Consider the following 104958-nt stretch of genomic DNA (forward strand, 5'->3'; position numbering starts at 1 on the left):
CGGACCACCACCAGAGAGAACAGGCCGGTTCTTTCTGGTTTTTTAATAATACAAGCCCGGGTAAGGCGTTAGCCGTGGCCCGGGACAACGCTGACGAGGTTCGAGCGGCCTGAGGGTTGGGTAGCCCGGACAGGCGCAGCGCGCCGACTCCGGGAATGCTCAGCCGCGAATTCGCATTCGTATACATATCTTTTACATGTCCAACGGGGATCGCCCCTGGCGCTTATGCTATCATTCGCAGCCTTTGGAGCGCCCGTTTCTGACGCGCGTGAACGATCCCCGCTGTCCACTTTCGGCGGAATAACAAGTCTTTATGGTGACAGATGAATAGTGGCTACCTGCATTTTCCGGAGTTTGATCCGGTAATTTTTTCCATTGGACCGGTCTCCCTTCACTGGTACGGCCTGATGTACCTGGTTGGGTTTGTTTTTGCGATGTGGTTGGCCACCCGTCGGGCCAATCGTCCGGGCAGCGGTTGGACAAAAAACGAAGTTGAAAACCTGCTGTACGCCGGCTTCCTCGGGGTTTTCCTCGGCGGGCGTCTTGGCTATGTCTTCTTCTACAACCTGCCGGTGTTCCTCGACGATCCGCTCTATCTGTTCCGCGTCTGGGACGGCGGTATGTCCTTCCACGGCGGCCTGATCGGCGTGATTCTGGTGATGATCATTTTCGCCAAACGCACGAAGCGTACCTTCTTCCAGGTTTCTGACTTCATTGCGCCGCTGATTCCGTTTGGCCTCGGCGCCGGGCGTCTGGGTAACTTTATCAACGGTGAACTGTGGGGGCGCGTCGATCCGAACTTCCACTACAGCATGATTTTCCCCGGCTCTCGGGCGGAAGATCTGGCGCTGCTGCCATCGCATCCGGAGTGGCAATCGCTGTTCGATACCTACGGCGCGCTGCCGCGTCATGCTTCGCAGCTCTATGAACTGGCGCTGGAAGGTGTGGTGCTGTTCCTGATCCTGAACCTCTTTATCCGTAAGCCGCGTCCGGCCGGTTCGGTTTCCGGGCTGTTCCTTATCGGCTATGGCTTGTTCCGCATCATCGTGGAATTCTTCCGCCAGCCTGATGCGCAGTTTACCGGCGGCTGGGTACAGTACATCAGCATGGGGCAGATTCTTTCGATTCCGATGGTGCTTGCGGGTATCATAATGATGGTCTGGGCGTACCGTTCTCGTCCGCAGCAACAAAATTCTTGAGGAACCATGAAACAGTATCTTGATTTGATGCAGAAAGTGCTCGACGAGGGCACGCAAAAAAATGACCGCACCGGTACCGGCACCGTCTCTATTTTCGGCCACCAGATGCGTTTTAACCTGCAGGAAGGATTCCCGTTGGTGACGACCAAGCGCTGTCATTTACGCTCCATCATCCATGAACTGCTGTGGTTCCTGAAGGGTGACACCAACGTCGCGTATCTGCACGAAAACAACGTCACTATCTGGGATGAATGGGCGGATGAAAACGGCGACCTGGGTCCGGTTTATGGCAAGCAGTGGCGTTCCTGGCCCGCGCCGGACGGCCGTCACATCGACCAGATTAGCACGGTGATGGAACAGCTGAAAAACGATCCCGACTCTCGTCGGATTATCGTCTCGGCCTGGAACGTCGGCGAACTGAACAAAATGGCGCTGGCGCCGTGCCATGCGTTCTTCCAGTTCTATGTCGCCGACGGCAAGCTCTCCTGCCAGCTCTATCAGCGCTCTTGCGACGTGTTCCTCGGCCTGCCGTTCAATATCGCCAGCTACGCGCTGCTGGTGCATATGGTAGCCCAGCAGTGCGACCTCGAAGTGGGCGATTTTGTCTGGACCGGCGGCGACACGCACCTGTACAGCAACCACATGGAGCAGACGCACCTGCAGCTAAGCCGCGAACCGCGGGCGCTGCCGAAGCTGGTGATCAAACGCAAGCCAGCGTCGATTTTCGACTACCGCTTTGAAGACTTCGAAATCGAAGGGTACGATCCGCATCCGGGGATTAAAGCGCCGGTCGCGATTTAACCCCGAAGTCATGATGAAAACCGGCGCCTGCGAGCGCCGGTTTTTTTATGCGCCAGCCCGGCCGAGCCGCGGCTGTAAGCCGCTGGTCGTACGGATTTTTTGCGAGCAGATTTCCTGTACTTTTGTAATCCGTTGCAACGCCTTGAATACTCTCCGAGGCGCGACGCAAAGCGCCATTTTCTCGTTCGTATAAAGCCTCAATGCTACGCATACTCGGGCCATGAACAGAGAACATGGCTATACCCTGATTGAAACCCTGGTCACCATGGTCGTCGTCGTCATTCTTGGCGCCAGCGGACTTTATGGCTGGCAGAGCTGGCAACAGCAGCAGCGTCTGTGGCAAACCGCCTGCCAGGTTCGCGATTATCTGGTGCTGCTACGCGATGACGCCAACTGGCACAACCGCGACAGGGTATTAAGCGTCGACCGAAGCGCGGAGGGCTGGTGCCTGAGCGTCAGCGGATCGACGAACGACTGTAGCGTCAGCAACGCTTTCACGCTGCAGCCGCTATGGCCGGAGGTTTCGCTCAGCGCGATGACGCCGGGGCTAGGATTTTACGGCCTGCGAAATACCGCCTGGGCGGGACATATCCGCCTGCAAAGCGCGGCGGGCGGCTGGAATATTATCGTTTCCAACTGGGGGCGAATCCGCCTGTGCCGCGGCGAGGAGACGGCATCATGTCTGTAAAACGTCGCGGTTTTTCGCTGCCGGAAACGCTGATCGCGATGGCTATTAGCTCCGTGCTATTGCTCGGCAGCGCGCGTTTTCTCCCGGCGCTGCAGTGGGCCGCGCTTCGCCAGACCCGGCAGCAGGCGCTGGAAAATGAACTATGGCAGCGAATCTACACCGTAGCGAAGCATCTGCAGCGCGCAGGTTATTGCCGTGGCCGCTGTAGCGGGCAACCGCTGTATATCGCAGAGAGCGGCGATTGCCTGCTTATTCGTTGGGATGGCAACAGCGATGGCGTCTGGAATCGCTCTCCGTCATCAGAATCTGATACTACCGGATTTCGCCTGCGCGACGGGGCGCTGGAAACCCTGAGAGGGGCGGAGGAGTGTAGCGGCAAGGGCTGGGAGAAAATGACCAATCCAGCGGCGATTCAGGTCACCGTTTTTCAGGTTACCCGGCAGAATAAGACGGATTTTTCGCCTGAGTTGTCGATAACGCTGGCGGCGCATTCCGTTGCCGACCCGCAAATCCGCGCGCGAGCGGAATATGGCGTAACGGGGTATAACCTGTGAATCGCCAGCGCGGGCTCTCTTCGCTGCTGATGGTGCTACTGCTTTTAGCGCTTGGCACACTGTTACTCCAGGGGCTGCACCAGCAGCAGCGTTCGCTGTTAGCGCAGACGGCCAGCGAAACGCGGGCGCTTCGCGACGCCGCTGATGCGCATTCCGCGCTGCAGTGGGGAAAAACGCTGACCTGGCCGTTGCAAGAAGCGGTTAGCTGCCAGCAGAAGGCTGCACTCGACTGGCGCGCCTGTCTGAGGATCTTTAGCGACGCCTCGGTATTGCTCATTGGCAGCAGCGGCGGTGGCAGAATGCTGCTGTGGCAGTCGGGCGCTGTGGAACAAAACCGCGTCCATTTTTCACCGCACGGCTGGAGCGATTTTTGCCCGTTAAAGGAGGTGAGCCTATGCCAGATGCCCTGAGCCGGCAGAGAGGGTTTAGCCTGCCGGAAACGCTCCTGGCTTTAGTCTTGCTGATCGTCACCGTCACCGCGCTGGCGGGCTATCAGCGCGGGCTGGCCAGCAGTTCTATGCAGCTCACCCAGTACCGTCAGCTGTGGCGCGATGCGTGGCGATTTGGTCAGCTTAGCCCTCCGGCGATTGCCGGGGGCCACCAGATATCCCGTATGCAGACATCGATGCAAAGATGTGTCAGCATCACGGTAACGATCACGATGCCCGCAGCCAGGCGGGCGCAGATGACCCGGCTCCATTGCCCGGTCAGTCAGTAGCCAGGAGCGAATATGTTAAGGGTGTACCACTCAAACCGTCTGGATGTGCTTGAAGCCTTGATGGAGTTTATCGTCGAGCGCCAGCGGCTGGATGACCCTTTTATGCCGGAAATGGTGCTGGTGCAGAGTACCGGGATGGCGCAGTGGCTGCAGATGACGCTGGCGAAGCGCTTCGGGATTGCGGCCAACATTGAGTTCCCGCTACCCGCCAGTTTTATCTGGGACATGTTTGTGCGAGTGCTGAAAGATATTCCCGGAGAAAGCGCGTTCAGCAAGCAAAGCATGAGCTGGAAACTTATGACTCTGTTACCAGAGCGGCTTAATGATGAATCTTTTACGCTACTGCGCCACTACCTGCATGACGATAGCGACAAGCGTAAACTGTTTCAGCTGGCCGCCAGAGTGGCGGATCTCTACGACCAGTATCTGGTTTATCGCCCGGAGTGGCTGATGCGCTGGGAGGCTGACCAGCGCGTTGACGGGCTGGGAGAGGCGCAGGAGTGGCAGGCGCCGCTGTGGAAAGCGCTGGTGGAATATACCGCCGAGCTGGGCCAGCCGCTGTGGCATCGCGCCAACTTGTACCAACGTTTTATCAGCGCGCTTGAAGACGCCGAACAACCGCCCGCCGGGCTGCCATCACGGGTCTTTATTTGCGGAATATCGGCGCTGCCGCCGGTGTATCTGCAGGCGCTCCAGGCGCTGGGTAAACATGTTGATGTATATGTCCTCTTCACTAACCCGTGCCGCTACTACTGGGGCGACATCAAAGATCCGGCATTTCTGGCCAAACTGCTGTCCCGCCAGCGGCGCCACCACCGCGAAACGGCGCGAGAGCTGCCACTGTTCCGCGATGCGGAACAGGCGCCGGGGCTGTTCAACGACGCCGGTGAGCAGGATGTCGGCAACCCGCTACTGGCCTCCTGGGGTAAGCTGGGGCGCGACTATATCTACCTGCTGGCGGGTCTTGAACGCTATGAAGAGCTGGACGCTTTTGTCGATATTGTGCCGGATAACCTGCTGCATAATCTTCAGGCGGACATTCTCGAACTGCGCAATGAAGCCGTGGCCGGGCGCAGCGCCGAAGAGTTTGCCAATAGCGGCAGCAAGCGGCCATTGGCAGCGGACGATCGCAGCCTGACGATTCATGTTTGTCATAGCCCACAGCGAGAAGTTGAGGTGTTGCACGATCGGCTGCTGGCGATGCTCGAAGAGAATCCCGAGCTCACGCCGCGCGATATTATCGTCATGGTGGCGGATATCGATAGCTATAGCCCGTATATTCAGGCGGTTTTCGGCAGCGCCAGCGGCGAACGCTGGCTGCCGTGGGCGATTTCCGATCGACGCGCCCGTGAATCGCATCCGGCGCTGCAAGCCTTTCTCACGCTCCTTTCGCTGCCCGATAGCCGCTTTGCCAGCGAAGATGTGCTGGCGCTGCTTGACGTGCCGGTGCTGGCGGCGCGCTTTAACATTGACGAAGAGGGGCTACGCTACCTGCGACAGTGGGTGAACGAATCCGGCGTACGCTGGGGGATGGATGATGACAACGTGCGTGAACTCGACCTCCCGGCAACCGGCCAGCATACCTGGCGCTTTGGCCTTACGCGCATGTTATTGGGCTATGCCATGGACAGCAGCGAGGGTGAGTGGCGCTCGGTGCTGCCTTATGATGAGTCGAGCGGGCTGATTGCCGAGCTGGTGGGCAACCTGGCATCGCTGCTGATGCAGCTTAATCTCTGGCGTCGCGGGCTGGCCCAGGAGCGGCCACTGGCCGAGTGGCTACCGGTATGCCGCGATCTGCTGAACGACTTTTTCCTCCCGGATAGCGAAACGGAAGCCGCCCTCGCGCTGATAGAGCAGCAGTGGCAGGCGGTGATTGACGGCGGCGTCGACGCCCAGTATGGCGAAACGGTACCGCTCTCCTTGCTGCGCGATGAGCTGTCCCTGCGCCTCGATCAGCAGCGTATCAGCCAGCGCTTTCTCGCCGGGCCGGTTAATATTTGCACCCTGATGCCGATGCGTTCGATTCCTTTCAAGGTGGTCTGCCTGCTGGGGATGAACGACGGTGTTTATCCGCGCACGCTTGCGCCGCTGGGCTTTGACCTGATGAGTCAGAAGCCGCAGCGCGGCGACCGTAGCCGTCGCGATGACGACCGCTATCTGTTCCTTGAAGCCCTGATGTCCGCCGAGCAGAAACTCTATATCAGCTATATCGGCCGTTCTATTCAGGATAACAGCGAACGCTATCCCTCGGTTCTGGTTCAGGAGCTGGCGGACTATATCGGTCAGAGCCACTGCCTGGAAGGAGACGAAGATCTGGATTGCGATGCCAGCGAGCGCCGCGTTAAAGAACATATTACTCATCTGCATACCCGCATGCCTTTTGATGCCGCGAATTTTCTGGCGAACGAAGATCAAAGCTATGCCCGGGAATGGCTGGCGGCTGCCAGCCAGCAGGGGGAAGCCCACGGTGAGTTTATCCAGCCGCTACCGGTCCCTGAACTCGATCACCTGCCTCTGGAACAGCTGCTGCGCTTCTGGCAGCATCCGGTACGCGCCTTCTTTCAGCAGCGGCTGCGGGTGAATTTCCGCTCGGAAGAGAGCGAGATCCCTGACGATGAACCTTTTACCCTCGAAGGACTGAGCCGCTATCAGTTGAACCAGCAGTTGCTTAATACGCTGATTGAGCAGCAGGACGCCTCGGCAATGTATCGCCGTTTTCGTGCCGCCGGGGAGCTACCCTATGGCGCATTCGGCGAACTGGCCTGGGAAACGCAGCGTCAGGAGATGCAGAACCTGGCAGAGCGGGTAATAGCCTGCCGTCAACCGGGGCAGAGCATGGAAATCGATTTGCAATGTAACGGAGTCAACATTACTGGCTGGCTACAGCAGGTACAATCCGACGGTTTGCTGCGCTGGCGGCCATCGTTATTAAGCGTGGCGCAGGGAATGCAACTTTGGCTGGAGCATCTTGTCTATTGTGCTAGCGGCGGTCGCGGCGAAAGTCGGCTGTTTGTGCGCAAAGAAGGCGAGTGGCGCTTTCCCCCGCTGGCGCAGGAACAGGCCCAGGAATACCTGAATGAGCTCGTTGACGGTTACCTACAGGGAATGTCAAAACCGCTGTTGTTGCTGCCGGAAAGCGGCGGCGCATGGCTAAAAGTCTGTTATGACGCCGAAAAGAATGTCATGTTAATGGACGAAGAGACGCAGCAAAAAGCGCGCAGTAAATTTCTTCAGGCTTATGAAGGGAACATGGTGGTCAGAGGCGAAGGTGCCGACGTCTGGTATCAGCGCCTGTGGCGCACCCTGGAGCCGGAATACTATGAAGAGATCCTTACGCAAACGCAGCGTTATTTGCTACCGGTGTTTCGTTTTCATCAGTCCGAATAACATTGTAATAGTATAAAAATTGCGCAATAGATGGCACTTCATTTATGATGCGCAACCAATCACGGACTGATGTTTTATAAAGGCTGCATAGCGTGCAGCGCCAGGTTTGTTAATGATGAGGTCCGTGAATGCCCCGCAGTTTATGGTTCAAGGTTATTGTTTTACTGGCCGCCCTCTGGGCGCCGTTAAGTCAGGCAGACACCGGATGGCAACCGATTCAGGAAACCATCCGTAAAAGCGACAAAGATACCCGTCAATATCAGGCGATCCGCCTCGATAACGGCATGGTGGTGCTGCTGGTTTCAGATCCCCAGGCGGTAAAATCGCTGTCGGCGCTGGTCGTTCCCGTGGGGTCGCTGCAGGACCCCGCTGAGCATCAGGGACTGGCCCACTTCCTGGAGCATATGACGCTGATGGGGTCGAAAAAGTACCCGCAGCCGGATAGCCTCGCCGAATATCTCAAAATGCACGGCGGCAGCCATAACGCCAGTACCGCTCCGTACCGCACTGCCTTCTATCTTGAAGTAGAAAACGATGCTCTGGACGGCGTGGTCGATCGCCTGGCCGACGCCATCGCCGCTCCGCTGCTGGATAAAAAATATGCCGACCGCGAGCGTAATGCGGTCAACGCCGAGCTGACGATGGCGCGCAGCCGCGACGGGATGCGGATGGCGCAGGTCAGCGCAGAAACCATTAACCCGGCGCACCCCGGCTCGCAGTTTTCCGGCGGTAACCTTGAAACGCTGAGCGACAAGCCCGGCAAGCCGGTGCTTGATGCCCTGCACGCCTTTCGCGATAGCTGGTATTCCGCCAACCTGATGAAGGCGGTGATCTACAGCAACAAGCCTCTGCCGGAGCTGGCAAGTATCGCGGCGGCCACCTACGGCCGCGTGCCGAACCACGATATCAGCAAACCGGAAATAACCGTCCCGGTGGTGACCGATGCGCAGAAGGGCATCATCATTCACTATGTCCCGGCGATGCCGCGTAAAGTCCTGCGCGTGGAGTTCCGCATTGATAACAATAGCGACCAGTTCCGCAGCAAAACCGACGAGCTGGTGACCTATATGATCGGTAATCGCAGCCCCGGCACGCTCTCTGATTGGCTGCAAAAGCAGGGGCTGGCTGAGGGTATTCGCGCGGACTCCGACCCGGTTGTCAACGGCAACAGCGGGGTGCTGGCTATTTCTGCTACTCTGACGGACAAAGGCCTGGCGCACCGCGATGAAGTGACCGCGGCCATCTTCAGCTACCTCAATCTGCTGCGTAGCCAGGGAATTGATAAACGCTATTTTGATGAACTGGCCCACGTGCTGGCGCTCGACTTCCGCTACCCGTCCATCAACCGCAATATGGATTACGTCGAATGGCTGGCGGACACCATGATCCGCGTGCCGGTCGAACATACCCTGGACGTAGTTAACATCGCCGATCGCTACGATCCGCAGGCGATCAAAGACCGTCTGGCGATGATGACGCCGCAAAATGCCCGTATCTGGTACATCAGCCCGAAAGAGCCGCATAACAAGACCGCCTACTTCGTTAATGCGCCCTATCAGGTGGATAAAATTAGCGAGCAGACTTTTGCCGACTGGCAGCAGAAGTCCAGCGCTATCGATCTCAAGCTGCCGGTGCTGAACCCCTATATTCCGGACGATTTTAGCTTAATCAAAAGCGATAAGGCTTACCCGCATCCGCAGCTGATTGTCGATGAACCGACGCTGCGGGTGATCTACGCGCCGAGTCAGTACTTCGCCAGCGAACCAAAAGCGGATATATCGCTGGTGCTGCGTAACCCGCAGGCGATGGACAGCGCCCGCCGTCAGGTGATGTTTGCCCTCAATGATTATCTGGCGGGTATCGCGCTCGATCAGCTCAGCAACCAGGCTGCGGTTGGGGGCATCAGCTTTTCTACCGGTGCAAATAACGGGCTGATGGTTAACGCCAACGGCTATACGCAGCATCTGCCAGAGCTGTTTAACGCCCTGCTGGACGGTTACTTTAGCTATACGCCAACCGAAGAGCAGCTGGAGCAGGCCAAATCCTGGTACGCGCAGATGATGGATTCGGCGGACAAAGGCAAAGCCTACGATCAGGCGATCATGCCGATTCAGATGGTTTCACAGGTGCCGTACTTTCAGCGTGAAGATCGCCGGGCGCTGCTGCCGTCGATTACGCTGAAAGAGGTGCTGGAGTATCGCGATAACCTCAAGGCGAAAGGGCGACCGGAGCTGCTGGTCATCGGTAACCTTACCGCCGAACGGTCAACGGCGATGGCCCGCCAGATCCAAAAACAGCTGGGGGCGGACGGCAACGAATGGTGCCGCAACAAAGACGTACTGGTTGATCGCAAGCAGCTGGCGATTTTTGAGAAAGCGGGTAACAGCACCGACTCCGCCCTTGCCGCTGTCTTCGCGCCGCCGAACCTGGACGAATACGCCAGCTCAGCTGCCAGCTCGCTTCTCGGGCAGATCGTCCAGCCGTGGTTCTACAACCAGCTGCGTACGGAAGAGCAGCTGGGATACGCGGTCTTCGCCTTCTCGATGAACGTGGGCCGCCAGTGGGGAATGGGCTTCCTGTTGCAAAGCAACGATAAGCAGCCGGCTTTCCTCTGGCAGCGCTTCCAGGCCTTCTTCCCCACGGCGGAAGCCAAACTGCGGGCGATGAAGCCGGAAGAGTTTGCGCAGATTCAGCAGACGGTCATCAGTCAGATGCTGGAGGCGCCGCAAACGCTGGGCGATGAAGCATCGAAGCTGAGCAAAGATTTCGATCGCGGTAATATGCGCTTCGATTCACGTGATAAAGTAGTGGCTCAGATTAAACTGCTGACGCCGCAAAAGCTTGCCGACTTCTTCCATCAGACGGTGGTGGATCCGCAGGGCATGGCAATTCTCTCCCAGGTTTCCGGTAGCCAGAATGGCAAGGCGGAATACGCGCATCCGCAGGATGGCAAAGTCTGGGAGAACGTCAGCGCGTTGCAGAAATCCTTACCCCTGATGCGAGAGAATGAATGACCGACACCGCCGAGTCTCTTGACCCACTGCGCTTGCCCCTGACGGGCGAGCGCCTGATAGAAGCCTCTGCGGGCACCGGAAAAACGTTTACCATCGCCGCGCTCTATCTGCGGCTGTTGCTGGGGCTGGGTGGTGAATCCGCTTTCCCCCGGCAGATCAGCGTGGAAGAGCTGCTGGTGGTGACCTTTACCGAAGCGGCGACCGAAGAGCTGCGCGGACGTATCCGCAGCAATATCCACGAGCTGCGGATCGCCTGCCTGCGCGAAAGCACCGACAATCCTCTTTATGCCGGGCTGCTGGCGGAAATTGACGATAAAGCCCAGGCGGCGCAAACGCTGCTGCTGGCCGAACGCCAGATGGATGAAGCAGCGGTATTTACCATTCACGGGTTCTGCCAGCGGATGCTGAGCCTTAACGCCTTTGAGTCCGGCATGCTGTTCGAACTGCAGCTGATTGAAGATGAATCCCGCCTGCGCTATCAGGCCTGCGCCGACTTCTGGCGTCGCCACTGCTACCCGCTGCCGCGCGAAATTGCTGCGGTTATCCACGAGGCGTGGAAAGGGCCGCGCGACCTGTTGAAATCCATCGACCGCTGGCTGCAAGGAGAGGCGCCGCAGCTAAAATCTCCGCCCCCTGCTGAAGAAACGCTGGCCGAACGCCATCAGCAAATTATTGAACGCATTAACGCGGTCAAACAGCAGTGGCTGGAACAGGTGAGCGAGATTGAGACGGTACTGGAAACCTCCGGTCTCGACCGGCGCAAGTTCAATCGCGGCAATCAGGCCAAATGGCTGGAAAAAGTGACCGCCTGGGCCCAGGAAGAGACTTTGAGCTACCAGCTGCCGGATGCGCTGGAAAAGTTCTCTCAGCCCTTCTTGCTTGAGCGCACCAAAGCGGACGGCGCACCGCCGGTACACCCGCTGTTCAGCGCGATAGAAGCGCTGCTGGCGACACCGTTAACCCTGACCGATCTGGTGATCGCCAGGGCGATGGTTGAAATCCGCGAGGCGGTCGCGCGGGAAAAACGCCGCCGCGGCGAGCTGGGATTTGACGATATGCTTAGCCGCCTGGATGACGCCCTGCGCGGAGAGAGCGGAGAAGCGCTGGCCAGCGCGATTCGTCAGCGCTTCCCGGTGGCGATGATCGATGAGTTTCAGGATACCGACCCGCAGCAGTACCGAATCTTTCGCCGCATCTGGCGGCAGGCGGATACCGCGCTGTTGCTGATTGGCGACCCTAAACAGGCTATTTACGCCTTCCGCGGCGCGGATATCTTTACCTACATGAAAGCGCGTGGAGACGTCACCGCTCACTATACGCTCGATACCAACTGGCGCTCCGCCCCGGGGATGGTTGACAGCGTCAATCGCCTGTTTAGCCTCAGCGATAACCCTTTTATGTTTCGCGAAATCCCGTTTCTGCCGGTGAAATCGGCCGAGAAAAATCAGGGGCTGCGCTTTACCGTTGATGATACGGCGGTTCCGGCGATGAATATCTGGCTGATGCCGGGCGAGGCCGTGGGCGCAGGGGATTATCAGACGTTTATGGCCCAGCTGTGCGCGGCGCAAATTCGTGACTGGCTAAGCGCGGGCCAGCAGGGCAAGGCGCTGCTGTGGCGCGGTGAAAAAGCTGAACCCGTGCGGGCTTCAGACATCACGGTGCTGGTGCGCAATCGTCAGGAGGCGTCGTTAATTCGCGATGCCCTCCAGCTGCTGTCGATACCTTCCGTCTATCTCTCCAACCGCGATAGCGTGTTTGAAACGCCGGAGGCGCAGGAGCTGCTGTGGCTGCTGCAGGCGGTGCTGGCCCCCGAGCGCGAGAATACCCTGCGCAGCGCGCTGGCGACCTCAATGTTCGGTCTTAACGCGCAGGATATCGAAAACCTCAACCAGAACGAACGGGCGTGGGATGAGCTGGTAGAAGAGTTTAGCGGCTACCGGCAAGTCTGGCGGCAGCGCGGCGTTATGCCGATGCTGCGCGCGCTGATGACCGCGCGGCGCATTGCAGAAAACCTGCTGGCGACCAACGGCGGCGAGCGGCGCCTGACCGATATCCTGCATATCAGTGAGCTGCTTCAGGAGGCGGCGAACCAGCTGGAGAGCGAACATGCGCTGGTGCGCTGGCTGGCGCAGCATATCGCCGAGCCGGATAGCAACGCCTCCAGCCAGCAGATGCGCCTGGAAAGCGACAAGCATCTGGTGCAGATCGTCACCATCCATAAATCGAAAGGGCTGGAGTATCCGCTGGTCTGGCTGCCGTTTATCGCGCGTTTTCGCAAACAGGATCAGGCGTTTTATCACGACAGAACCTCCTTTGCCGCCGTGCTCGATCTGGGCCAGGATGAGGGCAGCATGGAGCTGGCTGAGGCCGAACGTCTGGCCGAAGACTTACGTCTGCTGTACGTTGCGCTGACCCGGGCAGTCTGGCACTGCAGCCTGGGCGTTGCGCCGCTTAGCCCCCGCCGCAGCGACAAGCCCGGCGCCAGCGATTTTCACCACAGCGCGCTGGGGCGGCTGCTGCAGGGCGGAGAAGCGATGGACGCCGCAGGGCTAACGGCGCGACTGCAGGCGTTTTGCAGCGGGGATATCGCCCTGCAGCTCCCCGCGACGACGACGCAGACGCCCTGGCAGGCTCCACAGTCGGCGCTGCCGCCGCTCTCCGCGCGTCTGCTTGAGCGTTCGGTGAGCGATGACTGGCGCGTCACCAGCTACTCCGGCCTGCAGCAAAACGGACACAGCGCGGCGCAGGACCTTTTACCGCGTCTGGATATTGATGCCGCAGGCGTCGGCGATGTGGCGGAAGAACCGCAGCTTACGCCGCACCACTTCCCGCGCGGAGCATCGCCAGGCACGTTTCTGCACATCCTGTTTGAAGATATTGATTTCACCCAGCCGGTCCCCGCCGACTGGATGGCGGAAAAGCTCCAGCTTAGCGGCTTCGAGGAGAAATGGGCCCCAGTACTGACCGAATGGCTCGACGGCGTGCTGCGTACCCGTCTCCCTGGCGCGGAGATCGCGCTGAATCAGCTTAGCGAGCGTGATAAACAGGTGGAGATGGCTTTTTATCTGCCCATCGAGCAGCCTCTGGATCCGCTGCGCCTGGATGCGCTAATTCGTCAGTACGATCCGCTCTCCGTCGATACCCCCATGCTCGATTTCCGCCAGGTGCGCGGTATGCTGAAAGGCTTTATTGACCTGGTATTTCGCCATAACGGCCGCTATTACCTGCTGGATTACAAATCCAACTGGCTGGGGAAAGATCGCGAGGCCTATACCCAGGAAGCGATGATGCAGGCTATGCGCACCCATCGTTACGATTTGCAGTATCAGCTCTACAGCCTGGCGCTGCACCGTTATTTGCGCCACCGTATTGCCGATTATGATTACGAACGCCACTTTGGCGGCGTCATTTATCTCTTTTTACGCGGTATGGATGGACAGGACGGCGGGCAGGGTATTTTTACCACTCGTCCGGCGCGACCGCTGATTGACGGCCTTGATGCGCTGTTTGCTGGAGAAACTCAGGAGGTGGCGCTATGAACCTGGATGAACTATTGCTACAGGCGGTTGAGCAGCGACTGCTGCGCCCGCTGGACGTTCAGTTTGCGCTAATGGTGGCGCAAGAAGCGCATCCGGCGGTGAAGCTGGTCGCGGCGATCCTCAGTCGCGATGCTGGTGAAGGGCACGTCTGTCTGCCGATTTCGCGTCTTGTCGATGATGAACTGTTGAAGGCTAAAGCAGGTGGCCTGAGCGAGCAAATTCTTGAACTGACCGGCGCGCCGGACGGCTGGCTGCCGCTGCTCAATGATTCCGAGGCCGTCAGCTGCGGAGAGCGGCCAGCGCCGATGATTCTCTGCGGCGATCGGCTTTACCTTAACCGCATGTGGCGCAACGAATTAACCGTCGCGCGCTTTTTCAATGAAGCCAATCAGGTGCTGGAGGTGGATGAAGCCCGGCTGGCAGCGACGCTCGACGCGCTGTTTCCGCCCGCAGAGGAAATTGACTGGCAAAAAGTGGCGGCTGCTGTCGCCCTGACCCGGCGGATTTCGGTAATTTCCGGCGGACCGGGCACCGGTAAAACCACGACCGTCGCTAAACTCCTGGCCGCGCTGATCCAGACCTTCTCCAGCCCGCGCTGCCGTATTCGCCTGGCTGCGCCGACCGGTAAAGCCGCGGCGCGCCTGACCGAGTCCCTTGGCGCTGCGCTGCGCCGTCTTCCTCTCACCGACGAACAAAAGGCGCTGGTGCCCACCGAAGCCAGTACCCTCCATCGCCTGCTGGGCGCGCAGCCGGGAAGCCAGCGGATGCGCTATCACAGCGGAAACCCGCTGCATCTTGATGTGCTGGTGGTCGATGAAGCCTCAATGATTGACCTGCCGATGATGTCGCGCCTGATCGATGCGCTGCCTGAGCACGGAAGGGTGATTTTCCTTGGCGACCGCGATCAGCTGGCTTCGGTCGAGGCCGGGGCCGTGCTCGGCGATATCTGCGCGTGGGTTAATGCAGGCTATACCCCGGAGCGGGCGACGCAGCTCGCCCGGTTAACCGGCCAGCCGGTTCCGGCAGGCGAGGGTAATATGGCCGGTTCGCTCCGCGATAGCCTGTGCCTGCTGCAGAAAAGCTACCGTTTCGGTCGCCATTCCGGTATCGGCCAGCTGGCCTGGGCGGTGAACAGCGGCGATCGTAGCGCGGTACGCGCAACGCTACGCCAGTCATTTGACGATATCGCTCTGTATCCGCTGAGCGCCACCGAAGAGTATGAAGCTATGCTGAATCAGGCGCAGGCGGGCTACGGCCGCTTCCTGCAGCTGCTGCGCGCTCGGGCAGAGCCCGAAGAGATGATCGCCGCTTTTGGCGAATTCCAGCTGTTGTGCGCGCTGCGCGAGGGCCCGTATGGCGTCAGTGGAGTTAATGAACAGCTGGAGCAGATGCTCAACCGCAAGCGGGCGATTACGTTACCGCGCCATTCGCGCTGGTATGAAGGTCGGCCGGTGATGATCTCGCGCAACGACAGCGCGCTGGGGCTGTTTAACGGCGATATCGGTATCGCGCTGGAAAGAGGTGGTGACCTGCGCGTCTGGTTCCCGATGCCTGATGGCAGCATCAAGTCGGTACAGCCAAGTCGTCTGCCGGAGCATGATACCGCCTGGGCGATGACGGTGCATAAATCGCAGGGGTCGGAGTTCGATCACGCGGCGCTGATCCTGCCTTCGCGCAGCGTGCCGCTGGTGACCCGCGAGCTGGTTTATACCGCTATAACTCGCGCGAAACGGCAGCTGTCGATCTATGCCGATGAGCAGGTACTGACCCAGGCGGTTGTCGCGCGTACCGAACGACGCAGCGGCCTGGCGGATATTTTTTCCGCTCAGTGATGTTTTCCCCGGTCAGCCGTGCGCTTTCCGGGGAGAGAATCAGGCCAGGTCTGCCATCAACACCTTGGAGCGGCGCTGATAGTTGTACATCTCTTTTTTGCTCTCCGGCAGCAGGTCAACGTCTACCGGCGTAAATCCGCGCTCCTGGAACCAGTGAATGCTGCGGGTTGTCAGAACAAACAGTTTGCTGAGGCCCATTTGCTTCGCCTGCGCGGCAATTCGTTCGAGCAGCACTTCGCCGCGCGATGAGCTGCGGTAGTCCGGATGCACCGCCACGCAGGCCATTTCGCCGATCTTCTCTTCCGGGAAAGGATAGAGCGCGGCGCAGGCGATGGTGGTGTTGTCGCGCTGAATAATGGTGAACTTATCGATTTCCATCTCCAGCTGTTCGCGAGAACGCCTGACCAGAATGCCCTGCTGCTCCAGCGGGCTTATCAGCTCGAGGATGCCGCCGATGTCGTTAATGGTGGCGCGGCGGATCTGCTCGGCGCTCTCCATCACTATCTGAGTGCCGATACCGTCGCGTGAGAACAGCTCCTGCAGCAGAGTGCCGTTTTCCTGATAGCTAATCAGGTGGCAGCGGCGCACGCCGCTGCGGCAGGCTTTCACCGCGCCGCGCAGGAAGCGCACGGTACCGGAGCTGTAGTCTTCGTCCGCTTCCATCTCTTCAACCCGCGCCTGGGCTTCGTTAGGGAATAGCTCGGGGACGATCTCGCCATCCTGGTTGTACACCCCCTGTGACGAGCAGAAGCCAATCATCTTTTCGGCTTTGAGCTTAATCGCCAGCTGGGTTGCAATCTCTTCGGAGGTCAGGTTAAAGCTTTCGCCGGTGACCGACACCGCAACCGGGCCCATCAGCACAATCGCGCCGTTATCCAACTGACGGTGAATGGCTTCTTCATCGATGCGCCGAATGCGCCCGCTGTGACAGTAATCCACGCCGTCATCCACGCCTAACGGCTGCGCGATAATGAAATTGCCGCTGACCACGTTGATGTGGGCGCCCTGCAGCGGGGTGTTGTTGAGGCTCATCGACAGGCGAGCGGTAATTTCCAGCTGCAGCATACCCGCCGCCTGCTTAACCAGCTCGAGCGTTTTGGCGTCAGTCACTCGGGTTTGTTTGTGATAGACCGGTTCGTGACGGTGCTCCGCCAGGTTGGCGTCGATCTGCGGACGGGCGCCATAGACCACTACCAGACGAATTCCCAGGCTGTGAAGCAGGCCAATGTCGTTGACTATGCTAGAGAAATTATCATGCTCGATGGCTTCCCCGCCCAGCATGATGACAAACGTTTTACCTCTATGGGCGTTAATATAGGGGACAGAATGGCGGAATCCCTCTACCAGTTCGGTGCGACGTTCCTTCACCATGACACAACCTCAATGCATGATTATTCGTAATTAATGTATTTTTATTCTGTTTTGCCGGCAAACGCAAGCTCCAATTTCTCGCGCAACCGAGAAAACAGTGTGAGCCAAATCAGGGTGTCAAAGATTGTTTACCCTTTTATAGATGACAGGTTATGCGCCTTTCGTTAAAGTTTCTGGTCAATCTGTTTGTTTTAAATACGAATGATTTCTTACTGCTTGGGAGTGGCATGTCGGGATACAAGTCAGGATTAAGCCGCCGCCGATTTTTACAGGGGGCGGGCGCCATGTGGTTAATGAGTGTGAGTCCGGTTGGGTTGGCTGCCGCGGCGCAGGTGGTTGCCGTACGCGTCTGGCCATCATCGACCTACACGCGCGTCACCGTGGAGTCCAACCATATCCTGAAATATCGGCAGTTTGCGCTCAGTAATCCTGAACGTGTGGTTGTGGATCTGGAAGGCGTTAACCTCAACTCCGTCCTAAAAGGCATGGGTAACCTGATTCGCAGCGACGATCCCTATATTCAGTCCGCCCGCGTGGGACAATTCGACCCGCAAACCGTACGCATGGTGTTCGAGCTGAAACAGAACGTAAAACCGCAGCTGTTCGCGCTCGCTCCGGTCGCCGGTTTTAAAGAGCGTCTGGTCATGGATCTCTACCCTTCCAACGCGACCGACGTGCAGGATCCGCTGCTGGCGCTGCTCGAGGATTACAATAAAGGCGATCTGCAGCGGCAGGTTCCGCCTGCGGAGAGCGGGCCGAAACCGGGTAAAGCCGGGCGCGATCGGCCTATCGTTATCATGCTCGATCCCGGACACGGCGGCGAGGATTCCGGCGCCGTCGGTAAATACCGCACCCGCGAGAAAGACGTGGTGCTGCAGATAGCCCGACGGCTGCGCGCGCTGATCGAGAAAGAGGGCAACATGAAGGTCTATATGACCCGCAACGAGGATGTCTTTATCCCGCTGAAGGTTCGCGTCGCCAAAGCGCAGAAGCAGCGCGCCGACCTGTTTGTCTCTATTCACGCCGATGCGTTTACCAGCCGTCAGCCGAGCGGCTCGTCGGTATTTGCCCTGTCAACCAAAGGGGCTACCAGTACCGCGGCTAAATATCTGGCTCAGACCCAGAACGCCTCGGATCTGATCGGCGGCGTCAGCAAAAGCGGCGATCGCTACGTCGACCACACGATGTTCGACATGGTGCAGTCGTTGACCATTGCCGACAGCCTGAAGTTTGGCAAGGCGGTGCTGGAAAAGATGGGAAATATTAATAACCTGCACAAGAATCAGGTTGAGCAGGCGGGCTTCGCGGTGCTGAAAGCGCCGGATATTCCATCGATCCTGGTGGAAACCGCGTTTATCAGCAACATCGAAGAAGAGCGTAAACTGAAAACGGCGAAATTCCAGCAGCAGGTTGCAGAGTCGATTCTGGCAGGGATTAAAGCCTACTTCGCCGACGGCGCGACGCTGGCAAGGCGAGGATAACGCAACAGGAAAGTGAAATGGCTCTATTAAAGAGCGCGCACGGCGGCAATATTCGCGAAGCCGCCGCGCTTATGGGCATCTCTGCGGAGCAGTTGCTGGATTTTAGCGCCAACATCAACCCGCTGGGGATGCCGGAAAGTTTAAAGCGCGCAATCCTCAACAATATGGACTGCGCTGAACGCTATCCCGACGTTGAGTATCAGCAGCTGCACCTTGCGCTGGCGGAACATCATCATATTCCTGCGTCGTCGATCCTTGCAGGAAACGGCGAAACTGAAGCGATTTTTACCCTGGTTCAGGGGCTGAAACCGCGCCAGGCGATGATCGTCACTCCGGGTTTTGCCGAATATCGCCGGGCGCTGCAGTCGGTGGAGTGCGCGGTGCGGGAATTTCTGCTGCGCGAGGAGGATGGCTGGCAGCTCACCGGAGCGATTCTTGACGCCCTGACGCCGGATCTGGACTGCTTATTTCTCTGCACGCCGAACAATCCAACCGGCCTGCTGCCCGATCGTCGACTGCTGGCGCTGATTGCTGAACGCTGTCAGTCGCTGGACATCGCCCTGATCCTCGATGAGGCGTTTATCGATTTTATCCCCGATGAGCCGGGATTTATTCCGCTTCTGGCCCACAATCCGCACGTGTGGGTGCTGCGTTCGCTCACCAAATTTTATGCCATACCCGGCCTGCGCCTGGGGTATCTGGTCAATGGCGATGCGCGGGCGGTGGCAAGAATGCGCGAGCGCCAGATGCCGTGGTCGATAAATGCTTTTGCCGCCCTGGCGGGGGAGATCATTCTCCAGGATAGCGCCTACCAGCAGAAAACCTGGCAGTGGCTGGCGGAGGAAGGGCAGCGCTTTTATCATCAACTGCGCCATATTCCCGGCCTGACGGTCTATCCCGGACAGGCAAACTATCTGTTTCTGCGCTGCGACGTTGCGGATCTGGATCTGCAATACGCGATGCTGCAGCAGCACATCCTGATCCGCAGCTGTGCCAATTATCCAGGGCTCGACGGGCGCTACTTTCGCGTCGCGATCCGCAGCCAGCAGGAAAATACCCGGCTGCTGACGGCCTTCAGGCGGGTATTTAACGAGTAGATGTCTGCCGCTATTGTTCGTCTGCGGTTCTTCCCGGTGGCGCTGCTGTATGACCGGGCTACGGGTTCATAGCCGTCTGCGGGTCGGTAGCCCGGACAGGCGCGCAGCGCCGCCTCCGGGGAATGCGCCGGGATTAATGCATCGGTGCGGCTTCTTCCCGGCTCGCGCTGCGCTTAGCAGGGCTACGGGTTTACAGCCGTCTGTGGTCCGGTAGCCCGGACAGGCGCGTAGCACCGCCTCCGGGGCATAGCTGCGGCAGCGTTAGCGCAGTTCGACGCCGCCCTGCACCATGCGCAGCAGGTGCTGCCTGGGCCAGAGCTCGCTAAGTCGCGTCTCTTCCAGCCGTCGCTGTAAATACTCAATGTCGTGACGTTGACGGTCGAGCATCAGGCCGACCACGCTGCCGCTGTGCGCCACGTTAATACCGTATAAATCGCACTCTTCCACCAGCCCCCGCAGCGTATCAAACCCCGGCTTTGGTAACAGATGCTGGCTGGCGACGGCGCTAAGCGTCGCGGCCTCTCCCATCCGCCGGGGATTATCCGTCTCGCAGGCCAGCTGAACTTTCTCCCAGGCTAGCTGCAGAGACGCGGAGTGGGCGTGCAGCTTTTCAAGCCGGGGAAGTCGGTGGTAATCGGTGGTCAGCAGCGTGGCGGGGCTTTCCAGCACCAGCAGATCGAGCCGAGGCTGGCTGTCACAGGCAATCTGCGTGGCGGCGGTGTTGTGGTCGAACAGGGTGAGCTGACGAAACAGAGTGCTGTCGGTGGGCTCGAGGGAGACGCAGAGCCGGGCGAGGGTGGGTTCATCCAGCGGATGGCCGAGATGATGCGCGGCGGCTACCGCCGTCGCGGCGATGTCCGCGGTGCTGCTGGCCATACCTTTGGCAACCGGAATCGTGGAGCAGATATCGATCCGAATCTCCTTGCTCAGCGCCGGCGGATAACGCCAGTAGCTCAGCAACTGGTCGACCATCGCCCGCGCCAGCGGACGTTCATCCGCCCGAGGCGAACCGTAGTCCACCTCGACGGTGCTGTACCAGTCAACGGGGCAGGAGACCAGCTTCTCGCTGCCGAGGATCCAGCCCTGGATGAGTTCCCCACAGGAGGCGGGGCATTGTGCTACGGCCACGTATTCACCTTTTTACCCGTTATACTTCAAGCTACAGGGGCGTTGGCTGCTCTCATTCACCCCAGTCACTTACTTATGTAAGCTCCTGGGGACTCACTCGTTTGCCGCGTTACTCGGCCTGCGGCCTCGCCCCTACGGGGCCAGCGCAAGCGCTGTTCAAAGCACCAGTGCTTTGTCCTGTGAACTGAATTATTTAGGGTAAAGTTTTCAGAATGTTAAGCGCATAGTGTCATGCCGATCCCGCTATTTCCATGATTCACCGCAATTTGCCTGGCGGCGAGCTCAGGCTGAAACGGTTAATGTCTGCGCTTCGGGAAGCGCCAGGCGCATCACATCGCGGGCAATCATCAGCTCTTCATTGGTATTGATGACCGCCACTTTGACCATCGCATTTTCGGCCTGAATAAAGGTAGCGTTGTGCTGGTTTTTCTCTTCATCGACCGAGAGCCCGAGGAAATTCAGGTTATGGCAGATGGCGCTCCTGGCGCGGGCGGAGTTTTCGCCGATGCCGCCGGTAAAGATCAGCGCGTCCAGGCCGCCCATCTGCATAATATAACTGCCGATGGTGGCGCGAATGCGCTCGGCAAACAGCGAGAGCGCCAGGGCTGCCTGACGATTACCGCTGTCCGCCGCCTGCTCGACATCGCGATAATCGTGCGAGATGCCGGAAACCCCCAGCAGGCCGGACTCGTTATTCAGCAGCTGATTAAGCTGCTCCGGCGTTTTTCCCTCATGCAGCGCCAGCCACGGTAGAATCGACGGATCGATATCGCCGCTGCGGGTGCCCATCATCACGCCGGACTGCGGCGTAAAGCCCATTGACGTGTTAACCGAGCGCCCGCCTTTGATTGCGCAAACGCTGCTGCCGTTGCCGAGATGGCAGCACACCACGCGCAGAGCGCTCAACGGTACGCCCAGCTTTTCCGCCAGCGTCGCGCTAACGTACTTGTGGCTGGTGCCGTGGAAGCCGTAACGGCGAATGCCCAACTCGCTGTAGTAGCGCCAGGGCAGCGGATAGATAAACGCGCGCTCGTCCAGCGTCTGGTGAAAAGCGGTATCAAACACCGCCACCGACGGCGCGTCGGGCAGCAACTGGCGGAAAACTTTAATGCCCAGCGCGTTGACCGGATTATGCAGCGGGGCCAGCTCCGCCAGGCGCTCGATTTCCGCTAAGGTCTCATCGGTCACCGGCGTCGAATCTTTAAAGCGCTCCCCGCCGTGCGCCACGCGGTGGCCGACGCCATCGATATCCTGCAAACTCTGGATAATCCGATGGTCGAGGAGCTTTTCCAGCAGCAGGGTGACGGCTTCACGGTGATCGGCTACGGGCGCCGTTTCCTGCCATTTTTGCGCCGGCGTTTTGAGGGTCACCTGGGCGTTTGCCATGCCGATACGCTCGATCAATCCCTGGCAGAGCATATCGCCCTGAGGCATCTCCAGCAGCTGGAATTTTAACGATGAACTGCCGGCATTAATGGCCATTATTTTGTAAGACATAAAGGTTCCTTCGAATTCAGAAAATCCAGCACGGCATCAAGACCCAGATTATTCAGCGCGCTGGTGATAAAAATCTGCTGGGCGCCAGCCTGCCTGAGCCACTCGCCGATTAGCGATATCCGCTGCGCATCGGCAAGGTCGGCTTTAGTGACCAGACCAATCGTCGGGCGGTTCATCGGAGCGGTAAAACCCGGAGAAAACGGCGACCACTGGGCGTCGGCGTTCAGCACCAGAGCGATAACGTCGGCCTCGCAGGCGCTGGTCAACAGAGCGCTATAAAGGCAGCGGTTCTCCAGATATTCGCCCGGCGTGTCGATGGCCATCGGCGACCATTCAATCGCCTGGGTTTTCTTATAATGGAGCGCTTCGCCGCGCAGGCCCTGGGTCAGCGAGGTTTTGCCGCACTGGCTGGGGCCGATCAACATCAGACGTTTCATCGCGCTACGTCCGGGTTATTGAGCAGGTAGTAAACTGCATCATCTCGCCCAGGGTGCGCGTCACCTGCTTGAGGGCGTACTCGACGGCGGAAACGTCGCCGGTCAGCACCACGGCGCCGGTAAAGCGGTCAAGAAAACCGATCTCCACCGCGCCGGATTTGGTGGCGATATCGCAGGCGATAATCGACGCTTCGCTGGGCGTAATGGTGAGGATGCCGATGGCGGACACCGCATCCTGCAGGCCGAGTTTCTTAAAGAGATCTTTCCCGGGATTGGCAATCAGGTGCGCGAGGGTTACCTGTTTCCCGGGAACGTATTCCTGAATCATGCGATCCGTTGTTGGCTGTCTTTCCATTATCCCTCCACCATCTGTCGCCACATGGCTTCATGCGGTCGCGGGATTACCGAACGATAAACCAGCAGCCCTTTTTCACCCGCGCTTTCGCTGGCTACCGTAACCGCGTTGTTGACGTCGGAAACGTCGCCCGCCACTACCATGTAGCATTTACCGCCGATGCCGAAGGCCATATGCACCCGTACCAGGGTGACGTTGGAGCCTTTCACCGCCCGGTCCGCGGCGCTGATGCAGGCCGCAACGCTCCAGGTTTCAACGATGCCGACCGCCTGGCGTTTGTCTACGCTGTTCAGGCCGCTCATGGCCGGGAGTACGCTGGGATGGATATTCGCCAGCACCAGGCTGTCGACGAGCATTTCGCCGGCCTGCGAAGTGCCGGTTTCAATGGCCTGCTGGATGGCGCCGATATCCCCGCCGAGCATCAACAGAAACTTACCCGGGCAGATAGTCTTGCTGACCAGCAGATTGACGTTGGCGCTTTTCAGCATCGCATCGCCGAGTTCCATTCCTTTGGCAATGCTGGTGAGTTCTAAAATTCCTATAGCCTGAGACATGGTTAACCTCTTACAACCGTGATGGCCTGTTCGCTGATGGCCGCAACCACGCCGTCGATGCTGGCGTGAACCGGCGCGCCTAATGCGCCTGCCGGGATATCGGCAACGCATTGCCCGCGGGTAACGCGTTCACCCACTGCAACGTTCGCTACCGCGCTGGCGCCGATATGCTGGCGCAACTGTAAAGTCACTGTTTCTACTGCCGGTTCGTCTTCCACCAGCGGCGCCTCCTGATACCAGGGGCTCAGCCCCAGTTTGGCGATCAGTCGCTTCACCGGCACGAGGCGATATTTCGCCATTTCGTCGGCCGGATAGAGCGGTCCTTCATAGCGCTGGTTTTGCGCGCGCAGCTCGCGTTTCAGCATGCGGTTGATGCGCATCGGCGAGATCCCCACCGGACAGGCCACGCTTTCGCAGACGTTGCATTCCGAACAGGTGAGCGCGCTCAGCAGCAGCTGGGGCGTGGCGGCCTGATGAAAGTTCACCGCCCGCACCAGCAGGTGCGGGGAGAGTTCGTGGCCGATCAGATGCCGTGGGCAGAGATCGGTACACAGGCGACACTGTTCGCAGACGGTACGGGCCACGGAAAGCACCGTGCGCTCGTCCTGCATCCGCCGCTGGATAAGCGGATGGCTTTTGGGCAGCACCAGCAGGCCGCCGGTAGTTTTGGTTACCGGGTTATCGAGAGCAGTCATCAGGCCGCCCATCATCGGGCCACCGTTAATAAAACCGGGGTCGTCGACCGTCGCGCCGCCCGCCAGCGCCAGCACTTCGCGCAGCGACATGCCGATGGGGACGGTGACGGTCAGCGGTCGGGCGACCGCGCCGTTAACGGTTAGCGTGCGGCGGGTCACCGGAAACTGCTGCTCAACCGCACGGGCAATATTGAGCACCGTTTGTACGTTATTCACCACGACCCCAACGCTGGCTGGCAGCGCGGCGGGTGCGACCCGTCGACCGGTAGCTAACCAGATAGTCAGCACCTCATCGCCTGCGGGATAGACATCCGGCAGAATATGCAGGCGAATACCGGCAGGCAGCAGCGGGGTGAGGGCGTCGATAGCCCGGCGGTACTTCTCTTTCAGGGCAATCACCCCTTCGCGTGCGCCGGTTGCCGTCATCGCGTACTGCACGCCGCGGACCAGACGTGCAGCCTGCTGCCACATTAGCTGCTGGTCGACCTTGAGCATCGGTTCGCACTCGGCGGCGTTAACCAGAAAGATCTCCACCTGCGCCTGCAGCTTCACGTGGGCGGGAAAACCCGCTCCACCCGCGCCGACTACGCCCGCAGCGCGCACGCGCTCGCGGATCTCCTCGGCGCTTCTGGCCATTTCAACAGCGTTGACGGCGGTACTCATAGCAGTTCCTCCAGCAGTTCCTGAATTTCCCCGGCGCTGGCCGGGCGAGGATTCGTGCGCAAGGTCACGTCAGCCAGTGCGGCCTGCACCATGGCCGGAATGCGCGCTGAGTACTCGGCACGTCCCTCTTTCAGCGCGATCGCCAGTGACGGCAGCGCACAGCGCTGCTTGAGCCGTTCGATTTGCTGGATCAGCGCATTGATCGCCGTACTATCGCTGGCATCTGCCGGACAAAATCCGCAGGCTTTGGCCAGCCGCGCGTAGCGTTTTCCGGCGCGCGGATGACCGGCGTTAAAGCGGATAACCGCGGTTAACAGCAGCGCGTTGGCCAGTCCGTGCGGGAGATGAAACTGCCCGCCAAGCTGGTGGGCGATAGCATGGTTAAGCCCCAGCCCCGCCTGGCTGAACGCCATCCCGGCAAGCGTTGAGGCATTGTGCATTTTCCCGCGCGTCGCCACGCAGTCGCCTTTTTCCACCGCCGTGGGCAGATACTGGAACACCAGTTTGGCGGCTTTTTCCGCCAGCGCGTCGGTAAAGTCGCTGGCGTGCGGAGAGACCCACGCCTCCAGCGCGTGGGTCAGCACGTCCATGCCGGTGTTGGCCGTAATCTGCGGCGGCACGCTGACCACCAGCTCCGGGTCAAGGATCGCCATATCGGGATAGAGCGCATTGTTGAACAGCGGGTACTTGATGCCTTTATCCGGATCGCTAATTACGCAGGCGCTGGTCACTTCTGAACCGGTACCGCTGGTGGTCGGTATGGCCACGCAGGTTTCGATGCTGATGCCGCTCTGCTGACTGAACCAGACGATAGCTTTCGCCGCATCCATTGCCGATCCGCCGCCGAAGCCGATGACCACCTGCGGCTGCAGGGCCTGCATTTGCGCAATGCCCTGTACCACGGTGTGGATAGTGGGGTCCGGGGTTATCTCGCTAAAGACGCTAATGCGGTTATCTGCGGGCAACGCCTGACGCAGGGTTTCCAGCAGCGGCGAGCGCGCAAGAAAGCCATCGCAGATAATCCAGATGTGCTTGTTGGTAAAGCGTTTGAGCACCGCCAGGCTACCCTGACCGCTGTACAACCGCGTTTGTAGTGAGAAAGTTTTCATCGCGACCTCGGTTAGCGAATGGAAAAGCCGTTGGTCAGCACGCAGCGACGGGAGCGGGCAAACGTGCGCGCCGAGGTTGTCCCTTCACCGGTCGGCGTGGCGATAGTAAAGGTGGTAAAGCCTTCGCCGCCGACGCCGATCCCGGCATAAGAGGGGCCGTTCTTGACGAATATCGAGGTTTGCAGGGTGCGGGCCGCGAGGTTCAGGCGCGACACGTTCTGCGAGTGCATAATGGCGGTATGATGCAGTCCCTCTTCAACCTTCAGCGCCAGGGCCAGCGCGCTATCGAAATCGCTAACTTTCACTATCGGCAGCATCGGCATCAGTTGCTCGCTGGTAACCCACGGATCGTCGGCGTTAACCAGCGCTATCAGTAGACGCGGCGCTTTCGACGGAACGGCGATCCCGGCCGCTTCGAGCATGGCTGATGGGCTTTTGCCGACCAGTTTTTTATTCGCCTGGCCTTCAGGCAGGCAGGCGGCCCGGAGTTTGTCAGTGTCGGCAGGGCTCAGCAGCAGCGCGCCGAAGGTTTGCATTTGCTGCACCAGACGTTCGGCGACGCTCTCCACCACAATCAGGCTCTTCTCGGCAATGCAGGGCAGGTTGTAATCGAACGAGGCGCCGTTGATGATATCTTCCGCCGCTTTAACCAGATCCGCCGTTTCATCAACGATGCAGGGCGGGTTACCCGCGCCAGCGCCAATGACTTTCTTACCGCTCTTCATGCCCATCGCCACAATACCCGGGCCGCCGGTAATGGCCAGAACCGCAATGCGCGGATGGGCCATCATCTGCTGGGTGGCTTCGAAAGTGGGTTCTGCTACGGTAACCACCAGATTGCGGATGCCGCAGCAGCGGAAAACAATCTCTTCAATCATGCTAATCAGCTTCAGTGAGACCTTTTTTGCTCCTGGATGCGGGCTGAAGTAGACGCTATTACCCGCCGCCAGCATGCTGATGCTGTTATTAATGATGGTTTCCGTCGGGTTGGTGCTCGGTGCGACCGACCCGATAACGCCAAATGGCGAATACTCAAACAGCACCATGCCGCCGTCGCCGGTCAGTGCCGTGGTGGTGAGATCTTCCACGCCCGGCGTGTTGTCCAGCGCAGCTTTGTTTTTCAAAAATTTATCTTCTTTGTTGCCCATCCCCGTTTCATTGGCGCTCTCTTCCGCCAGGGCGGCCAGATGCGGCGTCAGCTCCTGACGCATTGCGCTAATGATGGCGCTGCGGGTTTTTAGCGGGCACTGCTGATAACGTAAGAACGCCTGATGCGCGGCATCAATGGCCTCGCTCACGGACTGAAAAATCCCTTTGCCCTGCGCCGGGTTTGGCGTTTGGGCTGGGGTTAACTGTTCGCTAAGAATGGTGCGAATAAGCGTTTCGAGTTCAGAAGTATTCATTGATGAGTTCCCACGTTAATGGCCGCGATGGCGGTCTGTGCTATATCCATGTCCTGTTCAACGCTGCCGCCGCTGATGCCAAGACCCCCAATTAATGAGCCGTCGCGCCACAGGGCGTAACCGCCGCCAAAGGTAACCACTTTTCCCTGCAAATGCGTTTCGAGGCCATAAAGCGCGGCGCCCGGCTGAACGGCCTCGCTCAGCTCATGGGTCGCCGTTTTCATCGCCACCGCGGTCCAGGCTTTTTTCGGCGCTAGTTCGCTGCTGACCAGCAGGGCGTCCGGCATCCGCCAGGTCACGGTTTCGGTGCCGTGTGCGTCAACGATGCTGATCACCACCGGAACCTGAAGCTGCTGCGCGCGCTCAACGGCGGCGCGGGTGAGCTGGTGCAGATCGTGGAATGAAAGGGCCAGGGGCGTCGTCTCCTTGCTGCGGCTCGGCTGAGTGACGGCCAGATAGCGCCGGCTCACTTCACGAATGATGTTGTTCTGGTGCGCATCGCTATCTTCCGCGCGCGCCAGGGCGTACAGGCAGTCTGACAAGCGATTGATGTAGCGCATCAGCACCTGGCGCACGTTGACTTCCGCCGCCAGCTCAACCAGTCGCCGTTCGGCCCGGCGGGCCAGCGTGCGGGCAAAATGCAGGCGGCTCGCGGCTTCGCAGCGGCCGGGTAAAATAAAACTGTGCAGCGGTTCGACGCGGGCCATGGCCCGATCGATGGCGGCTTCCAGAGCGGAAATCTCTTCGCTGCTGATGTAGCGCTGTTTCGGCGACGGCCGTTCGCTGTCGCTGGCCAGTTCTGCGCTAAACCAAAAAAGCTGCTGCTGGATGGCCTCAAGTAAGGCGCGGTGATTTTCATCCGCGGCGGCGCAGGCGCACAGGCTCAGCGCGGCGTTCAGCTCATCCAGCGTGCCGTAGGCTTCAACCCGCGGGTGAGTTTTACTCACCCGCTGGCCGGTAAAGAGTGAGGTGGTGCCAGCGTCGCCCGTTCGGGTATAAATCGCCATATTCGCTCCTTAACGTGAAAGCGTATCGACAATGCCGACAACGGCGAGGTCGATGGCCTCGTTTGGCCCGGAAAAAACGTGCCTGGCGCTGGAGCCGCCGCTGAGCAGAACCAGCTCGCCGATCCCCGCGCCGACGGAATCCACGGCGACTTCATCGCCGGCGGTCGGCGAGGCGGGAAGCTCGCCATCGGCGCTGACCCGCCGCACCAGCAGCAGCTTTTTGCCGATCAGGGAAGGCGATTTTTGCGTGGAGACAACCGCGCCCGTGACTCGTGCCAGATGCATGATTTACTCCTGCTTAATTAATTGAATATGCCGCGCCTGTGCCGCTTCGCGCGCCAGCGCGGTCACGATGCATTTGCGGTGGATAACCAGGCGACCCTGGCCCAGCTGCGCGACGTCGCGATAGCTCAGCACCGATCCTGCGTGCAGGATCAGCGGCAGCCCGCGCTCGTCGGTGAAGATCGCCGGCAGGCGCGCCAGTTTTTTGACCGGGATAACCGGCAGCAGCTGACTGTGCAGGGTGAGCTGCACGCGGATGCCGAAAGCCAGCGCGTCGTGAATTTTCCGGGCCGCAGGATCGTCGGTTTCCGCCTCCGTCAGCTGGCCCAGCAGCGGCAGGTCGACAAGCAGGATGCGCAGCGAGGCGTGCTGGCTGAACAGCCCGGGGCAGTCGGCATCGCGCAGCTGCGCAACGCTCAGCGTCGCCGTGCTGTGGGCGCGACGCTGCAGCCTGGAGACGATTTCCTCCACGATGCGCTGCAGAACTTCGCCGTTCATCGCGGGCCTACCAGCCGGGCAAAGGCCTGCGGATTATCGGCGCCGGCGGCGTTGGCTTCATCGGTATCAATGTGCATTTCGAGACGCATATCCGGTGAAACGCGAATCGCCACGTTGTTGAAAATCAGCCCGCGCTCGTCGCCTTCAATGGCCACGGAGACCTTATCGCCGTGGGAAACCCGCAGGATCAGCGCATCGAGCGGCGACATATGAATATGCCGCTGCGCGACGATAACCCCTGACGAGAGCGTCAGTTCGCCATAGGGGCTGACCAGACGGATGCCCGGCGTCCCTTTCAGATCGCCAGACATTCTCAGCGGCGCCGCAACCCCCAGGGTTCTGGCATCGGTACGCGATATTTCCACCTGGCTTACCGAACGCAGTGGGCCGAGCAGGCGCACATTTTTAAGTTGCCCCTTCGGCCCTACCAGGGTGACGGTTTGCTCCGCAGCGTACTGTCCCGGCTGCAGCAGCGCTTTTTTCTCGCTGATGAGATGGCCAGGAAACAGGCGTTCATAATCCGACGCCGACAGGTGGATATGACGATTTGAAACCCCCAGCGGAATGGGCCGCAGACGCATCTCGTCGAGGACTTTACTGACCGTTGATTCGAGAAGCTGTTTATCCATTACGCTTCACCTCGCTTGCCGGGATGAATGCAAAGGGTGCGCGGCTCGCCCTTCTGGCGCGGACATTTTGGATCCAGGCACAGGTTGCAGCTGACCACGCCTTGTTGCTGGAGGGGCTCTTCTGCTGGCGCTTCAGAAACGACATTAGCCGTCTCTGACTCTTCAGGCTCAGGTTCCATGACGGAGGATGGGGGAGCCTCTGCGGGCAGGATCCCTTCTCCGGGTCTGGCGATGACTTTATGAGCCACCAGACCGTTTCGCTGTTCGGCAAACTGTGCACCGGTGGTGATGGCCGCCTGTACTGAGGCCACATCACCGGTAATTTTAATGACCGTCCAGCCTGAACCATTGGTCTTTTCGAGGGCGACCAGCGTGATAGAAGCGGATTTCGCCATGATATCGGCGCAGCTAATAGCCAGTGCCAGACCACAAACTTCAAGTAATCCCAGTGATTGCTTCACGCGGTGCTCCTTATTCGCCATCAATCAGGCTGATTTCGGTAAAATGGCCTCAACGTCGCTGTGCGGACGCGGGATCACGTGGCAGGATTTCACTTCGCCTACGACGCTTGCCGCCGCGCTGCCCGCATCTACCGCCGCTTTGACCGCGCCGACGTCGCCGCGAACCATTACGGTCACCAGACCCGAGCCAATTTTTTCGTAGCCGACCAGCTGCACGTTGGCCGATTTCACCATCGCATCGGCGGCCTCAATGGCGCCTACTAACCCTTTTGTTTCAACCAGTCCCAGTGCGTTATTCATACTGCTGTTCTCCTGTTGCTTAGCTATTCAGATCCCGGAACGGGATCCCTTTGACCAGCCGTGCCGCGTTATTACCGGTGTTACGTTGGGCCTGACTGTCCTGATGATGCATCAGCGTAAAAAGCGGCGCCGATGCGGGTAAATTCTTGTAGTGCACGACCAGCGTATGGCGGTCGCAGGCGATGCCCACCAGTAGCGGCGAGCTGCGCGCCGCCTGCCAGGCGCTGTCCACGACATCCCCGGCCGGGTGATGCTGGAGCAGGAAAGGAATGCCTTCCTCTTCGATACCCAGCAGCACTTCGCGCCACAGGCCGTCGCAGCCGTCGATGGCGGCGATCACAATAGCCGGGGCGCTGTGATTACTGTCCATGCGCGAACTCCTTATGCCAGGAGAGAATCAGGCCGGTGGCCACCGCGTTTCTGGGGCCCTCGCTGCCGCGAATATTTCCCCGCCCGGCAACCAGGCGGTAGTGCGCCAGCGCATCGGTGACCAGCTGCGGGACCTCGAAATCCAGCGACGAACCGCCGACCAGTACCACGAACGGAATATCGCGAATGTTGCCGGTGGGGCTGACCTGACGCAGTGCGCGCAGGGCGTTGGTGACAAAGACCCGCTCTTTGGCGCTGCGGCGAATGGCGCGTACTTTTTCCAACGCTAAGTCGCCGGGTAGTGGCACCAGTTCGTCCGGTTTCACCACGCAGACGCGGGCGAATACGGCGGGGGGCAGCGGCGTGGAGAAGAACTGCACGCTGCCGTCCTCGTGGCGTAAATGGAACAGACTTTCCACCTTGGCCAGCGGATACTTCTTGATCTCTTCCGCCAGATAGCGGTCTTCCAGCCCCAGCTCGCGGGCAATAATCATCGTCACCATATCGCCAGCTCCGGCGAGGTGAGTGGCGATGATTTCGCCTTTGGGGTTGATGATGGAGGCATCGGTGGAGCCTGCGCCGAGGTCGAGGATCGCCAGCGGTCGGGTGGTACCCGGAGTGGTCAGCGCGCCCAGAATGGCGGCTTCGGCCTCGGCGCCGCCGATCTGCACGTCTATGTTGAGCTTCTGCTCGATTTCGCGGGCAATCATCGCCATCTGCAAACGATCCGATTTCACCATTGAGGCGATGCCCACGGCCTGCTCCAGCGAGAACTCCCCGGCAAGACCGCCGGTGACGCTCACCGGCACCGAGGTATCGACGGCCAGCAGGTCCTGAATGAATATTTCGCTGCTGGGCTTGTTGGTCAGCTCGGCCATGGTCTGGCGCACGTGTTCCAGCATGCCGCCGATATTGGTCCCCGACTCGCCGGTGACGTTATCGAGCTTGCCGCAGCCGTCGACCGCTTTCATGATGGCTTCGGCGCCAGCGGCAACGTCTACGCGTACGCTCCGGCCCTGGGCCAGCAGCTCAAGGTTACCGGCGGGTATCGCGCGCGCTTTGACGTCACCGGATGGCGTTTTGACCACCACGGCGGAACGGTTGCCAATCAGCGCGCGAGCCATCGGGACGATGTTTTTCGTCTCCTCGGCGTTGAGGTTGAATACGGTGGCGATGCCGTAGGGGTTAGAGAGCGTTTCGATGACCTTCCCCGGGACGGCGACCTCAATTGCCGCCAGCATTCCCAGCGGAATGCGGTCGATGTACAGCACTTCGTCAACAATCGGCAGCGGTTTTTCCAGCCGGTTGCTGACCAGCACGCCATCGTCGCGTTGCAAAATGACGCCGGTAATCTGATATCCGGCGCGCAGGGAAGCGTTAATCACGCTGGCGATATCGGCAAAATCGAACACCGACGACACCACCAGGATATAGGGCGCGTCCGCCGGGCGGGTTAACAGCTCCTGCGGCGTAATGGTGATGCCCACGCCAAGCCCCGCGCCGCCGGGCGTTTTCGGGTTATGGCCGATCATGGTCGATTCGGTGATGATGGTCTCGGTAATGGTTTCCATCGCCACATCGCCAATCACCGGCGTAGCTTCATTAATGCGGATGAGCGAAATATCGCTGACAGCGATCCCGGCGCCTCTGGCGACGAGGGCGAGCGCCTCCTGAATACCGAACACGTTACGCAACGTGCCTTTGATCCCGGTGGTTTCCGCCAGCGCGCTGTGGGTGATTGTCAGCGTGCCAGCCTCATTCAGAGTCGCCAGGGCGACTTCCGTCGATGAGTTGCCGATATCAATGCCAGCTATATATCGCATCACATACCCCTGTAATTAATCGTCGCCTTTGAGTTTTTTACGCTCGACGTACAGCGTTGCCGCTTCGCGAACGAAAGCGGCGCAAATCTTCGCCTGATAGCGGCTTTCGAGATCGTCGGCGATCGCCAGCAGCTCCTCTTTCGTCGAGCGATAGGGGCGGAGGGCGTTGTAGATTTCAAGAATGCGATCGTCCGGTACCGCGGTCAGTTCGGCGGCGCGTTCGAAGTTCATCGCCAGCCGGTCGCGGCCCGCGTCCCTGGCGATAGAAGCCTGTAAGCGCAGCGTTTCCGGGGTAATACGCATATCCTGGGCGGTAACTTTGTTGCTCAGCACGTTTTCCAGCGTAAAGTCGTCCAGCGTTTTATTGGTGGCGGTTTTCACCCATTCCGGGTGTTTGTTCGCCAGCGGGTAGTCGCTGACCTTTGCGCTACGGGACGCGCCGTCTGCCGCCGGAGCCGCCGTCGGCGCCTCGCCCTGCAGGCTGTTCATGCGGCTTAATACGTCGCGCACCATCGATTCAATTGCGTCGGTATTCATGGAGTTATCCTTTATCAAAGCGCCACGCGCAGTTCCTGCGGGTTTTTGCCCGTCACCACGTACTTGGTCTCTTTAATGTGCAAAATGGCCGATTTCGCCTGGTATTTTGGCCGCGCCATCTGGTCGTTCAGCGTCGGGACCGGCTGCGGCGATTCGCGTTTCGCATAGCGGGCGGCGTTTTTACCAATCTGGCGATAGGTTTCCAGGGTCAGCAGCGGCGCTTGGGGGAACAGCTCCAGGTTAGAGAGCGGCGGCAGCCCCTGCTGGTGAATCACCGTGGTGCCTTTTGACTGGATGCCGATAGAGATGCCGGAACCGCTCAGGCGATTGCCTTCAACGGCGACGAAGGCCACGTCGGAGGATTTAAAGCAGCGAATCACGCGCGCCTTAATGCCTTCTTCTTCAATACCGGCAATGACTTCGCGCAAAATGCTCTTATGCGGTATGCCGACGATATTGACGGTCTGCGCCAGGCCGAAAGCCGGGCCGACGGCGATAATCACTTCGTCCTGCTGGGTTCCCTGACGCGCTTCGCCCACTTCCGTCAGGAAGCCGTCGCCGGCGGGCGGCGTAGCCTGGGGTGCCGCGGAGGCCGCTGGCGCAGTAAACGAGACGGGTTTATCGCTGCCCTTCATCTCGCTGAGCACTTCTTCAATTATCTGGCGCAGCAATTTTTCATTAATTTCCATTTCTCACCCCTTAATCAATCTCGTTGGGATCAAGAGCGCCAGGGATGTTTTTAATCTCTTCCCAGCGTTCGCCCTGCAGGCGATAGCCCGTTGCCGGACCGGCATAGTCGTTAACATCGTTGACGGCTGACAGCACCTGCCCATCGCCGACGATAATTGCGGAGGTATGCAGATAGTCTCCGGTCAGCTTGGCTTTCTGGATGTTGAGCATGTCCTGGGCCACGTCGGTGAACCCGCCCTGCGCCAGCGCTTTCACTACTTCCAGGCCGTTGCGGTTTTTATTGATGATTTCCTGGGCGAACTTGATGTCTTCGACGATGTTGCGCTCCGGCATATCTTTCGAACCGTGGGCGTAGGTCGCGGCTTCCACTTCTTCATCGGTAATCGGCGGCAGCCCCATTCCGGCAAAAACGGCCTGCAGCGCGCGGGCAGCCTTATTACGGATGGCGATAACATCTTCTTCGCGAACCGGACGCAGACCGCCGTCCACCTTCAGGTCGCGCTGGATGACGTTGTAGTCGTCAAAGTCTTCGGCATCTTCGTTGGAACCGGCGAACATGTTGTCGTAGTTCGGCACCGCGGAATAACCGGAAGAGATAAAGTCGGTCCCCGGCAGAAACTGCATCAGCAGGCGCGCGGTACGACGCATATCGGAGTGGGTGAAGGTCTGGTCGTTACTGGAGGCGCACTCCAGATCCAGCGACGAACAGATCAGGTTTTCCGCCAGCACCGCGCGAATGCCGGAAGGCACCGCAGACGGCACGCCGATGCAGCTAACGGAACCGTTTTGCAGGCCCTGTACGCCCGCGGCTTTGGTGATGTAGATGCAGCGCGCTTCCAGGTAAAGCATGGATTTGCCTTCGGCGTAGCCCATCTGCACTTCGGAGCCGGAGCCGGAGGTGAAGCGCATTTTCAGACCGCGAGAGGCGTAGGAGGAGGCTAAGAAACCCTTCGACCACGGCGTGTCGTCGCCGTCGGTAAAGACCGGTTCGGTACCGTAGACGGAGATGGTTTCGGCGTAGCAGGTGTGGCCCAGCATGCCGAGCTTCAGCTCGGTGGCTTCTTCCAGCGAGCACTGAGTCAGTACGCCCGGACGGCCTACCTGCGAGCCGACCAGCAGCGCGATGGCGTTGAACGGCGCGTAGCGCGCTACCGCAACGGTGGTTTCCTGTTCGTCAAATCCGCGCCATGCGCCTTCGGCGGCGTCGGCGGCAATCTGTACCGGGTTATCTTTGACGTTGGTGACGTGCGCCTGCTGGGATGGGGTGCGGCGGGCGCGCATTTTCTGCATCGCCATCATCATCTCAACGACGTTCATATGCGAAACCACTTCGACAATTTTTGCCGGCGTCATCGCGGTGGTCAGCGGGACGATTTCGCTGCGTTTAACGTTCGGATCGCACAGCATGTTGGCCAGCTTAACCGAATCCATCGCCATCACTTCTTCGGCGCGATTCAGGTTAATGCCGTAGCGGGCGATAAAGTGGTCGATCAGGTCAAAATCGCTCACCGGTTTCCCGTCCAGCTCGGTCACCGCGCCGTTAACGATTTTTATCGACGGTTTCGGATCGTTCGGGCTTTCCATCGCGATAAAGCCTTCTTCGATCCACTCCTTAACGAAGCCGTCCTGATTCACAGGGCGTTTCGCCAGTGCTTCAAATCTTTTCGATCTCATGAATCAGCCTCGTGGGTATCAGATGTAGGACGGGCGATCGTTTTTCGGTTCAGAACCGAGGGTCGCAAGGACGGTTTTACCGATTTCGCGCGCGGAGGTGACTGCCTGGCGGACCGCGCCGGAGTCGCCGGAAATCACCAGGATGGCTTCGTTACTGAAGCTGGTGCCGTGCGCCGGAGAGCTATACGCCACGACTTCTACGTTGGCTGACTTCAGGGCGGTATCGGCCATCAGCACGCCAACGGAGGCCGGTGCGCCGACGATAATGCCGCAGGCGCGGCCAATCGGCGCGCCGAAGGCTTTTTCCAGGGCGTAGCTGGCGCGGGCGGTGTACTGCAGCTCGATATGTCCGGCTTCATTGCCGTAAACATCGCCGAAGGTGCGGTCGAGCTCTTTCAGCGCAACTTCAATCCCGCGCTTAACGTCGGAAACGTCGTTGCCGCCTAAAATAATCAGCGAACCGTGGCCTGCACCGCCCTTGGTATCGCGCGGAAGCTCAATGCTGACCACTTCGGTGTTGGTGGCTTTCACCGCTTCGTCCGCCGCCATAATGTGCGGGCCTGCGCCGGTACGGGCGCCGAGAATGCCGATGGAGCGATAGCGCTTTTCAAGCTTCATCGCGTCCAGCAGGGCGGTATCGACGTTGGCGATAACCAGACCCAGGGTGTCGCCAATGGCGGTCCCGACAAATTCCGTTAAACTGCAGCTTTTTTCTGCCATAGCCGTCTCTCGTATTGGATGGTTTTCAGTAGGGATGGCCTGCTGTTCCGGCGTTGCCACGCGGGCAATCACCTGAGCCATGATCTGTTCAACCAGCTCATTGCTGCTCATTGGCTAATTCCCTTCGGTAAGATTTTTTCTACATCGGTGTGAGGGCGTGGGATGACGTGTACGGCTTTCACTTCACCCACGTTACGTGCGGCGGCGGCACCCGCATCGGTGGCCGCTTTTACCGCGCCAACATCGCCGCGCACGATGACGGTTACCAGCCCGGAGCCAATCTTTTCATAGCCCACTAACATCACATTGGCTGACTTAACCATTGCATCAGCGGCCTCTATGGCTGCGGTTAAGCCTTTGGTTTCTACCATTCCTAGTGCTTCTTGTTGCATAAAGACCTCGCATGGAGTGTTCCGATAGTTGGGACTATAAGAAGATGCGAGGAAAAAGAATGGCTGACTTCAATTTGATGGTGAAAAAATAGTGGGTGTTGGATAATATAAAATTGTCGTTTATTTATTTAAATATTTGATTTTATTTGTTATTTTTATTTTCGCTTATGTGATTATCTTGTTTTGTATATTCCATATTTACAAATTTGTTCATGACGATTTTAATTTTATCTGCTATGCGCGAGAAACTGATTTGTGATGTTTGTTGGAAAACGATGAGTTGGTTTTAGCAATATTTTTGCATGCCATGGCGGTGGCATAATTGCGAAAGCCGCGCGTGAGCAATGCAATTCTGAGTTATTTAATGACAATAATTTGTTATTGATGCCCGAATTTTCCGGAGGCTGCCGTCAGCAGGTTGCCAACAATTTGCGGACGGGAGTTCATATAGTGGTGCCCGTTGTACTCTACTGCCAGCAGGATGTTGGCTGGTCAGGACACGAACTCTGCTAAGAAGGTGTCATAATGAATGATTCGTTAAAAGCGCAATGTACCGCCGAGTTTTTGGGCACCGGGTTATTTTTGTTTTTCGGCATCGGCTGCCTGAGCGCGTTAAAGGTGGCGGGAGCCAGCCTCGGACTGTGGGAGATATGCATTATCTGGGGGTTGGGGATCTCGCTTGCCGTGTATCTGACTTCGGGGATCTCCGGCGGGCATCTCAACCCGGCGGTGACCGTCGCTTTATGGCTGTTTGCCTGCTTTCCCGGACGAAAAGTTTTCCCCTATATCGTTTCACAGGTTGCCGGCGCCTTTGGCGGCGCGGTGCTGGCCTATGTGCTGTACAGCACGATGTTTACCGAGTTTGAATCCGCCCACCATATCGCGCGCGGCAGCGTAGAGAGCCTGCAGCTGGCGAGTATTTTCAGCACCTACCCGGCGGCATCGCTGAGCATCTGGCATGCGGCGCTGGTTGAAGTGGTGATCACCTCCATGCTGATGGGGATGATTATGGCGCTGACCGACGACGGCAACGGCGTACCGAAAGGGCCGCTGGCCCCGCTGCTGATCGGCCTGCTGGTGGCGGTAATTGGCGCTTCAACCGGGCCGCTGACCGGCTTTGCGATGAATCCGGCGCGTGATTTTGGGCCGAAGCTGTTTACGTGGATGGCGGGTTGGGGCGATATCGCGATGACCGGCGGAAGGGATATTCCGTACTTTATTGTGCCGATTATTGCGCCACTGATCGGCGCTTGTCTCGGCGCGGCCATCTATCGTTATCTGATTGGTAATAATCTACCGTGTAATACCTGTAAATTAGAGGATTAAGGTCACGGCTGAAATAGCCAAAAATTTTCATGAACCGGTATCACGAACTCGCCAAAAACGTCTCCCACGGATGGGAGACTTTTGCTATCGTATTATTCTTTTATCGTTGGCGGCAATTGATGATGAAAGGAAGTAAATATTAAAGAAATGTTTTATTTATAACAAAAAATTAACTGAGAGGTTTTATCATGATTTCTGCGAGCACACTGAACTCAGAACTCATTAATAAAATCGCACAGGATTTTGCGCAGGCCACCAGTCTGGCGGTGGTGGTCGTCAATATTCATGGTGATGAAATATCTGAACTGTTTAACTTCACACCTTTTTGCCAGCTGATGCGCCAGCATCCCCAGCACAGCACCCGCTGTCGAATGAGCGACCGCTGCGGCGGGCTTGAGGCGTCTAAAACCGATCAGCTCTGTATCTACCGCTGCCACGCCGGGTTAACCGATTTCTCCATTCCTCTGGTCATTGCCGGGCACCTTGTGGGCTTTGTGCTTTGCGGCCAGGTGCGCTTAAGCAACGATGTTGAACTGGTCGATATCCTCAACGTGGATGACCGCTGGCAGGCCGACCCTGAGCTGCTTAAAGCGTTTCGCGACGTGCCGGAAATGGACTACTCCAGAGTGATTGCTTCTGCTGATTTACTGAAGCTCATCGTCGAAAACTGCCTTAAAAAACAGCTCAACTTTGTGGTGATTAAAGATAATCCCCAGCAGCCGGAACCTGCGCGCGCCAGCCGCGTTGCCAGCCCTCATGACAGCAAAATGAAGAAGGCGCTGCGCTACATTGATGCCCATTTATCCGACGAGCTTCGCCTGGAAGACGTCGCCGCTCACGTTTATCTCAGCCCCTATTACTTCAGTAAGCTGTTCAAAAAATATCAGGGTATTGGCTTTAATGCCTGGGTGAACCATCAGCGGATGGTGAGCGCCAAAGAGCTGCTTTGCCACAGCGACTGGAGCATCGCCAGCATTGCGCGGAATTTAGGATTTTCGCAAACCAGCTATTTTTGCAAAGTTTTTCGCCAGGCCTATCAGGTGACTCCGCAGGCCTATCGCCAGCAAATTAACGCCAGATCACAAACTGAGTCATTTTAAATGACAATAATTTGTTATTGCCGATTTTTGTTATGCCCGCGTATATGGCTCATTATAAAATGAAAATATCTCATTCAGAGCAATAAATTGTCATAGCGCAACAAAATAATAATGAGAGAACGATAAGCTGCACCAGTTTTTATTTATTTGATGAGATAGAGTGATATCCGAAATGGCTTTCAGCGCGCCATCGGCGTAATGAAACGGCTTTGGTAATTAAAAATTAAACACGACGGGAGCCATCCTGCTTCCGTAAGATGTTCCGGGAATCATTCGAGTGGGTTTCATCCCGCTCGATAAAATCGACAGGCGCCAGGGAAGGGGGTGTGAATCCCCCGCAGCCCCCGCTGCTGTGATGCTGACGAACCCATATTTAGCCACTGATCTGCTTACCGGATTGGGAAGGATGGGGGAGGACGACGCTAAGCCAGAAGACCTGCCTGTCGGTAATAATCAACAACTTCGGTGGGAAGTGGGTTGCTCAGATGCGTACAGTCGAAAGACTGGGAATGCACGCAGCCCTACCACCCGGCACAGGATCGGGGTATGGCAGCCAGGCAGCACGCATTCATTCTTGCAGGTACCGGCAGCGGTTGTGGTAAAACTACGGTCACGCTTGGCCTGCTCAGCCTGTTGAAGCAGCGCGGCATGCGGGTTCAGCCCTGCAAAGTCGGCCCGGATTACCTCGACACCGGCTGGCACACCGCCGTCAGCGGCGTCGCTTCCCGCAACCTCGACAGCTTTATGCTCCCGGAGCCGGTGCTTAACGCGCTATTTTGCGAACAGATGCAGCGGGCGGATATCGCGGTCATTGAGGGCGTGATGGGGCTGTATGACGGCTTCGGTACCGACCCTGGCTACTGCAGCACCGCCGCGATGGCTAAACAGCTCGGCTGTCCGGTTATTTTGCTGGTAGATGGCAAAGCGGTTTCCACCTCCATCGCCGCCACGGTGATGGGATTTCAACACTTCGACCCCAGTCTTAACATTGCCGGCGTTATCGTCAATCGCGTCAACAGCGAAAGCCATTATCAGCTTCTCAAAGGCGCCATTGAACGCTACTGCGAGCTGCCGGTGCTCGGCTACGTACCGCGAGTGGAAGGGGTGGCGCTACCCGAACGCCATCTGGGACTGGTTACCGCCCGCGAGTCGCTGGTTAACCAGCAGCCGTGGCGCGATTTTGCCCAAACGCTGGCGCAAACGCTGGATATTGAACAGCTTCTTACCCTCAGCCAGCTCTCCATCCTACCCGCCGGGGAGTGGCCGACGCTGCCGTCCCCTGATGCTGGCGCGGGCCTGACGCTGGCGCTGGCCGACGACGAGGCCTTCAACTTTTACTACCCGGATAACCTCTCGCTGCTTGAACGCTGCGGAGTGAATATCGTGCGCTTCAGCCCGCTGCACGATAGCGAGCTTCCACCGTGCCAGATGATTTGGCTCGGCGGCGGCTATCCGGAAATTCATGCTGCCGCGCTGGCGGCCAATACGCCGATGCTGGCGCAGCTGCAGGAGGCGCACCGGCGCGGGGTGGCGATTTACGCTGAATGCGGCGGTCTGATGTATCTCGGCAGCTCCCTGGAAGACGCCAACGGTGATATCTACCCGATGGCCAACCTTATTCCCGGCCATAGCAAAATGGGCAAACGGCTTACCCGCTTTGGCTACTGCGAGGCGCGAGCTATGCGCAAAACGCTGCTGGCGGCGCCGGGCGAAACCCTGCGCGGACATGAATTTCACTACTCGGATTTTACTCCCGAGTCCCCGGCGGTTCTGGCCTGCCGCAAGGTCCGCGACGGTATGACCCTTCAGCAGTGGTCCGGCGGCTGGCAGGTGGGCAACGCGTTCGCCAGCTATCTGCACCTGCACTTTGCGCAGCGCCCCACCATGCTCAACCACTGGCTGGCTGCGGCAAGGAGCGCGCTATGACGCTACTGGCATGGGGCGTTGCCTGGCTTCTCGATTTTATCATCGGCGATCCGCAAAGCTGGCCGCATCCGGTGCGCTGGATTGGCAACCTGATCGCCGCCGTTCAGCGCGGCGTGCGCCGCTATTGCCGTAGCGATGTTGCCTTGCGCATCGGCGGCGGGGTGATGTGGATAGTTGTAGTCGGACTGACGTGGGGCGTCTGCTGGGGCGTGCTGACGCTGGCGCAGAGGATTCATCCGTGGCTTGGCTGGCTGGTTGAGGTCTGGATGATTTTCACCGTGCTGGCCGGACGCTGTCTGGCGCAGTCGGCGCGGGACGTCGAGCGACCGCTGCGCGCGGGGGATCTGGCGGAAAGCCGTAGCAAGCTGTCATGGATTGTCGGGCGCGACACGTCGCAGCTTGCGCCGCAGCAGATTAATCGCGCGGTTGTTGAGACGGTGGCGGAAAACACCGTTGACGGGATTATCGCGCCGCTCTTCTTCCTGCTGCTCGGCGGCGCGCCGCTGGCGATGGCCTATAAAGCGGTCAACACCCTGGATTCGATGGTCGGCTATAAGCACGAAAAATACCGCGCCATCGGCATGGTTAGCGCTCGCCTTGATGATGTCGCCAACTTTATCCCCGCTCGCCTGAGCTGGCTGCTTATCAGCCTCGCCGCTCTCCTCTGTGGTGAAGCGAGTGGCCGCGCGTTGCGCATCGGCTGGCGCGATCGCTACAACCACAGCAGCCCAAACTGCGGATGGTCGGAGGCCGCCGTCGCCGGGGCGCTCGGCATCCGGCTTGGCGGCCCTAACGATTACTTTGGTCAGTGCGTGGAGAAGCCGTGGATTGGCGAGGCGACGCGCGACGTTTCCGTAGACGATATTTCCCGAACGATTCGACTGATGTGGGTGTCTTCGACCCTGGCGCTGGCGCTGTTTATGGCGATCCGGTTCTGGCTGGTCGGCGCAGCCTGAGGACAAATGAATGCACTATATCCAGCAACCGCAGGCGATTGAGGCGAAAAGCTTCGACATTATTGGCGACATTATTGCGCAGACCCGCCCGGACTACCGCTTTGCCAGCCCGCTACACGAAGCCATTATCAAGCGGGTGATCCACACCACCGCCGATTTTGACTGGCTGGATATCCTGTGGTTTTCTCCCGACGTGCTTCCTCGCTTAAGCGCCGCCCTGAGCCAGCCCTGCACGCTTTATACCGATACCACCATGGCCCTTTCCGGGATCAATAAAACTCTGCTGGCGAAATTCGGCGGCGAGTGCCGCTGCTATATCAGCGATCCGCGCGTGGTGGCGGAGGCCAAAGCGCAGGGGATGACCCGCTCGATGGCGGCGGTCGATATTGCGGTTGCCGAAGAGGGCGAGAAGGTGTTTGTTTTCGGCAATGCGCCCACCGCGCTGTTTCGTCTGCTGGAGCATGATGTCGCGGTCAACGGCGTGATTGGCGTGCCGGTCGGCTTCGTCGGCGCGGCGGAGTCGAAAGACGCCCTGACGCAGAGCGGCCTGCCGGGCATTGCCGCGCTGGGTCGTAAAGGCGGCAGCAACGTCGCCGCCGCTATCGTCAACGCCATTTTATACCACTTACAGGGGGCGAGATGAGCGAGCAATCCTTCGACGCCCCGGTGTGGCACAACGGTAAGGCGCTGCGTAAAGGCTATACCACCGGATCCTGCGCGACGGCGGCGGCAAAGGTCGCGGCGCTGATGGTGATGCGCCAGCACCTCATTCATCAGGTCTCCATTGTGACTCCTTCCGGCGTCACCCTGTGTCTTAACGTCGAATCGCCGCACGTCGAAGGGCAGCAGGCGATCGCCGCGATTCGTAAAGACGGCGGCGATGACGTTGACGCCACCCACGGCATGCTGATTTTCGCTCGCGTGACGCTCGACGACTCCGGCGAGATAACCCTGCGCGGCGGCGAAGGTATCGGCACCATCACCCGTAAAGGAATCGGCCTGCCTATCGGTAGCCCGGCGATTAACCGCACCCCGCGCCACACCATTGAGTCGGCGGTGCGCGAAGCGATAGGCCCGTCGCGCGGGGCGACGGTAGAGATTTTCGCCCCGGAGGGCGAGGAGCGGGCGCAGAAAACCTATAACTCGCGGCTGGGGATCCTGGGTGGTATCTCGATTATCGGCACCACCGGTATCGTGACGCCGATGTCGGAAGAGAGCTGGAAGCGTTCGCTGTCGCTGGAGCTGGAAATTAAGCGCGCGGCGGGGCTGGAGCGGGTGGTGCTGGTGCCGGGCAACCACGGTGAACGCTTCGTACGCGAGCAGATGGGCATCGACTCGCAGGTGGTGGTCACCATGAGCAACTTCGTCGGCTACATGATTGAAGAGGCCGTCCGCCTCGGGTTCCGTCAGATTGTGCTGATTGGCCATCCCGGCAAGCTGATTAAAGTCGCCGCCGGGATCTTCCATACCCACAGCCATATCGCCGATGCGCGCATGGAAACGCTGGTCGCGCATCTGGCGCTGTTGGGGGCGCCGCTGGCGCTGCTGCAACTGGTGAGCGAATGCGATACCACCGAAGCGGCGATGGAGCACATTGACGCGTACGGTTTTCAGACTATCTATAACCATCTTGCTGAACGCATCTGCCTGCGGGTGATGCAGATGCTGCGTTTTACCAAAACGCCGCCCGTCTGCGACGCCATCATGTTCTCCTTTGATAACAAGGTCCTCGGCAGCAATCGCCCGGTGGCCGAGATTGCGCGGGAGATGTCATGTTAACGGTGGTTGGCATGGGGCCGTCAGGCCTGCATTTGATGACGCCGGCGGCGCAAGATGCGGTCGCCAGTGCGGATGCGCTGGTAGGCGGTAAGCGGCATTTACAGCAGTTCCCGGAGTTTGACGGCGAACGGTTTGCGCTGGGCGCCAATATTGCCGAACTGCTGGTCTGGCTCGGCGAACGCAAAGCGCAGAAGGTGGTGGTGCTGGCCTCCGGCGACCCGCTGTTTTACGGCATCGGTACGCGGCTGATAGCCCACTTTGGCATCGAGCGCGTACGCATTATCCCCGGCATCAGCGCGGTGCAGTATCTCTGCGCGAAGGCCGGTATTGATATGAACGATATCTGGCTGACCAGCAGCCACGGGCGAGACGTCTGTTTTGATGAGCTGGCGCGTCAGCGCAAGGTGGCGATGGTGACCGACGGGCGCTGCGGGCCGCGGGAAATCGCCGCCCAGCTGGCGGCGCGGGGTAAAGGGTATCGCTGGATGGTGATTGGCGAAAATCTGGCGATGGATAACGAGCGGATCCACTGGCTACCGGTCAGTGAGGTCGACGGCGAATATGAGATGAACGCGGTGGTGATCCTCGATGAAAGATGAGCTTTTTCTGCGCGGCGAGAAGGTGCCGATGACCAAAGAGGCGGTTCGCGCGCTGGCGCTGGCCAAACTTGAACTGCACCGGGCAAGCCACCTGATTGATATCGGCGCCGGTACCGGCAGCGTGTCGATTGAGGCGGCGCTGCAGTATCCCTCTTTGCAGGTAACCGCCATCGAACGCAACCCCGCGGCTCTCCGGCTGCTGGACGAAAATCGCCAGCATTTCACCTGCGGCAATATTGAGATCCTGCCCGGTGAAGCGCCGATGGTGATTACCGAGCGGGCCGACGCCATTTTTATGGGCGGCAGCGGCGGCCGTCTCGACGAACTGATTGACTGGTCGTGGCAGCAGCTCTATCCCGGTGGCCGTCTGGTGATGACTTTTATCCTGCAGGAGAACCTGAACGCGGCTCTCGACTATCTGCAGCAGCGGGGGATTACACAGATTGATTGCCTGCTGCTGAACGTTTCATCGCTGACCGCGCTGGGCAGCGGCCACTATTTCAAACCGAATAATCCCGTTTTTGTTATCGCCTGTCAGAAGGAAGAAAACCATGGCTGAGACATTTGACCCCCGTAGTGTGTGGTTCGTTGGCGCAGGGCCGGGCGACCGTGAGCTAATTACCCTCAAGGGCTACCGCTTGCTGCAGCAGGCCCAGGTGGTGATCTACGCCGGGTCGCTGATAAACACCGAGCTGCTGGAGTATTGTCCGCCCGGCGCCGAGTGTCACGACAGCGCCGAACTGCATCTGGAGCAAATTCTCGACCTGATGGAAGCCGGCGTTAAAGCCGGGAAAACGGTAGTGCGTTTACAGACCGGGGACGTGTCGCTGTATGGCTCGGTCCGCGAGCAGGGTGAAGAGCTGACCAAACGCGGTATCGACTGGCAGGTGGTGCCGGGCGTCAGCGCGTTTCTGGGCGCGGCGGCGGAGCTGGGCGTCGAGTACACCGTGCCGGAAGTCTCCCAGAGCCTGATCATCACCCGCCTTGAAGGGCGCACGCCGGTGCCGGCGCGCGAGCAGCTTGAATCATTTGCCAGCCACCAGACTTCAATGGCGATTTACCTTTCCGTGCAGCGCATTCACCGGGTAGCGGAGCGCCTGATTGAAGGCGGCTATCCAGCAACCACGCCGGTGGCGGTGATCTATAAAGCGACCTGGCCGGAAAGCCAGACCGTACGCGGTACGCTGGCGGATATCGGCGACAAGGTACGCGAGGCGGGGATCCGCAAAACGGCGCTCATTCTGGTCGGGAATTTCCTGGGCTCTGAGTATCACTACTCAAAACTCTACGCGGCGGACTTTAGCCATGAATACCGTAAAGCCTGAATCAATCGCACTTTTCTGCCTGACGCCAGGGGGCGTTCGGCTGGCGAAACGGCTGGCGGCGATGCTGCCGTTAACCTGCTTTACCAGCGAGAAGCTGCTGGAAGAGGGTTTTCTCCCCTTTGAAAACGGTTTTGCCAGCGCCGCGCGCGAGGCCTTCAGCAGCTATTCGGCGCTGATTTTCATCGGCGCCACCGGGATCGCGGTACGCGTGCTGGCCCCGCTGGTCAATGATAAGTTCAGCGATCCGGCCGTGGTGGTGATCGACGAACGCGGCCAGCACGTCATTAGCCTGCTTTCCGGCCATGCGGGGGGCGCGAATGCCCTCAGCCGCTATCTGGCCGGGATGCTCGGCGCCGACCCGGTGATCACCACCGCCACCGACGTCAACGAGTTGGCGGCCCTGGATACGCTGGCATTCCAGCTTAATGCCCGGATGAGCGACTTCCGCGCGGCGGTGAAAACCGTCAACCAGATGCTGGTCAGCCATCAGCGCGTCGGTCTGTGGTGGGACGAAGAGCTGGATGAAGACGTCCGCCACTGCGACCGGCGGGGGTTTATCACCGTGGCCGATCTGCACCAGCTTCCCGAGCTGGATGCGCTGGTCTGCGTCACGCTGCGCAACGAACTGCCGCCGATCGCCGTGCCGCACTGGAAGCTGGTGCCGCAGCGGGTGGTCGCCGGAATTGGCTGCCGCCGCGATACGCCATTCCCGCTATTAGCGGCGCTGCTGGCGCGCCAGCTTGAGGCGCAGCGCCTGGATCCGCTGGCGCTGAAAGCTATCGGCAGCGTCACGCTGAAGAAGCACGAGCAGGGGCTGATTCAGCTGGCTTCCTGCTGTCGCGTACCGTTCGAAACCTTTCCCGCTGATGCCCTGCGCGAGCATGAGCATCACTTTCCCGCTTCATCGTTCGTCAGAAAAACCGTCGGCGTGGGGAGCGTATCCGGTCCGGCGGCCTGGCTGCTGAGCCATGGGCAACTGTTAGGCGAAACCCTGCGCGAACAGGGCGTCACTATTACTTTGGGAGTTTCACACTGATGTTAAGCGTAATCGGAATCGGCCCTGGCTCGCAGTCCATGATGACCATGGAGGCCATTGAAGCGCTGCAGGCGGCGGAAATCGTCGTTGGCTATAAGACCTACACGCACCTGGTGAAAGCCTTTACCGGCGATAAGCAGGTGATTAAAACCGGAATGTGCAAAGAGATTGAGCGCTGCCAGGCGGCGATTGAGCTGGCGCAGGCCGGGCATAACGTGGCGCTGATCAGCAGCGGCGATGCCGGTATTTACGGCATGGCCGGACTGGTGCTCGAACTGGTCAGCAAGCAGAAGCTGGATGTGGAAGTCCGCCTGATCCCGGGGATGACCGCCAGCATTGCCGCCGCCTCGCTGCTGGGCGCGCCGCTGATGCACGACTTCTGCCATATCAGCCTCAGCGACCTGCTGACACCGTGGCCGGTGATTGAAAAACGCATTGTCGCCGCCGGGGAAGCCGACTTCGTGATCTGTTTTTACAATCCGCGCAGCCGCGGCCGCGAGGGCCATCTGGCGCGCGCCTTTGAGCTGCTGTCGGCCAGTAAAAGCGCGCAGACCCCGGTGGGGGTCGTGAAATCCGCCGGACGTAAAAAACAGGAGAAATGGCTGACCACCCTGGGGGAGATGGATTTTGCACCGGTCGATATGACCAGCCTGGTGATCGTCGGCAACAAAGCGACGTATATCCAGGATGGCCTGATGATCACGCCGCGAGGCTACGTGCTGTGAGCCACGGCGAGGTGCTGGTGATGGGCGGAACCAGCGACGCGAGGGCGCTGTGTCAGCAGCTTGACGCGGCGCAGGTCCCCTACACCCTGTCGGTGGCGACGCCCACCGGCCAGCAGCTGGCGGGGGATATTCGCGGCCAGGTGCGCTGCGGGCGCCTCGAGCTGGAGGAGATGATCGCCTGGCTGAAAGCTAACCGGACCCGCTGGGTGATCGATGCTTCGCACCCCTACGCCGAAGCGGTAAGCCGCAATATCGTCCGGGCCTGTGAAACCGCCGGCGTGCTGCTGAGCCGCTATCAGCGCCCAGAGCAGCTGAGCGGCCTGACGCATCCGCTGCTCTATACCGTGGAGAGCATTGAACAAGCCTGCGAGGTGGCGCGGCGTTTCGGCCAGCGCGTGCTGCTCACCACGGGAAGTAAAGATCTGGCGCGCTGGCGGGCGGGATTAGGTGACAAAACGCTGCTGGCCCGGGTGTTGCCGGTCGCTGATGTCATCGCGCAATGCGCCGCGCTGGGGTTTGGCGTTGGCGAGATTTTCGCCCTGTGCGGGCCGTTCAGCGCCGCGTTCAACGCCGCTTTTTACCGCCAGTGCCGGGCCGACGTGGTGATCACCAAAGCCTCCGGTGCCGAAGGCGGCTATCAGGAAAAAGTACAACCCTGTCTGGATGCCGGTATCCCCTGCATCGTGATTACGCGCCCGGCGCCGCTGGTGACGGGTGAAGAGTTACTGGAAAGTCAGGCTGCCTTTGCCCGGCGCTTATCGCGCTGGCTGGCCGCTGCTTAAGGAGTCAGAAATGAAAAAAGCGCTTCTGGTGGTCAGTTTTGGCACCAGCTATCCCGACACCTGTGAAAAGAACATCGTCGCCTGCGAGCGCGAGCTGGCGGCCAGCTGTCCGGACCGCGACACGTTTCGCGCCTTCACCTCCGGGATGATTATCCGCAAGCTCAAACAGCGCGACGGTATCGAGATTGATACGCCGCTGCAGGCATTGCAGAAGCTGGCCGAGCAGGGCTACCAGGATGTGGCGATTCAGTCGCTGCACATTATCAACGGCGATGAGTATGAAAAGATCGTCCGCGAAGTGCAAAGCCTGCGCCCGCTGTTCCTCCGCCTGACGCTGGGGGCGCCGCTGCTGAGCAGCCATAACGATTATGTCCAGCTGATGCAGGCGCTGCGCCAGCAGATGCCGCCGCTTGCTGCCGATGAAACGGTGGTCTTTATGGGCCACGGCGCCAGCCATCACGCTTTCGCCGCCTACGCCTGTCTGGATCATATGATGACGGCGAAGGGATTTCCGGCGCGGGTCGGCGCGGTCGAGAGCTATCCGGAAGTCGATATTCTTATCGATAGCCTGCGCCAGCAGGGGGTGAAGGGCGTGCACCTGATGCCGCTGATGCTGGTGGCCGGCGATCACGCCATTAACGATATGGCCTCGGACGAAGAGGACTCCTGGAAAACGCTGTTCAACGCCGCCGGTATTACGGCGACGCCCTGGCTGAACGGACTGGGAGAGAATCCGGCGGTGCGCGCAATGTTCGTCGCTCACCTGCAGCAGGCGCTGAGCCTGGCAATCGAGGAGGCGGCATGAGTGGCAAACTATATGCCTTAAGTACCGGCCCTGGCGCCGCCGACCTGATCACCGTGCGCGCGGCGCGGGTGCTGGGCACGCTGGACATTCTCTACGCGCCCGCCGGACGTAAAGGCGGCGACAGCCTCGCGCTCTCCATCGTGCGCGAGTATATCGGCGAACGGACCGAAGTACGCTGCTGCCATTTCCCGATGAGCGCCGACAGCGCGGAAAAAGAGGCGGTGTGGGATGAGGTTGCCGCCGCGCTGGTTCAGGAAGTGGAAGCGGGCAAGCAGGTCGGCTTTATTACCCTCGGCGACGCCATGCTGTTCAGCACCTGGGTGTTCTTACTCCAGCGTATCGGCTGCCCGGAGTGGCTGGAGATTGTTCCCGGCGTCACCTCTTTTGCCGCCATTGCCGCGCGTTCAAAAACGCCGCTGGCCATGGAGCAGCAATCGCTGGCGGTGATCTCCTGCACCGCGCCGGAAACGGAAATCGAGCAGGCGCTGCGCCAGCATGAAAGCCTGGTGCTGATGAAAGTGTACGGGCGGTTTCCCCGCATCAAAGCGCTGCTGGCGAAAAACGGTCTGCTGGATGCCGCGCTGATGATGTCTGAAGCCACGCTGCCGGGCGAGCAGTGCTGGCGCCATCTCAATGACGTCAGCGACGACCAGCCGCTGCCCTATTTCTCGACCATTCTGGTCAATAAACAGTGGGAGTATGCAGAATGAAACTTGAACAACAGCTAAAACAGCTGTCTTTCAGCGGGTTAGCTGCGGCGCTATTGCTGATAGTGGTTCCCGAAAAGGCTTTCGCGATGCACATCATGGAGGGTTTTTTACCGCCGATGTGGGCCCTGGCATGGTGGCTGCTGTTTTTACCCTGCCTGTGGTACGGGCTGGTGCGCCTGCGCCGCATTGTGCAGGAAGATAACAATCAGAAGGTGCTGCTGGCGCTGTGCGGGGCGTTTATTTTTGTCCTCTCGGCGCTGAAAATTCCTTCCGTAACCGGCAGCTGTTCCCACCCGACCGGCGTCGGCCTGGCGGTGATTCTCTTCGGGCCTGGCGTGGTGGCGATCCTTGGCGCCATCGTACTGCTGTTCCAGGCGCTGCTGCTGGCGCACGGCGGGCTGACGACGCTCGGCGCGAACGGGATGTCGATGGCGGTCATCGGGCCGGTGGTCGGCTATATGGTGTGGAAAATGGCCTGCCGCGCGGGCATTCGCCGCGACGTCGGGGTGTTTCTCTGCGCGATGCTGGCGGATCTGGTGACCTACTTTGTCACCTCCGTACAGCTCGGCGTGGCCTTTCCGGATCCTGCCGCCGGCGCGACCGGATCGATCGTCAAGTTTATGGGGATATTCTGCCTGACGCAGATCCCGATCGCCATTGCTGAAGGGCTGTTAACCGTCATGATCTACGACCAGTTGACCAAACGTCAGCTGATTACCGCACAGGGGCATTAACATGAAAAAGACGCTGATATTGTTCGCCATGGTGGTGGCGCTGGTGATCCTGCCGTTCTTTGTCGATCACGGCGGCGAATTCGGCGGTTCAGACGGCGAGGCGGAGAGCCAGATTCAGGTGGTCGCGCCGCATTATGAGCCGTGGTTCCAGCCGCTGTACGAACCGGCTAGCGGAGAAATTGAGAGCCTGCTGTTTACGCTCCAGGGCTCTCTCGGCGCGGCGGTAATTTTCTATATTCTGGGCTACAGCAAAGGCAGACAGCGCCGTGATGACCGGGTTTGACCGACTCAGCTATCAGAGCCGCTGGTTTCACGTCGCACCGGAGCGCAAGTTCCTGTTCTGGCTGCTGCTGATGGTGCTGGCTTTTACCCTGCCTCCGCTGGGGCAGGGTATCGAAATGGCGCTGATTGCCGCCTTAACCTGCTGGCTGCTGCGGGTCTCGCCGTGGCGCTGGTGCCGTTGGATGGCGCTACCGTTTGGCTTCCTGCTGATCGGTGTGCTGACCATTCTGTTCAGCGTTAGCCGCAATCCGCAGGATCTGCTGGTGAACCTACCGCTGGGCAGCGTCTGGCTGGGCATGACGTCGGAGGGGTTGACGACCGCCAATCAGACCTTCTGGCGCAGCCTGGCGGCGCTGGCGTCCACCTTCTGGCTGGTGCTGAATCTGCCGTTCCCGCAGCTTATTTTGCTGCTCAAGCGCGGACGGGTACCGCGGCTGCTGACCGAGCAAATCCTGCTGACCTGGCGCTTTATTTTTATTCTTTTAGACGAAGCGCTGGCGATTCACCGTGCGCAAACATTACGTTTTGGCTACCGTAGCGTGCCGAAGGGCTATCGTTCGCTGGCGATGCTGGTAGGACTGCTGTTTACCCGGGTGATGATTCGCTACCAGCAGATGAGCACCACGCTGGATATCAAACTGTATCAGGGTGATTTTCACCTTTAAGGATAAGTATGCTTGCCACGACCGATCTCTGGTTTCGCTATCAGGACGAGCCGGTGCTGAAGGGGCTGACGCTGGATTTTTCCCATCACGCCGTGACCGGACTGGTAGGGGCGAACGGCTGCGGAAAATCCACGCTGTTTATGAACCTGAGCGGTCTGCTGCGCCCGCAGAGCGGGGCGGTGCTATGGCAAGGAAAACCGCTGGACTACAGCAAGCGCGGCCTGCTGGCGCTGCGTCAGCAGGTGGCGACCGTTTTCCAGGACCCGGACCAGCAGATTTTCTATACCGATATCGACAGCGATATCGCCTTTAGCCTGCGGAACCTGGGCGTAGCGGAAGAGGAAATTGCCCGCCGGGTGGACGATGCCCTGACTCTCGTCGATGCCCAGGGGTTTCGTCACCAGCCGATTCAGTGCCTGAGCCACGGGCAGAAAAAGCGCGTGGCGATAGCCGGCGCGCTGGTGCTGCAGGCGCGCTATTTACTTCTCGACGAGCCGACGGCGGGGCTCGATCCTTCGGGACGCGCGCAGATGATCGACATCATTAAGCGTATTGCCGATCGGGGCAACCACGTGGCGATCTCCAGCCACGATATCGATCTGATCTATGAAATCAGCGATGCGGTTTACGTGTTACGCCGCGGCGAAGTGCTGGCGCACGGCGAACCCGGGGAGGTGTTTGCCCGCAGCGAACTGATGGCCCAGGCCGGGCTCACCCAGCCGTGGCTGGTGAAACTGCACGCGCAGCTCGGGCTGCCGCTGTGTAAAACCGAAGAAGAATTTTTTACGCGGATGCGAAGCAACGCGATGAAGGAGGCGTCATGACGCTGGCAATTATGTTACAGGGCACCGCTTCTGACGTCGGCAAAAGCGTGCTGGTCGCGGGGCTGTGCCGCATCTTTTATCAGGACGGGCAGCGCACCGCGCCGTTTAAATCGCAGAATATGGCGCTCAATTCCGGTATCACGCCGGATGGCAAAGAGATGGGCCGCGCGCAGATTTTCCAGGCCGAAGCGGCGGGTATTATCCCGGATGTGCGCATGAACCCGGTGCTGCTTAAGCCAACCAGCGACCGCAAAGCGCAGGTGGTGCTGATGGGCAAGGTGGCGACCGATATGGACGCGGTGAGCTATCACGAATATAAACCGCGCCTGCGGGAACAGATCCTCGCGGTTTATAACAGCCTGGCCGCCGAACATGATGTGCTGGTGCTGGAAGGGGCAGGAAGTCCGGCGGAGATCAATCTGCGCGATCGCGACATCGTCAATATGGGCATGGCCGAGATGGCCCAGTGCCCGGTGATCCTCGTGGCGGATATCGATCGCGGCGGCGTATTCGCCTCTATCTACGGCACGCTCGCGCTGCTGCACGATCGCGAGCGCGCGCGGGTCAAGGGCTTGATTATTAATAAATTTCGCGGCGACGTGGCGCTGCTGTATTCCGGGATCGAGCAGATAGAAGCGCTCACCGGCGTCCCGGTGCTCGGCGTCATGCCGTGGCTGGATGTCGATCTTGAAGATGAGGACGGCGTCGCGCTGCAAAAAGGGAAATATCTGCGCACCGACAGGCGCGATATTGAGATTGCCGTGATTCAGGTGCCGCACATCTCCAATTTTACCGATTTCAACGCGCTGGCGGCGCAGCCGGACGTCCGCGTCCGCTATGTTCGCCAGCCGCAGGAGCTGGCGGGCGTGGATATGGTGATCCTGCCGGGCAGTAAAAATACGCTCGGCGACCTGGGCTGGCTGCGCGAGAGCGGCATGGCGCATGCGGTACTGCAGGCCCGGCGTCAGGGCGTACCGGTGCTGGGGATCTGCGGCGGCTATCAGATGCTCGGCGAAACCATTATCGATGAGGTAGAGTCGGGGCTTGGCACGCAGCCGGGGCTGGGGTTGCTAAATACCGTCACCCACTTTGCGCAAAGCAAGACGACGACCCAGGTAACGGCAACCCTGGCAACAGCGCTGCCGGCGTGGCTGGCGGCAACGGCGGGGCTGGCCGTAAGCGGCTACGAAATTCATATGGGCGAAACCGAGCTGCGCGACGGCTGCCGTTCGCTGATGCAATTACATAAAGGCGGCCTGAGCGTGGCGGACGGCGCGGTCAGCGATGACGGCCTGGCGTTTGGCACCTATCTGCACGGCCTGTTCGATAGCGATGCATTTACCCGCGCGCTGGTTAACGGCCTGCGCCAGCGTAAAGGGCTGGCGGCGCTGGATAGCGATTTCGAGTATGCACAGTATAAATCGCGCCAGTTCGATCTGCTGGCGGACGCGATGCGTCAGCATATTGATATCGAAAAAATCTACGCCATCATGCGCCAACATCAGGAGCCCGTATGCTGACTTTAGTGACCGGCGGGGCGCGCAGCGGTAAAAGCCGCCATGCCGAAGCGCTGATCGCCCATGCGCCGCAGGTACTGTATATCGCCACCTCGCAGGTCTTTGATGACGAGATGGCGGCGAGGATCCAGCACCACCGCGACGGCAGGCCCGCGCACTGGCGCACCGCCGAGCGCTGGCAGCAGCTTGATGAGCTGATCACCCCGGATATCGCCCCAGAGGAGGCGATTTTGCTGGAATGCATCACCACCATGGTGACCAACCTGCTGTTTGCGCTGGGGGGCGACAGCTCGCCGGACGGCTGGGATTATGCGGCGATGGAGCGGGCGATCGACGCCGAAATCGCGGTACTGATTGCCGCCTGCCAGCGCTGCCCGGCCCGCGTGGTGCTGGTGACCAACGAGGTAGGGATGGGGATTGTGCCGGAAAACCGTCTTGCCCGCCATTTCCGCGATATCGCCGGACGCGTCAACCAGCGCCTTGCGGCGGCGGCAGACGAGGTGTGGCTGGTGGTGTCGGGCATTGGCGTAAAAATCAAATAGGCCAGGCGCGCCGTAACGGGCGTTATTCTTCCTGCTGGCTCTGCGATGAGTCAGCCAACAAGACGAGAACCTCTATGCAAAGCTTAACCTCTCTACTGGGCGCGATCCCTGCGCCTGATGAAAACGCGATGGCGCGCGCCCGGCTTCATATTGATGGTCTGCTGAAACCGCCCGGAAGCCTTGGACGCCTTGAAGATCTTGCCGTGCAGCTGGCGGGTATGCCCGGTCTTGAAGGTGTGCCGCAGGTGAAAAAAAAGGCGCTGCTGGTGATGTGCGCCGACCACGGCGTGTGGGACGAAGGGGTCGCCATTTCGCCAAAAGCGGTGACCGCGATTCAGGCGGCGAATATGACGCTGGGCAAAACCGGCGTTTGCGTACTGGCGGCGCAGGCGGGCGCGAAGATGCACGTGATTGATGTTGGAATCGATGCCGAGCTGATACCGGGCGTCATCAACATGCGCGTGGCGCGCGGCTGCGGCAATATCGCCGTTGGTCCGGCAATGCGCCGCAGCCAGGCGGAAGAGCTGCTGCTGGAGGTGATGCGCTATACCCGGGGGCTGGCGGAGGATGGCGTCACGCTGTTTGGCGTCGGGGAGCTCGGAATGGCCAATACCACCCCGGCGGCGGCAATCGTCAGCGTCCTGACCGGCAGCGATGCCCAGGAGGTGGTGGGAATTGGCGCTAATCTGCCGTTGGCGAAGGTTGGCAATAAAGTTGAGGTGGTACGACGGGCCATCGCCGTTAACCGCCCCGATCCGCATGATGGTCTGGACGTGCTGGCGAAAGTGGGCGGTTTTGATTTATTGGGGATGACGGGTGTGATGCTGGGCGCGGCCTCCTGCGGTCTGCCGGTGGTGCTCGATGGCTTCCTCTCCTACGCAGCGGCGCTGGCGGCGTGCCGAATTGCGCCGCAGGTGAAACCCTATCTTATCCCGTCGCACTATTCGGCGGAGAAGGGCGCGCGTACGGCGCTGATGCACCTTGAACTGGAGCCCTATCTGAATATGGGAATGCGTTTGGGCGAAGGCAGCGGCGCGGCGCTGGCGATGCCGATCGTTGAAGCGGCCTGCGCGATGTATCACGAAATGGGGATGCTGGCGGCGAGCAATATTGTGTTGCCGAAGGGCTGAGAAGGTGAGGGAGCGGCGCTTAGCCGTTCCCTGAATCAGGTATAAGATTTTGCGAATCGCAGAAACAAAAAAACACCCTTGAGGGTGTTTATGATGTTGGTTGCGGGGGCCGGATTTGAACCGACGACCTTCGGGTTATGAGCCCGACGAGCTACCAGGCTGCTCCACCCCGCGTCACCGTACTGCTTGTACTTCATCAAATTTTAATTGGTTGCGGGGGCCAGATTTGAACTGACGACCTTCGGGTTATGAGCCCGACGAGCTACCAGGCTGCTCCACCCCGCGTCCGTGGAAGCGCACTATACTCCGCTAACGTTTTGATGCAACCCTTTTTGGCAGAAATCATCAATTTTGTAAAAAATGGTGCATATAGAATCACTTCCAGCCTATTTTTTGCGCAAAATTGCCTTTGCGGTACCTAAGCGCATTTCATTAGCCCTGGGGGTTTGTTATCTTCATCACGCACCCGGGCTTAGCAGCATAAAGAAGAGATACCATGAAAGGACGTTGGGCAAAATATGCAGTAACAGGCGCAATGCTGGCAATGCTGGCCGCCTGTTCCTCAAAACCGACCGATCGCGGTCAGCAGTATAATGAAGGTAAACTCACCCAGCCGTTTTCATTGGTTAACCAACCTGATGCGGTAGGTTCGCCGATCAACGCCGGCGATTTCTCCGAGCAGGTGAGACAGATTCGTAGCGCCTCTCCGCGCCTCTATACCAGCCAGAGCAACGTCTACAATGCGGTTCAGGAGTGGCTGCGTTCCGGCGGCGATACCCGTACGCTGAGCCAGTTTGGTATCGACGCCTGGCAGATGCAGGGAACGGATAACTACGGTAACGTCCAGTTTACCGGCTACTACACGCCCGTGGTTCAGGCACGCCATACTCGCCAGGGCGAGTTCCAGTATCCGATTTACCGGATGCCGCCGAAGCGCGGCAAGCTGCCGTCTCGCGCCAGCATCTACGCCGGGGCTCTGAGCGACAACTACATCCTGGCCTACAGCAACTCGCTGATGGATAACTTCATCATGGACGTGCAGGGCAGCGGCTACATTGATTTTGGCGACGGCTCGCCGCTGAACTTCTTTAGCTATGCCGGGAAAAACGGCTGGCCCTATTACAGCATCGGTAAAGTGCTGATCGACCGCGGGGAAGTAAAGCGCGAAGATATGTCGATGCAGGCAATTCGCGAATGGGGCGAAAAGCACAGCGAGGCGGAAGTCCGCGAGCTGCTGGAGCAGAACCCGTCGTTCGTCTTCTTTAAACCGCAGTCCTTCGCGCCGGTGAAAGGCGCCAGCGCGGTGCCGCTGATCGGTCGCGCGTCGGTGGCCTCCGACCGTTCCATTGTTCCTGCAGGCACCACGCTGCTGGCGGAGGTGCCGCTGCTGGATAATAACGGTAAGTTTAACGGCCAGTACGAGCTGCGTTTAATGGTGGCACTTGATGTTGGCGGGGCGATTAAAGGCCAGCACTTCGATATTTACCAGGGCATTGGCCCGGATGCCGGGCACCGTGCCGGCTGGTATAACCACTATGGCCGCGTATGGGTGCTGAAAAACGCCCCGGGCGCAGGCAACGTCTTTAGCGGCTAGTGCTCACATTTTCCCCGGTCGCGCTGCGCTTACCGGGGCTACGGTCGCCTGAATAAGCCATTGACGACGTAATCCGGGAATATTTCCCGGAACGATGGCTGATTTTGTTGCCCGGGTAAGGCCCTTGCCTCGCGACCCGGGAATGTCCACTTATTTTGAGGTTATATGTCTGTTGTAATTAGCGATGCCTGGCGCCAGCGCTTTGGCGGCACGGCGCGTTTATATGGTGAAAAGGCGCTGCAATGTTTTGCCGACGCGCACGTCTGCGTGGTCGGCATCGGCGGCGTAGGCTCATGGGCGGCGGAAGCGCTGGCGAGAACCGGAATTGGCGCGATTACCCTCATCGATATGGATGATGTCTGCGTGACCAACACCAATCGCCAGATCCACGCCCTTGGCGGCAACGTAGGTCTGGCGAAAGCCGAGGTGATGGCGGAACGCATTCGCCTGATTAACCCCGAGTGCCGGGTGACGGTGGTGGACGATTTTATCACTCCGGAAAACGTCGCCGAGTATCTGGGCGTTGGCTTTAGCTATGTGATCGATGCCATCGACAGCGTGCGCCCGAAAGCGGCGTTAATCGCTTACTGTCGTCGCCATAAGGTGCCGCTGGTCACCACCGGCGGCGCGGGCGGACAAATCGATCCGACGCAAATTCAGGTCGCCGATCTGGCGAAAACCATCCAGGATCCGCTGGCGGCAAAGCTGCGTGAGCGTTTGAAGAGCCAGTTTGGGGTGGTGAAGAACAGCAAAGGTAAGCTCGGCGTGGATTGCGTGTTTTCCACCGAAGCGCTGGTTTATCCGCAGGCGGACGGCAGCGTTTGTGCGATGAAAAGCACCGCTGAGGGGCCGAAGCGAATGGATTGCGCATCCGGGTTTGGCGCCGCGACGATGGTAACCGCAACCTTTGGCTTTGTCGCCGTCTCCCATGCGCTGAAGAAAATGCTGGCGAAGGCGGAGCGGCAGACGGCGTAAATTCCCGGGTCGCGGCGCAGGCGCCTTACCCGGTCTACAAGACAATTCCCCGGAGGCGGTGCTGCGCACCTGGCCGGGCGACAAAACGGCACGAACCCGTAGCCCGGCAAGGCGCGTCAAGCGCCGCCCCCGGGATGAGCTTAAACCTCAACCTCGCGGGCGGCGGCGAGCACCGCCTCACTCAGAGCGTTGAGCCCCTGGCTGCGCGAGGCGCTCAGCTGGCCGCGCAGCCCCAGCGCATCAAATAGCGCCAGCGGATCCTGCGCCAGCAGATCAGCGGCGCTTTTGCCTTCAATGGCGGTCAACAGCACCGCCAGCATGCCGCGTACGATACGGCCTTCGCTATCGCCGAAGAAATGCAGCTTACCGTCGACGTCAATGAAGTGTCCCAGCCAGACGCGGTTTTCACAACCGGCAATCTCTTTGGCCCGCGCTTTGAGGTCGTCCGGCAGCGCAGGGAGCTGCTTACCCAGTAAAATTAGCTGGCGGTATTTATCCTCCCACTGGCTGAGCGGGGTAAACGTCTGGAGAAGGGTCGCTTTGGTGATGCGGGTACCAAAAGGGTGAGAAGTCGTCATTAATCCACCAGTATTTCCAGAGCGCGGTCCACGGCGTGCACCAGCGCGTAAACATCGTCCTGCGTGTTATAAGGCGCGAATGAGGCCCGCAGGGTACCGCTGACGCCAAGCGCCGCCAGCAGCGGCTGAGCGCAGTGCTGACCGGCGCGCAGCGCAATCCCCGATTCCGCCAGCAGCGTCACCATATCGCTATGGTGAACGCCGTCAAAATCAAACGCCAGCAGGCTGGCGTCCTGGCAGCGGAACGAACGGAATCCCGGACGTTTCGCCAGCTCCTCTTCCGCCAGCGTCGCCAGCCCACGGCTCCAGTTTTCCGCCTGTGCGATATCCGTCTCGTCCAGCCACTCCAGCGCTGCGCTCAGGCCAATCACCCCGGCGATATTGGGCGTTCCCGCTTCGAAACGCCAGGGCGCGGGCTGGGTTTTAAAGCCGTCGAAAGTGACTTCGGCGATCATTTTACCGCCGCCGAGCCACGGCGACATTTTCGCCAGCCGTTCGCTTTTGCCATACAGCGCGCCGATGCCGGTCGGCCCGTAGAGCTTATGGCCCGAAAAAGCATAAAAGTCGATATCCAGCGTCTGAACGTCCGCCGGGAAATGCACCGCCCCCTGCGCGCCGTCGACCATTACCACCATCCCGGCATCGTGGGCCAGGCGAATCGCCTGCGCCAAATCCGGACAACCGCCGGTGACGTTGGACATCTGGCCAATCGCCAGCACCCGGCTGCGCGGCGTGATGAGCGCGCCAAGCGCGGCCACGTCCGGCAGGCGATCGGGAGCGATCGGTAGCTTCACTATCCTCGCGCCGGTTTGCTCTGCAACCATTAACCACGGCACCAGATTGGCATGATGTTCCGCTTCGCTGACGATAATCTCATCGCCGGGCTTCAGGCGCGGGCGCACGTAGCATTGCGCCACCATGTTAATGGCTTCAGTGGTGCCGCGCGTCCAGACGATATCCTGGCCGGAAGGGGCGTTGAGCAGCGCCGCCACGCGTTCGCGCGCGTTTTCATAGCGGTCGGTTAGCTGCCGGGCGGCAGCAAACTGGCTACGGTGGACGTTACCGCCGCTGAGGCGATAGAACTGGTCGCTGGCCTCAATGACCGCCAGCGGCTTGAGCGCCGTCGCTGCGCTATCAAGATAGACGCCAGCGTCGGTCAGCGCCGGAAACTGAGCGCGAAATTGGGCGGGGTTGAATGCGTTCATGAGACTCCTCGTATCGATACCAGGATCGTCGCGCAAATCAGCGGGTGATACAAGTTTTCTGCTAACTACTGGAATTTTCTGAATATGAATTCGCCGGCGTGAAAGATGGTTATGCTAAATAGTGTTGGGTTTGTGTTTTAACCTGGTACAGAACGAATCATAAACAGTATAAATAGTCGTAAGGAGAGAAAGATGAAAATGAATAAGACTGCCGCCATTATTTCTGCCTGTGTGCTGACCTTTGGCCTGAGCGCCTGTTCCTCTAACTACGTGATGCACACTAACGATGGGCGCACCATCGTCACCGACGGTAAACCGCAAACGGACAATGATACTGGCATGATTTCGTACAAAGATGCCTGGGGTAACAAGCAGCAGATTAACCGTTCTGACGTCAAACAGCTGGGCGAGCTGGATAACTGATTCAGGTATAGCAGGCAAAAAAAAGCACCGCGCAGTGCGGTGCTACATTAAATCACTATGGACAGACAGGGTAAATGTACAGGAAGTGAAAAGGGGTAGCTTCGCTACCATGGTCCGCAAACCCGGACCAATTGCAAACACAACAACACAACATCACAACCGTAAGCCAAAAGCTTGTTGGAACACGCATTCCAAAAAAAGCTCTTCGTTCCGGCTCAGGAAGTGCCGCCACTATAGGTATTTGCTGGTAGAAGCTCAACGGACAAATTATAATAGCTCAGATAAAAAAAACTAATAGGTTAACTGTTGTTTCCTATTTGTTAAATTGCCTTAACATCTAAGCCAGAATAACTATGTCCAAGCGTTTGCCACCTCTGAATGCATTACGTGTTTTTGATGCAGCCGCCCGCCACCTTAGCTTCACTCGCGCCGCCGATGAGCTTTTTGTGACGCAGGCCGCAGTCAGCCACCAAATCAAGTCCCTGGAGGATTTCCTCGGCCTCAAGCTGTTCCGTCGACGCAATCGTTCTCTTCTTTTAACGGAGGAGGGGCAGAGCTATTTTCAGGATATCAAAGAGATTTTTTCGCAGCTCACCGAAGCGACCCGCAAGCTTCAGGCCCGAAGCGCAAAAGGGGCCTTAACCGTCAGTATGCTCCCCAGTTTTGCCATCCAGTGGCTGGTGCCGAGGCTGACAAGCTTTAATTCAGCTTATCCGGGAATTGATGTCAGAATCCAGGCGGTGGACCGCCAGGAAGATAAGCTGGCCGACGATGTCGACGTGGCGATTTTTTATGGCCGCGGCAACTGGCCGGGGCTGCGCGTGGAAAAACTGTACGCCGAATATCTGCTTCCGGTATGTTCCCCGCTCTTACTTACCGGCGATAAAGCGTTGAAAACGCCTGCCGATCTGGCGCAACATACCCTGCTGCACGACGCTTCCCGCCGCGACTGGCAAACTTATACCCGTCAGCTGGGTCTAAACCATATCAATGTTCAACAGGGACCTATTTTTAGCCACAGCGCAATGGTGCTGCAGGCGGCAATCCATGGACAGGGGGTCGCGCTGGCCAACAATGTGATGGCGCAGTCCGAGATTGAGGCAGGCCGACTGGTCTGCCCGTTTAATGATGTTCTGGTCAGTAAGAATGCGTTTTATCTCGTTTGTCATGACAGTCAGGCAGAACTGGGTAAAATAGCCGCCTTCCGCCAGTGGATTCTGGCAAAAGCGGCTAATGAACAAGAAAAATTTCGCTTTCGTTATGAACAATAAATCATCGTAGGGTAAACACATGACCAGCCGTTTTATGCTGATATTCGCCGCGATAAGCGGTTTTATCTTTGTGGCTTTGGGCGCGTTTGGCGCGCACGTTTTAAGTAAAACGATGGGCGTTGCGGAAATGGGCTGGATCCACACCGGCCTGCAGTATCAGGCTTTCCATACGCTGGCTATTTTTGGCCTGGCGGTGGCGATGCAGCGCCGCATCAGCATCTGGTTTTACTGGAGCAGCGTCTTTATGGCGCTTGGTACCGTTCTTTTTAGCGGCAGCCTCTACTGCCTGGCGCTATCGCATTTACGCCTGTGGGCGTTCGTTACGCCGGTAGGGGGCGTCTGCTTCCTCGCCGGTTGGGTATTAATGTTAATTGGTGCAATTCGTCTGAAACGTAAGGGCGTTGTTCATGAATAAAGTTGTCCTCTATTGTCGCCCTGGGTTTGAGAAAGAGTGCGCAGCAGAAATTACCGATAAGGCCTCGCGCCTTGAAGTATTTGGTTTTGCCCGGGTCAAAGATGACTCCGGCTATGTGATTTTTGAGTGCTATCAGGCTGAAGATGGCGAAAAGCTGGTGCGCGAACTGCCGTTCAGCTCGCTGGTATTTGCCCGCCAGATGTTTGTGGTCGGCGAACTGCTGCGCGATCTGCCGCCGGAAGACCGGATTTCCCCAATCGTCGGTATGCTGCAGGGCGTTGTGGAAAAGGGCGGCGAGCTGCGCGTAGAGGTCGCCGATACCAACGAAAGCAAAGAGCTGATGAAGTTCTGCCGCAAGTTTACGGTACCGCTGCGCGCTGCGCTGCGCGAAGCGGGCGTGCTGACCAGCTATGAAACGACAAAACGTCCGGTGGTGCACGTTTTCTTTATCGCGCCGGGCTGCTGCTACACCGGCTATTCGTTGTCTAACAACAACTCACCGTTCTATATGGGCATTCCGCGCCTCAAGTTTCCGGCCGATGCGCCGAGCCGCTCGACTCTCAAGCTGGAAGAGGCGTTTCACGTCTTTATTCCGGCGGATGAGTGGGACGAGCGCCTGGCGAACGGTATGTACGCCGTGGATCTCGGCGCCTGCCCCGGCGGCTGGACCTATCAGCTGGTGAAACGCAATATGTGGGTCTCCTCGGTGGATAACGGCCCGATGGCGCAAAGCCTGATGGATACCGGCCAGGTGACCTGGCTGCGCGAAGATGGCTTCAAGTACCGCCCAACGCGCAACAACATCTCGTGGATGGTGTGCGATATGGTGGAGAAGCCGGCGAAAGTGGTTGCGCTGATGGCGCAGTGGCTGGTGAACGGCTGGTGCCGTGAAACCATCTTTAACCTTAAGCTGCCGATGAAAAAGCGCTATGAAGAGCTGTCGCGCAACCTGGCCTATATCCAGGAGCAGCTGGATGAGCACGGCATCAACGCGCAAATCCAGGCGCGCCAGCTGTATCACGATCGCGAAGAGGTGACGGTTCACGTTCGTCGCCTGTGGGCTGCCGTCGGCGGTCGCCGCGACGAACGCTAGTTTAGCCGCTTTTGTAGGCCGGATAAGGCACTAAGAGCCTATCCCATTAGGGCTATTTTGTTTGCCATTTTGAACCTGGGCAGTGCTCAGAATCCTCACGTACTACGTGTACGCTCCGGTTCTTCCGCGCTGTCCGTGTTCAAACTGACTGCACCAATAACGCCTATTGGGATAGGCTCTAAGCCGCTATCCGGCGCTGCAATAGCCGTTACGACTGCGACACGTCCGAAACAATATGCGTCACATCATCCAGATGGCCAATTCGGGCCTCCCCTGAACGATTAAACTTGCTCTTATCAATCAGCAAAAGCGATTGCGAGGCGCGCTTAAGCAGCAGCGATTTGAACTCGGCGTTGACCGTATTTGAATCCCAGAGCGCGCCGCCGCTGTCGATACCTTCGCAGGAAAAAATGAACAGATCGATCTCCAGCGATTTGAGCTGGGAGATAAGCGATGAACTCACGTAACAGCCGTATTTACGCTGAAGCGTCCCCCCGGAGCAGGTGAGCTGAATGTTCTCTCGCTTGCTCAGCTCCTGGCATATCGGCTGACTGTTGGTAAAAACGTGAAGGTTGAGATCAGGTAGCTGGCGAGCCAGGTACCAGCAGGTGGAACTGGCATCGAGGGCGATAACCATCCCTTCGTCTATCCAGGCCAGCGCCTCGCGGGCGATATCCGCTTTGTGCGCATAGTGGCTTTTTAAACGAATATGAAAAGGGTCGCCGCTGTCCTGGCTTTGCCGGTGAATGACTTTTGCCCGACCGTGGTTACGCAGTACTTTTCCCTGGGACTGAAGCTCGCTGAGATCGCGGCGGATGGTTTCTCTGCTGACGTTAAGCTGTAGCGATAAGGCTTCGGTGGTCAGACTATTATGGTTTATGAGCAGGTCTAGTATCGCTTGCTGTCGTGCCGCTTTCATTTTTCTCACCCTGGCGTTCGCTGAGCGCCCGCACCAGACGGGCGCTGCGGCATGAGATTACGGCGTTACTCCTTTTTTTAAAAGAATATTCCCGTACTTAGCGCGCTCACCTGTGATAACGATCGCAAAGGCTTTTTGCGCCCGCTCGTAGAAAGCAAAGCGGTCAATGCGGGCGATCTCAGGGCAGGGCGCGGCGGCGGAAAGCGCCTCGCGATAGCGCGTTTCGACCTGCGGGTCGAGGGTGTCGCCTTCCACGGCGGCCATCATCACCAACGGCGGAGCGTAGCTGTCTAACTCAAACAGCGGAATAATCGCCTGCAGCAGGTCGTTTACCCGCAGACCGTCGGCGCGAATGACCTGTGGACCCATGCTGTGCGCCGGGAAGTGGGCATCGGAAAAGACGATCTCATCTCCGTGCCCCATTTCCGCCAGGACTTTCAGTAGCTCCGGCGATATTAACGGGGAAATCGTTTTTAGCATCTCATACTCCCTCAATCAGTTCGGGTTCGGTTTGCGGGTAAAAATAGCGATACTGATAGCTCACCTGCGCTCTGGCCTGTTCAGGGCTGTGGAATTCACCGACGCCGTACCAGCCAAACATGGCGGCGCCAGCCACGGTGGTTTCGGCGTCATCCAGTACTTTGACAGGCATATCGAGCGTATTGGCTTTGATCTGATTCCACAGCGCGTTGCGGCTGCCGCCGCCGACCAGCAGCAGTTCGCTGGCGTTAAAATGGCCGATTTTTTGTAGCGTTTGCAGGTTACGCGCCAGCTGTTCGGCTAATCCTTCCAGCGCGGCGCGATAGAAATGGCCGCGAGTGGTATTCAGCGTGACGCCCTGCCAGCCCGCATTCCGGCAGGAGAGCAGATCGCACTGCATCCTTACCCCCTCAGAACCGACGGGAATGACGCGCGCTTCTTCAATCAGCGTGCGCCACGGCGTTTCTGGCGTCCACAGCAGCTGGCGTACCCACTCCAGCACGCCTGAAGCCAGCCACTGCATACCGGGGTTATAGCATCCCGGCTGGCTATCCAGTTCGCAGGTCGATCCCGCATAGTGGCTGAGCAGCGGCGTATTCACCTGAACGCTGCGCACCATCAAAATTTCCCACGTACCGGAAGAGAGCACCGGTTCATCCTGCTCCGCGCCGGCGCCAAACAGCGCGAACTGGGTATCGTGCCCGGCGGAGATAACCGGGATCCCGGCGGGTAATCCCAGCATCTTCGCGGCATCGTTTTGCAGGGTACCAATCTGCTGGCCCGCCTCCACCAGCCGGGGAAACAGGCGGCGCGGCAATCCCGTCGCCTGCAGAATCTGCGCGCTGAAATCTCGCTGGTGGATATCCAGCATCTGGCTGGTACCCGCCATGGTGATATCGGTCGTGAATTCCCCGGTCAGGCGCTGGTTGATCAGCGAGGAGATGAATAGCCAGGCATGGGCCTGCTCCAGCAGCTGCGGGTGGTTTTCTTGCAGCCATATCAGCTTATAGAGGGTGTTAAAACCAAATGCGCCGACGCCGGCGATCTGCTGGAGCTGCTGCGCGGGCATAAAGCGGCCGATATTGTCCATCACCGCTGCGGTTCGCGGGCATTTCCAACTGATGACCGGATAGAGCAGCTTGCCCTGTTCATCCACCAGCGCGCCGTCCACGCCGAAGGTGGTGACCGTGATGCCGCGAACCGTGCAGGATGAGAGCGCATCGCCAATCTGCCGACAGCACTCGGCGAAGCGTTGCAGGATGGCCTCCAGCGACCACTGGTGCCATGCGCTGTTCTCCATGGCGATATCGCTGGCGTTAGCCGTTGCGGCGCGGGCGATAATATTCCCCTGGCGATCAACGGCAATCGCCCTGACGTTGGTGGCGCCGCAGTCGAGAACCAGGATGACTTCATTCTTCATAATCTCTCCCGAGACATTGCCGGATGGCGGCGTAAACGCCTCATCCAGCCTACGGAGACGTTATCATCCGTAGGCCGAATAAGCGCAGCGCCATCAGGCATTTTTAACGTTTGTACAGCGGGCCGTAGTTCTGGCAGGCGCGGTAATCCTGGCCTTCGCTATCCATCCCGTGCGCAGCCCAGCTGGACGGGCGGTAAATTTTCGCCTCTTCTACGTTATGCATGCATACCGGGATCCGCAGCATAGACGCCAGAGTGATAAAGTCGGCGCCAACGTGGCCGATGGTCAGCACGCCGTGGTTAGCGCCCCAGTTCGCCATCACCGAGTAGACGTCGGAGAACGGGCCCTTACCGGTCAGGCGCGGCGCAAACCAGGTGGTGGGCCAGGTGGAGTTGGTGCGGGCATCCAGCCGATCGTGCATCTCTTTCGGTAGTTCCACGCTCCAGCCTTCGGCGATTTGCAGAACCGGGCCAAGGCCTTTAATGATATTCACGCGAGTCATGGTAAAGGGCACGCCGCCTTCGGTCAGAAAGCGGGAGGAGAAGCCGCCGCCGCGGAAATATTCATGAATCGCCGGGCACCATTCGGTGGCGGCGAGGCAGGCGTCGGCCTCCTGCTGGCTGATTTCCCAGTGCGGCTTCATGGTTGGCTTGCCATCCGCATCGCGCTGTTTGCAGGCGCCGTCCAGCGCCGCCGATCCGGAGTTGATCAGATGGATAATGCCGTGTTCCGCCAGCCCGGTGAGCGGCTGGCCGGTGACGCGTTCTACCGCTTCCGGCGACCAGTAGGTACGCACGTCGGCAAACACCTGGGCGGTACCGGTCAGCTGATGGCCCATCAGCATCGCCACGCCGTTGAGGCTGTCGTTTTCCGTGGCGACAACGAAGGGTTCGCGTACGCCATTCCAGTCGAACGAGCTGTTAAGCAGCGCTTCGGCGGTGTCGCCGTTAGGGTATTGATCGGTCCAGTGACGCTGGCCCTGGAAGCCTGCGGCAATGGCGTTGTAGCCAAGCGACTCTTCGACCAGTCCTTTTTCCGCCAGCTTCTTGTTGCCCTGCATCATGTCGCGAATGCACATCGCCATCAGCAGGCTCTCTTTGAGTACCGCGCGGCTCTGCTCGGCATTACGTTTATACTGCTGCGCGTTCTGGTCTTCGCCGTAGCGGAAGGTTTTATCCGCCCACGCCAGCGCCATTTCCAGCTCGCTTTCATCATAGATTTTCTGATCGATACGGCGGCGCAGTTCGGTCATATCCACCGCCTGGACCTTCATACCGAGCCAGGACTCGAAGAAGTTGTGATCGACGATAGAACCGGCGATTCCCATCGATACGCCGCCGACGGAAAGATAGCTTTTGCCCTTCATGCTGGCGACCGCTAAACCGGCGCGGGCAAAGCGCAGCAGTTTTTCTTCAACATCAGACGGAATGGAGGTGTCGTCGGCGTCCTGTACGTCGTGGCCGTATATGGAGAACGCCGGGATGCCCTTCTGGCTGTGAGCTGCCAGCGCTGCCGCAAGGTAAACCGCGCCTGGTCGCTCGGTGCCGTTAAAGCCCCAGATAGCTTTTGGCCGCATCGGGTCCATATCGATAGTTTCGCTGCCGTAGCACCAGCAGGGGGTGACGGTGATGGTGACGCCGACGTTCTGGCTGCTGAATTTCTCTTCGCAGGCGGCGGATTCTGCCATCCCTGCAATGCAGCTATCGGCGATGACGCACTCGATCTGCGCGCCGCAGGCGTGGCGCAGCTTTTCCGTAATCAGCGCAGCGGTAGCCTTCGCCATATTCATGGTTTGCTCTTCCAGCGACTCGCGTACCCCCATGCGGCGTCCATCGATCACCGGGCGAATGCCAATTTTCGGTAAACTGATTTTTTTCATTCCAGATCCCTCACGTTATGCGGATAAATGTTTAGTTAGCTGCCGTTTGCGAACGGAAACGGGCAAAGATGAAGATGACGGCAAAGCACAGCGCCGGTACCAGCTCGGCGGTAGGGATGTTGCCGGCGGCGTCGCTGACAAAGCCCATAACCGGAGTGACGATGCCGCCACCAATAATGGTCATGACGATAAACGAGGAGCCGTATTTGGTGTCCTGCCCCAGATTCTTGATGCCCAGCGAGAAGATGGTCGGATACTGAATCGACATAAAGGCGCTGCACAGCGTCAAGGCCAGCAGGCCCACATGGCCGCCGCTGAAAGCGGAGATCAGGCACAGGAGCATGGCGAGCAGGGCATAGGCCGCCAGCACTTTATGCGGCGCGAAGCGGCTGATGAGCCAGGTGCCGGAGAAACGGCCGATAAAGAAGCACACCATAGTGCCGGTCAAATAGTTGGCGGCGAAACCGGGCGTCATGCCGGGGATCTCTTCGATGGCGTAGCGAATCAGATAGCTCCAGCAGGCGGTTTGTGCGCCGACGTAGCAAAACTGCGCCAGCACCGCCCAGCGCCAGTGGCGAACGCGCACCAGGCGGGCAAGAGAAGCGGAGAAGGAACTCTGGTTGGCATCACTGTGGTCGTCGCTCTGCAGGGCCGGAAATTTGGTCAACATAATCAACAGAGCGACCAGTAAGACAACCGCGACGATGATCATATAGGGGGTTTGCACCGAGAGCACCAGGCTGTGCTTATAAGCGCTAAGCTGCTCCGGATCCATTTTATCGAGTACATCCTGCGATTGATGCGGCACGTTAGACAAAATAAGGCTTTGCCCAAAGACCACCGCAATAATGGCGCCAAAAGAGTTAAAGGTCTGCGCCAGATTAAGCCGGAAGTGGCCGCCGCTTTCTGGCCCTAACACGGTAACAAAAGGGTTTGCTGCAGTTTCTAAACAGCCTAACCCCGCCGCAATAATAAACAGGCCGATCAGGAATAAGGTATAATTCATGACCTCGGCGGCGGGCCAGAATAGCGCGGCGCCAAAAGCGTATAAGAATAGCCCGGTAATAATGCCGGCTTTGTAACTGAGTTTTTTCATCAAGATCCCGGCCGGGATCGGAATAACAAAATAGCCAAAATAAAAAGCGGATTGAATCAAACCAGCCTGGAAGTTAGTTAAGGTAAAGGCTTGTTGAAATTGTGGTAATAAAATATCGTTAAGATTATTAGCGACCGCCCAAAGAAAAAATAGCGAGCACAGCAGGGCAAAGGGAATAATGTAGCGCTTGCTTTGCCCTGTCTCGACCGCATGAAAACTCTGCGTTTGTATCGTTGTGTTTCCCATAGCATCCTCATTGGTTCAGAAGCGTATTCAGCAGCCGGCTTTGCCCACCAGACCGCAAAAATCAGGTGAGTTCCTGTGACGAGAACGATGATGAAATAAACATCGCGGAATGAACTCATGAATTCATTTTCAAATAAAAAATGCCTTTTAATATGATGGCGGTCACACTAAGCATGCGGTGAGTGATTTTATGTGATTATCATCACTTTAATAATCAGGAAAACATGACTGTTTGAGAAAGATAATTCTAAAACCCACAGAACGAATGCCCGATTTAATTTATAATGTGGAAAACGGTCAGTTGTTAACATTATCGGTAAAATGACCGTTTTTAAATCTATTGATGATAACGGGCATTTTTTCACAACGTAAAAATGAGCAAACGGTTTTTTTAAGCTGAAATAAGTGAGGGGTATCACAGAACCAGTGGATGTAAATTCCTTTCTGATTATTCGGGATGATGATGGTGAGCAATTATTTGAGTTATTCAACAGCGTCGGCGCGCCATGCCCGGCGAGCGGTCTGTTGTCGTATTGCGCATTATTAAGAGAGGTAAAGAATGGAACGTAATAGACTGGCCCGGCAGATTATTGATACCTGCCTGGAGATGACCCGCCTGGGGTTAAATCAGGGGACGGCAGGCAACGTAAGCGTGCGGTACCAGGGGGGGATGCTGATCACACCAACCGGTATACCTTATGAAAAGCTGACGGAAGCGCACATTGTTTATATCGATGCTGAAGGTCAGCATGAACAGGGCAAACTGCCGTCCAGCGAGTGGCGTTTTCATATGGCGGCTTATCAGACGCGTCCTGATGCTCATGCGGTGGTGCATAATCATGCGGTTCACTGCACGGCGGTATCGATCCTCAATCGTCCCATTCCCGCCATTCACTATATGATTGCGGCGGCCGGCGGTAACTCCATTCCTTGCGCACCCTATGCCACTTTTGGTACTCGTGAGCTGTCTGAACACGTGGCCGTGGCGTTGAAAAATCGCAAAGCGACCCTGCTGCAGCACCATGGCCTGATCGCTTGTGAAGAGAATCTGGAAAAGGCCCTGTGGCTGGCGCATGAAGTTGAGGTACTGGCGCAGCTCTATCTCAGCACCCTGGCCATCATCGATCCGGTGCCGGTGCTTGATGATGAGGCTATCGCCATCGTGCTGGAGAAATTCAAAACCTACGGATTGCGTATCGAAGAGTGATCTCGTACGCGAACGTTTCTGCCGGCTGCGGTGTACAGATTCACCGCCGTCTGCGGGCCGGTAGTCCCCACGGTTTACCGCCGTCTGCGGTTGGGTAACCCCCACCATTCACCGCCGTCTGCGGTTGGGTAGCCCGGACAGATGCGCAGCATCGCCTCCGGGAAATTCAGCCACGGTGCACTTTGGTCCCGGGGGCGGTGCTGGACGCGCCTTGCCCGGGCTACAGGTACTCCGCCGTCTGCGGGCCGGTAGTCCCCACGGTTCACCGCCGTCTGCGGTTGGGTGGCCCGGACAGATGCGCAGCATCGCCTCCGGGAAATTCAGCCACGCTGCGCTCTGCTCCCGGGGGCGGCGCTTGACGCGCCTTGCCCGGGCTACAGGTACTCTGCCGTCTGCGGGCCGGTAGTCCCCACGGTTCACCGCCGTCTGCGGTTGGGTAGCCCGGACAGATGCGCAGCATCGCCTCCGGGAAGCTGGACGCTCCGTAGCCTGATGCTATCGTGCCAGCCGCAGCTGCTGCAGGTTGCCATCCAGCTGTAAATCGGTTTGCAGGCGCGCGATTTCCCGGCAGGTGAAGGCCATCTCTTTGTGTTCTTCCAGCTTTTTACGCCACTTCTCCGGCACGTCCGCCAGCCGGGCGTAGATCCCTTCCAGATCCTGAAAATCGGTTAATAACTGGGCTGCGCTTTTGGGCCCAATGCCCGCCACGCCGGGAACCCTGGAGCTGCTGATGCCCGCCAGCCCCCAGTAGTCGGGTAGCTGATCCGGCGTCACGCCGAACTCTTTGGCGATAAACGGCGCGTCGAGCCAGCGCTTCTGGAAATAGTCGCGGATGCGGATCGTCGGCGACAGCAGCTGGCAGTAGCCTTTGTCGGTTGAAACGATGGTCGCCTGGTGCCCGGCCTGCGCCACCTTAACCGCCAGAGTCGCGGCAAGATCGTCGGCTTCGCTGCCGCTGAGCGCCCAGCAACGAAACCCGCGCTGCTCAAATGCCGCCCGCAGCGCCGGCATTTCCGCCTCGAGGGTTTCCGGCATCGGCGCGCGCCCGGCTTTATAATCGGGCAGGCGCTGGTGCCGCCAGCCGTGGCCGCGATCTTCGTCATCAAATACCGCCACCACGTGGGTCGGCTGGCTGTGGAGCACCAGCTGCTCGAGGGCATGTAAGCAGGTATCGACGCAGGGTGAACCCTGCACCGCGTGGATGCGGCGAATCAGATTAAGTGCGTCGACGATGAGTAAATGAACGGCCACGATTCTCCCCTTAAAACCTGGCCCATCAGGCTATTTTATTTGCTGGTTTGACGCCGGACAGTGCGCAAAAGCCTCACGTACTACCTCTACGCTCCGGCTTCTGCACGCTCTTCGGGCCAAACTGTCTGCAACGATGATGCCTGGTGGGTTAGGTTCCTGTTCTCAATGCTTTTTAGGGTAACATCGCCGCGCCGATGAGGCTATTGGCGCCTGTAAAATCAGGAAGATGACTCGCAGTTTCCGGCTAATCGACGTGCATCAGCAGGCCGAGATCGCTATTGGTGGCTTCGCCGTACCATACGGCTTCGCGCACTGAAACCGGTTTGTTGATAAGGCCCAGCGCGTAAAACCGATCGGCGATACTTTGCTGGGCGCGAATCACTTTAAGGTCCATTGTGCGCGGGCGATGGCTGCGGCGCGCCAGGGCTCGGGTCAGAGAAGCGGCGTTAAGACCCAGCTCGGCGGAGAGCAGCTCCGCGGCTTCTTCCCGATGCTGGTCGATAAACTGCCCGGTCTGCGCCAGCTCGGCGAATAGCCGCTGCATAATATCGCTATTGCGGCTGGCGTAGTCGCGGCGCGACAGATAGAACTGATGGTTGTTGACGCGCCCCTCGCCGCTGGCTACTACCCGTAATTCGCCGCTATCTTCCGCGTCGCTAAGCAGCGGATCCCACATCATCCAGGCGTCTACCGCCAGGTAGTCGCTGGCGGTCAGCGGATATTTCGGCGGAATATAGACCACTTTAACGTCGTTTAATCCCAGCCCAGCCTCTTCCAGAATATGCAGCAGCAGCCAGTGCACGTTCGAACCTTTATTCAGCGCGATACGCTTGCCGCGCAGGTCGGCAATGGTGCGAATGTCGCTGTGCTGTGGGACGACCATGGCCACGCTTTGCGGCGCGGGCGGTTCCCAGGCGAAGTAGACCAGCTCGCTATTATTGGCCTGAGCGAAAACCGGCGGCGCTTCGCCGGTGGTGCCAAAGTCGATTTCATCGCAGGCCAGCGCGTGCAGGAGCTGCGGCCCGGCGGGAAACTCGCTCCACAGCACGCTGACGCCGCGGCTGGCAAAGGCTTTCTCCAGACTTTGCCGCGCCTTCAGAATGCCAAGATTGCCAAAACGCTGGAAGCCGATGCGCAGTTCCCGATCGCGAGAAACGTTATTGACCGCCGCTCCGAAGAGGGGTTCCTGGCGGCGGCGGCTTTTAATGATGCCAAAATTGGCCAGCTGCGTGCGCAGCGTGTGGCGGCTAATGCCGAGCAGCGCTGCGGCCTGGCTTTGGTTATCGTCGCATTGCGCCATCGCGCCGCGAATCAACGCCCCGGTGACCCTTTCCCACAGCGGCTCGCCCGGCAGGGAGAGTTGATGACGAATAAAGTCGTCCAGTTCGTTATCGCTTACCGCCGGTGAGGCGTCGCTTAGGGTGGTTAACCGGAGCTGAGCGGGGGCGATCTCCTCTTCTTTACTCAGCAATACCGCATTATGCAGAGTGTTCTCAAGTTCGCGAATATTGCCCGGCCAGGGGTACTCCATCAGCCTTGCCAGCGTCTCCGGGGCCAGACGACGAACCGGCCGACCCAGGCGGCGGGCGTAGAGCGTAAGGAAATGGTCCGCCAGAACGGGAATATCCTGGCGGCGCTGGCGCAGCGGCGGCAGCGGGACGATGGCGATATTCAGGCGATAGTAGAGGTCTTCGCGGAAACGACGCTCGCGGATAGCCTGCATCAGGTCTACGTGGGTGGCGGCGATCACCCGGACATCGACCTTAATCGCTTTACGCGAGCCGACGCGGGTAATTTCGCGTTCCTGCAGGACGCGCAAGAGCTTCACCTGGAGCGCCAGGCTAAGTTCGCCGATTTCATCCAGCAGCAGCGTGCCGCCGTCTGCCGCTTCGAACCAGCCGGGATGGCTTTGCACCGCGCCGGTAAACGCGCCTTTTTCATGGCCGAACAGCTCCGCTTCCGCCAGGCTTTCGCTGAGCGCGCCGCAGTTAACGGCGAGAAACGGCCGCTGACGACGCGGACTATGATGATGCAGGTAACGGGCGACAACCTCTTTACCAGTACCGGTTTCGCCGACGATCAGCACGGTCGCTTCGGTGGGGGCCAGTTTATCCAGCAGGCTCTGAAAGGCTTTTGACGCCGGATCGATGAGCGCGGGCGTGGCGGCTGGGGTTTGCGGATTCAGCATGGGTGACCTCCGGTATGTGATGTCCTGAACTTATCCTTTGCCGGGGACGGAAACCAGAGGGCAAACCTGTCGTGCTGCTGCAAAGGCGGCAGCCTGAACGCATTGGCTGCTGCATTTGCGACAGCGTTATAAAACTAACTTTTATTTAACTCCATGATTTAAATATGTAAATTTTTTATTCACCATTGGCATGATTATCGCTAACACTCATATAACCAAATTAAAACATCTCTTCGATAAATATCGGATATGGTTATATAGGAAATGGATAATGACGCAAAAAACCGACGATAAAATCAATGTGTTCTGGTTTCTGCCTACCCACGGCGATGGCCGCTATCTGGGTACCGCAGAAGGCGGCCGCCCGGTTGACCTGCCTTACCTGCAGCAGGTGGCGCTGGCGGCCGACAGTCTCGGCTACTACGGGGTGCTGATCCCGACGGGGAAAAGCTGTGAAGACTCATGGCTGGTGGCATCGGCCCTGGCGCCGCTGACCCGCCGCCTGCGCTATCTGGTGGCCGTTCGTCCTGGCCTGCAGCCGCCAACGCTGGCGGCGAGAATGGCGGCGACGCTCGATCGCCTGTCGGGCGGCCGGCTGCTGATTAACGTCGTTACCGGTGGCGATCCGGTGGAGAACAAAGGCGACGGCATTTTCCTCAGCCACGGCGAACGCTATCAGGTGACCCGCGAATTTCTCGACGTCTACTCGCGCCTGCTGCAAGGTGAAAAGGTGGACTATCGCGGTGAGCATATCCACGTGGAAGGCGCTGAAGTGCTGTTTCCACCGGTGCAGGAAAACGGCCCGCCGCTCTACTTTGGCGGATCGTCCGAGGAAGCCATCGACGTCGCCGCCGATCAAATTGATACCTACCTGACCTGGGGCGAGCCGCCGGCGCTGGTGGCCGAAAAGCTGGCTGTGGTGCGCGAGCGCGCCGCCGCCCGGGGCCGTACGCTGCAGTACGGGATTCGTTTGCACGTGATTGTTCGCGAAACCGAAGAAGAGGCGTGGGCCGCCGCCGATCGGCTGATTTCTCATCTTGACGACGAGACTATCGCCCAGGCGCAGAAAATTTTTGCCCGTATGGACTCTACCGGCCAGGCGCGAATGAGTTCGCTGCATAAAGGATCGCGCGACAATCTGCGTATTGCCCCGAATCTGTGGGCGGGCGTGGGGCTGGTGCGCGGCGGGGCCGGAACGGCGCTGGTTGGCAATCCGCAGCAGGTAGCAGAACGCATCCGTGAATATCAGGCACTCGGTATCACCAACTTTATCTTCTCCGGCTATCCGCATCTGGAAGAGGCCCATCGCTTTGCCGACCTGGTCATGCCGTTATTGCCGCTGGCAGGCCATGAGCAGCCGAAGGCGCGTAGCGTCAATACCGGCCCGTTCGGCGAAACTATCGGCGGCGATAAACGTCCGGTGAAACAGGTGAGCGCAAGCTGAGGGGGACCGTATGTTGCACAGGTTTCTGAAGGCGGTGGGCTATGCAAACTGAACCGCACGTGGTGATTGTCGGCGGCGGATTTAGCGGCGCGGCGGTGGCGATTCATCTCCTGCGCCTGGCGCCGGTTGGCGTGCGGGTGACGCTGCTGGAGCCGCGAGAGGTGCCCGGCGCGGGCGTGGCCTACTCCACGACCGAACCGAGTCACAGAATCAACGTTCCCGCCGCGCGAATGCAGCTTGCCGGTGAAGAGGAGGGCGCGTTCGATCGCTGGTACCGCAGCCAGCCTGCTTTTGCAGAAGATCCGCAGGCGCTGCTGGAGGATGGCGCGGTTTATCCGCAGCGCGGTCAGTTTGGCCGCTACGTCGCCCAGCGTTTCGCCGAGGAGGCGCGCGCCAGCGCAGGGCGGCTGACGCATCTGCGCGAGCAGGCGCTGAGCATTCATCATGGCGAGGTCGTTACCGACAGCGGTCGGCGGCTATCGGCCAATCTACTGGTGCTGGCCATTAGCCATCCGCCCCCCTCTCTGCCGACGCTGACGATGCCGTTTGCGACTCATCCGGCGCTCATTGCTAATCCCTGGCGAGCGGGCGTGCTGGAAGCTATCGCACCGGAAGCGAGCGTCGCGATCGTGGGCACCGGCCTGACGATGGCGGATACCGTTGCCACCCTGACGCGGCTGGGTCATCGGGGGCCGATAACCGCATTTTCACGCCGCGGGCTGCTGTCCCGCAGCAACCTGAGCGGCAGCGGTGACCCCTGGCCTGGCGAATACGATCGCGGATCGCTGCGCCAGCGGCTGCGGCAGATCCGCGAGGATATCGCTCGCGCGGAGCAGCAGGGGCTGGCCTGGCAGGTGGTGATGGACGCGGTACGTAATCAGGGACAACGCATCTGGCAGGGGCTGACGGTCGCCGATCGCCAGCGCTTCTTGCGTCATTTGCGCAGCTACTGGGACGTTCACCGCTACCGTATCGCTCCGCAGGTCGCCGGGGTTATTGAGCAGCGCCAGCGCGACGGCAGCCTGCGGGTGCTGGCGGCCCGGCTGACGGCGCTGGAAGGCGATGCGCAAAGGCTGACGTTAACCCTGGCGCTCCGGTACGGTGAAGCACAGCGGGTGAGCGCTGACCACGTTATTTTAACCACCGGCCCGGCGCACGGGGCGCTGACCGATAGCCAGCCGCTGCTGCGCCAGCTAAGCCAGGATGGGCTGATTCGCGCCGACGCGTTCGGCCTCGGCCTGGACGTCGATCTTCGCTCGCGGGCCATTGGCCGGGAAGGGCGAGCTAATCCCAAACTACTGGTTTCTGGCCCTGCCGCGCGGGCCCGCTTCGGAGAGCTGATGGGGCTACCGCAGGTGGCTGACCATGCCGCTGACGTGGCCGCCGAAGCGCTGCAGACTCTGGGCGTCAAACAATCCGTCCGATGTCCGGCGTTCTGAACGCCTTTTATCCCCTGATTCCCTTAACTGATTATGCGCGCGGCCCGACAGCGGGGCGCGCCGTGGAGAAGCGCTATGTCATCACAACGTGAAATTCGTCTGAACGCTTTTGATATGAACTGCGTCGGCCATCAGTCGCCGGGGCTGTGGGCCCATCCGCGCGACCGCTCCTGGCAGTATAAAGATCTCGAGTATTGGGTCGACCTGGCGCGTCTGCTGGAGCGCGGCAAGTTTGACGGGCTATTTATCGCCGATGTGCTGGGCGTTTATGATGTGCTGAACGGCAACGGCGATGCGGCGATCCGCCAGGCGGCGCAGGTGCCGGTCAACGATCCGCTGGCGCTGATTACGCCGATGGCGCTGGTGACGGAGCATCTGGGATTCGGCCTGACCGCTTCGCTCTCCTTTGAGCATCCCTATCCGTTCGCCCGCCGTCTTTCGACCCTCGACCATCTGACGAAGGGGCGGGTGGGCTGGAATATCGTGACCTCCTATCTGGAGAGCGGGGCGCGGAACATTGGGCAAAAAGCGCAGACCGACCATGACGCCCGCTACGACTACGCCGATGAATACCTGGAGGTGGTCTATAAACTGCTGGAAGGCAGCTGGGAAGACGGCGCGGTGCTGCGCGACAGGGAGCGCAGGATCTTCAGCGATCCGCGAAAAATTCATCCGATCAACCATCAGGGGAACTTCTTCTCGGTACCGGGGATCCACCTTTGTGAGCCGTCGCCGCAGCGTACGCCGGTGCTCTATCAGGCGGGCGCCTCCAGCCGCGGCAAGCAGTTCGCCGCCGGCCACGCGGAGTGCGTATTTGTCGGCGCGCCGTCGAAGGTACTGCTGAAAAAGACGGTGGCGGATATTCGCCGTCGCGCCGAGGAAGCCGGGCGCGATCCGCGCAGCATCCTGATCTTCAATATGCAGACGGTCATCGTCGGCGAAACCGACCGTGAAGCCCAGGCTAAATGGCAGGAGTATAAACCGTACGTCAGCTACGAAGGGGCGCTGGCGCTGCTCTCCGGCTGGACCGGTATCGACCTTGGCCAGTATCAGCCGGACCAGGTGCTGGAGTATCTGCATACCAATGCGATTCAGTCGATGGTGGAGGCGTTTTCCACTGCCGATCCGAACAGCCAGTGGACCGTGCAGAAGCTGGCGGACTGGGCGGGGATTGGCGGCTTCGGGCCGCTGGTGGTCGGCAGTCCACAGACGGTCGCCGATGAGCTGCAGTCCTGGGTCGAAGAGACCGACGTCGATGGGTTTAATCTCGCCTATGCGGTGACCCACGAAACCTTCCGCGACGTGGTGGATTTACTGGTCCCGGAGCTGCAAAAGCGCGGCGTGTTTAAGCAGGAGTATCGCGAAGGAACCCTGCGCGAGAAGCTGTTCGGCGCCGGCCCGCGGCTGGCTGCACCGCATCCGGGCGCAGGCTATCGCCACGGCGCGCGGGTGGCGGTCGGGAGCGAAGAGAAGGTGAGTTAATTTTGCTGGTCCCCCTCTCCCCGAAGGGCGGGGGCCTGAACTGTGGGGCGGTAGGTTTTTCCCGGAGGCGGCGCTTGACGCGCCTGTCCGGGCTACGGGTCCACCGATGTCTGCGGATCGATAGCCCGGGTAAGGCGCTGGCGCCGGACCCGGGAAGGGAAAGCTTACTGCTTATCCAGTGACCAGGTCGCGCTGCGGACGTCCACCTTCACCGGTAGCAGACCGATGCGGGTGAAAGTGTCCGCCAGCGCCTGCTGCTCGTTATAGACCGCAGGCGTCATCCGCTCGGCGCCATAGGGCAGGCGCGCCAGCGTCTTCAGCCAGATAGCCTTATCCAGCCCGGTAGAGGCCGAGAGGATCCCGGCGGCATCGTCCTGATGGCTGTTGGCCCATTCGCTCAGTTTACCCAGTTCATCGACCACCTGCTTCGCGGTTTCAGGATAAGTGTCGGCAAATTTGCGGCTGGCCAGGTAGAAGGTATAGTGCGGTACCAGCCCTTCGGCATTGCGGATCTGTCGGGCTTTGGCGTTTGTTTCCACCTCGGCGAGGAACGGATCCCAGATAACCCATGCGTCAATCGCGCCGCGCTGGAAGGCGGCGCGGGCGTCGGCAGGCGGCAAATAGACCGGAGTGATATCTTTATAGCTTAATCCGGCTTTCTCCAGCGCAGCTACCAGCAGGTAGTTTACGTCGGAGCCTTTGTTGAGCCCCACGCGCTTGCCCTTAAGGTCAGCCACGCTCTTAATCGCCGAGTTTTCCGCCACTACGATGGCCTCGGTTTTTGGATTCGCCGGCGAGTGGGCTAAGTAGACCAGATCTGCCTTCGCCGCCTGGGCAAAGGCCGGCGGCGCATCGCCGGTTGCGGCGAGGTCGATGCTGCCGACGTTCAGCCCTTCCAGCATTTGCGGCCCGGCGGGGAATTCAATCCAGCGCACGGCGATGCCCTGCTTTTTAAACGTTTCATCGAGGGTGCCGCGATATTTCAGCAGCGCGAAGATATTGGCTTTCTGATAGCCGATATTGACGGTTTCCGGCGTTTTCGCCAGCGCGGAAGCGGATACGCCAGCCAGCATGAGCAGCAGCGCCGGACGAGACAGTCTGAGCATGATTTGTTCTCCTTGAGCGGTTTACAGTAAGGTAACAAATCGTCTTTATAACTAATAAATAACTAAATTATCATTTATATAACATAAATGAAGGGGGAGGGCAGGGGAAGGAAACCCGGCATGCCGCAGCATACCGGGAGGGGGCGTTAATCGCAGGCGACAATCTTCATGGCCAGGCCGCCGCGTGAGGTTTCACGATATTTGGCATTCATATCTTTGCCCGTTTCGTACATGGTCTCGATGACTTTATCGAGGCACACCCGCGGCTCGCTGGTGCGGCGCAGCGCCATGCGCGCGGCGTTGACCGCTTTAACTGCAGCGATAGCGTTACGCTCGATGCACGGCACCTGTACCTGACCGGCGACCGGGTCGCAGGTCAGACCGAGGTTGTGCTCCATACCGATTTCGGCGGCGATGCACACCTGGCCCGGGCTGCCGCCCAGCAGTTCCGCCAGTCCGGCCGCCGCCATCGAACAGGCAACGCCGACTTCGCCCTGGCAGCCCACTTCGGCGCCGGAAATCGAGGCGTTCATCTTATAAAGTGAGCCAATGGCGCTGGCGACCAGCATATAGCGTGCCAGCGAGTTGGCGTTCACTTTGCGGATAAATTTGTCGCAGTAGGCCAGTACCGCGGGCACGATGCCGCAGGCGCCGTTGGTTGGTGCGGTCACGACGCGTCCGCCGGCGGCGTTCTCTTCGTTAACCGCCAGGGCGAACATATTAATCCAGTCAACAACCGCCATCGGGTCGCTGCTGGTGTTGTCCTGGCTTACCAGCATCCGGCGCAGCGCGGCGGCGCGGCGGGGAACCCGCAGCTTGCCCGGCAGAACGCCCTCGGTGGTGATGCCGCGTTCAATGCCGCTGCTCATCACTTCCCAGACGGCGGCAAAGTGCTGTTCCAGCGCTTCTTTACTGTGCAGCGCCAGCTCGTTTTGCATCATCAGACCGGAAAGCGACAGCCCGCTTTCACGGCAGTGGCGCTGGAGGTCGGCGGCGTTTTTATACGGAAAAGGTACGGCGACCGGCGCTTCGCGGGTGACGCCGAAATGCGCTTCGTCGACGATAAACCCGCCGCCGATGGAGTAGTACGTCTGGCTGTAGAGAACCTGGTCGCCGGCGAGGGCGGTAATTCGCATGCCGTTCTCATGCAGCGACAGATTGTCGGCATGGAAATTCATGCACTGATCGACCGGGAACGCCACTTCCTGCTGGCCGTTTGCCAGCATCAGGCGGCCATGGGTGTTGACGTCCTGGATAAAACTGGGGATAGCGTCAATGTCGACGGTATCCGGCAGGTTGCCCGCCAGGCCCATAATAATCGCGATGTCGGTATGGTGGCCTTTACCGGTCAGGGAAAGGGAGCCGTAGACATCGACGATGACTTTGGTCACCTCGGAGAGCAGCCCGCGCTCAATAAGATCGTCCGTGAATTGTTTGCCCGCTTTCATCGGTCCAACGGTGTGGGAGCTGGAAGGGCCAATGCCGATTTTAAAAATATCGAATACGCTGATCATGATGCATCCAGTGCTGTCGGGGAGCGCCGCCGTCAGGCGGCGCGGGGTTATTAGCTAAACAGAGAGTAGAAAATCGCGGAGATAGCAATCAGGCCCATAATCACCACGAAAACGTTGCTGACGTGGCCGCTGTATTTGCGCATAGCCGGGACTTTCTGAATGGCGTACATCGGCATCAGGAACAGAATCATCGCAATGATCGGGCCGCCCAGGGTTTCGATCATCCCGAGGATGCTTGGGTTCAGCGTTGCCACAATCCAGGTGGTGACCAGCATGAACAGGGCAGTGATTTTGTTCAGTTTATTGATTTCGATGGACTTGCCTTTACCGCGCAGGGATTTAATCACCATGCCGTTAAAGCCTTCGCGAGCGCCCAGATAGTGGCCGAGGAAGGATTTAGTGATGGCGATCATCGCGATGATCGGCGCCATCCAGGCGATGATTGGCGCGTTAAAGTGGTTCGCCAGGTAAGACAGAATCGAGATGTTCTGCTCTTTTGCCGCCGCCAGATCCGCCGGGGAGAGGCTCAGTACGCAGCTGAAGACGAAGAACATAACGGTCAGTACCATCATAATGTGCGCGCGGGCCAGAATGCTGGAGCATTTTTTCTCAGCGCCTTCGCCGTACTCTTCGCGTTTAGCAACGGCGAAGGAGGAGATGATCGGCGAGTGGTTAAAAGAGAATACCATCACCGGTATTGCCAGCCACAGGGTCATCCACAGGCCGTTGCCGGTGGCGGTAGCGCTACTCAGGGAGAGGGTTTCCAGCGCCGCGCCGTTCCACTGCGGGATCAGGTACAGAGCCAGAATCATCAGCGCAACCACAAACGGGAATACCAGCACGCTCATCGCTTTGACGATCATCTGCTCGCCGAAGCGCACGATAGTCATCATGCCGACAATCAGAATCAGGGAAAGAATGGCGCGCGGCGGCGGCGTTATGTGCAACTGGTGCGCCATAAAGCTTTCGACGGTATTGGTGATCGCCACGCTGTATACCAGCAGAATCGGGTAGATGGCGAAAAAGTAAAGCAGGGTAATCAGTTTACCTGCGCCGACGCCGAAGTGCTCCTCGACGACTTCGGTGATGTCTTCGCCCGGGTTCTTACCGGACAGCACGAAACGGGTCATTCCGCGGTGGGCGAAGAAGGTCATCGGAAAGGCCAGAATCGCCATGATGATCAGCGGGATCATACCGCCGACGCCGGCGTTGATCGGCAGGAACAGTACGCCCGCGCCGATAGCCGTGCCGTACAGGCCCAGCATCCACATGGTGTCCGTCTTACGCCAACCGCTACGGGTAGCATCCGTAACGATGGTGCTGGTTTGAGTGGTTTCCATCTGTATCTCCTGGAGGAAGCAACAAAATCTAATGAAAAAAAACGACTAAATAATATGAAATTCGTTTGTGTACGGTTTTTTAGGCATTTTCTCCGTAACAATTGGTGCGGGAAGATACATTTATATGGTGAATGCATCAGTGATCGCGATCCCAAATGCAATAATCCACTTTTAATGTGCGTATTTTTAGTCCAACAGCCTGTTTCTGGTGATCAGCCAGAGAATTGTGGCGCGGAGGCTATCATTTTCAGCATATGAGATAATAGTGGTGTGACGTAATAACGAGGTTTTTACTGTAAAAATTCGATGTTATCGACGTTTTTACGTTAAAAGGCGTTTTTCCTGGTGATATTTATTGCTGTATTTGGAAACGCAAACGATTGGCTTTGTAAAAATGCATCTGGAAAATTCACAAAGTAAATGAATCATTTGGAAATAATACGCGCTGAGTGATGAGCGAGGGAGCGGAGCAGCAGTACTGTGGCCTGGCGAGGAAGCGTTGCCCGGGCAGAGCGCGAACCGCTGCCCGGGAGAAGAACAGAAGAGAACTCAGGAACAGATTTCGTAGCAGGGGATATAGGCGGTGCCGCCCGGCAGCTTCATACGATGCTGAGCGACGAAGCCCTGCAGCAGATCGTCCATGCGGCGCATCATTGCCGGGTCGCCGTGAATTTTATACGGACCGAATTTTTCGATAGCCTGGATGCCCACCTCTTTGACGTTACCAGCGACGATACCGGAGAAGGCGCGGCGGAGATCCGCTGCCAGCACTTCTACCGGCTGGTCCGGATAGAGTTTGAGATTGGCCATATTCTCATGGGTAGGATCGAACGGCATCTGCAGATCCGGAGCAATGCGCATCGACCAGTTGAAGCTGTAAGCATCGCCGGTCTCGCGACGATTCTCTTTCACCATCGGCATTGCTTTTTTCATCTGGCGGGCTACTTCAGCGGCGTCGTCAACGATAATGCGATAGTGGCGACGGGCGGATTCGCCCAGCGTATGGACGATAAATTCATCCAGCACGCGGAAATAATCGGCGCTCTCTTTTGGCCCGGTAAGAATCAGCGGCAGAACCTGCGACTTGTTCGACGGATGCATCAAAATGCCCAGCAGATAGAGCAGCTCTTCCGCTGTACCTACGCCGCCCGGGAAGATGATAATGCCGTGAGCGATGCGCACGAAGGCTTCCAGACGTTTCTCGATATCCGGCATGATGATCAGCTCGTTGACCAGCGGGTTAGGCGGCTCGGCGGCGATAATGGACGGCTCGGTCATGCCGATAAAGCGGCTGTCTCTGTAGCGCTGCTGCGCGTGGCCGACGGCTGCGCCTTTCATCGGCGCTTCCATGGCGCCCGGCCCGCAGCCGGTACAGATATTCAGCTCACGCAGGCCCAGCTGAGTGCCGACGCGGCGAGCGTAGAGATACTCGTTTTCATTAATCGAGTGGCCGCCCCAGCAGACAATCATATTTGGCGCTTCACCGACGTGCAGGGCGCGGGCGTTGCGCAAAATAGAGAACACCAGGTTGGTGATATGCACCGAGCTTTCAAGATCGAGATTCGGGAAGCGGACGGTGTTATGGATCTGGCCGTAGACAAACAGGATATCGCGCAGTACTGCAAACAGGTTGGCCTGCAGGGAACGGATAATACGCCCGTCAACGAAAGCATCTTCCGGCGGGTTAATCAGTTCCAGCTTCACGCCGCGTTCGCGACGCAGCACGTTAATATCGAAGTTTTCAAAACGAGACAGGAGCTCCTTGCTGTTATCGGTCAGGCTCCCCGAGTTGAGCACAGCAAGCGAGCAGTTGCGAAAGAGTTGATACAGGTCACTGCTGGCGGTGCGTTTAAGCATATCCACTTCCAGCTGCGACAGCATATCCATTGAACCAAGCGGGCTAACATGTGTAATCAAGTGAACTCCTTACAGGACGATTATCGTCTTCCTGTGATTACAATAGCCCTGCTGATGGCGTTTTCACAACCTTGCGCGCGGGTTAACGCACGCAAATTGTGAAAATGTTTACTATTGGCGAGCGAGGCGGCCGATGGCCGGAACAAAATCGGTGTTGCTGCGCCACGGGTTGATGTCCAGGCCGCCGCGTCGCGTATAGCGCGCATAAACGGAAAGGGCTTCCGGCTGGCAGAAACGCTGAATATCGCTGAAGATGCGCTCTACGCACTGTTCGTGGAATTCGTTGTGATGGCGGAACGAAACCAGATAGCGCAGCAGCTTTTCGCGATCGATTTTTGCCCCGCGATAGCGGATCTGTACCGAACCCCAGTCGGGCTGGTGGGTAATCAGGCAGTTGGATTTCAGTAAATGGCTGACCAGCGTCTCTTCTACCACTTTGCCGCCAGCGGCATCCTGCAGGTAATCAGCGCTGAACTGATAGTTATCAATTTCAATATCCTGATCGTCAATACAGGTGCCGTGCAGATGCGCCACCGGCTGGCCTTCGAGTTCATCGAGGCGATACAGCGACACCTTGACTTCCCCTTGCGCACAGGCGCTGAGATCGCGCGCCAGCGTCGCCTCGACCTCCTGCCAGTCGGCAAAACGCGTCTGGTTAAAGCTATTGAGATAGAGCTTAAAGCTTTTTGATTCCACCAGATTCACGGTAGTGTCGCTGAGCTCAACGTGGCCCACGGCAACCTGCGGCAGGCCTTTCGCATTCAGCCAGGAGAGTTCATACAGCGTCCAGATATCGGCGCCGTGAAACGGCAGGCTATCGGCGTGCAGGCCCAGCGGATCGCGGTTCAGGCTGCGCGGTACGCCCTGAAGCAGGCTGGCGTCGTAAGTATCGCGGTAATCGGTTGATTTACCGAGCGTCAGGCCGGCGAGCGCCTGGTGGTTATCGTAAGAAGACATGTTTCACCATAGTTAAAGCGGTTACACTATATGCCAAGTGTATCCTGTCTAACGTGAAGAGAGAAACCGGTGGATCAGCAAACCGCAGAAGCGCTACAAGCATTTACCCAACGTTATTGTGAGGCGTGGCAGCAGCAGCGCTCCAGCCTGCCGCGTAGCGAAGAGCTTTACGGCATTCCGTCGCCGTGCATCAGCGCCACGGATGATGATGGCGTTTTCTGGCAGCCGCAGCCGTTTTCTTTAGAACAAAACATTAACGCGGTTGAACGGGCGCTGGAGATTGTGGTACAACAACCGCTTCATGCTTATTATACCACTCAGTTTGCCGGCGATATGCAGGCACGTTTTGCCGATGAGAGCATGACGCTGCTGCAAACCTGGAGTCCGGACGACTTCCAGCGGGTGCAGGAAAATCTGATTGGCCATCTGCTGGTGCAAAAGCGTTTGAAGCTGTCTCCCACGCTGTTTATCGCCACGCTGGACAGCGAACTGGACGTCATTTCGGTCTGTAATATGAGCGGCGAAGTGATCAAAGAAACGCTCGGGACCCGTAAACGTACGACCCTTTCTCCCTCGCTTGCGAGTTTCCTTAATTCCCTTAAGCCCGTTCTGTAATCTAAAGTTCCTGAGCTTTTGTGAGAGATCTCTTACAAGACCTGTAAGAGATCGTCATCATTTGAGGCGATCCCCTGCAAATACTATTTCAATAAAATACATTAGTTTCAAATGGTTAATGGTTTTATGATTCATCATGAAGACGATAAATCTTAAGATATTGTCTTAACAAGGGTTGTAAGACGGGGCGGAATCAGGGATTCTATACACGTCGACAGGGAGTCGATAAATGAAGTGAACATCAGGATGATGACGCTTCGAGAGGACCCGCCAGGACGGCGTCGCAAGGACAGGCTTCAGGATGAAGCACAGGATAGCGCAGGATTGCGTAAAGGACACCTCCAGGAAGGAGAAAGAGAGCCGGTCAGGATGCCCGGTGGATCAGGAAGATCGGGATAGACTTACGGATGAGTTATTTCACATCGGGGTGGTGTGAAAGCAGGATGCAACAGTTTACGGATGAACATGGTCAGGAGACCTCAGGAAAAGTTTTCAAGGACGAGCAGGGAGCACCAATGTAGCTGGATTGCTGCAAAACGAACCGGGAGCACTGTTTATACAGTGCTCCCTTTTTTTATTTCTCTTCTGAATTTGCTATTCTGCGCCGGTTTTCAACTCATCGAGGTTTCCCATGACTCTTGACCATCGCGTGCGCGAGCGCCTGCTCGCCATTGAAGCGCTGCTGCGCGAAACGGAACACTGGCAGGATAGCGCTCCCGACAGCCGCGCGTTTGCCAGCAAACAGCCGTTTTGCCTCGACACCATGGAGCCGCTTGAATGGCTGCAGTGGGTATTAATACCGCGCATGCATCAGCTTCTGGAAAGCGGCATGCCGCTGCCGCAAAATTTCGCCGTTGCCCCCTACTATGAGATGGCCCTGGATAATGCTCATCCCGTGCGCGATCGGGTGCTTGCCGAGCTGCTTCTGCTGGATGCGCTGTTTGCCGGCGGCGACGCCTGATGCTGGAGATTTTATATCAGGACCCGTGGCTGGTAGCGGTGAACAAGCCTTCGGGCTGGCTGGTGCATCGTAGCTGGCTGGATCGTGATGAAAAAGTGGTGGTGATGCAGACCGTGCGCGACCAGATAGGCCAGCACGTGTTCACCGCTCACCGCCTCGACAGGCCGACTTCCGGCGTGCTGCTAATGGGACTGTCGAGCGAAGCGGGAAGACTGTTGTCGCAGCAGTTCGAGCAGCATCAAATGCAGAAACGCTATCATGCGATAGCCCGCGGCTGGTTGAGCGAAGAAGCGGAGCTTGATTATCCTCTGGTTGAGGAGCTGGATAAAATTGCCGATAAGTTCGCCCGCGAAAATAAAGATCCGCAGCCGGCGGTCACCCATTATCGCGGCCTGGCGACGGTAGAAATGCCGGTGGCGACCGGACGTTATCCTACCACCCGCTATAGCCTGGTGGAGCTGGAACCGAAAACCGGACGTAAGCACCAGCTGCGCCGTCATCTTGCCCATCTTCGCCATCCGATTATCGGCGACAGTAAACACGGCGATCTGCGGCAGAATCGCAGCGCGGCCGAACACTTTGGCTGCGATCGGCTAATGCTTCATGCCAGCCAGCTATCGTTAACGCATCCTTTTACCGGTGAACCGCTGGTTATTCGCGCTGGCCTTGACGACGTCTGGATGCGCGCGCTGTCGCAGTTTGGCTGGCGCGGCCTTCTCCCGTTAAATGAAAGGGTTGAGTTTGCCGACGACTGCGGTCAGGATGAAGAGATACAGGTCACTTCAGGGAGATAGTCATGGCAGAAGTCGGAATTTTTGTCGGTACGATGTATGGAAATTCGCTCCTGGTCACCGAAGAGGCGCAGGCTATTTTGAGCGGACTGGGGCATCAGGCGAAAGTCTTTGAAGATCCCGAAGTCAAAGACTGGGAGTCGTATACCGGAAAATATGCGCTGGTGGTGACATCGACCACCGGGCAGGGCGATTTACCGGACAGCATTGTGCCTTTATACGAAGGCATCAAAGATATGTATCAGCCGCATTTGCGTTATGGAATTATTGCCCTGGGCGATAGCACCTACGCTAACTTCTGCGGCGGCGGTTTGAAGTTTGATGCGTTATTGCAGGAACAGGGCGGCACGCGCGTTGGCGATATGCTGACGATCGATGCCAGCGAAGATCCGGAACCTGAAAGCGTTGCTAACCCATGGGTAGCGCAGTGGGCGTCGCTGCTTGATTAACAACCTTATCCCATCAGGGCTATTTTGTTTGCCATTTTGCCCCCGGGCGGTGCTCAGACTGTTTGGCTAATACCCTGGCGGCACAGGTCCTAAAAGTTTCGCCCTCTCCCTACACTAGAGGGCGCCCCTTTTTTTACTGATGTTAAATGCCAGTGGCCAGATAAACGGCCAAAATCATCGTAGCAATTCTTCAGGCGCACGGCTTCGGGCATTTGCCTTAAAACCTGTGTAATGCCATGGTCTTTACCGGGCTATTTCACGGGGTCAAGAGAGTTGATTCACACTCCTGTCTTTTGCACCGCGCTTTGCGTCTATGAACGGGCGCGGCTTTTCATTTCCGTGAACCATCCCCCATCTCATTAGGCATAAGCCATAAATCAGATTTACTCAGGCGGCGAAAGCTGTGTATTTGCACGGTGAGCCCGTCAGCCCCTCTTTTTATACTTTTCCTGCCAGTTAAAAATGCAGTGCCAGATATAACGAAAATTATGAAAAACACTAACACGTCATTCTGAGTACCCTACAGGTTGTGCTGTTCAGAATGAACGTAGCTAACGCTATGATTCAGGAGTGCAACAATGAGTTCATTAAGTCAGGCGGCAGGCGGCGCTGAAAAGCGCACCAATGCTCGCTACTGGATAGTGGTGATGTTGTTTATCGTCACATCCTTCAACTACGGCGACCGCGCCACCTTATCCATTGCCGGTTCGGAGATGGCCAAAGATATTGGTCTTGATGCCGTCGGCATGGGCTACGTCTTTTCCGCGTTCTCCTGGGCCTACGTGATCGGCCAGATCCCGGGCGGCTGGCTGCTTGACCGCTTCGGTTCTAAACGCGTCTACTTCTGGTCCATTTTTATCTGGTCCATGTTTACCCTGCTGCAGGGTTTCGTCGATATCTTTAGCGGCTTCGGCATTATCGTCGCGCTGTTCACCCTGCGTTTTCTTGTCGGCCTGGCCGAAGCGCCTTCCTTCCCCGGCAACAGCCGGATCGTCGCGGCGTGGTTCCCGGCGCAGGAGAGGGGCACGGCGGTGGCTATCTTTAACTCCGCGCAATATTTTGCCACCGTTATTTTTGCGCCGATCATGGGTTGGCTGACGCATGAGGTGGGCTGGTCGCACGTGTTCTTCTTTATGGGCGGTCTCGGCATTATCATCAGCTTTGTCTGGCTGAAGGTGATTCATGAACCTAACCAGCATCCGGGTGTAAACCAAAAAGAGCTCGATTACATCGCCGCAGGCGGCGCGCTGATCAATATGGATCAGGCGGCGGCCAAAGCTAAGGTGCCGTTTAGCGTAAAATGGGGGCAAATCAAGCAGCTGCTGGGTTCTCGCATGATGATTGGCGTCTATATCGGCCAGTACTGCATTAACGCTTTGACCTATTTCTTTATCACCTGGTTCCCGGTTTATCTGGTGCAGGCGCGCGGCATGTCGATCCTGAAGGCCGGTTTTGTCGCGTCGGTTCCGGCGATCTGCGGTTTCGCGGGCGGGGTTCTCGGCGGGATTATTTCCGACTGGCTGATGCGTCGTACCGGCTCGCTGAACATCGCACGTAAAACGCCTATCGTCATGGGGATGCTGCTGTCGATGGTGATGGTGTTCTGTAACTACGTCAACGTGGAGTGGATGATTATCGGCTTCATGGCGCTGGCCTTCTTCGGTAAAGGCATCGGTGCGCTGGGCTGGGCGGTCATGGCGGATACGGCGCCGAAAGAGATCAGCGGCCTGAGCGGCGGTCTGTTCAACATGTTCGGCAATATCTCCGGTATCGTGACACCCATTGCTATCGGCTACATCGTTGGCACCACCGGTTCGTTTAACGGCGCGCTGATTTATGTGGGCGTTCATGCGCTGGTGGCGGTGCTGAGCTATCTGGTACTGGTGGGCGATATTAAACGTATCGAACTGAAACCTGTCGCAGGAAAATCATCATGACAACGCAATCGAGCCCTATTATCACCGACATGAAGGTTATCCCGGTGGCCGGGCAGGACAGTATGCTGCTTAACATCGGCGGCGCGCACAATGCGTACTTTACCCGCAATATTGTGGTGCTGACCGATAACGCCGGCAATACCGGGGTCGGCGAAGCGCCGGGCGGCGAAGTGATTTATCAGACGCTGGTGGATGCCATCCCGACGGTATTAGGCCAGGAAGTCGCCCGCCTGAACAAAGTGGTTCAGCAGGTGCATAAAGGCAACCAGGCCGCGGACTTTGATACTTTTGGTAAAGGCGCCTGGACATTCGAGCTGCGGGTGAACGCGGTGGCGGCGCTGGAGGCTGCGCTGCTGGATCTGCTGGGCAAGGCGCTCAACGTGCCGGTTTGCGAGCTGCTGGGGCCGGGCAAGCAGCGCGATGAGGTGACCGTGCTGGGCTATCTGTTCTACGTGGGCGATCGCACCAAAACCGATCTGCCCTATCTGGAAAGCACGCCGGGCAACCATGAGTGGTATCGTCTACGCCATCAGGAAGCGCTGAACAGCGAGGCGGTGGTGCGCCTGGCGGAGGCCTCACAGGACCGCTACGGCTTTAAAGATTTTAAACTGAAAGGCGGCGTGCTGCCTGGCGAGCAGGAGATCGAAACCGCCCGCGCGTTGAAAAAGCGTTTTCCCGATGCGCGCATTACGGTTGATCCCAACGGCGCCTGGCTGCTGGATGAAGCCATCGCCCTGTGTAAAGGGCTGAACGAGGTGCTGACCTACGCGGAAGACCCCTGCGGCGCCGAACAGGGCTTTTCTGGCCGTGAAGTGATGGCGGAGTTTCGCCGCGCCACCGGTCTGCCGGTGGCAACCAATATGATCGCCACTAACTGGCGCGAAATGGGCCACGCGGTGATGCTGAATGCCGTGGATATTCCGCTGGCCGATCCGCACTTCTGGACCCTTTCCGGCGCGGTGCGCGTGGCGCAGCTGTGCGATGACTGGGGCCTGACCTGGGGCTGCCATTCCAATAACCACTTTGATATTTCACTGGCCATGTTCACCCACGTCGGCGCAGCGGCGCCGGGTAACCCCACGGCCATCGATACCCACTGGATTTGGCAGGAGGGAGATTGCCGCCTGACCAAAAATCCGCTGGAGATTAAGCACGGAAAAATTGCTGTTCCGGACGCGCCTGGACTCGGCGTCGAGCTGGACTGGGAGCAGGTGCAGAAAGCGCATGAGGCGTATAAAAAGCTGCCCGGCGGCGCGCGTAATGACGCAGGCCCAATGCAGTACCTGATCCCCGGATGGACTTTTGACCGTAAACGCCCCGTTTTCGGCCGTCACTGATTTGAATAAGGACTAAATTATGAGCGCACAATTTTCGACCCCCGTTGTTTCTTCTATGCAGGTCATTCCGGTCGCGGGTCACGACAGCATGCTGATGAACCTGAGCGGCGCGCACGCCCCGTTCTTCACGCGTAATATTGTGGTAATCAAAGATAATTCCGGCCATACCGGCGTCGGCGAAATTCCCGGCGGAGAGAAAATCCGCACCACCCTTGAGGACGCGATCCCGCTGGTGGTCGGTAAAACGCTGGGTGAATACAAAAACGTGCTGACCGCCGTACGCAATACTTTCGCCGATCGGGATGCCGGCGGACGCGGTTTGCAGACCTTCGATCTGCGTACCACAATTCACGTAGTGACCGGGATTGAAGCGGCGATGCTTGACCTGCTGGGCCAGCATCTGGGCGTAAACGTGGCGTCTCTGCTGGGCGATGGACAGCAGCGCAGCGAAGTGGAAATGCTGGGCTATCTGTTCTTCGTCGGCAATCGTAAAGCTACACCGCTGCCTTATCAGAGCCAGCCGGATGACCCGTGCGACTGGTATCGCCTGCGTCATGATGAGGCGATGACCCCGGATGCGGTGGTACGTCTGGCGGAAGCCGCATATGAGAAATATGGTTTTAACGATTTTAAACTGAAAGGCGGCGTACTGGCCGGGGAAGAGGAAGCGGAGTCTATCGTCGCGCTGGCTAAGCGCTTCCCGCAGGCGCGCGTGACCCTCGATCCGAACGGCGCGTGGTCGCTGGATGAAGCGATCAAAATTGGTAAATACCTGAAAGGATCTCTGGCCTATGCGGAAGATCCGTGCGGCGCCGAGCAGGGCTTCTCCGGGCGAGAAGTGATGGCGGAGTTCCGCCGCGCCACCGGACTGCCGACGGCGACCAATATGATCGCGACCGACTGGCGTCAGATGGGCCACACGCTGTCGCTGCAGTCCGTGGATATTCCGCTGGCGGATCCGCACTTCTGGACCATGCAGGGCTCCGTCCGCGTGGCGCAGATGTGCCACGAGTTCGGCCTGACCTGGGGCTCGCACTCTAACAACCACTTTGATATCTCGCTGGCGATGTTTACCCACGTGGCGGCAGCCGCGCCGGGTATAATTACCGCTATTGATACGCACTGGATCTGGCAGGAAGGCAACCAGCGCCTGACCAAAGAACCGTTTGAAATTAAAGGCGGGATGGTACAGGTACCGGCGAAACCGGGGCTGGGCGTGGAGCTCGATATGGATCAGGTGATGAAAGCCCATGAGCTGTATCAGAAACACGGTCTGGGCGCGCGCGATGATGCGATGGGAATGCAGTATTTGATCCCGAACTGGACGTTTGATAACAAGCGTCCGTGCATGGTGCGCTAAGGAGATGCCGGTCCCTTCGGGGGCCGGTTTCCTGCACGGCGTCGGGTAATCGTTCATTTTAAGGACAGCATATGAAGATAGTGATCGCACCGGATTCATACAAGGAGAGCCTGAGTGCGCTGGATGTTGCAACCGCGATAGAGCAAGGTTTTCGGGAAGTTTATTCCGATGCGGAGTACGTCAAACTGCCGGTCGCCGACGGTGGCGAAGGAACCGTTGAAGCCATGGTTGCCGCGACCCAGGGATGCCGGATAGCGGTCACCGTCACCGGTCCGCTCGGCGAGCCCGTAGAGGCTTTTTTTGGTCTTTCGGGCGATAAGCAGTGTGCGTTTATTGAAATGGCGGCGGCAAGCGGTCTGGAGAGCGTACCGCCGGCGCGACGTAACCCTCTTCTGACGACTTCATGGGGTACCGGCGAGCTGATTCGCCATGCGCTGGACGCGGGCGTCAGGCAAATTATTATCGGCATCGGCGGCAGCGCGACTAACGATGGCGGCGCCGGGATGGTGCAGGCGCTGGGGGCGAAACTGCTGACCCGGAATAACCAGCAGATTGGCGCCGGCGGACAAGCGCTGGAGAGCCTCGCGCGCATCGACGTGAGCGAGTTAGATAAGCGCCTCGCCGGATGCCGCATTGACGTCGCTTGCGATGTCACCAATCCGCTGACGGGCCCGCAGGGCGCGACGGCAGTATTTGGCCCGCAGAAAGGGGCGACGGCGGAGATGATCGCCAGCCTCGATAAGGCGCTGGCCCATTTTGCTGAGATTATCCATCGCGACTTAGAGCTTGATGTGTTGCATCTTGAAGGCGGCGGCGCGGCGGGCGGCATGGGCGCGGGCCTGTATGCCTTTTGCGGGGCTAAGCTGCGGCCGGGCATTGAGATCGTGACCGACGCTTTGCATCTTGCCGATATCGTGGCGGATGCGGATCTGGTGATCACCGGCGAAGGGCGCATCGACAGCCAGACGATTCACGGCAAAGTGCCGGTTGGCGTGGCGCGGGTGGCAAAACGCTATAATCTGCCGGTTATCGCGATTGCCGGGAGCCTGACGGCGGACGTCGGCGTAGTCCATGAGCACGGGCTGGATGCGGTATTCAGCGTTATTTATTCCATTTGCACCCTGGATGAGGCGCTGGAAAATGCCGCCGAAAATGTGCGCATGACGGCGAGAAACGTCGCCGCTGTGCTGAAAATGGGCCAGGTATTATAGATTCTCCCCCGGTCGCAGTGCGCGAGCCGGGGCAGGCGTTTTAGATTCCCTGCAGCTTACAGGCTTCCCGCGCGACGTTGTCCATTTCATCCAGCAGTTCCAGAAGCTCCGGCTCCAGCTCCTCGGCGGCGGTGCCCGCGCGCAGCTGGCTCTCGAGAGTGTGGCAGAGTTTCTTCAGGCGCGGCACGCCGCTATAGCTACAGCTGCCGTGCAGCTTATGAATGAGATCCAGCAGGCCTTCCGGCTGCTCTCCCACCAGCTGTTCTTCCACCTTGTTACGCACTTCCGGCATAAAAGCGAGCAGCATCTGCAGCATTTCCCGCGCCAGATCCGGTTTCATCGCCGCCTGGCGTAGCGCCAGCTGCCAGTCGAGGGTGATGTCATGGTTAACCGGTAGGTCAACCGGCTCCGCCGCGGCCTGCGGCGCAGCGGCCTGTCCCGGCTGGTAGCGCAGCAGCAGATTGTAGAGCTTATCTTCCTCAATGGGCTTCGCCAGATAATCGTTCATCCCCGCGCTGAGCAATTTCTCTCGCTGCCCTTCCAGAGCATGGGCCGTCACGGCGATCACCGGCGTTTGCTGTTGATGAGGGAGCTGATGGATCAATTCGCAGGCGCGGATGCCGTCCATTTCCGGCATTTGAATATCCATCAGAATCAGATCCTGCTGCATTTCTCTGGCTCGTTCAACGGCGTTCTGGCCGCTGTCGCAGAGGATGACATGCTGGACTAAATCTTCAAGCAGAGCGCCGATGAGCTTAAGATTCGCCGGATTGTCATCGACGGCCATTACCGTCATGGGCAGCTTTGTACTACCGGAGCGCGGCAGCAGGAGCGTCGGCTGGGTCTGGCAGGTGGCCGTCAGCGCCGGAAGCAAGCGCGTTGAGGTCAGGGGCTTAAGCAGACAGGCTGCGATACCGTCGTGTTTAAGCGTTTCGGCGCTCACCTGGGCGTGGCACGGTAGCGCCAGCAGCAGATGATCGGCAAGCTTACGGGCTCTGGCCAGCTTATCGCGATGCTGGTTCAGATCGCGTATCGACACCGGAATGCCCGCCAGCAGGATATCGTAATGGGCATCCGGTAGGGCAGTCATCGTCGGACTGTAGACCACCTCCAGCGGCGTTGTCGCCAGCAGCTCCATGGTGCACTGCGCCGCCGCTGCGTTAGCCTCAATGTAGGCCAGCTTTTTACCCGCCAGACATTGGGTCGGTACGCTGTCGGGTACCGCGTTAGGGTTGAGATCGAGGCTGATATGGAACCAGAACGTCGAGCCGCGATTAGGCTGGCTATGGAAGGAAATATCGCCGCCCATCTCTTTTACCAGCCGCTGGGTGATAACCAGCCCCAGCCCGGTTCCGCCGTGGCGACGGGAAATACTGGCGTCTGCCTGGCGGAAAGCCTGAAACAGACGCGACTGGTCGCGCTCGGGAATACCGATGCCGGTATCATGGATCTGAACTTCGATTTGCACTCTTGAATTGCTTATAGCCCGCTGTTCCACCAGCACGTCAATGTTGCCATGTTCGGTGAACTTAATGGCGTTGCCCATCAGGTTAGTAATAATTTGCTGCAGGCGCAGCGGGTCGCCAATCACGTTATCCGGCACATCGTTTTTGATGTTCAGGGTCAGCTCCAGCCCCTTATCGTGCGCCGAATGCGCCAACAGCGTGACCACCTCGTCGAGCGAATTTCGCAGCAGGAACGGAATGCTCTCCAGAATGAGCTTCCCGGCTTCGAGCTTAGAGAAGTCCAGAACATCATTAATGATGGCCAGCAGATTGTTCGCTGAACGCTCAATGGTGGTCAGATGATCGCGTTGGGTGGTATTTAAATCGGTTTTCAGCGTCAGGCGGGTAAAGCCAATGACGCCGTTAAGCGGAGTGCGCAGCTCGTGGGACATATTGGCGAGGAATTCGGATTTGATTCGCGCCGCTTCCTGCGCGCGTTTTTTCGCCAGGTCCAGCTCAACGTTCTGGATTTCCATCTGTTCAAGCGTTTCACGCAGGTCGGAGGTGGCCTGATCGACGTTATGCTGCATCTCTTCATGATACGCCGCCAGCGACATCGCCATGGAGTTGATCCCGTTTTTCAGCATATCCAGTTCGCCGAGCATAAAACCTTCCACGCGGCTATCAAGCTGGCCCCGGCGGATGCGGTCAACGGTATTCACCATGTTGCGAATCGGCCCGGTCACGTCGCGCATCAGTCGCCAGCCGAAGATCAGCGCGATGCCGATGCAGAACAGCATCATCACGCTGGAGATGAAGATCTCTTTGTACTGCTGCAGCCGCACCGATTTGAGATCCAGCTCCAGCGCCACGTAGCCCAGCATATTGTCCGGCATCTTGGCATCGCTTCCCGGTGATTCATCCGGTGAATAGCTTTCTGAAATAATTGGGGTGCGCAAAATCATCAAATCGCCGTGACGAATCACGCTTAAACGGCGGGGAAAAGGCGCCCCTTTTGGTAGCTGAAGTTCGCCGGGATCGAGCTGAAAGTTGGAGGTGACAAACAGCCTGTTGTGCGAGTCATAGATGGAAATGGCGCGCACAATATCGGAATGGCGGCGATGCAGCACGCTGATCAGCTGCCCGATTGACTCGCGGTTTTGCAAATTCATGCCATATTCACTAGAGACCGCCAGCGGTTCGATGATACTGGCTCCGGCATCTTCCAGCTGGCGCTGTAGGTCGTTATAGCGGTGTGCGACGAAGAATATACTGAGCAGCAGACCGATCAGAACGGTTGGCGCCAGAATAAGAATCATCATGCGGGCACGAAGGCTGTAGTTGGTCATGCGGTTCCATTATGGGAGAATATATACATCATCCTTACAGGCTGCTGAGGCATTGGTTACGCTGGCTCACCCTGAAAGAACTCGTGTATAGAGTCAGTATATTTAATTGAGACAAATCTCTACGATGGCGCAATTCTACTCTGCAAAACGGCGTGTGACGACGCGCCAGATCATAACCGTTACAGTAAATGACCTTGATCCCTTTGGGCAGGGCGTTGCGCGTCACCAGGGTAAGGCGCTGTTTGTTAACGGTTTATTACCGCAGGAGCAGGCCGAAGTGGTCCTGGTCGAGGATAAAAAACAGTATGCCCGCGCGCAGGTTAAACGCCGTCTTAGCGACAGCCTGCAGCGGCAGGCGCCGCGCTGTCCGCATTTTGGTATCTGCGGCGGATGTCAGCAGCAGCACGCCAGCGTTGAGCTGCAGCAGCAGAGCAAACGCGCCGCCCTCGCGCGGTTAATGAAGCGCGAGGTTGATGACATTATAGCCGCTTCGCCGTGGGGCTATCGCCGCCGGGCGCGTCTGAGCTTGAATTATCAGCCAAAGACCCAACAATTACAGATAGGCTTCCGGAAGGCCAACTCCAGCGAAATTGTTGATGTGGTGCAGTGCCCTGTTTTGGTGCCCACTCTTGGTGCGCTACTGCCCGCGGTACGAGAATGTCTCAGCGGATTGCAATCGCTGCGTCAGCTTGGCCACGTGGAGCTGGTGCAGGCTGACAACGGCCCGCTGATGGTTTTACGCCATACCGCGGCCCTTCCGGCTGCAGATAAAGAAAAGCTGGAACGTTTTTCGCAATCTCACGGTCTTTCACTGTATCTCGCCCCGCAAAGCGAGATACTGGAACAGATTCGCGGGGAAGCGCCTTGGTATACGTCCGACGGTCTACGCTTAGTGTTCAGTCCGCGCGACTTTATTCAGGTCAACGACGGCGTAAACCAGCTCATGGTGCATACGGCGCTGGAATGGCTGGATATCCAGCCTCAGGATCGCGTGCTGGATCTCTTTTGCGGCATGGGCAACTTTACCCTGCCGCTGGCAAAGCGCGCGGCGCAGGTCGTGGGGGTTGAAGGTGTTCCGGCGCTGGTGGCGAAGGGGCAAGAAAACGCAGCGCTGAACGCGTTGCATAATGTGACGTTCTTTCATGAAAATCTTGAAGAGGACGTCACCCGCCAGGCGTGGGCGAAGCACGGTTTTGATAAAGTTCTGCTCGACCCGGCGCGCGCCGGTGCGGCGGGCGTTATGTTACATATAATTAAATTAGCGCCGCGTCGGGTGGTGTATGTTTCTTGTAATCCGGCGACTCTGGCGCGCGATAGCGACGTTTTATTGCAGGCGGGATATACCATTCAACGCCTGGCGATGCTGGATATGTTCCCGCATACCGGTCATCTGGAATCAATGGTGTTGTTTGAGCACAAGAATCATTCAAATCGCAGTGCAGCGGCATCCACAGGCGCAGGCGACTGAGATAAAAGACGAACGCCAAGGTTGATGCGGTTTGAAGGATGAAGTGTAAAAGTTGAGGCTTGCCGACTTCGGCAGGCGGTCCCTTAAGGAGAGGACAATGGTTGCGGTAAGAAGTGCACATTTAAATAAAGCTGGTGAATTTGACCCGAAGAAATGGATCGCGAGTCTGGGAATTTCCAGCCAGCAGTCGTGTGAACGCTTAGCCGAAACCTGGGATTATTGTCGAGAGAAAACGCAGGGACACCCGCAGGCCGATCTCCTGCTATGGCGCGGCGTGGAGATGGTAGAAATTCTCTCCATGCTCAGTATGGACATCGATACGCTGCGAGCGGCGATGCTATTCCCGCTGGCGGATGGCAACGTCGTCAGCGAAGAAATCATGCAGGAGAGCGTCGGGAAATCCGTCGTCACCCTGATCCACGGCGTGCGGGATATGGCCGCGATACGTCAGCTTAAAGCCACCCATACGGATTCGGTCTCCTCTGAACAGGTGGACAACATTCGCCGCATGCTGCTGGCGATGGTTGATGACTTCCGCTGCGTGGTGATTAAAATCGCCGAGCGTATTGCCCATCTGCGTGAAGTGAAAGATGCGCCGGAAGATGAGCGCGTGCTGGCGGCGAAAGAGTGCACCAATATTTACGCGCCGCTGGCCAACCGTCTGGGGATCGGCCAGCTTAAGTGGGAGCTTGAGGATTACTGCTTCCGCTATCTGCACCCAGCGGAATATAAACGCATCGCTAAGCTGTTGCACGAGCGGCGCATCGATCGTGAACATTACATTGACGAGTTCGTCAGCCACTTACGCACGGAAATGAAAACCGAGGGCGTCAAGGCTGAGGTTTACGGTCGTCCTAAGCATATCTATAGCATCTGGCGCAAAATGCAGAAAAAACATCTCGCTTTCGACGAGCTGTTTGACGTGCGGGCGGTGCGGATTGTTGCCGAGCGCCTGCAGGACTGCTATGCCGCGCTGGGGATAGTGCATACTCACTACCGCCATCTGCCGGATGAGTTTGATGATTACGTCGCCAACCCTAAGCCCAATGGCTACCAGTCCATTCATACCGTCGTGCTTGGTCCCGGCGGCAAGACGATCGAAATTCAGATCCGTACCCGCCAGATGCATGAAGATGCCGAGCTGGGCGTAGCTGCGCACTGGAAGTACAAAGAGGGCGCCAGCGCAGGGGCCAGCGGCGGACGCGGCTATGAAGATCGCATTGCATGGCTGCGTAAACTGATCGCCTGGCAGGAAGAGATGGCCGATTCCGGCGAGATGCTGGATGAAGTGCGTAGCCAGGTCTTTGACGACCGGGTTTATGTCTTTACGCCGAAGGGTGACGTAGTGGATTTACCTTCGGGTTCGACTCCGCTCGATTTTGCCTACCATATTCACAGCGATGTCGGTCACCGCTGCATCGGGGCGAAAATCAGCGGACGTATTGTGCCGTTCACCTATCAGTTGCAGATGGGTGACCAGATTGAAATCATCACTCAAAAACAGCCTAACCCAAGCCGTGACTGGCTGAATCCGAACCTTGGCTACGTCACTACCAGCCGCGGGCGTTCCAAAATTCATGCCTGGTTCCGCAAGCAGGATCGCGACAAGAATATTCTTGCCGGACGGCAGATCCTCGATGATGAGCTGGAGCATCTGGGCATCAGCCTGAAGGACGCGGAAAAGTATCTGCTGCCGCGCTACAACTTTAATGAGCAGGACGAACTGCTGGCGGCGATTGGCGGCGGTGATATTCGCCTCAACCAGATGGTTAATTTCCTGCAGGCGCAGTTTAATAAGCCCAGCGCGGCGGAGCAGGATGCGGCGGCACTTAAGCAGCTGCAGCAGAAAACCTATACTCCGCAGAATCGCAGCAAAGACAATGGTCGCGTGGTGGTGGAAGGCGTCGGCAATCTGATGCACCACATTGCGCGCTGCTGCCAGCCGATCCCCGGCGACGAGATTGTGGGCTTTATCACCCAGGGCCGAGGGATCTCGGTGCACCGGGCGGATTGCGATCAGCTCGCGGAGCTACAGTCTCATGCTCCGGAGCGCATCGTTGACGCAGTGTGGGGAGAGAGCTACTCGGCGGGCTACTCGCTGGTGGTGCGGGTCCAGGCCAACGATCGTAGCGGCCTGCTGCGCGATATCACTACTATTCTCGCCAATGAGAAGGTCAACGTGCTGGGCGTTGCCAGCCGCAGCGATACGAAGCAGCAGATGGCAACCATCGATATGACCATTGAGATCTACAACCTGCAGGTTCTGGGCCGGGTACTTGGCAAGCTGAATCAGGTTCCGGACGTCATCGACGCCCGTCGCCTGCACGGCGGGTAAAAGGAAAACGGTAAAAACGCAGCTCAGCTAACAGCTGCGTTTTTACCCTGATAGCCATGGAGCTCCCCGACGGGCGCTGGCTTACTGGATAGGCTTCAATGGATTTGAGCTTAAGTTTCTTTATTCTTTATCTCCTCTCATCCCTCACGCTGATCGCTGTGCAAATCTGGCTGTTTTTTATCGTTTATTCGCCAGACGGATCCTTGAGTTCACACCTGATATGCCGCGCTGCAAATGCCCTTGCCATGTTTGTGCAGCTTTGCGTGACGGTGAAAGGGGAGTTTCCTTTTAACATGCTTTCGTCGCAAATCCGCTATATTGACGACCCGGTGCGCATGCTGGCGTTGGTATTTATCGTGCTGCACGGCATAGTTTATGTTTTTGTAATACGCGGCGGCTTGCCAAAACCGAAACGCGAATGGCGTAACTGAAATGATGAAAAGTGCAGGATCAATAACTATGAAGGCAAATAATGAGATGGAACGGCTGCTCGGCATTATGCAGCGGCTACGCGATCCGGAAAACGGCTGTCCGTGGGACAAAGAGCAGACGTTTGCCACCATCGCTCCCTATACGCTTGAAGAAACCTATGAAGTGCTCGATGCCATCTCCCGCGAAGATTTTGACGATTTGCGCGGCGAGTTGGGCGATCTGCTGTTCCAGGTTGTCTTCTACGCTCAAATGGCGCAGGAAGAGGGGCGCTTTGATTTCAGCGATATCTGCGCCGCTATCAGCGACAAGCTTGAGCGCCGCCACCCGCATATTTTCGGCGATGCCTCCGCCGGTAGCAGCAGCGAAGCGCTGGCCCGCTGGGAGCAGATCAAAAGCGCTGAGCGAGCGGAAAAGTCCCAGCACTCCGCGCTGGACGATATTCCGCATAGCCTTCCGGCGTTGATGCGCGCGCATAAAATCCAAAAACGCTGCTCGGCGGTGGGTTTTGACTGGACCTCTCTCGGACCGGTGCTGGATAAAGTTCATGAAGAAATAGATGAAGTGATGCATGAAGCGCAGCAGGCCGTGGTGGATGAAGCTAAACTGGAGGAGGAAGTTGGCGACCTGCTGTTTGCAACGGTCAATTTATCCCGCCATTTAGGCGTCAAAGCCGAGGTTGCCTTGCAAAAAGCCAATCTCAAATTTGAACGTCGCTTCCGTGAAGTTGAGCGGATTGTCGCCGCGCGCGGCCTGGAAATGACCGGCGTCGACCTCGATACTATGGAGCAGGTGTGGCAGGAAGTAAAACGCCAGGAAACTGATCTCTAAAGAGTTTTCGTGATCAAGCGCTATTTGTGTGATTTTTTAAATAACAAGCGCTTGATTTACGTCAAAAACATTTCGCCAAAAGCGGCTATTTTCTCACTCCCCGCGTTTGTGTGGGCCTGATGAAAAGGAGGGATAATGAAAGTTTGTGGCGTCAGTCATGATCGGGTATACTGCTTTCCCGTCCTGGTTATTCCATCGTCTTTTAAACCTAACTTCTCAGGTTCAGCATGACAACGAACTATATTTTTGTGACCGGCGGGGTCGTATCCTCTCTGGGTAAAGGCATTGCCGCAGCTTCCCTCGCAGCCATTCTTGAAGCCCGTGGGCTTAACGTGACCATGATGAAACTGGATCCGTACATCAACGTCGATCCGGGTACCATGAGCCCAATCCAACACGGGGAAGTGTTCGTTACCGAAGACGGCGCTGAAACCGATCTGGACTTAGGTCACTATGAGCGCTTCATTCGCACCAAGATGACTCGTCGCAACAACTTCACTACCGGCCGTATCTACTCTGATGTCCTGCGCAAAGAGCGTCGTGGCGACTATCTGGGCGCGACCGTGCAGGTGATCCCGCACATTACCAACGCGATTAAAGAGCGCGTGCTGGCGGGCGGCGAAGGTCATGATGTGGTGCTGGTTGAAATCGGCGGTACCGTAGGCGATATCGAGTCGCTGCCGTTCCTTGAAGCGATTCGGCAGCTGGCGGTGGATATCGGTCGTGAAAACGCCCTGTTTATGCATTTGACCCTGGTGCCGTACATGGCCGCCGCGGGCGAAGTCAAAACCAAACCGACCCAGCACTCCGTAAAAGAGCTGCTCTCCATCGGTATTCAGCCAGACATTCTGGTTTGCCGCTCCGATCGCGCCATTCCGGCGAACGAACGCGCCAAAATTGCTTTGTTCTGCAATGTGCCAGAAAAAGCCGTTATTTCGATGAAAGACGTCGATTCCATTTATAAAATTCCGGGCCTGTTGAAATCTCAGGGGCTGGACGATTATATTTGTAAACGATTCAGCTTAAACTGTCCGGAAGCGAACCTGGCCGAATGGGAACAGGTTATCTACGAAGAAGCGAACCCGGCAGGCGAAGTCACTATCGGTATGGTCGGCAAGTACATTGAACTGCCGGATGCCTATAAATCAGTGATTGAAGCGCTGAAACACGGCGGTCTGAAAAATCGCGTTACCGTCAACATCAAGCTGATTGATTCGCAGGATGTGGAAACGCGCGGCGTCGAAATTCTGAAGAATTTAGACGCTATCCTGATTCCTGGCGGCTTCGGCTATCGCGGCGTCGAAGGTAAGATCGCTACCGCGCGCTATGCGCGTGAAAACAACATTCCATATCTGGGTATTTGCCTGGGTATGCAGGTTGCGCTGATTGAGTTTGCGCGCAACGTAGCGGGGATGGAAAACGCCAACTCAACGGAATTTGTGCCAGACTGTAAGTACCCGGTCGTGGCCCTGATTACCGAATGGCGTGATGAAGACGGTAATGTCGAAGTTCGCTCTGATAAGAGCGATCTCGGCGGCACGATGCGCCTCGGCGCACAGCAGTGCCAGCTGGCTGAAGATAGCCTGGTGCGCCAGCTGTATGGCGAACCAACCATTACTGAGCGCCATCGTCACCGCTACGAAGTCAACAACATGCTGTTGAAGCCGATTGAAAATGCGGGCCTGCGCATTGCGGGCCGTTCCGGGGATGATCAGTTGGTCGAGATCATCGAGGTGCCTAACCATCCGTGGTTCGTCGCCTGTCAGTTCCATCCGGAGTTTACTTCGACGCCGCGTGATGGTCACCCGCTGTTTGCCGGCTTTGTGAAAGCCGCTGGCGAGTACCAGAAGCGTCAGGCGAAGTAAAAGAGTTAGAACGGCAATGCACCCATCCGGGTGCATTGTTTGTCTGGAGTTTTAGTTTAACTTGTACTGAGGAAAACCTAATGTCCAAAATCGTTAAAGTCATCGGTCGTGAAATCATCGACTCCCGTGGTAACCCGACTGTTGAAGCCGAAGTACACCTGGAAGGTGGTTTCGTCGGTATGGCAGCTGCTCCGTCAGGTGCTTCTACTGGCTCCCGCGAAGCGCTGGAACTGCGCGATGGCGACAAGTCCCGTTTCATGGGTAAAGGCGTACTGAAAGCTGTTGCTGCTGTAAACGGCCCGATCGCTCAGGCAATCCTGGGCAAAGATGCCAAAGATCAGGCTGGCATCGACAAAATCATGATCGACCTGGACGGTACTGAAAACAAATCTAACTTCGGTGCGAACGCTATCCTGGCCGTCTCTCTGGCTAACGCCAAAGCTGCCGCTGCTTCTAAAGGTCAGCCGCTGTACGAGCACATCGCTGAGCTGAACGGCACTCCGGGCAAATACTCCATGCCGGTTCCGATGATGAACATCATCAACGGCGGCGAGCACGCTGATAACAACGTCGACATCCAGGAATTTATGATTCAGCCGGTAGGCGCTAAATCCCTGAAAGAAGCCGTACGTATGGGTTCTGAAGTGTTCCACAACCTGGCTAAAGTTCTGAAAGCTAAAGGCATGAACACTGCTGTTGGTGACGAAGGTGGCTACGCGCCGAACCTGGGTTCCAACGCTGAAGCGCTGGCTGTTATCGCTGAAGCCGTTAAAGCCGCTGGCTACGAGCTGGGCAAAGACATCACTCTGGCGATGGACTGCGCGGCTTCTGAATTCTACAAAGACGGTAAATACGTTCTGGCCGGCGAAGGCAACAAAGCGTTCACTTCCGAAGAGTTCACTCACTTCCTGGAAGAGCTGACCAAACAGTACCCGATCGTTTCTATCGAAGACGGTCTGGACGAATCTGATTGGGACGGTTTCGCATACCAGACTAAAGTACTGGGCGACAAAATCCAGCTGGTTGGTGACGATCTGTTCGTAACCAACACCAAGATCCTGAAAGAAGGTATCGAGAAAGGCATCGTTAACTCCATCCTGATCAAATTCAACCAGATCGGTTCTCTGACCGAAACTCTGGCTGCGATCAAAATGGCGAAAGACGCTGGCTACACTGCCGTTATCTCTCACCGTTCTGGCGAAACTGAAGACGCTACCATTGCTGACCTGGCTGTTGGTACCGCTGCAGGCCAGATCAAAACTGGTTCTATGAGCCGTTCTGACCGCGTTGCTAAATACAACCAGCTGATTCGTATCGAAGAAGCGCTGGGTGAAAAAGCGCCGTACAACGGTCGTAAAGAGATCAAAGGTCAGGCATAAGCCTGTCTTAATCTGATATGAAAAAGCCAGCCTACTGGACTGACCCCATAAAGTTGGACAGTTCATATTAAGCGGCTTTCAGGGCCTGGG

Annotated in this window: 95 protein-coding genes, 2 tRNA genes and 1 riboswitch; of the genes, 57 read left to right on the forward strand and 40 right to left on the reverse strand. The window is 58.2% G+C overall.

Annotation, left to right across the window (positions count from 1 at the left end):
• Window positions 1-187: hypothetical protein (locus ABLV11_RS08100; RefSeq protein ID WP_348855272.1), on the reverse strand; the 187-nt coding region annotated here is incomplete at its 3' end.
• 136 nt (window positions 188-323) lie between these two features.
• Between ABLV11_RS08100 and lgt the strand changes: the two genes are divergently transcribed.
• From lgt to recD, 10 genes are all read left to right on the forward strand, one after another.
• Window positions 324-1199, forward strand: coding sequence for a prolipoprotein diacylglyceryl transferase (gene lgt / locus ABLV11_RS08105; protein WP_004115094.1), 876 nt, complete (start codon window positions 324-326; stop codon window positions 1197-1199).
• A 6-nt stretch (window positions 1200-1205) separates the two neighbouring features.
• A complete protein-coding gene (gene thyA, locus ABLV11_RS08110) occupies window positions 1206-2000 on the forward strand; it encodes a thymidylate synthase (RefSeq protein ID WP_004105244.1) in 795 nt (264 codons plus the stop codon).
• A gap of 220 nt (window positions 2001-2220) precedes the next feature.
• A complete protein-coding gene (locus ABLV11_RS08115) occupies window positions 2221-2688 on the forward strand; it encodes a prepilin peptidase-dependent protein (protein WP_053064399.1) in 468 nt (155 codons plus the stop codon).
• Complete coding sequence (locus ABLV11_RS08120; protein ID WP_195606861.1) at window positions 2679-3242, forward strand: prepilin peptidase-dependent protein; 564 nt, start codon at window positions 2679-2681, stop codon at window positions 3240-3242. The genes ABLV11_RS08115 and ABLV11_RS08120 overlap by 10 nt, the downstream gene beginning before the upstream one ends.
• Window positions 3239-3652 carry a DUF2509 family protein gene (locus ABLV11_RS08125; RefSeq protein ID WP_064397369.1) on the forward strand — a complete coding sequence of 138 codons (414 nt, stop codon included), beginning with the start codon at window positions 3239-3241 and terminating at the stop codon, window positions 3650-3652. The genes ABLV11_RS08120 and ABLV11_RS08125 overlap by 4 nt, the downstream gene beginning before the upstream one ends.
• A complete protein-coding gene (locus ABLV11_RS08130; protein ID WP_004105238.1) occupies window positions 3637-3960 on the forward strand; it encodes a prepilin-type N-terminal cleavage/methylation domain-containing protein in 324 nt (107 codons plus the stop codon). Before ABLV11_RS08125 ends, ABLV11_RS08130 begins: the two co-directional genes overlap by 16 nt.
• Before the next feature lie 12 nt (window positions 3961-3972).
• Complete coding sequence (gene recC, locus ABLV11_RS08135; protein ID WP_004105236.1) at window positions 3973-7347, forward strand: exodeoxyribonuclease V subunit gamma; 3375 nt, start codon at window positions 3973-3975, stop codon at window positions 7345-7347.
• 128 nt (window positions 7348-7475) lie between these two features.
• Entirely contained in the window at window positions 7476-10361 is a 2886-nt protein-coding gene (ptrA, locus tag ABLV11_RS08140) for a pitrilysin (RefSeq protein WP_348855273.1), read from the forward strand.
• Complete coding sequence (recB, locus tag ABLV11_RS08145) at window positions 10358-13900, forward strand: exodeoxyribonuclease V subunit beta (RefSeq protein WP_348855274.1); 3543 nt, start codon at window positions 10358-10360, stop codon at window positions 13898-13900. The genes ptrA and recB overlap by 4 nt, the downstream gene beginning before the upstream one ends.
• A complete protein-coding gene (gene recD / locus ABLV11_RS08150) occupies window positions 13897-15732 on the forward strand; it encodes an exodeoxyribonuclease V subunit alpha (RefSeq protein ID WP_348855275.1) in 1836 nt (611 codons plus the stop codon). Before recB ends, recD begins: the two co-directional genes overlap by 4 nt.
• A gap of 39 nt (window positions 15733-15771) precedes the next feature.
• Here recD and argA read toward each other — a convergent pair whose 3' ends face one another.
• Window positions 15772-17103, reverse strand: a complete 1332-nt coding sequence (gene argA / locus ABLV11_RS08155; RefSeq protein ID WP_004105227.1) for an amino-acid N-acetyltransferase — start codon at window positions 17101-17103, stop codon at window positions 15772-15774.
• A 227-nt stretch (window positions 17104-17330) separates the two neighbouring features.
• Between argA and amiC the strand changes: the two genes are divergently transcribed.
• Both amiC and cobD read left to right on the forward strand, forming a co-directional pair.
• Window positions 17331-18584 (forward strand): N-acetylmuramoyl-L-alanine amidase AmiC, encoded by a 1254-nt coding sequence (amiC, locus tag ABLV11_RS08160; protein WP_348855276.1) that lies wholly within the window; start codon window positions 17331-17333, stop codon window positions 18582-18584.
• A gap of 17 nt (window positions 18585-18601) precedes the next feature.
• A complete protein-coding gene (gene cobD, locus ABLV11_RS08165) occupies window positions 18602-19681 on the forward strand; it encodes a threonine-phosphate decarboxylase CobD (protein WP_004105223.1) in 1080 nt (359 codons plus the stop codon).
• A gap of 261 nt (window positions 19682-19942) precedes the next feature.
• On the opposite strand, the gene ABLV11_RS08170 is transcribed toward cobD, so the two are convergent.
• From ABLV11_RS08170 to pduA, 21 genes are all read right to left on the reverse strand, one after another.
• Window positions 19943-20809, reverse strand: a complete 867-nt coding sequence (locus tag ABLV11_RS08170) for an L-threonine kinase (RefSeq protein WP_004115036.1) — start codon at window positions 20807-20809, stop codon at window positions 19943-19945.
• Between the two features lie 282 nt (window positions 20810-21091).
• A complete protein-coding gene (locus ABLV11_RS08175; RefSeq protein ID WP_004105218.1) occupies window positions 21092-22306 on the reverse strand; it encodes an acetate/propionate family kinase in 1215 nt (404 codons plus the stop codon).
• Window positions 22291-22743: a propanediol utilization protein PduV gene (gene pduV, locus ABLV11_RS08180; protein ID WP_004105216.1), complete on the reverse strand. Its 453-nt coding sequence runs from the start codon at window positions 22741-22743 to the stop codon at window positions 22291-22293. The genes ABLV11_RS08175 and pduV overlap by 16 nt, the downstream gene beginning before the upstream one ends.
• Before the next feature lie 4 nt (window positions 22744-22747).
• Window positions 22748-23098, reverse strand: a complete 351-nt coding sequence (gene pduU, locus ABLV11_RS08185) for a propanediol utilization microcompartment protein PduU (protein ID WP_000441103.1) — start codon at window positions 23096-23098, stop codon at window positions 22748-22750.
• Window positions 23098-23652, reverse strand: a complete 555-nt coding sequence (gene pduT / locus ABLV11_RS08190) for a propanediol utilization microcompartment protein PduT (RefSeq protein WP_348855277.1) — start codon at window positions 23650-23652, stop codon at window positions 23098-23100. The genes pduU and pduT overlap by 1 nt, the downstream gene beginning before the upstream one ends.
• Window positions 23653-23654: 2 nt before the next feature.
• A complete protein-coding gene (pduS, locus tag ABLV11_RS08195; RefSeq protein ID WP_134883864.1) occupies window positions 23655-25010 on the reverse strand; it encodes a cobalamin reductase PduS in 1356 nt (451 codons plus the stop codon).
• Window positions 25007-26119 (reverse strand): 1-propanol dehydrogenase PduQ, encoded by a 1113-nt coding sequence (gene pduQ, locus ABLV11_RS08200; RefSeq protein WP_108704598.1) that lies wholly within the window; start codon window positions 26117-26119, stop codon window positions 25007-25009. Before pduQ ends, pduS begins: the two co-directional genes overlap by 4 nt.
• Before the next feature lie 11 nt (window positions 26120-26130).
• Window positions 26131-27522 (reverse strand): CoA-acylating propionaldehyde dehydrogenase PduP, encoded by a 1392-nt coding sequence (pduP, locus tag ABLV11_RS08205; RefSeq protein WP_024274645.1) that lies wholly within the window; start codon window positions 27520-27522, stop codon window positions 26131-26133.
• Window positions 27519-28529 (reverse strand): two-domain cob(I)yrinic acid a,c-diamide adenosyltransferase PduO, encoded by a 1011-nt coding sequence (pduO, locus tag ABLV11_RS08210; RefSeq protein WP_126489502.1) that lies wholly within the window; start codon window positions 28527-28529, stop codon window positions 27519-27521. The genes pduP and pduO overlap by 4 nt, the downstream gene beginning before the upstream one ends.
• Before the next feature lie 9 nt (window positions 28530-28538).
• Window positions 28539-28814: a propanediol utilization microcompartment protein PduN gene (pduN, locus tag ABLV11_RS08215; RefSeq protein ID WP_032453962.1), complete on the reverse strand. Its 276-nt coding sequence runs from the start codon at window positions 28812-28814 to the stop codon at window positions 28539-28541.
• Window positions 28815-28817: 3 nt separating this feature from the next.
• Entirely contained in the window at window positions 28818-29309 is a 492-nt protein-coding gene (gene pduM / locus ABLV11_RS08220; RefSeq protein ID WP_016809891.1) for a microcompartment protein PduM, read from the reverse strand.
• Window positions 29306-29938, reverse strand: coding sequence for a phosphate propanoyltransferase (locus ABLV11_RS08225; RefSeq protein WP_123829918.1), 633 nt, complete (start codon window positions 29936-29938; stop codon window positions 29306-29308). The genes pduM and ABLV11_RS08225 overlap by 4 nt, the downstream gene beginning before the upstream one ends.
• The gene (locus ABLV11_RS08230) at window positions 29938-30420 is read right to left on the reverse strand and encodes a BMC domain-containing protein (RefSeq protein WP_105889103.1); all 483 of its coding nucleotides are present in this window, start codon (window positions 30418-30420) and stop codon (window positions 29938-29940) included. Before ABLV11_RS08230 ends, ABLV11_RS08225 begins: the two co-directional genes overlap by 1 nt.
• Before the next feature lie 3 nt (window positions 30421-30423).
• Window positions 30424-30699, reverse strand: coding sequence for a propanediol utilization microcompartment protein PduJ (gene pduJ / locus ABLV11_RS08235; RefSeq protein WP_001057755.1), 276 nt, complete (start codon window positions 30697-30699; stop codon window positions 30424-30426).
• A gap of 19 nt (window positions 30700-30718) precedes the next feature.
• Complete coding sequence (gene pduH, locus ABLV11_RS08240) at window positions 30719-31069, reverse strand: propanediol dehydratase reactivase beta subunit PduH (RefSeq protein WP_004105142.1); 351 nt, start codon at window positions 31067-31069, stop codon at window positions 30719-30721.
• Window positions 31059-32891 (reverse strand): propanediol dehydratase reactivase alpha subunit PduG, encoded by a 1833-nt coding sequence (gene pduG / locus ABLV11_RS08245; protein ID WP_023321554.1) that lies wholly within the window; start codon window positions 32889-32891, stop codon window positions 31059-31061. The genes pduH and pduG overlap by 11 nt, the downstream gene beginning before the upstream one ends.
• Before the next feature lie 15 nt (window positions 32892-32906).
• Window positions 32907-33428: a propanediol dehydratase small subunit PduE gene (pduE, locus tag ABLV11_RS08250; protein ID WP_016809888.1), complete on the reverse strand. Its 522-nt coding sequence runs from the start codon at window positions 33426-33428 to the stop codon at window positions 32907-32909.
• A gap of 14 nt (window positions 33429-33442) precedes the next feature.
• Window positions 33443-34117, reverse strand: coding sequence for a propanediol dehydratase medium subunit PduD (gene pduD / locus ABLV11_RS08255; protein ID WP_004105135.1), 675 nt, complete (start codon window positions 34115-34117; stop codon window positions 33443-33445).
• A gap of 10 nt (window positions 34118-34127) precedes the next feature.
• Window positions 34128-35792, reverse strand: a complete 1665-nt coding sequence (pduC, locus tag ABLV11_RS08260) for a propanediol dehydratase large subunit PduC (protein WP_004105132.1) — start codon at window positions 35790-35792, stop codon at window positions 34128-34130.
• 18 nt (window positions 35793-35810) lie between these two features.
• Window positions 35811-36623, reverse strand: coding sequence for a propanediol utilization microcompartment protein PduB (gene pduB, locus ABLV11_RS08265; RefSeq protein ID WP_004105122.1), 813 nt, complete (start codon window positions 36621-36623; stop codon window positions 35811-35813).
• Entirely contained in the window at window positions 36620-36904 is a 285-nt protein-coding gene (pduA, locus tag ABLV11_RS08270) for a propanediol utilization microcompartment protein PduA (protein ID WP_001183618.1), read from the reverse strand. Before pduA ends, pduB begins: the two co-directional genes overlap by 4 nt.
• A 525-nt stretch (window positions 36905-37429) precedes the next feature.
• On the opposite strand from pduA, the gene pduF reads away from it, so the two are divergent.
• From pduF to cobT, 21 genes are all read left to right on the forward strand, one after another.
• The gene (gene pduF, locus ABLV11_RS08275; protein WP_004105118.1) at window positions 37430-38230 is read left to right on the forward strand and encodes a propanediol diffusion facilitator PduF; all 801 of its coding nucleotides are present in this window, start codon (window positions 37430-37432) and stop codon (window positions 38228-38230) included.
• Between the two features lie 188 nt (window positions 38231-38418).
• Entirely contained in the window at window positions 38419-39330 is a 912-nt protein-coding gene (gene pocR, locus ABLV11_RS08280) for a regulatory protein PocR (RefSeq protein WP_064370267.1), read from the forward strand.
• Between the two features lie 290 nt (window positions 39331-39620).
• A riboswitch (cobalamin riboswitch) is annotated at window positions 39621-39789 on the forward strand.
• 87 nt (window positions 39790-39876) lie between these two features.
• Window positions 39877-41256, forward strand: coding sequence for a cobyrinate a,c-diamide synthase (locus tag ABLV11_RS08285; protein WP_004105113.1), 1380 nt, complete (start codon window positions 39877-39879; stop codon window positions 41254-41256).
• Entirely contained in the window at window positions 41253-42212 is a 960-nt protein-coding gene (gene cbiB / locus ABLV11_RS08290) for an adenosylcobinamide-phosphate synthase CbiB (protein ID WP_126489499.1), read from the forward strand. Before ABLV11_RS08285 ends, cbiB begins: the two co-directional genes overlap by 4 nt.
• 10 nt (window positions 42213-42222) lie before the next feature.
• The gene (locus ABLV11_RS08295; RefSeq protein ID WP_004105109.1) at window positions 42223-42855 is read left to right on the forward strand and encodes a cobalt-precorrin-8 methylmutase; all 633 of its coding nucleotides are present in this window, start codon (window positions 42223-42225) and stop codon (window positions 42853-42855) included.
• The gene (cbiD, locus tag ABLV11_RS08300; RefSeq protein WP_023330004.1) at window positions 42852-43991 is read left to right on the forward strand and encodes a cobalt-precorrin-5B (C(1))-methyltransferase CbiD; all 1140 of its coding nucleotides are present in this window, start codon (window positions 42852-42854) and stop codon (window positions 43989-43991) included. The genes ABLV11_RS08295 and cbiD overlap by 4 nt, the downstream gene beginning before the upstream one ends.
• On the forward strand, window positions 43985-44590 hold the full coding sequence (locus ABLV11_RS08305) for a cobalt-precorrin-7 (C(5))-methyltransferase (protein ID WP_004105105.1): 606 nt from the start codon (window positions 43985-43987) through the stop codon (window positions 44588-44590). Before cbiD ends, ABLV11_RS08305 begins: the two co-directional genes overlap by 7 nt.
• Entirely contained in the window at window positions 44580-45149 is a 570-nt protein-coding gene (locus tag ABLV11_RS08310; protein WP_004105104.1) for a decarboxylating cobalt-precorrin-6B (C(15))-methyltransferase, read from the forward strand. The genes ABLV11_RS08305 and ABLV11_RS08310 overlap by 11 nt, the downstream gene beginning before the upstream one ends.
• A complete protein-coding gene (locus tag ABLV11_RS08315) occupies window positions 45142-45915 on the forward strand; it encodes a cobalt-precorrin-4 methyltransferase (protein WP_004114994.1) in 774 nt (257 codons plus the stop codon). The genes ABLV11_RS08310 and ABLV11_RS08315 overlap by 8 nt, the downstream gene beginning before the upstream one ends.
• Complete coding sequence (cbiG, locus tag ABLV11_RS08320) at window positions 45896-46951, forward strand: cobalt-precorrin 5A hydrolase (RefSeq protein ID WP_004114992.1); 1056 nt, start codon at window positions 45896-45898, stop codon at window positions 46949-46951. The genes ABLV11_RS08315 and cbiG overlap by 20 nt, the downstream gene beginning before the upstream one ends.
• Window positions 46951-47676 (forward strand): precorrin-3B C(17)-methyltransferase, encoded by a 726-nt coding sequence (locus ABLV11_RS08325; protein ID WP_004105101.1) that lies wholly within the window; start codon window positions 46951-46953, stop codon window positions 47674-47676. The genes cbiG and ABLV11_RS08325 overlap by 1 nt, the downstream gene beginning before the upstream one ends.
• Entirely contained in the window at window positions 47673-48458 is a 786-nt protein-coding gene (locus tag ABLV11_RS08330; RefSeq protein WP_004105100.1) for a cobalt-precorrin-6A reductase, read from the forward strand. Before ABLV11_RS08325 ends, ABLV11_RS08330 begins: the two co-directional genes overlap by 4 nt.
• 10 nt (window positions 48459-48468) lie before the next feature.
• A complete protein-coding gene (locus ABLV11_RS08335; RefSeq protein WP_126489498.1) occupies window positions 48469-49263 on the forward strand; it encodes a sirohydrochlorin cobaltochelatase in 795 nt (264 codons plus the stop codon).
• Entirely contained in the window at window positions 49260-49973 is a 714-nt protein-coding gene (locus ABLV11_RS08340) for a cobalt-factor II C(20)-methyltransferase (protein WP_004105097.1), read from the forward strand. The genes ABLV11_RS08335 and ABLV11_RS08340 overlap by 4 nt, the downstream gene beginning before the upstream one ends.
• Window positions 49970-50707, forward strand: a complete 738-nt coding sequence (cbiM, locus tag ABLV11_RS08345; protein ID WP_004105094.1) for a cobalt ECF transporter S component CbiM — start codon at window positions 49970-49972, stop codon at window positions 50705-50707. The genes ABLV11_RS08340 and cbiM overlap by 4 nt, the downstream gene beginning before the upstream one ends.
• 1 nt (window position 50708) lies before the next feature.
• Window positions 50709-50990: an energy-coupling factor ABC transporter substrate-binding protein gene (locus ABLV11_RS08350; RefSeq protein ID WP_004105092.1), complete on the forward strand. Its 282-nt coding sequence runs from the start codon at window positions 50709-50711 to the stop codon at window positions 50988-50990.
• A complete protein-coding gene (locus tag ABLV11_RS08355; RefSeq protein WP_126489497.1) occupies window positions 50977-51654 on the forward strand; it encodes an energy-coupling factor ABC transporter transmembrane protein in 678 nt (225 codons plus the stop codon). Before ABLV11_RS08350 ends, ABLV11_RS08355 begins: the two co-directional genes overlap by 14 nt.
• A gap of 8 nt (window positions 51655-51662) precedes the next feature.
• Window positions 51663-52478 carry an energy-coupling factor ABC transporter ATP-binding protein gene (locus tag ABLV11_RS08360; protein WP_004105088.1) on the forward strand — a complete coding sequence of 272 codons (816 nt, stop codon included), beginning with the start codon at window positions 51663-51665 and terminating at the stop codon, window positions 52476-52478.
• Complete coding sequence (locus ABLV11_RS08365) at window positions 52475-53998, forward strand: cobyric acid synthase (RefSeq protein WP_126489496.1); 1524 nt, start codon at window positions 52475-52477, stop codon at window positions 53996-53998. The genes ABLV11_RS08360 and ABLV11_RS08365 overlap by 4 nt, the downstream gene beginning before the upstream one ends.
• A complete protein-coding gene (gene cobU / locus ABLV11_RS08370; RefSeq protein ID WP_004105085.1) occupies window positions 53992-54537 on the forward strand; it encodes a bifunctional adenosylcobinamide kinase/adenosylcobinamide-phosphate guanylyltransferase in 546 nt (181 codons plus the stop codon). Before ABLV11_RS08365 ends, cobU begins: the two co-directional genes overlap by 7 nt.
• Before the next feature lie 74 nt (window positions 54538-54611).
• Window positions 54612-55667 (forward strand): nicotinate-nucleotide--dimethylbenzimidazole phosphoribosyltransferase, encoded by a 1056-nt coding sequence (cobT, locus tag ABLV11_RS08375; RefSeq protein ID WP_016809884.1) that lies wholly within the window; start codon window positions 54612-54614, stop codon window positions 55665-55667.
• 97 nt (window positions 55668-55764) lie between these two features.
• Here the strand turns inward: cobT and ABLV11_RS08380 are convergent.
• A tRNA-Met gene (locus ABLV11_RS08380) sits at window positions 55765-55841 on the reverse strand.
• Window positions 55842-55875: 34 nt separating this feature from the next.
• Window positions 55876-55952 (reverse strand) — tRNA-Met (locus tag ABLV11_RS08385).
• Window positions 55953-56163: 211 nt separating this feature from the next.
• On the opposite strand from ABLV11_RS08385, the gene mltA reads away from it, so the two are divergent.
• Window positions 56164-57261: a murein transglycosylase A gene (gene mltA / locus ABLV11_RS08390; RefSeq protein ID WP_004105083.1), complete on the forward strand. Its 1098-nt coding sequence runs from the start codon at window positions 56164-56166 to the stop codon at window positions 57259-57261.
• 165 nt (window positions 57262-57426) lie between these two features.
• Entirely contained in the window at window positions 57427-58236 is an 810-nt protein-coding gene (gene tcdA / locus ABLV11_RS08395; RefSeq protein WP_004105082.1) for a tRNA cyclic N6-threonylcarbamoyladenosine(37) synthase TcdA, read from the forward strand.
• A 140-nt stretch (window positions 58237-58376) separates the two neighbouring features.
• Here the strand turns inward: tcdA and csdE are convergent, their stop codons facing one another.
• Together csdE and csdA are read right to left on the reverse strand one after the other, a co-directional pair.
• Window positions 58377-58814, reverse strand: a complete 438-nt coding sequence (gene csdE / locus ABLV11_RS08400; RefSeq protein ID WP_126489495.1) for a cysteine desulfurase sulfur acceptor subunit CsdE — start codon at window positions 58812-58814, stop codon at window positions 58377-58379.
• Window positions 58814-60019, reverse strand: coding sequence for a cysteine desulfurase CsdA (gene csdA, locus ABLV11_RS08405; RefSeq protein WP_016809881.1), 1206 nt, complete (start codon window positions 60017-60019; stop codon window positions 58814-58816). Before csdA ends, csdE begins: the two co-directional genes overlap by 1 nt.
• Window positions 60020-60217: 198 nt before the next feature.
• On the opposite strand from csdA, the gene ABLV11_RS08410 reads away from it, so the two are divergent.
• From ABLV11_RS08410 to rlmM, 4 genes are all read left to right on the forward strand, one after another.
• Entirely contained in the window at window positions 60218-60442 is a 225-nt protein-coding gene (locus ABLV11_RS08410; RefSeq protein WP_024274638.1) for a YgdI/YgdR family lipoprotein, read from the forward strand.
• A 353-nt stretch (window positions 60443-60795) separates the two neighbouring features.
• The gene (gene gcvA, locus ABLV11_RS08415) at window positions 60796-61713 is read left to right on the forward strand and encodes a glycine cleavage system transcriptional regulator GcvA (protein WP_004114967.1); all 918 of its coding nucleotides are present in this window, start codon (window positions 60796-60798) and stop codon (window positions 61711-61713) included.
• Between the two features lie 19 nt (window positions 61714-61732).
• On the forward strand, window positions 61733-62128 hold the full coding sequence (locus tag ABLV11_RS08420) for a DUF423 domain-containing protein (protein ID WP_004105073.1): 396 nt from the start codon (window positions 61733-61735) through the stop codon (window positions 62126-62128).
• The gene (gene rlmM, locus ABLV11_RS08425) at window positions 62121-63221 is read left to right on the forward strand and encodes a 23S rRNA (cytidine(2498)-2'-O)-methyltransferase RlmM (RefSeq protein WP_348855278.1); all 1101 of its coding nucleotides are present in this window, start codon (window positions 62121-62123) and stop codon (window positions 63219-63221) included. Before ABLV11_RS08420 ends, rlmM begins: the two co-directional genes overlap by 8 nt.
• Before the next feature lie 208 nt (window positions 63222-63429).
• On the opposite strand, the gene fucR is transcribed toward rlmM, so the two are convergent.
• The 5 genes from fucR to fucP all read right to left on the reverse strand — a co-directional run bounded on the left by fucR (window position 63430) and on the right by fucP (window position 69261).
• Window positions 63430-64140 (reverse strand): L-fucose operon activator, encoded by a 711-nt coding sequence (fucR, locus tag ABLV11_RS08430; RefSeq protein ID WP_004105071.1) that lies wholly within the window; start codon window positions 64138-64140, stop codon window positions 63430-63432.
• A gap of 57 nt (window positions 64141-64197) precedes the next feature.
• Entirely contained in the window at window positions 64198-64620 is a 423-nt protein-coding gene (fucU, locus tag ABLV11_RS08435; RefSeq protein ID WP_049593578.1) for an L-fucose mutarotase, read from the reverse strand.
• A gap of 1 nt (window position 64621) precedes the next feature.
• The gene (gene fucK, locus ABLV11_RS08440; protein WP_348855279.1) at window positions 64622-66040 is read right to left on the reverse strand and encodes an L-fuculokinase; all 1419 of its coding nucleotides are present in this window, start codon (window positions 66038-66040) and stop codon (window positions 64622-64624) included.
• A 103-nt stretch (window positions 66041-66143) separates the two neighbouring features.
• Window positions 66144-67919: an L-fucose isomerase gene (gene fucI, locus ABLV11_RS08445; RefSeq protein ID WP_023321544.1), complete on the reverse strand. Its 1776-nt coding sequence runs from the start codon at window positions 67917-67919 to the stop codon at window positions 66144-66146.
• A 31-nt stretch (window positions 67920-67950) separates the two neighbouring features.
• Window positions 67951-69261: an L-fucose:H+ symporter permease gene (fucP, locus tag ABLV11_RS08450; protein WP_224330697.1), complete on the reverse strand. Its 1311-nt coding sequence runs from the start codon at window positions 69259-69261 to the stop codon at window positions 67951-67953.
• A 559-nt stretch (window positions 69262-69820) separates the two neighbouring features.
• Between fucP and fucA the strand changes: the two genes are divergently transcribed.
• Window positions 69821-70468 carry an L-fuculose-phosphate aldolase gene (gene fucA, locus ABLV11_RS08455; RefSeq protein ID WP_004114950.1) on the forward strand — a complete coding sequence of 216 codons (648 nt, stop codon included), beginning with the start codon at window positions 69821-69823 and terminating at the stop codon, window positions 70466-70468.
• A gap of 495 nt (window positions 70469-70963) precedes the next feature.
• On the opposite strand, the gene xni is transcribed toward fucA, so the two are convergent.
• Both xni and ABLV11_RS08465 read right to left on the reverse strand, forming a co-directional pair.
• Window positions 70964-71719 carry a flap endonuclease Xni gene (gene xni / locus ABLV11_RS08460; RefSeq protein ID WP_126489493.1) on the reverse strand — a complete coding sequence of 252 codons (756 nt, stop codon included), beginning with the start codon at window positions 71717-71719 and terminating at the stop codon, window positions 70964-70966.
• A 244-nt stretch (window positions 71720-71963) separates the two neighbouring features.
• Window positions 71964-73907, reverse strand: a complete 1944-nt coding sequence (locus ABLV11_RS08465; RefSeq protein ID WP_348855280.1) for a sigma-54-dependent Fis family transcriptional regulator — start codon at window positions 73905-73907, stop codon at window positions 71964-71966.
• A gap of 271 nt (window positions 73908-74178) precedes the next feature.
• Here ABLV11_RS08465 and ssuD point away from each other — a divergent pair, with 271 nt between their 5' ends.
• The 3 genes from ssuD (at window position 74179) to ABLV11_RS08480 (ending at window position 78272) form a co-directional block, all read left to right on the forward strand.
• Window positions 74179-75351 carry an FMNH2-dependent alkanesulfonate monooxygenase gene (gene ssuD / locus ABLV11_RS08470; protein ID WP_004105057.1) on the forward strand — a complete coding sequence of 391 codons (1173 nt, stop codon included), beginning with the start codon at window positions 74179-74181 and terminating at the stop codon, window positions 75349-75351.
• Between the two features lie 41 nt (window positions 75352-75392).
• A complete protein-coding gene (locus ABLV11_RS08475; protein ID WP_126489492.1) occupies window positions 75393-76790 on the forward strand; it encodes an FAD/NAD(P)-binding protein in 1398 nt (465 codons plus the stop codon).
• 75 nt (window positions 76791-76865) lie between these two features.
• A complete protein-coding gene (locus ABLV11_RS08480) occupies window positions 76866-78272 on the forward strand; it encodes an LLM class flavin-dependent oxidoreductase (RefSeq protein WP_023321541.1) in 1407 nt (468 codons plus the stop codon).
• A gap of 164 nt (window positions 78273-78436) precedes the next feature.
• Here the strand turns inward: ABLV11_RS08480 and ABLV11_RS08485 are convergent, their stop codons facing one another.
• From ABLV11_RS08485 to queF, 5 genes are all read right to left on the reverse strand, one after another.
• Window positions 78437-79378, reverse strand: a complete 942-nt coding sequence (locus ABLV11_RS08485; protein WP_142478687.1) for a sulfonate ABC transporter substrate-binding protein — start codon at window positions 79376-79378, stop codon at window positions 78437-78439.
• A gap of 146 nt (window positions 79379-79524) precedes the next feature.
• A complete protein-coding gene (locus tag ABLV11_RS08490) occupies window positions 79525-80892 on the reverse strand; it encodes an L-serine ammonia-lyase (protein ID WP_348855281.1) in 1368 nt (455 codons plus the stop codon).
• Between the two features lie 50 nt (window positions 80893-80942).
• A complete protein-coding gene (locus tag ABLV11_RS08495; protein ID WP_004105047.1) occupies window positions 80943-82232 on the reverse strand; it encodes an HAAAP family serine/threonine permease in 1290 nt (429 codons plus the stop codon).
• Window positions 82233-82781: 549 nt separating this feature from the next.
• Window positions 82782-84149: a nucleotide 5'-monophosphate nucleosidase PpnN gene (gene ppnN / locus ABLV11_RS08500; RefSeq protein ID WP_004105045.1), complete on the reverse strand. Its 1368-nt coding sequence runs from the start codon at window positions 84147-84149 to the stop codon at window positions 82782-82784.
• Window positions 84150-84260: 111 nt separating this feature from the next.
• The gene (gene queF / locus ABLV11_RS08505; protein ID WP_004114939.1) at window positions 84261-85106 is read right to left on the reverse strand and encodes an NADPH-dependent 7-cyano-7-deazaguanine reductase QueF; all 846 of its coding nucleotides are present in this window, start codon (window positions 85104-85106) and stop codon (window positions 84261-84263) included.
• A 69-nt stretch (window positions 85107-85175) separates the two neighbouring features.
• Between queF and syd the strand changes: the two genes are divergently transcribed.
• From syd to ABLV11_RS08545, 8 genes are all read left to right on the forward strand, one after another.
• A complete protein-coding gene (gene syd, locus ABLV11_RS08510; RefSeq protein ID WP_004105039.1) occupies window positions 85176-85721 on the forward strand; it encodes a SecY-interacting protein in 546 nt (181 codons plus the stop codon).
• Between the two features lie 631 nt (window positions 85722-86352).
• On the forward strand, window positions 86353-86682 hold the full coding sequence (locus ABLV11_RS08515) for a YqcC family protein (RefSeq protein WP_348855282.1): 330 nt from the start codon (window positions 86353-86355) through the stop codon (window positions 86680-86682).
• Complete coding sequence (truC, locus tag ABLV11_RS08520) at window positions 86682-87476, forward strand: tRNA pseudouridine(65) synthase TruC (RefSeq protein ID WP_023329992.1); 795 nt, start codon at window positions 86682-86684, stop codon at window positions 87474-87476. Before ABLV11_RS08515 ends, truC begins: the two co-directional genes overlap by 1 nt.
• Window positions 87477-87478: 2 nt before the next feature.
• A complete protein-coding gene (locus ABLV11_RS08525; protein WP_348855283.1) occupies window positions 87479-87922 on the forward strand; it encodes a flavodoxin in 444 nt (147 codons plus the stop codon).
• Between the two features lie 578 nt (window positions 87923-88500).
• On the forward strand, window positions 88501-89859 hold the full coding sequence (gudP, locus tag ABLV11_RS08530) for a galactarate/glucarate/glycerate transporter GudP (RefSeq protein WP_004105031.1): 1359 nt from the start codon (window positions 88501-88503) through the stop codon (window positions 89857-89859).
• Window positions 89856-91196 (forward strand): enolase C-terminal domain-like protein, encoded by a 1341-nt coding sequence (locus ABLV11_RS08535; protein ID WP_004105029.1) that lies wholly within the window; start codon window positions 89856-89858, stop codon window positions 91194-91196. Before gudP ends, ABLV11_RS08535 begins: the two co-directional genes overlap by 4 nt.
• Window positions 91197-91215: 19 nt before the next feature.
• Window positions 91216-92556 carry a glucarate dehydratase gene (gene gudD / locus ABLV11_RS08540; RefSeq protein WP_348855284.1) on the forward strand — a complete coding sequence of 447 codons (1341 nt, stop codon included), beginning with the start codon at window positions 91216-91218 and terminating at the stop codon, window positions 92554-92556.
• 71 nt (window positions 92557-92627) lie between these two features.
• The gene (locus tag ABLV11_RS08545) at window positions 92628-93767 is read left to right on the forward strand and encodes a glycerate kinase (RefSeq protein ID WP_004114925.1); all 1140 of its coding nucleotides are present in this window, start codon (window positions 92628-92630) and stop codon (window positions 93765-93767) included.
• A gap of 40 nt (window positions 93768-93807) precedes the next feature.
• On the opposite strand, the gene barA is transcribed toward ABLV11_RS08545, so the two are convergent.
• Window positions 93808-96561 carry a two-component sensor histidine kinase BarA gene (gene barA / locus ABLV11_RS08550; RefSeq protein WP_004105019.1) on the reverse strand — a complete coding sequence of 918 codons (2754 nt, stop codon included), beginning with the start codon at window positions 96559-96561 and terminating at the stop codon, window positions 93808-93810.
• 124 nt (window positions 96562-96685) lie between these two features.
• Here barA and rlmD point away from each other — a divergent pair, with 124 nt between their 5' ends.
• The 6 genes from rlmD (at window position 96686) to eno (ending at window position 104868) form a co-directional block, all read left to right on the forward strand.
• Window positions 96686-98029: a 23S rRNA (uracil(1939)-C(5))-methyltransferase RlmD gene (gene rlmD, locus ABLV11_RS08555; protein WP_004114922.1), complete on the forward strand. Its 1344-nt coding sequence runs from the start codon at window positions 96686-96688 to the stop codon at window positions 98027-98029.
• A 97-nt stretch (window positions 98030-98126) separates the two neighbouring features.
• Entirely contained in the window at window positions 98127-100364 is a 2238-nt protein-coding gene (gene relA, locus ABLV11_RS08560) for a GTP diphosphokinase (RefSeq protein WP_004105015.1), read from the forward strand.
• Window positions 100365-100609: 245 nt separating this feature from the next.
• Window positions 100610-100795 carry a hypothetical protein gene (locus tag ABLV11_RS08565; RefSeq protein ID WP_224250525.1) on the forward strand — a complete coding sequence of 62 codons (186 nt, stop codon included), beginning with the start codon at window positions 100610-100612 and terminating at the stop codon, window positions 100793-100795.
• A gap of 28 nt (window positions 100796-100823) precedes the next feature.
• Complete coding sequence (mazG, locus tag ABLV11_RS08570) at window positions 100824-101624, forward strand: nucleoside triphosphate pyrophosphohydrolase (RefSeq protein ID WP_004105011.1); 801 nt, start codon at window positions 100824-100826, stop codon at window positions 101622-101624.
• A 227-nt stretch (window positions 101625-101851) separates the two neighbouring features.
• The gene (pyrG, locus tag ABLV11_RS08575) at window positions 101852-103489 is read left to right on the forward strand and encodes a glutamine hydrolyzing CTP synthase (RefSeq protein WP_004105009.1); all 1638 of its coding nucleotides are present in this window, start codon (window positions 101852-101854) and stop codon (window positions 103487-103489) included.
• Window positions 103490-103569: 80 nt separating this feature from the next.
• Window positions 103570-104868: a phosphopyruvate hydratase gene (gene eno / locus ABLV11_RS08580; protein ID WP_004105008.1), complete on the forward strand. Its 1299-nt coding sequence runs from the start codon at window positions 103570-103572 to the stop codon at window positions 104866-104868.
• Window positions 104869-104958 lie beyond the last annotated feature (90 nt).

The organism is Klebsiella sp. GW_Kp181, from assembly GCF_040062315.1.
GTDB classification, from domain to species: Bacteria; Pseudomonadota; Gammaproteobacteria; order Enterobacterales; family Enterobacteriaceae; genus Klebsiella; species Klebsiella oxytoca.

Bases quoted from the DNA above. Each gene is read 5' to 3' on its own strand.
- lgt (WP_004115094.1), top strand. From the start codon at position 324: ATGAATAGTGGCTACCTGCATTTTCCGGAGTTTGATCCGGTAATTTTT.
- thyA (WP_004105244.1), top strand. From the start codon at position 1,206: ATGAAACAGTATCTTGATTTGATGCAGAAAGTGCTCGACGAGGGCACG.
- ABLV11_RS08115 (WP_053064399.1), top strand. From the start codon at position 2,221: ATGAACAGAGAACATGGCTATACCCTGATTGAAACCCTGGTCACCATG.
- ABLV11_RS08120 (WP_195606861.1), top strand. From the start codon at position 2,679: ATGTCTGTAAAACGTCGCGGTTTTTCGCTGCCGGAAACGCTGATCGCG.
- ABLV11_RS08130 (WP_004105238.1), top strand. From the start codon at position 3,637: ATGCCAGATGCCCTGAGCCGGCAGAGAGGGTTTAGCCTGCCGGAAACG.
- recC (WP_004105236.1), top strand. From the start codon at position 3,973: ATGTTAAGGGTGTACCACTCAAACCGTCTGGATGTGCTTGAAGCCTTG.
- ptrA (WP_348855273.1), top strand. From the start codon at position 7,476: ATGCCCCGCAGTTTATGGTTCAAGGTTATTGTTTTACTGGCCGCCCTC.
- recB (WP_348855274.1), top strand. From the start codon at position 10,358: ATGACCGACACCGCCGAGTCTCTTGACCCACTGCGCTTGCCCCTGACG.
- recD (WP_348855275.1), top strand. From the start codon at position 13,897: ATGAACCTGGATGAACTATTGCTACAGGCGGTTGAGCAGCGACTGCTG.
- argA (WP_004105227.1), bottom strand. From the start codon at position 17,103: ATGGTGAAGGAACGTCGCACCGAACTGGTAGAGGGATTCCGCCATTCT.
- amiC (WP_348855276.1), top strand. From the start codon at position 17,331: ATGTCGGGATACAAGTCAGGATTAAGCCGCCGCCGATTTTTACAGGGG.
- cobD (WP_004105223.1), top strand. From the start codon at position 18,602: ATGGCTCTATTAAAGAGCGCGCACGGCGGCAATATTCGCGAAGCCGCC.
- ABLV11_RS08175 (WP_004105218.1), bottom strand. From the start codon at position 22,306: ATGTCTTACAAAATAATGGCCATTAATGCCGGCAGTTCATCGTTAAAA.
- pduV (WP_004105216.1), bottom strand. From the start codon at position 22,743: ATGAAACGTCTGATGTTGATCGGCCCCAGCCAGTGCGGCAAAACCTCG.
- pduU (WP_000441103.1), bottom strand. From the start codon at position 23,098: ATGGAAAGACAGCCAACAACGGATCGCATGATTCAGGAATACGTTCCC.
- pduT (WP_348855277.1), bottom strand. From the start codon at position 23,652: ATGTCTCAGGCTATAGGAATTTTAGAACTCACCAGCATTGCCAAAGGA.
- pduS (WP_134883864.1), bottom strand. From the start codon at position 25,010: ATGAGTACCGCCGTCAACGCTGTTGAAATGGCCAGAAGCGCCGAGGAG.
- pduQ (WP_108704598.1), bottom strand. From the start codon at position 26,119: ATGAAAACTTTCTCACTACAAACGCGGTTGTACAGCGGTCAGGGTAGC.
- pduP (WP_024274645.1), bottom strand. From the start codon at position 27,522: ATGAATACTTCTGAACTCGAAACGCTTATTCGCACCATTCTTAGCGAA.
- pduO (WP_126489502.1), bottom strand. From the start codon at position 28,529: ATGGCGATTTATACCCGAACGGGCGACGCTGGCACCACCTCACTCTTT.
- pduN (WP_032453962.1), bottom strand. From the start codon at position 28,814: ATGCATCTGGCACGAGTCACGGGCGCGGTTGTCTCCACGCAAAAATCG.
- pduM (WP_016809891.1), bottom strand. From the start codon at position 29,309: ATGAACGGCGAAGTTCTGCAGCGCATCGTGGAGGAAATCGTCTCCAGG.
- ABLV11_RS08225 (WP_123829918.1), bottom strand. From the start codon at position 29,938: ATGGATAAACAGCTTCTCGAATCAACGGTCAGTAAAGTCCTCGACGAG.
- ABLV11_RS08230 (WP_105889103.1), bottom strand. From the start codon at position 30,420: ATGGCGAATAAGGAGCACCGCGTGAAGCAATCACTGGGATTACTTGAA.
- pduJ (WP_001057755.1), bottom strand. From the start codon at position 30,699: ATGAATAACGCACTGGGACTGGTTGAAACAAAAGGGTTAGTAGGCGCC.
- pduH (WP_004105142.1), bottom strand. From the start codon at position 31,069: ATGGACAGTAATCACAGCGCCCCGGCTATTGTGATCGCCGCCATCGAC.
- pduG (WP_023321554.1), bottom strand. From the start codon at position 32,891: ATGCGATATATAGCTGGCATTGATATCGGCAACTCATCGACGGAAGTC.
- pduE (WP_016809888.1), bottom strand. From the start codon at position 33,428: ATGAATACCGACGCAATTGAATCGATGGTGCGCGACGTATTAAGCCGC.
- pduD (WP_004105135.1), bottom strand. From the start codon at position 34,117: ATGGAAATTAATGAAAAATTGCTGCGCCAGATAATTGAAGAAGTGCTC.
- pduC (WP_004105132.1), bottom strand. From the start codon at position 35,792: ATGAGATCGAAAAGATTTGAAGCACTGGCGAAACGCCCTGTGAATCAG.
- pduB (WP_004105122.1), bottom strand. From the start codon at position 36,623: ATGAGCAGCAATGAGCTGGTTGAACAGATCATGGCTCAGGTGATTGCC.
- pduA (WP_001183618.1), bottom strand. From the start codon at position 36,904: ATGCAACAAGAAGCACTAGGAATGGTAGAAACCAAAGGCTTAACCGCA.
- pduF (WP_004105118.1), top strand. From the start codon at position 37,430: ATGAATGATTCGTTAAAAGCGCAATGTACCGCCGAGTTTTTGGGCACC.
- pocR (WP_064370267.1), top strand. From the start codon at position 38,419: ATGATTTCTGCGAGCACACTGAACTCAGAACTCATTAATAAAATCGCA.
- ABLV11_RS08285 (WP_004105113.1), top strand. From the start codon at position 39,877: ATGGCAGCCAGGCAGCACGCATTCATTCTTGCAGGTACCGGCAGCGGT.
- cbiB (WP_126489499.1), top strand. From the start codon at position 41,253: ATGACGCTACTGGCATGGGGCGTTGCCTGGCTTCTCGATTTTATCATC.
- ABLV11_RS08295 (WP_004105109.1), top strand. From the start codon at position 42,223: ATGCACTATATCCAGCAACCGCAGGCGATTGAGGCGAAAAGCTTCGAC.
- cbiD (WP_023330004.1), top strand. From the start codon at position 42,852: ATGAGCGAGCAATCCTTCGACGCCCCGGTGTGGCACAACGGTAAGGCG.
- ABLV11_RS08305 (WP_004105105.1), top strand. From the start codon at position 43,985: ATGTTAACGGTGGTTGGCATGGGGCCGTCAGGCCTGCATTTGATGACG.
- ABLV11_RS08310 (WP_004105104.1), top strand. From the start codon at position 44,580: ATGAAAGATGAGCTTTTTCTGCGCGGCGAGAAGGTGCCGATGACCAAA.
- ABLV11_RS08315 (WP_004114994.1), top strand. From the start codon at position 45,142: ATGGCTGAGACATTTGACCCCCGTAGTGTGTGGTTCGTTGGCGCAGGG.
- cbiG (WP_004114992.1), top strand. From the start codon at position 45,896: ATGAATACCGTAAAGCCTGAATCAATCGCACTTTTCTGCCTGACGCCA.
- ABLV11_RS08325 (WP_004105101.1), top strand. From the start codon at position 46,951: ATGTTAAGCGTAATCGGAATCGGCCCTGGCTCGCAGTCCATGATGACC.
- ABLV11_RS08335 (WP_126489498.1), top strand. From the start codon at position 48,469: ATGAAAAAAGCGCTTCTGGTGGTCAGTTTTGGCACCAGCTATCCCGAC.
- ABLV11_RS08340 (WP_004105097.1), top strand. From the start codon at position 49,260: ATGAGTGGCAAACTATATGCCTTAAGTACCGGCCCTGGCGCCGCCGAC.
- cbiM (WP_004105094.1), top strand. From the start codon at position 49,970: ATGAAACTTGAACAACAGCTAAAACAGCTGTCTTTCAGCGGGTTAGCT.
- ABLV11_RS08350 (WP_004105092.1), top strand. From the start codon at position 50,709: ATGAAAAAGACGCTGATATTGTTCGCCATGGTGGTGGCGCTGGTGATC.
- ABLV11_RS08355 (WP_126489497.1), top strand. From the start codon at position 50,977: ATGACCGGGTTTGACCGACTCAGCTATCAGAGCCGCTGGTTTCACGTC.
- ABLV11_RS08360 (WP_004105088.1), top strand. From the start codon at position 51,663: ATGCTTGCCACGACCGATCTCTGGTTTCGCTATCAGGACGAGCCGGTG.
- ABLV11_RS08365 (WP_126489496.1), top strand. From the start codon at position 52,475: ATGACGCTGGCAATTATGTTACAGGGCACCGCTTCTGACGTCGGCAAA.
- cobU (WP_004105085.1), top strand. From the start codon at position 53,992: ATGCTGACTTTAGTGACCGGCGGGGCGCGCAGCGGTAAAAGCCGCCAT.
- cobT (WP_016809884.1), top strand. From the start codon at position 54,612: ATGCAAAGCTTAACCTCTCTACTGGGCGCGATCCCTGCGCCTGATGAA.
- mltA (WP_004105083.1), top strand. From the start codon at position 56,164: ATGAAAGGACGTTGGGCAAAATATGCAGTAACAGGCGCAATGCTGGCA.
- tcdA (WP_004105082.1), top strand. From the start codon at position 57,427: ATGTCTGTTGTAATTAGCGATGCCTGGCGCCAGCGCTTTGGCGGCACG.
- csdE (WP_126489495.1), bottom strand. From the start codon at position 58,814: ATGACGACTTCTCACCCTTTTGGTACCCGCATCACCAAAGCGACCCTT.
- csdA (WP_016809881.1), bottom strand. From the start codon at position 60,019: ATGAACGCATTCAACCCCGCCCAATTTCGCGCTCAGTTTCCGGCGCTG.
- ABLV11_RS08410 (WP_024274638.1), top strand. From the start codon at position 60,218: ATGAATAAGACTGCCGCCATTATTTCTGCCTGTGTGCTGACCTTTGGC.
- gcvA (WP_004114967.1), top strand. From the start codon at position 60,796: ATGTCCAAGCGTTTGCCACCTCTGAATGCATTACGTGTTTTTGATGCA.
- ABLV11_RS08420 (WP_004105073.1), top strand. From the start codon at position 61,733: ATGACCAGCCGTTTTATGCTGATATTCGCCGCGATAAGCGGTTTTATC.
- rlmM (WP_348855278.1), top strand. From the start codon at position 62,121: ATGAATAAAGTTGTCCTCTATTGTCGCCCTGGGTTTGAGAAAGAGTGC.
- fucR (WP_004105071.1), bottom strand. From the start codon at position 64,140: ATGAAAGCGGCACGACAGCAAGCGATACTAGACCTGCTCATAAACCAT.
- fucU (WP_049593578.1), bottom strand. From the start codon at position 64,620: ATGCTAAAAACGATTTCCCCGTTAATATCGCCGGAGCTACTGAAAGTC.
- fucK (WP_348855279.1), bottom strand. From the start codon at position 66,040: ATGAAGAATGAAGTCATCCTGGTTCTCGACTGCGGCGCCACCAACGTC.
- fucI (WP_023321544.1), bottom strand. From the start codon at position 67,919: ATGAAAAAAATCAGTTTACCGAAAATTGGCATTCGCCCGGTGATCGAT.
- fucP (WP_224330697.1), bottom strand. From the start codon at position 69,261: ATGGGAAACACAACGATACAAACGCAGAGTTTTCATGCGGTCGAGACA.
- fucA (WP_004114950.1), top strand. From the start codon at position 69,821: ATGGAACGTAATAGACTGGCCCGGCAGATTATTGATACCTGCCTGGAG.
- ABLV11_RS08465 (WP_348855280.1), bottom strand. From the start codon at position 73,907: ATGCTGAATCCGCAAACCCCAGCCGCCACGCCCGCGCTCATCGATCCG.
- ssuD (WP_004105057.1), top strand. From the start codon at position 74,179: ATGACGCAAAAAACCGACGATAAAATCAATGTGTTCTGGTTTCTGCCT.
- ABLV11_RS08475 (WP_126489492.1), top strand. From the start codon at position 75,393: ATGCAAACTGAACCGCACGTGGTGATTGTCGGCGGCGGATTTAGCGGC.
- ABLV11_RS08480 (WP_023321541.1), top strand. From the start codon at position 76,866: ATGTCATCACAACGTGAAATTCGTCTGAACGCTTTTGATATGAACTGC.
- ABLV11_RS08485 (WP_142478687.1), bottom strand. From the start codon at position 79,378: ATGCTCAGACTGTCTCGTCCGGCGCTGCTGCTCATGCTGGCTGGCGTA.
- ABLV11_RS08490 (WP_348855281.1), bottom strand. From the start codon at position 80,892: ATGATCAGCGTATTCGATATTTTTAAAATCGGCATTGGCCCTTCCAGC.
- ABLV11_RS08495 (WP_004105047.1), bottom strand. From the start codon at position 82,232: ATGGAAACCACTCAAACCAGCACCATCGTTACGGATGCTACCCGTAGC.
- queF (WP_004114939.1), bottom strand. From the start codon at position 85,106: ATGTCTTCTTACGATAACCACCAGGCGCTCGCCGGCCTGACGCTCGGT.
- ABLV11_RS08515 (WP_348855282.1), top strand. From the start codon at position 86,353: ATGACTCTTGACCATCGCGTGCGCGAGCGCCTGCTCGCCATTGAAGCG.
- truC (WP_023329992.1), top strand. From the start codon at position 86,682: ATGCTGGAGATTTTATATCAGGACCCGTGGCTGGTAGCGGTGAACAAG.
- ABLV11_RS08525 (WP_348855283.1), top strand. From the start codon at position 87,479: ATGGCAGAAGTCGGAATTTTTGTCGGTACGATGTATGGAAATTCGCTC.
- gudP (WP_004105031.1), top strand. From the start codon at position 88,501: ATGAGTTCATTAAGTCAGGCGGCAGGCGGCGCTGAAAAGCGCACCAAT.
- ABLV11_RS08535 (WP_004105029.1), top strand. From the start codon at position 89,856: ATGACAACGCAATCGAGCCCTATTATCACCGACATGAAGGTTATCCCG.
- gudD (WP_348855284.1), top strand. From the start codon at position 91,216: ATGAGCGCACAATTTTCGACCCCCGTTGTTTCTTCTATGCAGGTCATT.
- ABLV11_RS08545 (WP_004114925.1), top strand. From the start codon at position 92,628: ATGAAGATAGTGATCGCACCGGATTCATACAAGGAGAGCCTGAGTGCG.
- barA (WP_004105019.1), bottom strand. From the start codon at position 96,561: ATGACCAACTACAGCCTTCGTGCCCGCATGATGATTCTTATTCTGGCG.
- rlmD (WP_004114922.1), top strand. From the start codon at position 96,686: ATGGCGCAATTCTACTCTGCAAAACGGCGTGTGACGACGCGCCAGATC.
- relA (WP_004105015.1), top strand. From the start codon at position 98,127: ATGGTTGCGGTAAGAAGTGCACATTTAAATAAAGCTGGTGAATTTGAC.
- ABLV11_RS08565 (WP_224250525.1), top strand. From the start codon at position 100,610: ATGTTTGTGCAGCTTTGCGTGACGGTGAAAGGGGAGTTTCCTTTTAAC.
- mazG (WP_004105011.1), top strand. From the start codon at position 100,824: ATGAAGGCAAATAATGAGATGGAACGGCTGCTCGGCATTATGCAGCGG.
- pyrG (WP_004105009.1), top strand. From the start codon at position 101,852: ATGACAACGAACTATATTTTTGTGACCGGCGGGGTCGTATCCTCTCTG.
- eno (WP_004105008.1), top strand. From the start codon at position 103,570: ATGTCCAAAATCGTTAAAGTCATCGGTCGTGAAATCATCGACTCCCGT.